The organism is Tatumella citrea (assembly GCF_002163585.1).
GTDB classification, from domain to species: Bacteria; Pseudomonadota; Gammaproteobacteria; order Enterobacterales; family Enterobacteriaceae; genus Tatumella; species Tatumella citrea.
Genome location: NZ_CP015579.1, coordinates 1 through 111,784, shown reverse-complemented (window position 1 = coordinate 111,784; position 111,784 = coordinate 1). Strand labels below are relative to the sequence as shown.

Annotated in this window: 129 protein-coding genes and 1 pseudogene (1 of these 130 cut by a window edge); 37 read left to right on the top strand and 93 right to left on the bottom strand. The window is 49.0% G+C overall.

From position 1 onward, the window contains the following. The 19 genes from rpsE to rpsJ form a co-directional block, all read right to left on the bottom strand. Positions 1-207, bottom strand: the start of a protein-coding gene (rpsE, locus tag A7K98_RS00645; protein WP_025902035.1) for a 30S ribosomal protein S5. It extends 294 nt beyond the left edge of the window; the window shows 207 of its 501 coding nt (coding positions 1-207); its start codon is at positions 205-207; its stop codon lies off the left edge, out of view. 14 nt (positions 208-221) lie between these two features. Then, positions 222-575, bottom strand: a complete 354-nt coding sequence (gene rplR, locus A7K98_RS00640; protein ID WP_038016613.1) for a 50S ribosomal protein L18 — start codon at positions 573-575, stop codon at positions 222-224. Between the two features lie 9 nt (positions 576-584). After that, positions 585-1,118 (bottom strand): 50S ribosomal protein L6, encoded by a 534-nt coding sequence (gene rplF, locus A7K98_RS00635; RefSeq protein ID WP_087486830.1) that lies wholly within the window; start codon positions 1,116-1,118, stop codon positions 585-587. Positions 1,119-1,130: 12 nt separating this feature from the next. After that, a complete protein-coding gene (gene rpsH, locus A7K98_RS00630; protein WP_038016608.1) occupies positions 1,131-1,523 on the bottom strand; it encodes a 30S ribosomal protein S8 in 393 nt (130 codons plus the stop codon). 33 nt (positions 1,524-1,556) lie between these two features. After that, on the bottom strand, positions 1,557-1,862 hold the full coding sequence (gene rpsN / locus A7K98_RS00625) for a 30S ribosomal protein S14 (protein ID WP_025902039.1): 306 nt from the start codon (positions 1,860-1,862) through the stop codon (positions 1,557-1,559). 14 nt (positions 1,863-1,876) lie between these two features. Further along, complete coding sequence (rplE, locus tag A7K98_RS00620; RefSeq protein ID WP_038016606.1) at positions 1,877-2,416, bottom strand: 50S ribosomal protein L5; 540 nt, start codon at positions 2,414-2,416, stop codon at positions 1,877-1,879. Between the two features lie 14 nt (positions 2,417-2,430). Continuing rightward, complete coding sequence (rplX, locus tag A7K98_RS00615) at positions 2,431-2,745, bottom strand: 50S ribosomal protein L24 (RefSeq protein WP_038016604.1); 315 nt, start codon at positions 2,743-2,745, stop codon at positions 2,431-2,433. A gap of 10 nt (positions 2,746-2,755) precedes the next feature. Next, positions 2,756-3,127: a 50S ribosomal protein L14 gene (rplN, locus tag A7K98_RS00610; RefSeq protein WP_006120590.1), complete on the bottom strand. Its 372-nt coding sequence runs from the start codon at positions 3,125-3,127 to the stop codon at positions 2,756-2,758. 170 nt (positions 3,128-3,297) lie between these two features. Beyond that, a complete protein-coding gene (gene rpsQ, locus A7K98_RS00605; RefSeq protein ID WP_038016601.1) occupies positions 3,298-3,552 on the bottom strand; it encodes a 30S ribosomal protein S17 in 255 nt (84 codons plus the stop codon). After that, positions 3,552-3,743 carry a 50S ribosomal protein L29 gene (gene rpmC / locus A7K98_RS00600; RefSeq protein WP_038016599.1) on the bottom strand — a complete coding sequence of 64 codons (192 nt, stop codon included), beginning with the start codon at positions 3,741-3,743 and terminating at the stop codon, positions 3,552-3,554. Before rpmC ends, rpsQ begins: the two co-directional genes overlap by 1 nt. Continuing rightward, positions 3,743-4,153, bottom strand: a complete 411-nt coding sequence (gene rplP, locus A7K98_RS00595; RefSeq protein WP_025902045.1) for a 50S ribosomal protein L16 — start codon at positions 4,151-4,153, stop codon at positions 3,743-3,745. The genes rpmC and rplP overlap by 1 nt, the downstream gene beginning before the upstream one ends. Positions 4,154-4,165: 12 nt before the next feature. Then, a complete protein-coding gene (gene rpsC, locus A7K98_RS00590; RefSeq protein ID WP_038016598.1) occupies positions 4,166-4,867 on the bottom strand; it encodes a 30S ribosomal protein S3 in 702 nt (233 codons plus the stop codon). Between the two features lie 17 nt (positions 4,868-4,884). Further along, positions 4,885-5,217: a 50S ribosomal protein L22 gene (gene rplV, locus A7K98_RS00585; RefSeq protein WP_038016596.1), complete on the bottom strand. Its 333-nt coding sequence runs from the start codon at positions 5,215-5,217 to the stop codon at positions 4,885-4,887. A 14-nt stretch (positions 5,218-5,231) separates the two neighbouring features. Beyond that, positions 5,232-5,510 (bottom strand): 30S ribosomal protein S19, encoded by a 279-nt coding sequence (rpsS, locus tag A7K98_RS00580; protein ID WP_001138115.1) that lies wholly within the window; start codon positions 5,508-5,510, stop codon positions 5,232-5,234. 16 nt (positions 5,511-5,526) lie between these two features. Beyond that, positions 5,527-6,348, bottom strand: coding sequence for a 50S ribosomal protein L2 (rplB, locus tag A7K98_RS00575; RefSeq protein WP_038016594.1), 822 nt, complete (start codon positions 6,346-6,348; stop codon positions 5,527-5,529). A gap of 17 nt (positions 6,349-6,365) precedes the next feature. After that, positions 6,366-6,668: a 50S ribosomal protein L23 gene (gene rplW / locus A7K98_RS00570; RefSeq protein WP_087486829.1), complete on the bottom strand. Its 303-nt coding sequence runs from the start codon at positions 6,666-6,668 to the stop codon at positions 6,366-6,368. After that, entirely contained in the window at positions 6,665-7,270 is a 606-nt protein-coding gene (rplD, locus tag A7K98_RS00565; protein ID WP_087486828.1) for a 50S ribosomal protein L4, read from the bottom strand. Before rplD ends, rplW begins: the two co-directional genes overlap by 4 nt. Positions 7,271-7,280: 10 nt before the next feature. Beyond that, positions 7,281-7,907 (bottom strand): 50S ribosomal protein L3, encoded by a 627-nt coding sequence (rplC, locus tag A7K98_RS00560; RefSeq protein WP_087486827.1) that lies wholly within the window; start codon positions 7,905-7,907, stop codon positions 7,281-7,283. Positions 7,908-7,938: 31 nt separating this feature from the next. Continuing rightward, positions 7,939-8,250, bottom strand: coding sequence for a 30S ribosomal protein S10 (gene rpsJ, locus A7K98_RS00555; protein WP_001181005.1), 312 nt, complete (start codon positions 8,248-8,250; stop codon positions 7,939-7,941). A 379-nt stretch (positions 8,251-8,629) separates the two neighbouring features. On the opposite strand from rpsJ, the pseudogene A7K98_RS21695 reads away from it, so the two are divergent. Together A7K98_RS21695 and A7K98_RS00550 are read left to right on the top strand one after the other, a co-directional pair. Beyond that, a pseudogene (locus A7K98_RS21695) lies at positions 8,630-8,854 on the top strand (prepilin peptidase); the annotation flags it as partial. An 18-nt stretch (positions 8,855-8,872) separates the two neighbouring features. Then, positions 8,873-9,403: a prepilin peptidase gene (locus A7K98_RS00550; protein ID WP_232461579.1), complete on the top strand. Its 531-nt coding sequence runs from the start codon at positions 8,873-8,875 to the stop codon at positions 9,401-9,403. Here the strand turns inward: A7K98_RS00550 and bfr are convergent. From bfr to fkpA, 11 genes are all read right to left on the bottom strand, one after another. Next, a complete protein-coding gene (gene bfr, locus A7K98_RS00545; protein WP_087486825.1) occupies positions 9,381-9,863 on the bottom strand; it encodes a bacterioferritin in 483 nt (160 codons plus the stop codon). The two genes, A7K98_RS00550 and bfr, sit on opposite strands and share 23 nt — an antisense overlap. A 98-nt stretch (positions 9,864-9,961) precedes the next feature. Continuing rightward, positions 9,962-10,156: a bacterioferritin-associated ferredoxin gene (bfd, locus tag A7K98_RS00540; RefSeq protein WP_087486824.1), complete on the bottom strand. Its 195-nt coding sequence runs from the start codon at positions 10,154-10,156 to the stop codon at positions 9,962-9,964. 163 nt (positions 10,157-10,319) lie between these two features. Then, positions 10,320-11,504 (bottom strand): elongation factor Tu, encoded by a 1,185-nt coding sequence (gene tuf / locus A7K98_RS00535; RefSeq protein ID WP_087486823.1) that lies wholly within the window; start codon positions 11,502-11,504, stop codon positions 10,320-10,322. 67 nt (positions 11,505-11,571) lie between these two features. Next, a complete protein-coding gene (gene fusA, locus A7K98_RS00530; protein ID WP_087486822.1) occupies positions 11,572-13,686 on the bottom strand; it encodes an elongation factor G in 2,115 nt (704 codons plus the stop codon). 93 nt (positions 13,687-13,779) lie between these two features. Then, positions 13,780-14,250, bottom strand: coding sequence for a 30S ribosomal protein S7 (rpsG, locus tag A7K98_RS00525; protein WP_038016579.1), 471 nt, complete (start codon positions 14,248-14,250; stop codon positions 13,780-13,782). Between the two features lie 95 nt (positions 14,251-14,345). Next, the gene (gene rpsL / locus A7K98_RS00520) at positions 14,346-14,720 is read right to left on the bottom strand and encodes a 30S ribosomal protein S12 (RefSeq protein WP_003852912.1); all 375 of its coding nucleotides are present in this window, start codon (positions 14,718-14,720) and stop codon (positions 14,346-14,348) included. A 124-nt stretch (positions 14,721-14,844) separates the two neighbouring features. After that, positions 14,845-15,132 carry a sulfurtransferase complex subunit TusB gene (tusB, locus tag A7K98_RS00515; RefSeq protein WP_087486821.1) on the bottom strand — a complete coding sequence of 96 codons (288 nt, stop codon included), beginning with the start codon at positions 15,130-15,132 and terminating at the stop codon, positions 14,845-14,847. A 14-nt stretch (positions 15,133-15,146) separates the two neighbouring features. Further along, positions 15,147-15,506: a sulfurtransferase complex subunit TusC gene (gene tusC / locus A7K98_RS00510; RefSeq protein ID WP_087486820.1), complete on the bottom strand. Its 360-nt coding sequence runs from the start codon at positions 15,504-15,506 to the stop codon at positions 15,147-15,149. Continuing rightward, positions 15,506-15,892, bottom strand: a complete 387-nt coding sequence (gene tusD, locus A7K98_RS00505) for a sulfurtransferase complex subunit TusD (RefSeq protein WP_087486819.1) — start codon at positions 15,890-15,892, stop codon at positions 15,506-15,508. Before tusD ends, tusC begins: the two co-directional genes overlap by 1 nt. Continuing rightward, positions 15,892-16,614: a helix-turn-helix transcriptional regulator gene (locus A7K98_RS00500; protein ID WP_087486818.1), complete on the bottom strand. Its 723-nt coding sequence runs from the start codon at positions 16,612-16,614 to the stop codon at positions 15,892-15,894. The genes tusD and A7K98_RS00500 overlap by 1 nt, the downstream gene beginning before the upstream one ends. Positions 16,615-16,780: 166 nt before the next feature. Beyond that, complete coding sequence (gene fkpA / locus A7K98_RS00495) at positions 16,781-17,608, bottom strand: FKBP-type peptidyl-prolyl cis-trans isomerase (RefSeq protein WP_087486817.1); 828 nt, start codon at positions 17,606-17,608, stop codon at positions 16,781-16,783. Positions 17,609-17,892: 284 nt separating this feature from the next. Between fkpA and A7K98_RS00490 the strand changes: the two genes are divergently transcribed. Beyond that, positions 17,893-18,111 (top strand): SlyX family protein, encoded by a 219-nt coding sequence (locus A7K98_RS00490; protein ID WP_087486816.1) that lies wholly within the window; start codon positions 17,893-17,895, stop codon positions 18,109-18,111. A gap of 44 nt (positions 18,112-18,155) precedes the next feature. Here A7K98_RS00490 and slyD read toward each other — a convergent pair whose 3' ends face one another. The 4 genes from slyD to kefG all read right to left on the bottom strand — a co-directional run bounded on the left by slyD (position 18,156) and on the right by kefG (position 21,512). After that, complete coding sequence (gene slyD, locus A7K98_RS00485; protein ID WP_087486815.1) at positions 18,156-18,704, bottom strand: peptidylprolyl isomerase; 549 nt, start codon at positions 18,702-18,704, stop codon at positions 18,156-18,158. A gap of 189 nt (positions 18,705-18,893) precedes the next feature. Continuing rightward, positions 18,894-19,088 carry a YheV family putative zinc ribbon protein gene (locus A7K98_RS00480; protein ID WP_087486814.1) on the bottom strand — a complete coding sequence of 65 codons (195 nt, stop codon included), beginning with the start codon at positions 19,086-19,088 and terminating at the stop codon, positions 18,894-18,896. Positions 19,089-19,149: 61 nt separating this feature from the next. Continuing rightward, on the bottom strand, positions 19,150-20,961 hold the full coding sequence (gene kefB / locus A7K98_RS00475) for a glutathione-regulated potassium-efflux system protein KefB (RefSeq protein WP_087486813.1): 1,812 nt from the start codon (positions 20,959-20,961) through the stop codon (positions 19,150-19,152). Beyond that, positions 20,961-21,512 carry a glutathione-regulated potassium-efflux system ancillary protein KefG gene (gene kefG / locus A7K98_RS00470; RefSeq protein ID WP_087486812.1) on the bottom strand — a complete coding sequence of 184 codons (552 nt, stop codon included), beginning with the start codon at positions 21,510-21,512 and terminating at the stop codon, positions 20,961-20,963. The genes kefB and kefG overlap by 1 nt, the downstream gene beginning before the upstream one ends. Positions 21,513-21,638: 126 nt before the next feature. On the opposite strand from kefG, the gene A7K98_RS00465 reads away from it, so the two are divergent. After that, positions 21,639-23,546 (top strand): ABC transporter ATP-binding protein, encoded by a 1,908-nt coding sequence (locus tag A7K98_RS00465; protein WP_087486811.1) that lies wholly within the window; start codon positions 21,639-21,641, stop codon positions 23,544-23,546. A gap of 130 nt (positions 23,547-23,676) precedes the next feature. On the opposite strand, the gene A7K98_RS00460 is transcribed toward A7K98_RS00465, so the two are convergent. After that, on the bottom strand, positions 23,677-24,285 hold the full coding sequence (locus tag A7K98_RS00460) for a LysE family translocator (RefSeq protein ID WP_087486810.1): 609 nt from the start codon (positions 24,283-24,285) through the stop codon (positions 23,677-23,679). A gap of 57 nt (positions 24,286-24,342) precedes the next feature. Here A7K98_RS00460 and A7K98_RS00455 point away from each other — a divergent pair, with 57 nt between their 5' ends. From A7K98_RS00455 to A7K98_RS00445, 3 genes are all read left to right on the top strand, one after another. Then, on the top strand, positions 24,343-25,359 hold the full coding sequence (locus A7K98_RS00455; protein ID WP_087486809.1) for a hydrolase: 1,017 nt from the start codon (positions 24,343-24,345) through the stop codon (positions 25,357-25,359). 2 nt (positions 25,360-25,361) lie between these two features. Further along, positions 25,362-25,583, top strand: a complete 222-nt coding sequence (locus A7K98_RS00450) for a YheU family protein (RefSeq protein WP_087486808.1) — start codon at positions 25,362-25,364, stop codon at positions 25,581-25,583. Between the two features lie 86 nt (positions 25,584-25,669). Next, the gene (locus A7K98_RS00445) at positions 25,670-26,539 is read left to right on the top strand and encodes a phosphoribulokinase (protein WP_087486807.1); all 870 of its coding nucleotides are present in this window, start codon (positions 25,670-25,672) and stop codon (positions 26,537-26,539) included. A 37-nt stretch (positions 26,540-26,576) separates the two neighbouring features. On the opposite strand, the gene A7K98_RS00440 is transcribed toward A7K98_RS00445, so the two are convergent. Beyond that, the gene (locus A7K98_RS00440) at positions 26,577-26,981 is read right to left on the bottom strand and encodes an OsmC family protein (RefSeq protein ID WP_087486806.1); all 405 of its coding nucleotides are present in this window, start codon (positions 26,979-26,981) and stop codon (positions 26,577-26,579) included. 300 nt (positions 26,982-27,281) lie between these two features. On the opposite strand from A7K98_RS00440, the gene crp reads away from it, so the two are divergent. Further along, on the top strand, positions 27,282-27,914 hold the full coding sequence (gene crp / locus A7K98_RS00435; protein ID WP_038016546.1) for a cAMP-activated global transcriptional regulator CRP: 633 nt from the start codon (positions 27,282-27,284) through the stop codon (positions 27,912-27,914). Between the two features lie 64 nt (positions 27,915-27,978). Continuing rightward, positions 27,979-30,096: a YccS/YhfK family putative transporter gene (locus A7K98_RS00430; RefSeq protein ID WP_087490309.1), complete on the top strand. Its 2,118-nt coding sequence runs from the start codon at positions 27,979-27,981 to the stop codon at positions 30,094-30,096. 1 nt (position 30,097) lies between these two features. On the opposite strand, the gene argD is transcribed toward A7K98_RS00430, so the two are convergent. The 3 genes from argD to ppiA all read right to left on the bottom strand — a co-directional run bounded on the left by argD (position 30,098) and on the right by ppiA (position 32,684). Beyond that, positions 30,098-31,315 carry a bifunctional acetylornithine/succinyldiaminopimelate transaminase gene (argD, locus tag A7K98_RS00425; RefSeq protein WP_087486805.1) on the bottom strand — a complete coding sequence of 406 codons (1,218 nt, stop codon included), beginning with the start codon at positions 31,313-31,315 and terminating at the stop codon, positions 30,098-30,100. 83 nt (positions 31,316-31,398) lie between these two features. Beyond that, on the bottom strand, positions 31,399-31,980 hold the full coding sequence (locus A7K98_RS00420) for an anthranilate synthase component II (RefSeq protein WP_087486804.1): 582 nt from the start codon (positions 31,978-31,980) through the stop codon (positions 31,399-31,401). Between the two features lie 146 nt (positions 31,981-32,126). Then, complete coding sequence (ppiA, locus tag A7K98_RS00415) at positions 32,127-32,684, bottom strand: peptidylprolyl isomerase A (protein ID WP_087486803.1); 558 nt, start codon at positions 32,682-32,684, stop codon at positions 32,127-32,129. Between the two features lie 260 nt (positions 32,685-32,944). On the opposite strand from ppiA, the gene tsgA reads away from it, so the two are divergent. Continuing rightward, a complete protein-coding gene (gene tsgA, locus A7K98_RS00410) occupies positions 32,945-34,123 on the top strand; it encodes an MFS transporter TsgA (RefSeq protein ID WP_087486802.1) in 1,179 nt (392 codons plus the stop codon). A gap of 123 nt (positions 34,124-34,246) precedes the next feature. Here tsgA and trpS read toward each other — a convergent pair whose 3' ends face one another. The 12 genes from trpS to A7K98_RS00350 form a co-directional block, all read right to left on the bottom strand. After that, positions 34,247-35,254: a tryptophan--tRNA ligase gene (trpS, locus tag A7K98_RS00405; protein ID WP_087486801.1), complete on the bottom strand. Its 1,008-nt coding sequence runs from the start codon at positions 35,252-35,254 to the stop codon at positions 34,247-34,249. 18 nt (positions 35,255-35,272) lie between these two features. Beyond that, the gene (locus A7K98_RS00400; protein WP_087486800.1) at positions 35,273-35,950 is read right to left on the bottom strand and encodes a phosphoglycolate phosphatase; all 678 of its coding nucleotides are present in this window, start codon (positions 35,948-35,950) and stop codon (positions 35,273-35,275) included. Then, positions 35,934-36,617 (bottom strand): ribulose-phosphate 3-epimerase, encoded by a 684-nt coding sequence (rpe, locus tag A7K98_RS00395; RefSeq protein WP_087486799.1) that lies wholly within the window; start codon positions 36,615-36,617, stop codon positions 35,934-35,936. Before rpe ends, A7K98_RS00400 begins: the two co-directional genes overlap by 17 nt. A 63-nt stretch (positions 36,618-36,680) precedes the next feature. Continuing rightward, positions 36,681-37,493, bottom strand: coding sequence for an adenine-specific DNA-methyltransferase (dam, locus tag A7K98_RS00390; protein WP_087486798.1), 813 nt, complete (start codon positions 37,491-37,493; stop codon positions 36,681-36,683). Positions 37,494-37,590: 97 nt separating this feature from the next. Then, positions 37,591-38,766 (bottom strand): SPOR domain-containing protein, encoded by a 1,176-nt coding sequence (locus A7K98_RS00385; protein ID WP_087486797.1) that lies wholly within the window; start codon positions 38,764-38,766, stop codon positions 37,591-37,593. A 71-nt stretch (positions 38,767-38,837) separates the two neighbouring features. Further along, complete coding sequence (gene aroB / locus A7K98_RS00380; protein ID WP_087486796.1) at positions 38,838-39,926, bottom strand: 3-dehydroquinate synthase; 1,089 nt, start codon at positions 39,924-39,926, stop codon at positions 38,838-38,840. A 39-nt stretch (positions 39,927-39,965) separates the two neighbouring features. Continuing rightward, a complete protein-coding gene (aroK, locus tag A7K98_RS00375; RefSeq protein WP_029685383.1) occupies positions 39,966-40,487 on the bottom strand; it encodes a shikimate kinase AroK in 522 nt (173 codons plus the stop codon). Between the two features lie 359 nt (positions 40,488-40,846). Continuing rightward, positions 40,847-42,130: a type IV pilus secretin PilQ gene (gene pilQ, locus A7K98_RS00370; RefSeq protein WP_087486795.1), complete on the bottom strand. Its 1,284-nt coding sequence runs from the start codon at positions 42,128-42,130 to the stop codon at positions 40,847-40,849. Beyond that, entirely contained in the window at positions 42,120-42,467 is a 348-nt protein-coding gene (locus A7K98_RS00365) for a HofP DNA utilization family protein (protein ID WP_157665805.1), read from the bottom strand. The genes pilQ and A7K98_RS00365 overlap by 11 nt, the downstream gene beginning before the upstream one ends. Beyond that, on the bottom strand, positions 42,460-42,957 hold the full coding sequence (locus A7K98_RS21215; RefSeq protein ID WP_157665803.1) for a HofO family protein: 498 nt from the start codon (positions 42,955-42,957) through the stop codon (positions 42,460-42,462). The genes A7K98_RS00365 and A7K98_RS21215 overlap by 8 nt, the downstream gene beginning before the upstream one ends. After that, on the bottom strand, positions 42,950-43,513 hold the full coding sequence (locus tag A7K98_RS00355; protein WP_087486792.1) for a PilN domain-containing protein: 564 nt from the start codon (positions 43,511-43,513) through the stop codon (positions 42,950-42,952). Before A7K98_RS00355 ends, A7K98_RS21215 begins: the two co-directional genes overlap by 8 nt. Then, positions 43,510-44,340: a type IV pilus biogenesis protein PilM gene (locus tag A7K98_RS00350; RefSeq protein ID WP_087486791.1), complete on the bottom strand. Its 831-nt coding sequence runs from the start codon at positions 44,338-44,340 to the stop codon at positions 43,510-43,512. The genes A7K98_RS00355 and A7K98_RS00350 overlap by 4 nt, the downstream gene beginning before the upstream one ends. Before the next feature lie 119 nt (positions 44,341-44,459). Here A7K98_RS00350 and mrcA point away from each other — a divergent pair, with 119 nt between their 5' ends. Further along, the gene (mrcA, locus tag A7K98_RS00345; RefSeq protein WP_087486790.1) at positions 44,460-47,012 is read left to right on the top strand and encodes a peptidoglycan glycosyltransferase/peptidoglycan DD-transpeptidase MrcA; all 2,553 of its coding nucleotides are present in this window, start codon (positions 44,460-44,462) and stop codon (positions 47,010-47,012) included. 60 nt (positions 47,013-47,072) lie between these two features. Here the strand turns inward: mrcA and nudE are convergent, their stop codons facing one another. Continuing rightward, on the bottom strand, positions 47,073-47,633 hold the full coding sequence (nudE, locus tag A7K98_RS00340; protein ID WP_087486789.1) for an ADP compounds hydrolase NudE: 561 nt from the start codon (positions 47,631-47,633) through the stop codon (positions 47,073-47,075). Positions 47,634-48,021: 388 nt separating this feature from the next. Between nudE and A7K98_RS00335 the strand changes: the two genes are divergently transcribed. The 4 genes from A7K98_RS00335 (at position 48,022) to pckA (ending at position 53,661) form a co-directional block, all read left to right on the top strand. Continuing rightward, a complete protein-coding gene (locus tag A7K98_RS00335; protein WP_087490308.1) occupies positions 48,022-50,148 on the top strand; it encodes an IgaA/UmoB family intracellular growth attenuator in 2,127 nt (708 codons plus the stop codon). A gap of 328 nt (positions 50,149-50,476) precedes the next feature. Then, the gene (hslR, locus tag A7K98_RS00330; protein ID WP_087486788.1) at positions 50,477-50,881 is read left to right on the top strand and encodes a ribosome-associated heat shock protein Hsp15; all 405 of its coding nucleotides are present in this window, start codon (positions 50,477-50,479) and stop codon (positions 50,879-50,881) included. 24 nt (positions 50,882-50,905) lie between these two features. Continuing rightward, on the top strand, positions 50,906-51,772 hold the full coding sequence (hslO, locus tag A7K98_RS00325) for an Hsp33 family molecular chaperone HslO (RefSeq protein ID WP_087486787.1): 867 nt from the start codon (positions 50,906-50,908) through the stop codon (positions 51,770-51,772). 263 nt (positions 51,773-52,035) lie between these two features. Next, the gene (pckA, locus tag A7K98_RS00320; protein WP_087486786.1) at positions 52,036-53,661 is read left to right on the top strand and encodes a phosphoenolpyruvate carboxykinase (ATP); all 1,626 of its coding nucleotides are present in this window, start codon (positions 52,036-52,038) and stop codon (positions 53,659-53,661) included. A gap of 44 nt (positions 53,662-53,705) precedes the next feature. Here the strand turns inward: pckA and envZ are convergent, their stop codons facing one another. After that, positions 53,706-55,061 carry a two-component system sensor histidine kinase EnvZ gene (gene envZ / locus A7K98_RS00315; RefSeq protein ID WP_087486785.1) on the bottom strand — a complete coding sequence of 452 codons (1,356 nt, stop codon included), beginning with the start codon at positions 55,059-55,061 and terminating at the stop codon, positions 53,706-53,708. Then, positions 55,058-55,777, bottom strand: a complete 720-nt coding sequence (ompR, locus tag A7K98_RS00310; protein WP_025901501.1) for an osmolarity response regulator transcription factor OmpR — start codon at positions 55,775-55,777, stop codon at positions 55,058-55,060. The genes envZ and ompR overlap by 4 nt, the downstream gene beginning before the upstream one ends. 329 nt (positions 55,778-56,106) lie before the next feature. Between ompR and greB the strand changes: the two genes are divergently transcribed. Beyond that, positions 56,107-56,586, top strand: coding sequence for a transcription elongation factor GreB (gene greB / locus A7K98_RS00305; protein ID WP_087486784.1), 480 nt, complete (start codon positions 56,107-56,109; stop codon positions 56,584-56,586). A 98-nt stretch (positions 56,587-56,684) separates the two neighbouring features. Further along, on the top strand, positions 56,685-58,994 hold the full coding sequence (locus A7K98_RS00300) for a Tex family protein (RefSeq protein ID WP_087486783.1): 2,310 nt from the start codon (positions 56,685-56,687) through the stop codon (positions 58,992-58,994). Between the two features lie 82 nt (positions 58,995-59,076). Here A7K98_RS00300 and A7K98_RS00295 read toward each other — a convergent pair whose 3' ends face one another. The 3 genes from A7K98_RS00295 to bioH all read right to left on the bottom strand — a co-directional run bounded on the left by A7K98_RS00295 (position 59,077) and on the right by bioH (position 60,766). Next, positions 59,077-59,379 carry a putative quinol monooxygenase gene (locus tag A7K98_RS00295; protein WP_087486782.1) on the bottom strand — a complete coding sequence of 101 codons (303 nt, stop codon included), beginning with the start codon at positions 59,377-59,379 and terminating at the stop codon, positions 59,077-59,079. Positions 59,380-59,553: 174 nt separating this feature from the next. Further along, on the bottom strand, positions 59,554-59,829 hold the full coding sequence (locus A7K98_RS00290; RefSeq protein ID WP_087486781.1) for a YdgH/BhsA/McbA family protein: 276 nt from the start codon (positions 59,827-59,829) through the stop codon (positions 59,554-59,556). A gap of 166 nt (positions 59,830-59,995) precedes the next feature. After that, positions 59,996-60,766, bottom strand: a complete 771-nt coding sequence (gene bioH, locus A7K98_RS00285) for a pimeloyl-ACP methyl ester esterase BioH (protein ID WP_087486780.1) — start codon at positions 60,764-60,766, stop codon at positions 59,996-59,998. Between the two features lie 33 nt (positions 60,767-60,799). On the opposite strand from bioH, the gene gntX reads away from it, so the two are divergent. Both gntX and nfuA read left to right on the top strand, forming a co-directional pair. Next, positions 60,800-61,483: a DNA utilization protein GntX gene (gene gntX, locus A7K98_RS00280; RefSeq protein ID WP_087486779.1), complete on the top strand. Its 684-nt coding sequence runs from the start codon at positions 60,800-60,802 to the stop codon at positions 61,481-61,483. Positions 61,484-61,540: 57 nt separating this feature from the next. After that, positions 61,541-62,116: a Fe-S biogenesis protein NfuA gene (gene nfuA / locus A7K98_RS00275; protein WP_087486778.1), complete on the top strand. Its 576-nt coding sequence runs from the start codon at positions 61,541-61,543 to the stop codon at positions 62,114-62,116. Between the two features lie 47 nt (positions 62,117-62,163). Here nfuA and A7K98_RS00270 read toward each other — a convergent pair whose 3' ends face one another. From A7K98_RS00270 to glpE, 3 genes are read right to left on the bottom strand one after another with little or no spacing between them, the layout of a single operon-like run. Beyond that, a complete protein-coding gene (locus A7K98_RS00270; RefSeq protein WP_087486777.1) occupies positions 62,164-62,922 on the bottom strand; it encodes a DeoR/GlpR family transcriptional regulator in 759 nt (252 codons plus the stop codon). A 46-nt stretch (positions 62,923-62,968) separates the two neighbouring features. Continuing rightward, on the bottom strand, positions 62,969-63,802 hold the full coding sequence (glpG, locus tag A7K98_RS00265; protein ID WP_087486776.1) for a rhomboid family intramembrane serine protease GlpG: 834 nt from the start codon (positions 63,800-63,802) through the stop codon (positions 62,969-62,971). Between the two features lie 23 nt (positions 63,803-63,825). Further along, positions 63,826-64,158, bottom strand: coding sequence for a thiosulfate sulfurtransferase GlpE (gene glpE, locus A7K98_RS00260; RefSeq protein ID WP_087486775.1), 333 nt, complete (start codon positions 64,156-64,158; stop codon positions 63,826-63,828). A 229-nt stretch (positions 64,159-64,387) separates the two neighbouring features. On the opposite strand from glpE, the gene glpD reads away from it, so the two are divergent. Beyond that, complete coding sequence (gene glpD / locus A7K98_RS00255; RefSeq protein WP_087486774.1) at positions 64,388-65,914, top strand: glycerol-3-phosphate dehydrogenase; 1,527 nt, start codon at positions 64,388-64,390, stop codon at positions 65,912-65,914. A 66-nt stretch (positions 65,915-65,980) separates the two neighbouring features. On the opposite strand, the gene asd is transcribed toward glpD, so the two are convergent. Then, positions 65,981-67,090, bottom strand: a complete 1,110-nt coding sequence (gene asd / locus A7K98_RS00250) for an aspartate-semialdehyde dehydrogenase (protein WP_087486773.1) — start codon at positions 67,088-67,090, stop codon at positions 65,981-65,983. A gap of 301 nt (positions 67,091-67,391) precedes the next feature. Here asd and A7K98_RS00245 point away from each other — a divergent pair, with 301 nt between their 5' ends. Then, positions 67,392-67,985: a YhgN family NAAT transporter gene (locus A7K98_RS00245; protein WP_038016486.1), complete on the top strand. Its 594-nt coding sequence runs from the start codon at positions 67,392-67,394 to the stop codon at positions 67,983-67,985. A 60-nt stretch (positions 67,986-68,045) separates the two neighbouring features. Here the strand turns inward: A7K98_RS00245 and gntU are convergent, their stop codons facing one another. The 4 genes from gntU to A7K98_RS00225 all read right to left on the bottom strand — a co-directional run bounded on the left by gntU (position 68,046) and on the right by A7K98_RS00225 (position 71,861). After that, complete coding sequence (gene gntU / locus A7K98_RS00240; protein ID WP_087490307.1) at positions 68,046-69,386, bottom strand: gluconate transporter; 1,341 nt, start codon at positions 69,384-69,386, stop codon at positions 68,046-68,048. A 12-nt stretch (positions 69,387-69,398) separates the two neighbouring features. Next, positions 69,399-69,929, bottom strand: a complete 531-nt coding sequence (gntK, locus tag A7K98_RS00235; RefSeq protein WP_087486772.1) for a gluconokinase — start codon at positions 69,927-69,929, stop codon at positions 69,399-69,401. Positions 69,930-70,060: 131 nt separating this feature from the next. Next, positions 70,061-71,056: a gluconate operon transcriptional repressor GntR gene (gntR, locus tag A7K98_RS00230; protein WP_087486771.1), complete on the bottom strand. Its 996-nt coding sequence runs from the start codon at positions 71,054-71,056 to the stop codon at positions 70,061-70,063. A 109-nt stretch (positions 71,057-71,165) separates the two neighbouring features. Beyond that, the gene (locus tag A7K98_RS00225) at positions 71,166-71,861 is read right to left on the bottom strand and encodes a pirin family protein (RefSeq protein WP_087486770.1); all 696 of its coding nucleotides are present in this window, start codon (positions 71,859-71,861) and stop codon (positions 71,166-71,168) included. Positions 71,862-72,305: 444 nt separating this feature from the next. Here A7K98_RS00225 and A7K98_RS00220 point away from each other — a divergent pair, with 444 nt between their 5' ends. Further along, the gene (locus tag A7K98_RS00220; protein ID WP_087486769.1) at positions 72,306-72,575 is read left to right on the top strand and encodes a DUF2756 domain-containing protein; all 270 of its coding nucleotides are present in this window, start codon (positions 72,306-72,308) and stop codon (positions 72,573-72,575) included. Positions 72,576-72,610: 35 nt separating this feature from the next. Here A7K98_RS00220 and ugpQ read toward each other — a convergent pair whose 3' ends face one another. The 5 genes from ugpQ to ugpB all read right to left on the bottom strand — a co-directional run bounded on the left by ugpQ (position 72,611) and on the right by ugpB (position 77,568). Then, positions 72,611-73,354 carry a glycerophosphodiester phosphodiesterase gene (gene ugpQ, locus A7K98_RS00215; RefSeq protein ID WP_087486768.1) on the bottom strand — a complete coding sequence of 248 codons (744 nt, stop codon included), beginning with the start codon at positions 73,352-73,354 and terminating at the stop codon, positions 72,611-72,613. Then, positions 73,351-74,424: a sn-glycerol-3-phosphate import ATP-binding protein UgpC gene (locus A7K98_RS00210; RefSeq protein WP_087486767.1), complete on the bottom strand. Its 1,074-nt coding sequence runs from the start codon at positions 74,422-74,424 to the stop codon at positions 73,351-73,353. Before A7K98_RS00210 ends, ugpQ begins: the two co-directional genes overlap by 4 nt. A 2-nt stretch (positions 74,425-74,426) precedes the next feature. Next, on the bottom strand, positions 74,427-75,272 hold the full coding sequence (gene ugpE, locus A7K98_RS00205) for a sn-glycerol-3-phosphate ABC transporter permease UgpE (protein WP_087486766.1): 846 nt from the start codon (positions 75,270-75,272) through the stop codon (positions 74,427-74,429). Next, a complete protein-coding gene (gene ugpA / locus A7K98_RS00200; RefSeq protein ID WP_087486765.1) occupies positions 75,269-76,156 on the bottom strand; it encodes a sn-glycerol-3-phosphate ABC transporter permease UgpA in 888 nt (295 codons plus the stop codon). Before ugpA ends, ugpE begins: the two co-directional genes overlap by 4 nt. 92 nt (positions 76,157-76,248) lie before the next feature. After that, entirely contained in the window at positions 76,249-77,568 is a 1,320-nt protein-coding gene (ugpB, locus tag A7K98_RS00195) for a sn-glycerol-3-phosphate ABC transporter substrate-binding protein UgpB (RefSeq protein ID WP_087486764.1), read from the bottom strand. Between the two features lie 186 nt (positions 77,569-77,754). Here ugpB and panM point away from each other — a divergent pair, with 186 nt between their 5' ends. After that, positions 77,755-78,144 (top strand): aspartate 1-decarboxylase autocleavage activator PanM, encoded by a 390-nt coding sequence (gene panM / locus A7K98_RS00190; RefSeq protein ID WP_157665801.1) that lies wholly within the window; start codon positions 77,755-77,757, stop codon positions 78,142-78,144. A 59-nt stretch (positions 78,145-78,203) separates the two neighbouring features. Here panM and rpoH read toward each other — a convergent pair whose 3' ends face one another. From rpoH to ftsY, 4 genes are all read right to left on the bottom strand, one after another. After that, positions 78,204-79,061, bottom strand: a complete 858-nt coding sequence (gene rpoH, locus A7K98_RS00185) for an RNA polymerase sigma factor RpoH (protein ID WP_087486762.1) — start codon at positions 79,059-79,061, stop codon at positions 78,204-78,206. A 249-nt stretch (positions 79,062-79,310) separates the two neighbouring features. Further along, positions 79,311-80,324 carry a permease-like cell division protein FtsX gene (gene ftsX / locus A7K98_RS00180; protein WP_087486761.1) on the bottom strand — a complete coding sequence of 338 codons (1,014 nt, stop codon included), beginning with the start codon at positions 80,322-80,324 and terminating at the stop codon, positions 79,311-79,313. Next, entirely contained in the window at positions 80,321-80,983 is a 663-nt protein-coding gene (ftsE, locus tag A7K98_RS00175) for a cell division ATP-binding protein FtsE (RefSeq protein WP_029685343.1), read from the bottom strand. The genes ftsX and ftsE overlap by 4 nt, the downstream gene beginning before the upstream one ends. A 5-nt stretch (positions 80,984-80,988) precedes the next feature. Then, a complete protein-coding gene (ftsY, locus tag A7K98_RS00170; RefSeq protein ID WP_087486760.1) occupies positions 80,989-82,563 on the bottom strand; it encodes a signal recognition particle-docking protein FtsY in 1,575 nt (524 codons plus the stop codon). A gap of 243 nt (positions 82,564-82,806) precedes the next feature. Here ftsY and rsmD point away from each other — a divergent pair, with 243 nt between their 5' ends. Next, positions 82,807-83,406 carry a 16S rRNA (guanine(966)-N(2))-methyltransferase gene (gene rsmD, locus A7K98_RS00165; RefSeq protein WP_087486759.1) on the top strand — a complete coding sequence of 200 codons (600 nt, stop codon included), beginning with the start codon at positions 82,807-82,809 and terminating at the stop codon, positions 83,404-83,406. 2 nt (positions 83,407-83,408) lie between these two features. Then, on the top strand, positions 83,409-83,678 hold the full coding sequence (locus A7K98_RS00160; protein ID WP_087486758.1) for a DUF1145 family protein: 270 nt from the start codon (positions 83,409-83,411) through the stop codon (positions 83,676-83,678). A 29-nt stretch (positions 83,679-83,707) separates the two neighbouring features. Here A7K98_RS00160 and A7K98_RS00155 read toward each other — a convergent pair whose 3' ends face one another. Then, positions 83,708-84,067, bottom strand: coding sequence for a DUF2500 domain-containing protein (locus A7K98_RS00155; protein WP_087486757.1), 360 nt, complete (start codon positions 84,065-84,067; stop codon positions 83,708-83,710). Between the two features lie 167 nt (positions 84,068-84,234). Here A7K98_RS00155 and A7K98_RS00150 point away from each other — a divergent pair, with 167 nt between their 5' ends. Then, entirely contained in the window at positions 84,235-84,864 is a 630-nt protein-coding gene (locus tag A7K98_RS00150; RefSeq protein ID WP_087486756.1) for a lysoplasmalogenase, read from the top strand. 33 nt (positions 84,865-84,897) lie between these two features. On the opposite strand, the gene tusA is transcribed toward A7K98_RS00150, so the two are convergent. Continuing rightward, entirely contained in the window at positions 84,898-85,143 is a 246-nt protein-coding gene (gene tusA, locus A7K98_RS00145; RefSeq protein WP_087486755.1) for a sulfurtransferase TusA, read from the bottom strand. Positions 85,144-85,360: 217 nt separating this feature from the next. Between tusA and A7K98_RS00140 the strand changes: the two genes are divergently transcribed. From A7K98_RS00140 to hemB, 4 genes are all read left to right on the top strand, one after another. Beyond that, on the top strand, positions 85,361-86,026 hold the full coding sequence (locus A7K98_RS00140; protein ID WP_087486754.1) for a 7-cyano-7-deazaguanine/7-aminomethyl-7-deazaguanine transporter: 666 nt from the start codon (positions 85,361-85,363) through the stop codon (positions 86,024-86,026). Positions 86,027-86,138: 112 nt separating this feature from the next. Continuing rightward, positions 86,139-86,693, top strand: a complete 555-nt coding sequence (locus A7K98_RS00135; protein WP_087486753.1) for a DcrB family lipoprotein — start codon at positions 86,139-86,141, stop codon at positions 86,691-86,693. A 353-nt stretch (positions 86,694-87,046) separates the two neighbouring features. Beyond that, entirely contained in the window at positions 87,047-88,552 is a 1,506-nt protein-coding gene (proP, locus tag A7K98_RS00130; protein WP_087486752.1) for a glycine betaine/L-proline transporter ProP, read from the top strand. 125 nt (positions 88,553-88,677) lie between these two features. Continuing rightward, positions 88,678-89,661 (top strand): porphobilinogen synthase, encoded by a 984-nt coding sequence (gene hemB, locus A7K98_RS00125; protein ID WP_087486751.1) that lies wholly within the window; start codon positions 88,678-88,680, stop codon positions 89,659-89,661. A gap of 62 nt (positions 89,662-89,723) precedes the next feature. On the opposite strand, the gene A7K98_RS00120 is transcribed toward hemB, so the two are convergent. The 3 genes from A7K98_RS00120 to pptA form a co-directional block, all read right to left on the bottom strand. Continuing rightward, a complete protein-coding gene (locus tag A7K98_RS00120; protein ID WP_038016717.1) occupies positions 89,724-90,386 on the bottom strand; it encodes an epoxyqueuosine reductase QueH in 663 nt (220 codons plus the stop codon). Between the two features lie 221 nt (positions 90,387-90,607). Then, positions 90,608-91,165 carry an NADPH-dependent FMN reductase gene (ssuE, locus tag A7K98_RS00115; protein WP_087486750.1) on the bottom strand — a complete coding sequence of 186 codons (558 nt, stop codon included), beginning with the start codon at positions 91,163-91,165 and terminating at the stop codon, positions 90,608-90,610. Positions 91,166-91,308: 143 nt separating this feature from the next. Beyond that, positions 91,309-91,539: a tautomerase PptA gene (gene pptA, locus A7K98_RS00110; protein WP_087490306.1), complete on the bottom strand. Its 231-nt coding sequence runs from the start codon at positions 91,537-91,539 to the stop codon at positions 91,309-91,311. Positions 91,540-91,825: 286 nt separating this feature from the next. Here pptA and A7K98_RS00105 point away from each other — a divergent pair, with 286 nt between their 5' ends. Continuing rightward, positions 91,826-92,167, top strand: coding sequence for a PTS sugar transporter subunit IIA (locus A7K98_RS00105; protein ID WP_407703096.1), 342 nt, complete (start codon positions 91,826-91,828; stop codon positions 92,165-92,167). 16 nt (positions 92,168-92,183) lie between these two features. Here the strand turns inward: A7K98_RS00105 and dnaC are convergent, their stop codons facing one another. Then, positions 92,184-92,924, bottom strand: coding sequence for a DNA replication protein DnaC (gene dnaC, locus A7K98_RS00100; protein ID WP_087486748.1), 741 nt, complete (start codon positions 92,922-92,924; stop codon positions 92,184-92,186). Further along, a complete protein-coding gene (gene dnaT, locus A7K98_RS00095; RefSeq protein WP_087486747.1) occupies positions 92,924-93,469 on the bottom strand; it encodes a primosomal protein DnaT in 546 nt (181 codons plus the stop codon). Before dnaT ends, dnaC begins: the two co-directional genes overlap by 1 nt. A 184-nt stretch (positions 93,470-93,653) precedes the next feature. On the opposite strand from dnaT, the gene A7K98_RS00090 reads away from it, so the two are divergent. The 5 genes from A7K98_RS00090 to A7K98_RS00070 all read left to right on the top strand — a co-directional run bounded on the left by A7K98_RS00090 (position 93,654) and on the right by A7K98_RS00070 (position 98,915). Next, positions 93,654-94,226, top strand: coding sequence for a DNA-3-methyladenine glycosylase I (locus A7K98_RS00090; protein WP_087490305.1), 573 nt, complete (start codon positions 93,654-93,656; stop codon positions 94,224-94,226). A gap of 114 nt (positions 94,227-94,340) precedes the next feature. Beyond that, positions 94,341-95,384 (top strand): LacI family DNA-binding transcriptional regulator, encoded by a 1,044-nt coding sequence (locus tag A7K98_RS00085; protein WP_087486746.1) that lies wholly within the window; start codon positions 94,341-94,343, stop codon positions 95,382-95,384. 257 nt (positions 95,385-95,641) lie between these two features. Beyond that, positions 95,642-96,619 (top strand): glyoxylate/hydroxypyruvate reductase GhrB, encoded by a 978-nt coding sequence (ghrB, locus tag A7K98_RS00080; RefSeq protein WP_087486745.1) that lies wholly within the window; start codon positions 95,642-95,644, stop codon positions 96,617-96,619. A gap of 94 nt (positions 96,620-96,713) precedes the next feature. After that, positions 96,714-97,967, top strand: coding sequence for a valine--pyruvate transaminase (locus tag A7K98_RS00075; protein ID WP_087486744.1), 1,254 nt, complete (start codon positions 96,714-96,716; stop codon positions 97,965-97,967). 30 nt (positions 97,968-97,997) lie between these two features. Then, entirely contained in the window at positions 97,998-98,915 is a 918-nt protein-coding gene (locus A7K98_RS00070; protein ID WP_087486743.1) for an EamA family transporter, read from the top strand. Positions 98,916-98,969: 54 nt separating this feature from the next. On the opposite strand, the gene ibpA is transcribed toward A7K98_RS00070, so the two are convergent. After that, positions 98,970-99,395 carry a small heat shock chaperone IbpA gene (ibpA, locus tag A7K98_RS00065; RefSeq protein WP_087486742.1) on the bottom strand — a complete coding sequence of 142 codons (426 nt, stop codon included), beginning with the start codon at positions 99,393-99,395 and terminating at the stop codon, positions 98,970-98,972. Between the two features lie 262 nt (positions 99,396-99,657). On the opposite strand from ibpA, the gene A7K98_RS00060 reads away from it, so the two are divergent. Further along, positions 99,658-100,026, top strand: a complete 369-nt coding sequence (locus A7K98_RS00060; protein WP_407703095.1) for a YceK/YidQ family lipoprotein — start codon at positions 99,658-99,660, stop codon at positions 100,024-100,026. On the opposite strand, the gene A7K98_RS00055 is transcribed toward A7K98_RS00060, so the two are convergent. From A7K98_RS00055 to dnaA, 11 genes are all read right to left on the bottom strand, one after another. Continuing rightward, positions 100,007-101,260, bottom strand: coding sequence for a DUF3748 domain-containing protein (locus A7K98_RS00055; protein ID WP_087486741.1), 1,254 nt, complete (start codon positions 101,258-101,260; stop codon positions 100,007-100,009). The two genes, A7K98_RS00060 and A7K98_RS00055, sit on opposite strands and share 20 nt — an antisense overlap. Positions 101,261-101,392: 132 nt before the next feature. After that, positions 101,393-101,602, bottom strand: a complete 210-nt coding sequence (locus A7K98_RS00050; RefSeq protein WP_087486740.1) for a YdgH/BhsA/McbA-like domain containing protein — start codon at positions 101,600-101,602, stop codon at positions 101,393-101,395. A gap of 140 nt (positions 101,603-101,742) precedes the next feature. Continuing rightward, positions 101,743-101,955 (bottom strand): YdgH/BhsA/McbA-like domain containing protein, encoded by a 213-nt coding sequence (locus A7K98_RS00045; RefSeq protein ID WP_087486739.1) that lies wholly within the window; start codon positions 101,953-101,955, stop codon positions 101,743-101,745. A gap of 141 nt (positions 101,956-102,096) precedes the next feature. Next, positions 102,097-102,309, bottom strand: coding sequence for a YdgH/BhsA/McbA-like domain containing protein (locus A7K98_RS00040; protein ID WP_087486738.1), 213 nt, complete (start codon positions 102,307-102,309; stop codon positions 102,097-102,099). 322 nt (positions 102,310-102,631) lie between these two features. Then, positions 102,632-103,447 carry a sugar-phosphatase gene (gene yidA, locus A7K98_RS00035; protein WP_087486737.1) on the bottom strand — a complete coding sequence of 272 codons (816 nt, stop codon included), beginning with the start codon at positions 103,445-103,447 and terminating at the stop codon, positions 102,632-102,634. 135 nt (positions 103,448-103,582) lie between these two features. Continuing rightward, entirely contained in the window at positions 103,583-104,374 is a 792-nt protein-coding gene (locus A7K98_RS00030; protein WP_087486736.1) for a transporter substrate-binding domain-containing protein, read from the bottom strand. A 21-nt stretch (positions 104,375-104,395) separates the two neighbouring features. Then, a complete protein-coding gene (locus A7K98_RS00025; RefSeq protein ID WP_087486735.1) occupies positions 104,396-105,499 on the bottom strand; it encodes an NAD(P)/FAD-dependent oxidoreductase in 1,104 nt (367 codons plus the stop codon). A 162-nt stretch (positions 105,500-105,661) separates the two neighbouring features. After that, complete coding sequence (gene gyrB, locus A7K98_RS00020; RefSeq protein WP_087486734.1) at positions 105,662-108,070, bottom strand: DNA topoisomerase (ATP-hydrolyzing) subunit B; 2,409 nt, start codon at positions 108,068-108,070, stop codon at positions 105,662-105,664. 18 nt (positions 108,071-108,088) lie between these two features. After that, positions 108,089-109,174, bottom strand: a complete 1,086-nt coding sequence (gene recF / locus A7K98_RS00015; protein WP_087486733.1) for a DNA replication/repair protein RecF — start codon at positions 109,172-109,174, stop codon at positions 108,089-108,091. A 92-nt stretch (positions 109,175-109,266) separates the two neighbouring features. Next, entirely contained in the window at positions 109,267-110,367 is a 1,101-nt protein-coding gene (gene dnaN, locus A7K98_RS00010; RefSeq protein WP_087486732.1) for a DNA polymerase III subunit beta, read from the bottom strand. Positions 110,368-110,371: 4 nt separating this feature from the next. Next, positions 110,372-111,784, bottom strand: coding sequence for a chromosomal replication initiator protein DnaA (gene dnaA / locus A7K98_RS00005; RefSeq protein ID WP_087486731.1), 1,413 nt, complete (start codon positions 111,782-111,784; stop codon positions 110,372-110,374).

Below are 111,784 nucleotides of genomic sequence, written 5' to 3'. Positions count from 1 at the left end.
GCGACGGGCTTTTTCCATCGCTTTCTGGATAGCTGCTGGAACTTCACGCGCTTTACCGTAACCAAAACCAACGCGACCGTTACCATCACCAACAACAGTCAGAGCTGTGAAGGAGAAAATACGACCACCTTTAACGGTTTTAGATACACGGTTTACCGCGATCAGTTTTTCCTGCAGTTCGCCAGCTTGTTTCTCGATGTGTGACATCCTAGACCTCTACCTTAGAACTGAAGGCCAGCTTCACGGGCAGCATCTGCCAGTGCCTGGACACGACCATGATATTGGAAACCAGAACGGTCGAAAGAAACGGTAGTGATACCTTTCTCGACTGCACGCTCTGCGATAGCTTTACCAACAGCAATGGCAGCATCTTTGTTTCCAGTGTACTTCAGTTGTTCAGTGATAGCTTTTTCTACAGTAGAAGCAGCAACCAGAACTTCGGAACCGTTCGGAGCGATTACCTGTGCGTAAATATGACGCGGGGTACGATGTACCACCAGGCGAGTAGCACCCAGCTCTTTGAGCTTGCGACGTGCACGGGTCGCACGACGGATACGAGCAGATTTCTTATCCATAGTGTTACCTTACTTCTTCTTAGCCTCTTTGGTACGCACGACTTCGTCGGCGTAACGGACACCCTTGCCTTTGTAAGGCTCAGGACGACGGTAGGCGCGCAAGTCAGCTGCTACCTGGCCGATCACCTGCTTATCAGCGCCTTTCAGCACGATTTCAGTTTGAGTCGGACACTCAGCAGTGATCCCTGCAGGCAGCTGATGTTCAACCGGGTGAGAAAAACCCAGTGACAGGCTAACTGCGTTGCCTTTGACAGCCGCACGATAACCAACACCAACCAGCTGCAGCTTCTTGGTGAAGCCCTCGGTAACACCGATAACCATTGAGTTCAGCAGTGCACGAGCAGTACCTGCCTGTGCCCAGCCGTCAACGAAACCTTCGCGTGGAGCGAAAGTCAGTGCGTTGTCAGCCTGCTTAACTTCAACAGCTTTATTGATAGTACGAGCCAGCTCGCCGTTTTTACCTTTGATCGAAACTTCCTGACCGTTGAGTTTTACCTCTACGCCGGCAGGAATAACGACTGGTGCTTTAGCAACACGAGACATTTTACCCTCCGATTACGCTACGTAGCAGATAATTTCGCCACCAAGACCAGCCTGGCGCGCTGCACGATCAGTCATGACACCCTGAGAAGTAGAAACAACTGCGATACCCATCCCTGCCATGATTTTTGGCAGTTCGTCTTTGCGCTTATAAATACGCAGACCAGGACGGCTTACACGCTGAATGCTTTCTACTACTGCCTTGCCCTGGAAATACTTAAGAGTTAATTCCAGTTCAGGCTTAGTGTCGCCTTCGATTTTAAATTCTTCAATATAGCCTTCTTCCTTCAGCACGTTGGCGATTGCCACTTTCAGCTTGGAGGAAGGCATGGTGACCGCAACTTTATTCGCGGCCTGACCGTTACGGATACGGGTCAGCATATCCGCGATCGGATCTTGCATGCTCATCAGTCTTTACTCCCGTGATTCAATTGGTGACAATTACCAGCTAGCCTTTTTCAAGCCAGGTACTTCACCGCGCATGGCGGCTTCACGTAACTTGATGCGGCTCAACCCGAACTTACCTACATAGCCGTGAGGACGGCCAGTTTGGCGGCAGCGGTTACGCTGACGGGACGGGCTGGAATCACGCGGCAGAGCCTGAAGCTTAAGAACAGCATTCCAACGATCTTCGTCAGAAGCGTTCACATCAGAGATGATCGCTTTCAGTTCAGTGCGTTTCGCGAAGAACTTGTCTGCTAGTTTTACACGCTTAACTTCGCGTGCTTTCATAGATTGCTTAGCCATGAATTTACCCTACCTTACTTGCGGAATGGGAAGTCAAAGGCTGCCAGCAGAGCACGGCCTTCATCATCAGATTTCGCAGTAGTGGTAATGGTAATATCCAAACCACGGACGCGATCGACTTTATCGTAATCGATTTCTGGGAAGATGATCTGCTCACGGACACCCATGCTGTAGTTACCACGGCCGTCGAAAGACTTCGCAGATAAACCACGGAAGTCACGGATACGAGGTACAGCAATGATGATCAGGCGCTCAAGGAACTCCCACATACGTTCGCCACGTAGGGTTACTTTACAGCCGATCGGATAGCCCTGACGGATTTTGAAGCCTGCAACTGATTTGCGTGCTTTGGTGACCAGCGGTTTTTGACCGGAGATTGCTGCCAGGTCTGCTGCTGCATTGTCCAGCAGTTTCTTGTCAGCGATCGCTTCACCAACACCCATATTCAGGGTGATCTTCTCGACCCGAGGGACTTGCATGACTGAATTGTAGTTAAACTCAGTCATGAGTTTCTTAACTACTTCGTCTTTGTAGTAATCATGCAGTTTCGCCATCGTACTACTCCAAATTACTTGATAGTTTCGCTGTTAGATTTGAAGAAACGGACTTTTTTACCGTCTTCGAATCTAAAGCCTACACGGTCAGCCTTGCCGGATGCCGCATTGAAAATTGCAACGTTAGAAACCTGAATAGCAGCTTCTTTTTCAACGATGCCACCTGGTTGATTCAGGGCCGGAACCGGCTTCTGATGTTTCTTAACCAGATTGATACCTTCAACGATGACTTTGCCGGAAGACAAAACATTTTTTACTTTACCGCGCTTACCTTTGTCTTTCCCGGTAATCACGATAACTTCGTCGTTAAGACGGATTTTCGCTGCCATGATTCGCTCCTTAGAGTACTTCAGGTGCCAGAGAGATAATTTTCATGAACTTTTCAGTACGAAGTTCACGAGTTACCGGCCCAAAAATACGCGTTCCGATAGGTTGCTCGCTGTTATTGTTTAAAATAACGCATGCATTACCATCGAAGCGAATGACAGAACCGTCAGGGCGACGAACACCCTTCCTGGTGCGCACCACTACCGCCTTCAGGACGTCACCTTTCTTAACTTTACCGCGAGGAATTGCTTCCTTGATGGTAACTTTAATAATGTCGCCAACGCCTGCGTAGCGACGGTGCGAGCCACCCAGAACCTTGATACACATTACGCGACGCGCACCGGAGTTGTCGGCGACGTTCAGCATAGTCTGTTCTTGGATCATTTTAGTGCTCCGCTAATGTCAACTACTACTTCGGGACCTAACTTTCAGGTCGTTTAAAAGCCCCATTATCGAGGGCGCGGCATTATAACACCGGTTCTCGTAGATGGGTAGAAAAAATGAACGGCTCAGACGAGCCGTTCATCTATTTTTTTCACAGAAAAGAGATTCTATTACAGAACCGCTTTTTCCACAACGCGTACAAGAGTCCAGGACTTAGTCTTAGACAGTGGACGGCATTCGCGAATAATTACCACGTCACCAGTTCCACATTCATTGTTCTCATCATGGATGTGCAGCTTAGTCGTACGCTTAATGAATTTACCGTAAATCGGGTGTTTCACGAAACGTTCGATAGCAACAACCGCAGATTTCTGCATTTTGTCACTAACAACACGACCTTGCAGAGTACGGATTTTATCGGTCATTACGCACCCGCCTTCTCAGTCAGTAAAGTCTTAACGCGTGCAACATCACGACGGACTTGCTTCAGCAGATGGGTCTGCTGCAGCTGGCCGGATGCCGCTTGCATGCGCAGGTTAAACTGCTCACGCAACAGGTTAAGCAGCTCAGTGTTTAAATCTTCAACACTTTTTTCACGCAGCTCAGTTGCTTTCATTACATCACCGTCTTAGTTACAAAGGTGGTTTTGATAGGCAGTTTTGCTGCTGCCAGCTTGAATGCCTCACGGGCCAGCTCTTCTGATACTCCGTCCATTTCATACAGGACTTTACCAGGCTGGATCAGGGCAACCCAATACTCTACGTTACCCTTACCTTTACCCATACGGACTTCAAGCGGCTTCTCAGTAATTGGTTTGTCCGGGAATACACGGATCCAAATTTTACCTTGACGCTTAACTGCACGGGTCATAGCACGACGTGCTGCTTCGATCTGACGGGCAGTCAGACGACCACGGCCAACAGCTTTCAGACCGAAAGTACCGAAGCTAATATCCGTACCAGCAGCCAGACCGCGGTTACGGCCTTTGTGCACTTTACGGAATTTCGTACGCTTTGGTTGTAACATCAGCGACTCTCCTTACTTACGGCCTTTACGCTGCTGCTTTTTAGGTTGAGCAGCCGGTTTTTCCGGTTGTTCAACAGCAGCCATACCACCCAGAATCTCACCTTTGAAGATCCATACCTTAACGCCGATTACACCATAAGTGGTGTGCGCTTCTGAGGTGTTGTAATCGATATCCGCACGCAGTGTATGCAACGGAACACGACCTTCACGGTACCATTCGGTACGCGCGATTTCAGCACCGCCAAGACGGCCGCTTACTTCAACTTTGATACCTTTAGCGCCCAGACGCATTGCGTTCTGTACTGCACGCTTCATAGCACGACGGAACATAACACGACGTTCCAGCTGTGAAGTGATGCTGTCAGCAACCAATTTAGCGTCCAGTTCCGGTTTACGGACTTCGGCGATATTGATTTGCGCAGGTACGCCAGCGATTTTCGCGACGACATTACGCAGTTTTTCTACGTCTTCACCTTTCTTACCGATAACGATACCAGGGCGAGCAGTGTGAATAGTCACACGAATGCTTTTAGCCGGACGCTCGATAACGATGCGAGATACAGACGCTTTTGCCAGTTCTTTGTTCAGGAACTGACGTACTTTAAAATCGCTGTCCAGGTTGTCAGCGAATTCGTTGGTATTTGCGAACCAGGTAGAGTTCCAGGGTTTTACAATACCCAGACGAATACCATTAGGATGTACTTTCTGACCCATTGCTAGTCTCCAGAGTCTCAGCGATCGGACACAACCACAGTAATGTGGCTGGTGCGCTTCAGGATGCGATCTGCACGACCTTTAGCACGCGGCATAATGCGCTTCATGCTAGGGCCTTCGTCGACGAAAATTTTCGCGACTTTCAGATCGTCGATGTCAGCGCCATCGTTGTGTTCGGCGTTAGCAATGGCAGATTCCAGAACTTTTTTAACCAGTAAGGCTGCTTTCTTATTGGTGTAAGTCAGGATATCCAGAGCCTGCGACACTTTCTTACCGCGTACAAGATCCGCAACCAGGCGAACCTTCTGAGCAGAAGAACGAGCATGGCGATGTTTAGCGATAGTTTCCATCTCTTCCTCCTACCTTATTTCTTCTTGGCTTTTTTATCAGCCGCGTGACCGCGATAAGTACGAGTCGGCGCAAATTCACCCAGTTTGTGACCAACCATTTCGTCGGAAACAAAAACAGGTACATGCTGACGACCATTATGGACAGCGATGGTCAAACCGATCATGTTAGGAAAGATCGTTGAACGACGGGACCAGGTGCGCAGGGGCTTCTTGTCACCGCTTTCCACCGCTTTCTCTACCTTCTTCAGCAAGTGCAGGTCAATAAAAGGACCTTTCTTGAGAGAACGTGGCATGGTTTATCCTCTAAAATTATTTGCTACGGCGACGTACGATAAATTTATCAGTACGCTTGTTGCTGCGGGTCTTCTTACCTTTGGTCTGTACGCCCCACGGAGTTACCGGGTGCTTACCAAAGTTACGACCTTCACCACCACCGTGCGGGTGATCGACTGGGTTCATCGCAGTACCACGAACGGTAGGACGAACACCACGCCAGCGAGTTGCACCTGCTTTACCCAGAACGCGCAGCATATGCTCAGCGTTACCGACTTCGCCCAGTGTTGCGCGGCAGTCAGCTTCGACTTTACGCATCTCACCTGAACGCAGACGCAGGGTTACGTAGGAACCATCACGCGCAACGATCTGCACGTAAGTACCAGCAGAGCGAGCAATTTGACCGCCTTTGCCTGGTTTCATTTCTACGTTATGTACAGTTGAACCTACTGGGATGTTACGCATCGGCAGGGTGTTACCTGCTTTAATCGCAGCATCAACGCCAGACTGAATCTGGTCGCCAGCTTTTAAACCTTTTGGTGCCAGGATATAACGGCGTTCACCATCTTTGTACAGAACCAGTGCAATATTTGCAGAGCGGTTCGGATCGTACTCAAGACGTTCAACGACAGCCGGGATACCATCTTTGTTGCGTTTGAAGTCAACAATACGGTAAGCCTGCTTGTGACCACCACCGATATGACGGGTAGTGATACGACCGTTATTATTACGGCCACCGCTTTTGCTGTTTTTTTCCAGCAGCGGAGCAAAAGGTTTGCCCTTGTGCAGCTCAGGGTTCACCACTTTAACTACGTGGCGACGACCCGGAGATGTCGGTTTACATTTAACAATTGCCATTGTTTCTCTCCTCCGACTTACTCTGCGCCGCCGACGAAGTCCAGATTCTGGCCTTCTTTCAGGGTGACGTAAGCTTTTTTCCAGTCGCTACGACGACCAACACGCTGTCCGTGACGCTTAACTTTCCCTTTAACAACCAGGGTGTTTACGTCTTTAACTTCAACTTCGAACAGCTTTTCTACGGCAGCAACGATCTCTGCTTTGGTCGCATCTTTCGCAACTTTGAGAACGATGGTATTTGTTTTTTCCATCGCAGCAGATGCTTTTTCAGATACGTGCGGCGCGCGCACGACTTTCAGCAGACGTTCTTCACGGATCATGCCAGCATCTCCTCAACTTGCTTAACTGCGTCAGCAGTCATAACGACTTTGTCGAAGGCGATCAGGCTAACTGGGTCAATGCCCGCTGCATCACGTACGTCAACCTTGAACAGGTTACGTGCAGCCAGGAACAGATTCTCATCCAGTTCACCGGTGATGATCAGCACATCTTCCAGAGCCATGTCTTTCAGTTTCTGAGCCAGCAGCTTAGTTTTAGGCGCTTCTACAGAGAACTGTTCAACAACGATCAAACGTTCCTGACGTACCAGTTCAGACAGAATGCTTTTCAGCGCTCCGCGGTACATCTTTTTGTTAACTTTTTGACTGTGGTCCTGAGGCCGTGCAGCAAAAGTCACACCACCTGAACGCCAGATTGGGCTCTTAACAGAACCTGAACGAGCGCGGCCGGTGCCTTTCTGGCGCCATGGTTTTTTACCAGAGCCAGTTACTTCTGCGCGAGTCTTCTGCGCGCGGCTACCCTGACGGGCGCCTGCTGCATAAGCAACAACAACCTGGTGAACCAGCGCTTCGTTGAAATCACGACCGAAGGTAGTTTCGGAAACAGTCAGCGCGCTCTGCGCGTCTTTCAATACTAATTCCATTGCTATCCCCTTACGCCTTCACAGCTGGTTTAACAATCAGGTCGCTTCCGGTTGCACCGGGAACTGCACCTTTAACCAGCAGCAGGTTGCGCTCGGCATCAACGCGAACGACTTCCAGGCTCTGAACGGTGACACGTTCGTTACCCAGCTGACCTGCCATTTTCTTGCCTTTGAACACTTTGCCCGGAGTCTGGTTCTGACCGATAGAACCCGGTACGCGGTGTGACAAGGAGTTACCGTGTGTCGCGTCCTGGGTACGGAAGTTCCAGCGCTTAACGGTACCTGCGAAACCTTTACCTTTAGAGGTGCCAGTTACGTCTACTTTTTTAACTTCAGCGAAGATATCAACACTGATGCTCTGGCCAACGGTAAATTCTTCACCTTCGGTGCGGAATTCCCACAGACCACGGCCAGCTTCTACGCCAGCTTTAGCAAAATGACCTGCTTCAGGCTTACCAACACGGCTTGCTTTTTTAGCACCGGTGGTGACCTGAATAGCCTGGTAACCATCGCTCTCCAGGCCTTTGACCTGAGTAACGCGGTTTGCTTCAACTTCGATTACGGTTACAGGAATTGAAACGCCATCTTCTGTGAAGATACGAGTCATTCCGACTTTCTTACCGACTAATCCAATCATTGTATCAACCTCTTAATCGCTCGAAACCTGATTAGCCCAGGCTGATCTGCACATCAACACCGGCAGCCAGATCCAGACGCATCAGAGCATCAACGGTCTTTTCAGTTGGCTCAACGATGTCAACCAGACGTTTGTGAGTGCGAATTTCGTACTGATCGCGCGCATCTTTGTTAACGTGCGGAGAAATCAGAACGGTAAAGCGCTCTTTACGAGTCGGCAGCGGGATTGGACCACGAACCTGCGCACCAGTGCGCTTGGCAGTCTCAACGATTTCCGCGGTTGATTGATCGATCAGACGATGATCAAACGCTTTAAGACGGATACGGATTCTTTGGTTCTGCATGAGACCAGAGCTCCAAACATTTTATAAACAAAAATAATTACTCCTCACACCCATTACGATTGATGGGGGAGTGTAATCGTTCAGCATATAACTCCCCAATCGGGAGTATTGTCAGGTAACGCAAATCGCGTACCTGCGATTCTGCTCGAATCGCGCCGCTAATTTCAGCAAGCCCGCGCATTATACGTATATTTGACCGTATAGCAAGGGCTGATGCGTTTTTGAACAGCATAAATGTGATGATTTCCGGGAGTTTAATGCAATGCGTGGTGCCCGGAGTAATAAGATGCGTTAAGTTCCGGGAAAGAATCACAAGGGATTATTAATAGAACGAATTATTTGAGAAGCTGAGTGGACACTACTCAACGGATAAGTTTTTATGCCACTCATTGTATTTGTCTTCGGCACTCTGCTTGGCAGTTTCCTTTGTCTGGCCGGAGACCGCTACTGTCCCCGCAACTCTTTTTTTGCCAGATGCCAGCAATTTTGTCGCCCGCCTTCTCACTGTCTTACATGCCACCATCTTCTGCGTTGGTATGATCTACTCCCTCTGCTAAGTTTTATCTGGCTAAAGGGACGTTGTCGTTATTGCCGGCAACGGATTACGCTTAAACTACTGATTATGGAAGCTGGTTGCGGATCAGTCTGCCTGCTGCTCTACTGGTTACACCCTGACCCTATACAACTTACCGCAGTAATTTTTTTCTCTTCATTATTATTTCTGCTCGCAACCATCGATATGAGACTGCTACTGCTTCCGGATGAACTGGTGTTTGCTTTGTTGTGGTCCGGACTACTACTAGGTGATTATTTTTCGCTGGCTGATACACAGACTCGTATCTTAGGGGCTTGCTCTGGCTATCTCGCACTATTTTTTCTCAACGCCCTGTATTGCGCCTGGAGAAAAACCGAGGGAATAGGTGGAGGTGATATGAAATTGTTAGCTGCTATCGGAGCATGGTGTGGATGGCAAATATTGCCCTCCGTAGTTGTCATAGCTGCAGTACTGACCTTATTTGTTTTATGCTGTCAAAGGAGAATCATTGCGGGTCTACAGGAAAATATCCCGCTTCCGTTTGGATGCTATCTGGCGGTTGCGGGATGGATATGTTTTGTTTTAAACAATTTAGTTAACTATCCGCCTGCTCTTTAATTTGCGTCTGAATGTAATTCTGGATCCCTACCCTGCCTATCAGTTCGAGTTCGGTTTCCAGCCAGTCAATGTGGTGTTCCTCATCAGCAAGAATTTCTATAAGAAGATCACGGGTAACATAATCGTGAACCTTATCCGCATGAGATATTGCTTCACGCAGGTCAACTGCACCTTCCAGTTCAAGAGTGAGATCTGATCGCAGCATCTCTTCCACATCTTCACCAATACGCAGTTTCCCGAGATCCTGAAGATTTGGCAGCCCCTCAAGAAACAAAATACGCTCGATATATTTATCAGCATGTTTCATTTCATCGATTGACTCATGATACTCAATATCATTGAGTCGCATCAGGCCCCAGTTCTTAAACATTCGGGCATGCAAAAAATACTGGTTAATTGCAACCAGTTCATTTCCAAGCAGTTTATTTAAATGAATTATTACTTTTTTATCGCCTTTCATAGTACATCCTCCGTTTCCAGTTACTAACAGAGTAGTTGGCGGTGGAGGGAAGTCAAAAAAGCAGCAATTTTCAGGCAGGCAATTTACTTATAGCTGGATCAGGCAGACTGAAGGAAGATAACCATTGATTCCCGTTCATGCTCTAATATTTCTCTGGCTGAACGCACACATTTACCACACTGAGTGCCCACAGGAACGATACGTTGCAACTCTTTAAATGATGCAGGCTGGTGTTGGCGAACTGCGGCACGGATAGCCTTATCACTCACAGCATTGCAAAGACAAACATACATATCGCGGTCCTGAATTCATCATCGTACAGATTTCATACACAATACTAAATGAGAATTGTTAGCGTTACAATAATTATTTGTATTTGATCGCTTTGCTGCTGTTTCTAAAAATAAAAAAGGGCGCCGAAGCGCCCTTTTCCTGATGGTTCTAAACTATCGACAATTAAGCGATAACTTTAGCAACAACACCAGCACCTACAGTACGACCACCTTCACGGATTGCGAAACGCAGACCGTCATCCATCGCGATTGGGTGGATCAGGGTAACAACCATTTTGATGTTGTCACCAGGCATTACCATCTCAACGCCTTCTGGCAGTTCGATGGTTCCGGTCACGTCAGTTGTACGGAAGTAGAACTGTGGACGGTAGCCTTTGAAGAACGGAGTATGACGGCCGCCTTCGTCTTTAGACAGAATATAAACTTCTGACTCGAACTTGGTGTGTGGCTTGATTGAACCTGGTTTTGCCAGGACCTGACCACGTTCGATTTCTTCGCGTTTGATACCACGCAGCAGAACACCAACGTTCTCACCCGCCTGACCCTGGTCAAGCAGTTTACGGAACATTTCAACACCGGTACAGGTTGATTTCGCAGTATCTTTGATACCTACGATTTCAACTTCTTCACCAACTTTGATGATTCCGCGCTCTACACGACCTGTAACAACAGTACCACGGCCAGAGATTGAGAATACGTCTTCGATTGGCAGCAGGAATGGCAGGTCAATCGCACGCTGTGGTTCCGGGATGTAAGAATCCAGGAATCCAGCCAGTTCAACAACTTTAGCTTCCCACTCTGCGTCGCCTTCCAGTGCTTTCAGCGCTGAACCACGAACGATTGGAGTGTCGTCGCCTGGGAAATCGTACTGTGACAGCAGGTCACGGACTTCCATTTCTACCAGCTCCAGCAGCTCTTCATCATCAACCATGTCACACTTGTTCAGGAACACGATGATGTAAGGAACGCCAACCTGGCGGCCCAGCAGGATGTGCTCACGGGTCTGAGGCATAGGGCCGTCAGTAGCAGCAACAACCAGGATAGCGCCGTCCATCTGAGCAGCACCGGTGATCATGTTTTTAACGTAGTCGGCGTGGCCCGGGCAGTCAACGTGTGCATAGTGACGGCTTGGGGTTTCGTATTCTACGTGTGAAGTATTGATGGTAATACCACGAGCTTTTTCTTCTGGTGCGTTATCGATCTGGTCGAATGCACGAGCAGCACCGCCGTAGGTTTTAGCCAGTACGGTAGTGATTGCAGCAGTCAGAGTGGTTTTACCGTGGTCAACGTGGCCGATAGTACCGACGTTAACGTGTGGTTTGTTACGTTGAAATTGCTCTTTCGCCATGGCGATATTCCTTACGTTATGCCTTCATCATCCGATGAAGGCATCTGTTCAAAATTAAACCGTAGTCTTATTTACTACGAGCTTCAATAACGGCCTGCGCTACGTTGTTCGGCGCATCATCATACTTCAGGAACTCCATGGAGTAAGAAGCACGACCTTTGGTCAGAGAACGCAACTGAGTTGCGTAACCGAACATTTCAGACAGTGGTACTTCTGCATGAATTTCAACGCCAGTTGCGTTGGATTCCTGCCCTTTCAGCATACCACGACGTCTGCTCAGGTCACCGATGACGTCACCAGTATTCTCTTCAGGCGTTTCAACTTCAACCTTCATGATAGGCTCAAGCAGAACCGGAGTTGCTTTCTTAAAGCCATCTTTAAAGGCGATAGAAGCAGCCAGTTTAAACGCCAGCTCAGAGGAGTCAACGTCATGGTATGAACCAAAGTGCAGACGAACACCCAGATCAACTACCGGATAACCCGCCAGTGGACCTGATTTCAGCTGCTCCTGGATACCTTTGTCTACCGCAGGGATGTATTCTGTTGGAATTACACCACCTTTGATATCGTTGACAAACTCGTAGCCCGTTGGGTTAGAACCTGGTTCCAGTGGGTACATGTCGATAACAACATGACCATACTGACCACGACCACCAGACTGTTTGGCGTGTTTACCTTCGATATCGGTAACTTTAGAGCGGATAGCTTCACGGTAAGCAACCTGTGGTTTACCCACGTTCGCTTCAACGTTGAATTCACGCTTCATACGGTCAACGATGATATCGAGGTGTAATTCACCCATACCAGCGATGATAGTCTGGTTAGATTCTTCGTCAGTCCACACACGGAATGACGGGTCTTCTTTAGCCAGACGGCCCAGAGCCAGACCCATTTTTTCCTGGTCAGCTTTGGTTTTTGGTTCAACGGCGATAGAGATTACCGGCTCAGGGAATTCCATACGTTCCAGGATGATTGGAGCGCTTGGATCACACAGAGTATCACCAGTAATAACGTCTTTCAGACCGATAGCCGCAGCGATATCGCCTGCGCGAACTTCGCTGATCTCTTCACGCTTGTTAGCATGCATCTGAACAATACGGCCAAAACGCTCACGGGCAGATTTCACTGAGTTCAGCACGGTGTCACCGGAGTTTACTACACCAGAGTACACACGGAAGAATGTCAGGTTACCCACGAACGGGTCGGTAGCAATTTTAAATGCTAAAGCAGAGAACGGTTCGCTGTCATCTGCATGACGCTCAGCAGGAGTATCTTTACCGTCGTCCAGCATACCTTTAATTGCAGGTACATCTGTTGGTGACGGCAGATATTCAACTACTGCATCCAGCATCGCCTGAACACCTTTGTTCTTAAATGCAGAACCACAGGTAACCAGGATGATTTCATTGTTCAGAACGCGCTGACGCAGAGCCTGTTTGATCTCTTCTTCAGTCAGTTCTTCACCGCCGAGGTATTTCTCCATCAGCTCTTCGGAAGCTTCTGCTGCAGCTTCAACCAGGTTCTGGCGCCATTCTTCAGCCAGGTCAGCCAGATCAGCAGGGATATCTTCGTAAACAAAAGTTACGCCTGCGTCTTCTTCGTTCCAGTTGATCGCTTTCATTTTCACCAGGTCAACAACACCGGTGAAACCTTCTTCTGCGCCAATTGCTAACTGCAATGGAACAGGGTTAGCGCCCAGACGGCTTTTAATCTGGCCAACAACTTTCAGGAAGTTAGCACCCATACGGTCCATTTTGTTAACGAACGCGATGCGTGGAACTTTATATTTGTTAGCCTGACGCCATACAGTCTCAGACTGAGGCTGAACGCCGCCAACCGCACAGTAAACCATTACTGCACCATCCAGAACACGCATTGAACGCTCTACTTCGATAGTAAAGTCAACGTGTCCCGGGGTATCAATAATGTTGATACGGTGTGGTTCAAACTGTTTCGCCATACCAGACCAGAAAGCAGTCGTCGCAGCAGACGTGATGGTAATACCACGTTCCTGTTCCTGAGCCATCCAGTCCATGGTTGCAGCGCCATCATGAACTTCACCGATTTTATGGTTTACACCGGTGTAGAACAGAATACGCTCGGTAGTTGTGGTTTTACCGGCGTCGATGTGTGCACTGATACCAATGTTACGGTAGCGAGCAATGGGTGTTGTACGAGCCATTTGATTCCTCTGAATTCCGGACGTTCTATGTAAGTAAACCACGGCGGCTTAGCTACATGAGCGTCCGCCGGGTTAACAACTACACCGTGGTGATTACCAACGGTAGTGAGCGAACGCCTTGTTAGCTTCAGCCATACGGTGAACGTCTTCACGTTTCTTAACTGCAGTACCTTTATTCTCTGCAGCATCAGAAAGTTCGTTCGCCAGGCGCAAAGCCATAGATTTATCACCGCGTTTACGAGCAGCTTCAACGATCCAACGCATAGCCAGAGCATTACGACGGACCGGACGGACTTCAACTGGTACCTGATAAGTAGAACCACCTACACGGCGGGATTTAACTTCTACTGTAGGACGTACGTTTTCGAGAGCAATGTCGAAAGCGTCCAGTTCAGTTTTACCAGAGCGCTGAGCCAGGGTCTCAAGCGCAGTATATACGATAGCTTCTGCAGTAGATTTTTTACCGTCTACCATCAGAATATTTACAAATTTGGCCAGCAACTCAGATCCGAACTTAGGATCTGGCAGGATTTTACGTTGACCAATCACACGACGACGTGGCATGGAAATTCTCCGTTGAAAATTCAGGATTGTCCAAAACTCTACGAGTTTATTCTGACATTTATATTAAAACGTTTGGCCTTACTTAACGGAGTCCATTAAGCCTTTGGCTTCTTCACACCGTACTTAGAACGAGCCTGTTTACGGTCTTTAACACCTGAACAGTCAAGTGCGCCGCGAACGGTGTGGTAACGCACACCTGGCAGGTCTTTTACACGACCGCCACGGATCAGGATCACTGAGTGTTCCTGCAGGTTATGGCCTTCACCACCGATGTACGAAGTTACTTCGAAACCGTTGGTCAGGCGAACACGGCATACTTTACGTAATGCTGAGTTCGGTTTTTTAGGAGTGGTAGTATATACACGAGTACAAACACCACGTTTTTGCGGGCAGGCTTCCAGCGCAGGCACGTTGCTTTTTGCAACTTTGCGTACGCGTGGTTTGCGAACCAGCTGGTTAACTGTTGCCATTAAATAGCTCCTGGATTTAGCTTTTGCTTCGTAAACACGTAATAAATCGCCTCGTATTTCTACGAGGACGCAGAATTTTAGGGCCCGGGCTAAAAGGTGTCAAGAAATAACCAATACTTCTGTGCTACCAGGCGAGCTGTTGCTGATGTCTGGCTGTCAGTTCAACGAACCCATTATAGTCTATTTTTCGCACACCGTCTGAAATTTGACCAATAATACCCCGGGCAGCGGCATCTTCCTGCAATACATAAACAGTCGCAGGGGATTGTAATAAAGCCCGGAGCAACTCATTCCCTTCAACGGCTGCCAGAACTCCATCCTGCAGCAGCAAAAGATCATCGTCTGCGCTAAGCAGCATTATCATCCCCCGGATATCCGTCTGCCAGGGTGAACGCATAAGTGTATGTAACATTTGCGGTGCAATTCTCAGAAGGTAATGATTTTGTCGTAGCCAGCCAACAGGCGGCGAATTTCAGTCATTGCTACCACCTGCGCCGGTAATACCCACTCACTCTCAGCCGGAATACCCCTGGCAAACAATGACTCTGCAGACAGATAACATTGTTCAATGTCATACAGAGGCAATACGCCAAAGGTCGCAATATAATCGCGGGATAAAATTTTGGCAGGTTGCTGGTCAGGCAGAATCTGTAATACACCATCACTGATAAAAAACAGCCCGCACTGCTCATTGATAGCTGCCGTTGCCAGTAGTGCATCCAGACCTTCTCTGCCGGCGCTGGTTCCATGTGGAGCAGAAGTAAAAACAAAAGCGACGCTGTTCATCAGAATTGCACCATTCGCTCACAAACCGAAGCAGCTTCAGCGAACGCGCCTAACCCGCTCAGCATAAAACCAGGCTGCAAATTGTCTGCCGGTAACTGAAGACGCGCCGCTTCAGAAGCATCCGCCACTCCGCGCCTTAGCGCCGCTGCCACACAAATATGCAGCCCGGTTCCGAACTGTTGATGCAGGCTCTGCCATTCACGGACAATATCTGTTTCATCACTGGCTGGTACGGTCAGCTGATTAGCATTCAGCACACCTTCACGGTAAAAAAATACGCTGTCTAACTGATGACCCGCGGTTAAAAGCGCTCTGGCGAATAATAATGCACTGGTCGATTGCTGCGTCCCGTAGGGTGCCCCGGTCACCAGCAGTGAATAACGCATTAGCGTTCACTCCCCTGGAAATCACCATTTTTAAACTGGCGAATATACAGGTAGACGGTATGTTTCGAAATGTTCAGGCGATCTGCGACCTGGTTAATCGCATCCTTAATGTCAAAAATACCCTTCTCATAAAGATTCAGAACAATCTGTCGGTTCTTCGAATTATTGGAGACATTACGATCATTGGTCACTTCCTCAATGGTAAATTCCATCGTCTGGGCGACAAGGTCATCCACTGAACTGGCAAAGTTGACACTGGAGTCTACCTGGTGCATTTCCGGAGGCATAAACGTTGACATGATCTGTGAAAAAGGAACATCCAGATTCATGTTGATGCATAGCAGACCGATAACCCGCTGGCTATGATTGCGGATTGCAATCGTCACTGACTTCATCAGCACACCACTTTTTGCGCGGGTAAAATACGCACGGGACACATTACTCTTTTCGCCGTGCAGATCATGCAGCATCCGCAAGGCCAGATCAGTGATAGGTGATCCTACCTGCCTGCCAGTATGTTCGCCATTAGCAATCCGGATGGCGGAACAATTCAGATTATCTAACGAGTGCAGCACAATTTCACAATGAGAACCAATCAGCATTGCCAGCCCGTCAACAACCGATTCATACGATTTAAGAATGTCGTAGTCTGCCGGTTCAAACGGATGTTGCTCCGGAAGCTCATAATCGGAAATATCGCCGGGATTAAATGGATTAGACATTACAGATATTACCCTATGTAGCAGGAGCCTGTCATAAGCACTGCCGGGCAGACTCAAAAAATAGAAACATCAGAAATATCAGTCTGGCAAATGTCGATCACTTAAGCCAGCGCTTTTATCATGGCAGGGAAAAGAAACCGCCGCAGAGATACGGCGGTGGGCAATATTACTGAGCTTTCTTGGCGTCTGATGAAGTATCAGCAGCTGGCGCTTTAGCAGCATCATCAGCTTTAGGTGCTGGCTTAATATCCAGTAATTCGACTTCAAACACTAAAGTTGAGTTTGGTGGAATACCAGGGACGCCGTTCTGTCCGTAAGCCAGATCTGGTGGGATAACCAGCTCAATTTTACCGCCTTTCTTCAGGTGTTTCAGACCTTCGGTCCAACCCGGGATGACACCATCCAGACGGAAAGATAATGGCTCGCCACGTTTGTAAGAGTTATCAAACTCGGTACCGTCGATCAGTGTGCCTTTGTAGTTAACAACAACGGTATCGCTGTCAACAGGTGCCGGACCGGTACCTTCTTTTTCTACTTTGTACAGCAGTCCGCTGGCGGTTTTCTTCACGCCGGCTTCTTTAGCGAATTTAGCTGCGAAAGCATCACCTTTCTGGGTGTTTTCTTTGGCGTCTTTTTCCATCTTCGCCTGGGCTGCGGCTTTCACGTTGCCTTCGAAAGCTTTCAGAGTCTGTTCAATGTCAGCATCGGATAATTTGCTCTTACCAGCGAAAGCGTCCTGAACACCTTCGATCAGGAGTTTTTTATCCAGTTTGATACCAAGCTTCTCTTGTTCCTTCAGAGAGTTGTCCATGTAGCGACCTAATGATGCACCCAGTGCATAAGCAGACTGTTGGTTCTGGTCTTTAAATGCAGCATTAGTCTTAGGTGCCTGCTCAGTTGTGTTGGCAGCGGCGTCCGCAGCCATAACCACAGGAGCATTTAGCGCAACGGCTAATGTGGTCGCTAACAATGAGACTTTAAACAATGATTTCATCCATATCTCCCAACCGAAGCATCAGACCCCGGTGATTATTGTGTTTTCATTACCCACACTATAACGGTATATATCGGTGTAACACACCGTCAGCACGATCATTCTCTGTTAACCTCCGACCTTTTTTGCATCAGGAAGTTTCAAAGATTATTGGGCTATTACCAGAAATTTCAAGGCAGACAGCGCCATGGCAGCAAAAAAACGGTGAATTACTGTCCCGGGGGGTCGAATAATCCCAACAGATCGCGCATCATGGCACGCAAACGAAATTGTGAGGAAAAAGAATGCAAGCGTCCGAATGGGAACAACGTCTGGAAGCGCTTGAAAGCAAGATTGCTTTTCAGGAACTGACCATCGAAGAGCTGAATCAGATAGTCGTCAGGCACGAACTTGAGATGGCGAAAATGCGGGATCAATTCCGAATGCTGGCAGAGAAAGTCAAAACAGCCGCACCGTCATTAGTTGCCCCTCAGTCAGAAGAAACACCACCGCCCCATTACTAAGGGCGATACAGGCAGCCACCGCAAAGTGGCTGCCTCAGGAATGATTAGTGGTGGCAGCCACAACCACCGGTACCACAACCTTCCTGACCGTGGTCATGATCGTGGTCGTTACCATGATCATGTCCATGCTCACCATGAACATGGCCGTGGGCCAGCTCTTCAGCCGTTGCTTCACGGATAGCCATCACTTCAACGTTGAAGCTCAGATTCTGACCAGCCAGCATATGGTTACCATCAACCACCACAAAATCATCACCCACTTCGGTAATTTCTACCGGCACAGGGCCCTGATCTGTTTCAGCCAGGAAACGCATACCTACCTGCAGTTCATCAACACCGACAAATACATCTTTCGGCACACGCTGAACCAGGTTGTCGTCGAACTGACCGTAGGCATCGTCAGCGGCAATATTTACATCAAACTTGTCACCTGGCTCATGATTTTCCAGTGCTTTTTCCAGACCAGAAATCAGGGAACCATGACCGTGCAGATATTCCAGCGGCGCGTTTGCCGGGGATTCATCAACCAATACGCCATCTTCTGTACGTACCTGATAGGCGAGACTGACTACCAGGTCTTTTGCTACTTTCATGATATCTCCTAACCGTTGAGAGCTTAAATCCTGTCTCATTGGTTTATTCTTGCCTGCAATAACACCAACCAGAGAGGTCCTGACCGGAAAAAAACGCCTTAATTTTCCTCTCCGGTCTTAATGGCGCTGATTGTAGCGAAATTCAATCCCGGTGTAAGTTTCAGTGAGAAAAAAAACATAAAACCCGCACTATTCGGGGGTAAACACACCAATAATCTGTTCGTGATGCCGAATATTTTCAGTAACTTTTTTATCAGCCTCACGCATCTGATGGCCGCATTTCACACATTCAACAACATCAATATTGTTTTCCTGCCACATTGCCAGAGTGTCTTTTTGCTGACACTCAGGGCAAACGGCTCCGGCAATAAAACGTTTACGCATCTCTCACCTGCCTGTTGTGAACACCATAGGCAATAATGCCATCCGGTCAGGTTTTGCTTTGTTATTCAAACTCATCCCAACCGTCAAACTGTCGTTTTTCCTGCTGCATTTCCCGGTTGAAAATATCTTCCAGCTCACGTCGCGCTTCGCGGACTCGCGATATCTGCCCGTTATCATCGTGGTTAGGCATCAGCTCACGTAACATACGCATATCCAGACGACGAAAATGGAGCTGAGCCCGCATTGCCTGGTGCGGATGCATTCCCAGGCTGATCAGTGTCTTACGACCTAACTCAAGTGCACTGGAGAAAGTTTCGCGGCTGAATTGTGTCACACCTGCCTGTAGTAATTCGTGAGCTTCCACACGTCCACGGGCACGGGCGAGAATTTTCAGATGCGGAAAATGATGCTGACAGAGTTGTACAATGGTCATCGCATCTTCCGGATCATTACAGGTCACCACTATCGACTCCGCTCCTTCCGCTCCGGCGGCACGCAACAATTCGAGCTCAGTGGCGTCACCGTAGTAAACTTTGTAGCCATACTTACGCATTAAACTGACTGCGCTGATATCGCGTTCAAGTACCGTGATCCGCGTGTTATTTGCCATCAGCAAACGGCCAATTACCTGACCAAAACGGCCGAAGCCCACGACAATGACCTGTGGCTGATCATCTTCAACATAATGCTTTTCACTGGTTTCATCGCCAGACTTGTTGAACCGGCGAACCAGAATTTTATCTATGCCCTGCATCAGCAATGGTGTGGTCATCATCGATAATGTGACAGTCACCAGTAACAATGGCAGTTGTTCGCCCGAAAAAAGATGAGCAGTTGCTGCCGCCGAAAATAAAACAAAAGCAAACTCACCGCCCTGGCTGAGCACTCCGGCAAACTGTAAACGTTCAGAACTGCGCAGACCATAGATACGAGCCAGTATGTACAATACCAGGGTTTTCACCGCAACCAGCGCGATCACCGCCACGATAATTTCACCAATGTGGGTATACAGAACGCCCAGATTCAGTGCCATTCCGACGGAAATGAAAAATAAACCCAGCAGCAACCCTTTAAACGGCTCTATAGCGACTTCCAGTTCATGCCGGTACTCGCTTTCCGCCAGCAAAATACCGGCGATAAATGTTCCCAGCGCCATAGACAGTCCCAGCGCATCCATAAACACCGCGGAACCAATAACCAGCAACAAAGCTGAGGCAGTAAACACTTCCCGCACACCTGAGGCGGCGATAAAACGAAATATAGGACGCAGCAGATAACGGCCACCCACTAACATGCCGGCAAACGCCAGGACTTTCATACCAACCTTAATCCAGTCGGTATGATGCTGACCATCACCGCCAGCCAGCAGAGGAATCAGAGCCAGTGCGGGAATGACAGCAAGATCCTGAAACAGCAGCACAGAAAACCCTAACTGCCCCGCCTCACTGCGGTTCATTCCTTTGTCACGCATCAGTTGCAGAGCCATCGCGGTCGAAGACATCGCCAGACCAATGCCGCCAATTAGCGCCGCCTGCCAGGAAAAGTGAGTCAGCCAAAGCAATCCGCCAAGGATCGCTGCAGAAAAAATGACCTGAGCAGCACCTACACCAAAGATAGAACGCCGCAGTTCCCAAAGTTTGCTGGGATTCAGCTCCAGCCCAATGATAAACATCAGGAACACAACGCCAAGTTCAGAGAAGTGCAGAATTTCATCAACATCACTGATTAATCCCACTCCCCATGGTCCGATGGCAATACCCGCCAACAGGTAACCCAGCACCGCTCCAATCCCGATTCTCGCAGCTATGGGAACGGCGACCACCGCTGCCCCCAGATAAATCACCCCCGCTGTTAACAGGCCTGGTCCTTCCATCAAATAACCCCCTGAGGTAACGGCTGGGACAGCCAGTCATAATAAGCACTGGCGAATGTTTTCATCGCTTTTGCACTCTGGCGTCTGGCGCAATAGATAATCATAGGTGTTAACCAGTGCATCCGGCAGGTTTGTGCCGTGAGTTCAAAAGGACGCATAATTTCTGTCATAGGATAACGGTTCAGGCCATGCTGAGAATAAGCCGTTTCCGGTTCACCAGTAGTGATAACACTACGCCAGTATTTCCCGGCCAATGCATGCTCTCCGTTTCCGGTAGCAAAACCCCGGGATAATACCCGGTCAAACCACTCTTTTAGCAGTGCAGGGCAACTGTAAGTATATAAGGGATGCTGGAACACGATGATGTCATGCTCGCGCAGCAATTGTTGTTCGTAATGAATATCGATAAAAAAGTCAGGATAGAAGGCATACAAATCATGCACAGTCACATTGTCCTGCTGCCTTGCAGTATCTAATAAAATCCTGTTTGCCACCGACTCCTGAGATTCAGGATGCGCATATAGCAGCAGGATTTTGGGCTGTGTTGACATTGTTCTCCTCCAAATCATCGTCACGGATAACTATTTCAGCTACCATGCTGCACACAACAACCTGTCCGGTTTAATTGCTGGTTCCCTTTAGCTGATAATTTAACATATTCTGACGATACGGCGCTTATGATTGTCTTCTCTTCACTACAAATTCGACGCGGTACCCGGGTGCTGCTGGAAAACGCTTCCGCCACTATTAATCCGGGCCAGAAAGTTGGCCTGGTGGGGAAAAACGGCTGCGGAAAATCCACCCTGCTGTCCCTGCTGAAGGGAGAGATGACCAGTGATGCGGGAAATGTCAGTTTCCCCGGCAACTGGGCGTTAGCCTGGGTAAACCAGGAAACCCCGGCACTGGATCAGCCAGCCATCGAATATGTCATAGACGGTGACAGAGAATATCGCCAGTTGGAAAGTGAACTTGCTCTGGCCAATGCAGAAAATGATGGTAATAAAATCGCGTTATTACATGGCAAGCTGGATGCGGTACAGGCCTGGACCATTCAGTCTCGTGCTGCCAGCCTGCTGAATGGATTAGGATTTAGTCAGCAGCAATTACAGTCACCGGTCAAAGATTTCTCCGGGGGCTGGCGGATGCGACTTAACCTTGCTCAGGCACTGATTTGTCGTTCTGATCTGTTATTACTCGATGAACCAACCAACCACCTCGATTTAGATGCCGTAATCTGGCTTGAACGCTGGCTGAAAAGTTATACCGGAACATTAATCCTGATTTCTCATGACAGGGATTTCCTGGACCCGACAGTGAATAAAATCCTGCATATTGAGCAGGAAAATCTGTTTGAATATACCGGTAATTACAGCGATTTTGAACGTCAGAGAGCCACCCGACTAGCTCAGCAACAGGCGATGTATCAAAGTCAGCAGGCCAAAGTTGAACATCTTCAGCACTATATTGACCGTTTTCGGGCAAAAGCCACTAAGGCTCGCCAGGCACAGAGCCGTATAAAAATGCTGGAGCGAATGGAACTGATCGCCCCTGCGCATGTAGATAACCCGTTTAGCTTTAATTTCCTGCCACCGGAAAGTTTACCTAATCCGTTACTAAAAATGGAAAAAGTGACTGCAGGATATGGCGACAAAGTGATTCTGGATTCGATAAAACTGAATCTGGTCCCCGGGTCGAGGATTGGTTTGCTGGGTCGTAACGGCGCAGGAAAATCAACGTTAATTAAATTGCTGGCAGGAGACTTAGCTCCTCAGCAAGGCGAAGTCACACTGGCTAAAGGGATAAAGTTGGGCTATTTCGCCCAGCATCAGCTGGAGTATCTGCGGGCAGATGAGTCACCGCTGCAGCATTTGCAGCGCCAGGCCCCACGGGAAACAGAACAGCAGCTCAGAGATTATCTCGGCGGGTTCGGTTTTCAGGGGGATAAAGTCAAAGAAATCACCGGACGTTTTTCCGGGGGAGAAAAAGCACGGCTGGTTCTGGCTCTGGTTGTCTGGGAACGGCCTAATCTGCTGCTTTTAGATGAACCAACCAACCACCTTGATCTGGATATGCGCCAGGCACTCACTGAAGCGTTAATTGATTATGAAGGCGCATTAGTGGTGGTTTCACACGACCGGCATCTGATTCGTGCCACCACTGATGAACTGTATCTGGTGGATGCAGGGAATGTTGCGGTGTTTGATGGTGACCTGGATGATTATCAGCAGTGGCTCACCACTCAGCAGAAAAATAGCGTTCCACAGGAAACCGCTAAACCAGAGCAGGATAACAGCGCTCAGGCCCGTAAGGATCAAAAAAGGCGGGAAGCTGAATTACGGGCACAAACCCAGCCATTGCGTAAAAAAATTGAACAGCTGGAAAAGCGTATGTCAGCGCTGCAAAATACTCTGAGCGAAAATGAGCAGTTACTGAGTCAGCCAGACATCTATGAGCAATCAAGGAAAGCTGATTTGACCGCGGCTCTGAAAATCCAGGCAGAAAGCCAGTCGGCTTTAGAAGAATGTGAAATGGAGTGGCTTGATCTGCAGGAACAACTTGAAGAGATGAGTTCAGCAGCCCGGTGAATCAGGCACTGATTTGAGTCATGGGCACTGGTTATCAGGTAGTTCACTGCAGGTTATAGCTTCCCGTAATGCCCTGACGTCCGGCAGGACAGGGCATTACGGAGCCGGTAACAAATATCGCAGAAGAGAGTTATAACCATATCAGGATGACGCAGGATGCTGTCAGTAATCCCATACAGATATTAAAAATTGTCCAGGACTGACGGCTTTTCAGCCAGCGACTGATAAAGGTACCAAAACCGAGCCAGATCACACCGGCGACGATATTGACCAGAAACATCGCAAAGCTGATGGCCAACACCGATGACCGGTAGTTGATGCCCGCAAGGCTAAAACTTGCCACCGCGCCCAATGACATCAGCCACGCTTTCGGATTAATTAACTGCAATAATCCACCCTGCCAGAATGGCATTGCCTTTGCGGGGACAGCGGTATTATCGACATCCAGCGCTTCATAAGGAGCGCTGCCGATTTTCCAGGACAGCCAGAGTAAATACAGGCTTCCCGCAATTTTCAGCAATAAATGGAGAGCAGGATAGACCAGAATAAGGCCACCAATACCAAAGGCCACCATGAGCAGCATTACCTGCATGCCCAGCATAATGCCAAGCATCAGCGGAAATGACCGGACAAAACCAAAATTGGCGCCGGATGCAGTAAGTAACATATTATTAGGGCCTGGTGTTATTGCTGCGACCCAAAGAAAGCCAAGTAACGAGAGAAATAATCCCATTTCCATGCGTGACACCATTCCTGTCTCAGGATTAAATTAACCTTTGAAACTATACAGTGAGTTATGGATCAGACAAGACCCGACAGTATGAAAATTTGTCGTAACGCAGCGGAGGAATTCACACCTATTCCTCAGTTGAAAAACCCTCATGTTCAGACTCTCCTGCCAAGGATCCTGCGGCGTATTGTGCGGATAAAACCTTACTGGCAGCGGCTGGAATTACCTGATGGTGATTTTGTCGATCTTGCCTGGAGCGAAAATCCGCAACATGCTCTGCATAAATCGCGGGCTGTTATTTTTCACGGACTTGAGGGCAGCGTTAACAGCCCATATGCCCACGGTTTACTGTCAGCATTTCAGAAGCGCGGCTGGCTCGGGGTGGTAATGCATTTCCGTGGCTGCAGCGGTGAATCCAATCGTCGAAAACAGAACTACCATTCCGGAGATTTTGCTGATGCCAGCTATTTCTTGCGCTGGATGAAACAGACCATGGGAAATGTTCCGACCGCAGCAACCGGCTTTTCTCTGGGCGGTAATATGTTGGCCTGCATGATGGGTTCCCAGGGGCGTGACTGCCTGCTGGACGCTGGTGTCATTGTCTCCGCTCCGTTGATGCTGGAACCTTGCAGTTCAAAGCTTGAACAGGGATTTTCACGCTTTTATCAGTTTTACCTGCTGACACAAATGAAGAAGAACGTTCGCCGGAAACTTAAAGCCTATCCCGGGTTGCTGGATATCACTGCCGAAAGACTGAATAAAATTCACCGGTTACGCGAATTTGATGATGAAATTACGTCAAAAAACCATGGTTTTATTGATGCAACCGACTACTATCGCCGCGCAAGTGGCATGCCATTATTATCTGGTGTTGAAAAACCGATGCTCATCATTCATGCAGAGGATGATCCTTTCATGGTGCCTGACGTGATACCGAATCCTGAACATTTATCACCGAGCATCACCTATCAGTTATCTCGTTATGGCGGGCATGTTGGATTTGTCGGAGGCTCTCTGACTCGTCCGGTGATGTGGCTGGAACAGCGCATTCCGCAATGGCTTTCTACCTGGCTGGATAAATAACCGTGATCATTCCCTGGCAACAAATCGCCCCTGAAACGCTGGATAACCTGATAGAGTCTTTTGTACTCAGAGAGGGCACAGATTATGGCGAGTATGAGCGAACTCTTGATGAAAAGACGGCGGATATCCGCCAGCAACTCAGTGCAGGACAAATTGTCGTCGTCTGGTCAGAATTACATGAATCTGTCACTCTGATGCCTGCCCGTGATTTCAGAGCTGAGTAACAACTTCCATACCCCTGACAGATGACACACGCCGCTATACATGCTAACAATGCTGTCAGCCTTATTGGTTCAGGGAGCAAATTTTCATGTCAGCCAGACACCCAATTATCGCTGTGACCGGATCCAGTGGGGCCGGAACGACAACGACCAGCCTTGCCTTTCGTAAAATATTCCAGCAACTAAACATCCATGCCGCTGAACTGGAAGGTGATAGTTTTCACCGCTACAGCCGGCCGGAAATGGATGTTGCTATCCGTAAAGCCCGCGATTTGGGACGACATATCAGTTATTTCGGGCCTGAAGCAAACGACTTCTCGTTGCTGGAGCAAACCTTTACCGAATACGGGCTGCAGGGTACCGGCCGTTCACGAAAATATCTGCATACCTATGATGAAGCTGTGCCCTGGAAGCAGGTTCCCGGAACATTTACGCCCTGGCAGCCACTGGCGGATAACACGGATGTGTTGTTCTATGAAGGTTTGCACGGCGGGATTGTTACTGATCAGCATAACGTTGCCGATAAAGTGGATCTGATGGTGGGTGTGGTACCTATCGTCAACCTGGAGTGGATTCAGAAGCTGGTCAGGGATATGCGTGAACGCAGTCATTCCAGAGAAGCAGTCATGGATTCTGTGGTGCGTTCAATGGATGATTATATTAATTACATCACTCCGCAGTTCTCACGCACTCACATTAATTTCCAACGCGTTCCGACGGTCGATACTTCGAATCCTTTTGCCGCCAAAACTATCCCGTCACTCGATGAAAGTTTTGTCGTGATTCATTTCCGTGGTCTGGAAGAAATTAACTATCCCTATTTACTGGCCATGATTCAGGGGTCGTTTATTTCACATATCAATACATTAGTGGTGCCTGGCGGGAAAATGGGGCTGGCGATGGAGCTGATTATGACGCCCCTGGTAAAACGACTGATGGAAGAACGCAGTTTCAACTAAGGCCACGGATCCCCAAGAGGCATCCGTGACCGCCTTGTCAGCGATTAATCACTTCAAAGCTATGGGTAATATTCACGCCTTTACCCAGCATTAATGAAACGGAACAATACTTTTCTGCAGACAGCGTGACTGCCCGTTCAACGACGTTATCTGAAAGATTATGACCGCTGACAACAAAATGCAGATTAATATGAGTAAATAAGCGGGGTGCTTCTTCGCGACGTTCCGAAGTCAGTTTCACCTCACAATCAGTCACCTCATGGCGGCCTTTTTGCAGGATAGAGACTACGTCAATAGCGCTGCAACTTCCGGTCGCCATCAGAACCATTTCCATCGGACTTGGGGCTTTATCGCCTGAGTTACCGTCCATCAGAACCTGGTGCCCGGACGCAGACTCCCCGATAAAGTTTAGCCCTTCGACCCATTTCACACGTGCCTGCATTATGCTCACTCTCAATTGCTAAAATTTCCGCCAGATTACTCCTTCAGAGTATAAACAGCAATCGGCCCCAAATGACAAAAGTCAGACAAGACAACAGGAGACAGTTTCGTCAGGGTATGCTACAAACAAAGGGGTAGAGTTTTTTTACCCGATGACAACTATGGCTAAACGAGCAGGATCATCAGAACGGAGCCTGACTGATTATCGTAAATGCCAGCCGAAAATGCCCTATGATTTCAGCGCCCCACAGGAGCTTACCCCCTGTGTTTCCGGCACGATTACAACAGAGGATAGAAGAGAATGGTTCTTGGTAAACCACAAACAGACCCTACATTAGAATGGTTCCTGTCCCATTGTCATATTCACAAATACCCCTCCAAAAGCACACTTATCCATCAGGGTGAGAAAGCGGAAACCCTCTACTATATTGTTAAGGGTTCCGTCGCAGTTCTGATTAAAGATGAAGAAGGAAAGGAGATGATCCTCTCTTATCTGAATCAGGGTGATTTTATTGGAGAGTTGGGATTATTTGAGGAAGGTCAGGAACGTAGCGCCTGGGTTCGTGCCAAAGTGGCATGTGAGGTTGCTGAAATTTCATATAAGAAATTTCGCCAGCTTATCCAGGTGAATCCCGAGATTCTGATGCGCTTGTCATCTCAGATGGCCCGGCGCCTGCAGGTCACTTCTGAGAAAGTGGGCAACCTTGCCTTCCTTGATGTGACTGGACGTATCGCTCAGACACTGCTTAACCTGGCACGCCAGCCGGATGCAATGACTCACCCGGATGGAATGCAGATTAAAATTACCCGTCAGGAAATTGGCCAGATTGTTGGCTGTTCCCGCGAGACAGTAGGACGAATTCTTAAGATGCTGGAAGACCAGAATCTTATCTCAGCACATGGGAAAACAATCGTCGTCTACGGTACCCGTTAATTTGTGATATGCACGGCAGGTCCCTGCCGTGTTCCGTTTTATTGTCTACCTGCGGTTGTATCTGATGTGGCGCAGAATTATTTATCATCCGGAAGTTAATTACGCACTGCGCCAAACGCTGGTCCTCTGCCTCCCTGTTGCAATTGGCTGGTTGGCTGGCGATCTGCAAAAAGGGCTGCTTTTCTCGCTGGTTCCCGCATGCTGTAATCTTTCCGGGCTGGATACCCCACACCGTCATTTTTTTAAGCGCATCATTATCGGCGGCTCTCTGTTTGCCTTCAGCAGCTACCTGTTGCAATGGTTACTGCAACATAATGTGCCGCTGCCATTTATTGTCGGGATTTTACCCCTGCTGATTGGAGTCTGTGGCGAAATCAGCCCGTTACATGGCCGTCTGTTGCCGGGTGCATTGATCGCCATGACTTTTACGCTTAGCCTGGCCGGAAGAATGCCGGTATGGGGCCCGCCATTGCTGTATGGCGGCGGAACATTATGGTACGGCCTGTTTAACTGGTATTGGTTCAGACTGTCAAAAGATCAGCCTCTGCGCGAAACGCTTAGCCTGTTGTACCGGGCCCTGGCCAACTATTGTGAAGCGAAATATGCACTGCTAAGCAGCAATGATTACGACAAATCGCTACCCGCACTGCTGAATTATCAGCAAAAAGTCGTCGATCTGATAAATACTGGTTATCAGCAAATTCATATGCTGTCGGCAGAAAAAAACAGTCGCGAACGCTATCTGATCCGGACATTTATGATGGCCGAAGACCTGCAGGAGCATATTTCCGTCACTCTCAGCCAGAGCGAAGATGTCAGAGAGCTGGTAGAAAAAAGCCAGTCAGCGGAAGTGATTAAGCGCAATGCCGATCTGGTGGCTGAGCAGTTAAGAAAAACTGCCGACAACATTCTGTATCACCAGATACCTGGCAAGTTTTCGATGAAAGACTCCCTGGATGAGCTACAAAATATCGCCCGGCAGTTCCCTGACAATCCTGTCGGACAATTTTACCATTATCACTTCAGTAAAATCGCCAAAGTGCTGCAGTCGGGTATGCCGCTGTATCGTCGCGATATTATGGCAGATACTCAACGCCGCTTGCCTTTCCTGTCAGCTTTACGCAGCTATTTGTCGTTAAAATCCACGGCTTTGCGCACTGCGGGGCGTTTCTCGGTCATGCTGATGGCAGCCAGCATGTTGGCCCTGTCGCTGAATATGCCAAAACCCTACTGGGTGCTCATGACCATAATACTGGTTAGTCAGAATGGCTATACCGCAACCCGGGTACGGATTCAGCACCGTGCTCTTGGCACATTTGCCGGGCTTATTATTGCGGCTTTATCACTGAAGCTATCCACTCCGGAACCCGTTATCCTGATAACGATGCTGGTCATTACACTTTTCAGCTATCTGTTCTCCCGCCAGTATTACGGATGGGCAACCATTGGCTTTACCGTAACAGCAGTATACAGCCTGCAGCTATTATCGTTGAATGGGGTCAATTTCCTGGTTCCGCGTTTGCTGGATACACTGCTGGGCTGTCTGATAGCTTTTGCCGGCATGCTATGGCTTTGGCCCCAATGGCAAAGTGCTTTATTACGTAAAAATGCTCAGGATGTCCTTGAGACTTATCAGAAGGCCTTACAGATTCTGCTTGGACCAGAACAGACTGCCGATGTGCTGGAAAATATCAGGATCAAAGCTAACCAACGACATAATGCGCTGTTTAACTCTCTGAATCAGGCGATGCAGGAACCAGGTTTCGATAACGAATATCTGAGTGAAATGCGTCTGTGGGTGACCCATAGCCAGTTTATCGTTGAGCATATCAATGTACTGACTACACTCGCCCGTGAACACACTATGTTGACTCCTGACCTGGCACAACGCTATCTGGAATCCTGTGAAATAGCTCTGCAACAATGCCAGCAACGGTTACGCTACCAGAATGATGAAGATCACAGTAATTTTGTCATGGATGCTCCGGACAAAATACCCTTAGGTCCGGTGACTATTATGGAAAGGCAATTGGATCAGATTTTAAGTCATCTGAAGGTAATGAGGACTATTTCGTCAATTGTCTGGCGCCAACGTCCCCGTCACGGTCAGTGGCTAACGATTAAAAAAACGGACCATAAACATAACAGTGATGGCAGCCCAAAGGCCGCCACCAAAGATTAGCTTAGGCAAACAGCTTCTCTGCTGCTTTTGCCAGACGAGCCATACCTTCACGAATATCCTGTTCAGGGATGACAAGGGACGGTGCGAAACGAATAACTCCGGTGCCAGCAGTCAGAATCATTACACCTTCGTCAGCGGCAGCATGTAACAAATCACGGGCTTTCGCCTGATACTCATCTTTCAGTGCCGCGCCAATCAGCAAGCCTTTGCCACGTATTTCGCTAAAAATAGAGAAACGTTGATTAATTTTCTCAATTTCTTCAACAAACCACTGACGACGCTGCTCAATACCTTCCAGCACTTCGGGCGTGTTAATGATATCCAGTGCCGTTTCAGCAATCGCACAGGCCAGAGGGTTGCCCCCGTAGGTCGTACCGTGGGTACCCGGAGACATTGCCGAAGCAATCTCTTCAGTGGTCAGCATAGCACTGACAGGGAATCCGCCACCCAGTGCTTTGGCTGTGGTCAGAATATCAGGAGTCACACCATAGTGTTCATAAGCGAAGAGTTTTCCACTACGGCCCATTCCACTTTGCACTTCGTCCAGTACCAGCAATGCCTTGTATTGGTCACAGAGCTCGCGTAATCCCTGCATAAACTCAGGTGTGGCCGGGGTAATCCCCCCCTCGCCCTGAATAGGTTCGAGCACGACCGCACAGGTATGATCATCAATTACCGCTTTCACGGCATCCAGGTCATTGAACGGGACATGCACGATATCTGCTGGTTTAGGTCCAAAACCATCAGAATACTTAGGCTGCCCGCCTACCGAAACCGTAAACAAAGTACGACCGTGAAAAGCGTTATGGAACGCGATAATTTTAGTTTTATAAGGGCTGTGGCGTACTGACGAATAGTAACGTGCCAGTTTAAACGCCGCTTCATTCGCTTCAGCACCAGAATTGGCAAAAAAGACCCGCTCAGCAAACGTTGCAGCAATCAGCTTACTTGCCAGTCGCAACGCTGGTTCATTGGTAAAGACATTACTGGTATGCCACAGAGTCTCACCCTGAGTTTTCAGTGTTTCAACCAATGCCGGGTGACAGTGGCCTAATGCTGTAACCGCAATCCCACCGGAGAAATCAACATACTCTTTCCCCTGCTGATCCCACACCCGACTGCCTTTACCTTTGACAGGAACAAACCGGGCTGGCGCATAAACAGGCAAAATCACCTGATCGAACGTTTCCCGGTTTACTGCCATTGTCTCTTTTGCCATTGAATATCCCGCCTGATTGTCGTGTCTGTTAAATTAAATAACCAGTCAAAAAATATGCATAAAAAATCAAACAAAGGCAAACATTAACCAGCCTGATTAACGAAGTTTTTCAATAATTCTACACCCTGTTCACTCATGATGCTTTCAGGATGGAACTGAACTCCTTCAACTGGCAAAGTTTTGTGCCTGATTCCCATGATTTCATCAAACTGATGATTGTTTTCGCTCCAGGCAGTGATCTCCAGGCAATCCGGCAATGTTTCTGCCTCCGCAACCAATGAGTGATAGCGGGTGACAGTCAGTGGATTATTTAGTTGTCTGAACACTCCACGACCATCATGACGAATCACTGAGGTTTTACCATGCATAGGCTGTCGGGCACGAACAACATGGCCACCAAACGCCATCGCAATGGCCTGATGCCCCAGGCAGACGCCTAGAATAGGAATTTTTCCGGCAAAGTGACGTATTGCAGCCACCGAGATACCCGCCTGCTCAGGCGTACAGGGCCCGGGAGATATCACCAGATGAGTCACTGGTAGCGCCTCAATATCAGCAAGTGTTATTGCGTCGTTACGCTCCACCCGTACGGTTACCCCCGCCATACTAAAATACTGACAGAGGTTCCAGGTGAATGAATCATAGTTGTCGATAAGAAGTAACATGGCTGGCCTTTCCTGACCGTGAATCACCCAGAGTCTCACCGGGCTTGTGATCTTTTTCCGGCATTTTTTGATTCAGGGGCAGGTCATTATTTCTTAATGCAGAGAACCAGTGAGATTAACCGCTAATCTCACTGGCTGATGGCAATTCAGGGTAAGATTTTCGCAGAAATAATCGTCACTGGTTTTGACGGAACGTTCTGGTAAGGACCAACGTTTGAGGTGGCAACCTGTGAAATGCTGTCTGCAACATCCATACCTTTGATCACTTTGCCAAACACCGCATATCCAAAATCACGCTGACCGTGGTCCAGGAAGGCATTGTCGGAAACATTGATAAAGAACTGGCTGGTCGCACTGTCAGGATCTGCGGTACGTGCCATAGAGATAGTTCCTCTCAGGTTACGTAATCCGTTATCTGCTTCATTTTTTATCGGAGCACCCGCTGATTTCTCTTTCATATCCGCAGTGAAGCCACCGCCCTGGATCATAAAGCCCGGAATCACCCGGTGAAACACCGTGTTGTTATAAAAGCCGCTGTTAACATAGTTGACGAAGTTTTTGACGGTGATCGGTGCTTTTTGATCATTCAGTTCCAGCTCAATGTTGCCAGCTGAAGTGGTTAACAGCACATGGGTATCAGCTACTGCCGCAGCAGAGGAAAGCGCAAGCAATGCCACAGCTGCCGCTAAAGTACGTTTCAACATAAATACTCCCTGATTGAATTCACACTACGGAAAATGCGCTCAATTGTAGAGAGTTCACGGGTTAAGAACCAGAGATTTACCGGCGGGAAAACTCCGATATCGCAGGAAAAGATCAATGACACATCGTAATTATGTGAATAGAATCATGTTTCATATGAAATAAAACCATGATATTTCATTGGTTATTTATAAAGATCACGATTCACTCTACAATCCCTGGGTGTACTTCCCGCCTTTTATTCCTATAAGGGTGTAAAACAATGACAAAGACCAACCTGACTGGCCTGACCTGGATCAGTTTTTTCTCCTATGCGCTTACCGGTGCATTGGTGATTGTGACCGGAATGGTCATGGATAATATTGCTCAGTCGTTTCATGTGCCCGTTGCCAGCATGAGCAATACATTTACCTTTCTAAATACCGGAATTCTGGCGGCAATCTTCCTGAATGCATGGCTGATGGAAATTATCCCGTTAAAACGCCAACTCATCTTCGGCTTTATCCTGATGGTTCTGGCGATTATCGGTTTAGTCACCGGGCAGAGTCTCGCCATCTTCTCCGTTTGCATGTTCGTACTGGGGATAGTCAGCGGCATTACTATGTCGATTGGGACTTTCCTGATTACTCATCTGTATGAAGGGCGTCAACGGGGTTCACGGTTGCTGTTCACTGACTCGTTCTTCAGCATGGCAGGAACACTGTTTCCGATCATCGCGGGTGTCATTCTGGCAAAAAGCCTGCCCTGGTACTGGGTTTATTGCTGTATCGGCCTAATCTATGTGGCTATTTTTATCCTGACACTGATGGTGGAATTCCCTGTACTGGCTAAATCCAGTCAGATGAAATCCGCTGAAAAGGAAAAATGGGGAACAGGTGTGTACTTGCTGGCTCTCGCCGCACTCTGCTATATCCTCGGCCAGTTAGGTTTTATCTCCTGGGTACCAGAATATGCTACCAAAAATCTTGGCGTACCGATTACCGAAGCCGGGCAACTGGTGGGTAACTTCTGGACGGCTTATATGGTGGGTATGTGGGTATTCAGTGTGATTCTGCGCTTTGTTGATATGCAGAAAATCCTTGCAGTGATTACAGGTCTGGCAACGGTGCTGATGTTCTGGTTTACCCATAATCAGGCAGTATCAATGCTGCATATTATCATTATGATTCTGGGCTTCAGCTCAAGCGCGATCTACACCACCATCATTACACTTGGTTCTCAGCAGACCAGAGTGGCTTCGCCAAAACTGGTAAACTTCATTCTGACCTGCGGGACTATTGGTACCATGCTGACATTTGTGGTCACCAGCCCGATAGTCAGCCACAGTGGCCCTCATGCAGCGCTGTTTACCGCTAACGGCCTGTACGCAGTGGTGTTCATTCTGAGTGTGCTGTTGGGCTTTGTCAGCAAGCATAAGCTGAATAACAAAGTCACTGCCTGACAGACTTCACGGGAAGTCACTAAAACGCCGGCATGCCGGCGTTTTTTATGGGGATGGCAATAAAAAAGACCCCCATACCGGAGGTCTTTCGATTCACAAATTACCAAATGTAGACAGGGAATGTTACAGAGGACGGGCGACAAACCCTACCGCCTTATAAACTTTATCCAGCGTCTCACGGGCACGAAGGCTGGCCTTCTCTGCACCTTCTTTCATAATACGATTCAGTAATTGTTCGTCATTACGATACTGTTCAAAACGCTGCTGCAGTTCGATAAGCATGCCGGAAACTGCGTCAGCAACTGCACCTTTCAGGTGACCATACATTTTATCGCTGAATTCTTTTTCCAGTTCTGCTACTGGTTGTCCGGTGACTCCGGACAGGATATCCAGCAGGTTAGATACGCCAGCTTTCTCTTTAATGTCATAACGAATCACAGGCGGCTCATCAGAATCAGTCACTGCACGTTTAATCTTTTTCACTACCGATTTAGGATCTTCAAGCAGTCCGATGACATTATTGCGATTGTCATCTGATTTAGACATTTTCTTTGTCGGCTCCAGCAGTGACATCACACGGGCACCCGATTTAGGAATAAATGGCTCCGGAATACGGAAAATATCGCCATACAGCGCATTAAAACGCTGAGCAATATCACGGCTAAGTTCCAGATGTTGCTTCTGGTCTTCACCGACAGGGACCTGATTAGTCTGGTATAACAGAATATCTGCCGCCATCAATACCGGATAATCAAACAAGCCGGCATTGATATTCTCAGCGTAGCGGGAAGATTTATCTTTGAACTGGGTCATGCGGCTCAGTTCACCAAAATAGGTGTAGCAGTTAAGCAGCCAGGAAAGCTGAGCATGTTCCGGAACATGCGATTGTACGAAGATTGTCGATTTTTCCGGGTCAATCCCACAGGCCAGATAGAGGGCAAGTGTATCGAGCGTCGCTTTATGCAGAGCTACCGGGTCCTGACGGACAGTAATGGCATGCTGGTCAACAATGCAGTAAATGCAGTGGTAATCATCCTGCATCTGCACCCATTGACGAAGTGCCCCCATGTAATTACCAATGGTTAATTCACCTGAGGGCTGCGCGCCACTAAAAACAATGGGTTTACTCATAAATTTTATCCTGATTCATTACCGCCCAAGCAGGGGCAAAAGTTGGTCAAATGTATCCAGCACTGCATCCGGCTGGCTGTCTGCAATAGGCTCACCGTAGTTATATCCATAGGTCATTCCGACACTACGTACACCTGCTGATTTTGCTGCCTGAATATCGTTACGCGAATCGCCAATAAACAACAACTCATCGGTAGTCAGTCCGAACCTGCCCAGGACCAGGTAGATAGCCGCCGGATGGGGCTTTTTAACCACCACATCATCGCCGCCAATCACCAGCGAAAACAGAGAGTCGATACCCAATGATTTCAGTAACGGCGCGACAAATGGTGTTGGTTTATTGGTGACTATCGCCATAGGAACGTTTTGTTGATGCAACTGGTGCAGAGCCTGACTGACTCCGGGGAACAACGCACTGCCCTCTTCGGCAGTTTGTGCGTAAAAATCATCAAATAAGCCCCGTGCCCGGGCGATATCTTCAGCCGATGGTTCATGTTGTAATGTATAAGCCAGTGCGCGCTTCATCATGATATCAGCGCCGTTGCCAATCCAGGTTGAAACTCGTTCAACACCGGCAACCGGCAAACCCATCTGCTGTAACGCCATGTCCACCGCTTTTGCCAGCCCCGGAGCACTGTCAGTCAGTGTACCGTCCAGGTCAAATGCCAGTGCACGAATATCAGTGAAATGAACCATTAGCACTCTCCAGTTGCTGGCGCATATCATCGATGACTTTTTTGTAATCGGGATGGCCGAAGATAGCCGAGCCAGCCACAAACATATCAGCACCTGCAGCAGCAATCTGCGCAATGTTATCGACCTTAACTCCACCATCAACTTCGAGGCGAATATCGAAACCACTGTGGTCAATACGCTTCCGGACTTCACGTAATTTGTTCAGCGTGGATGGCAGAAAACTCTGCCCACCAAATCCAGGGTTAACTGACATCAGTAACACCACATCAACCTTGTCCATCACATAGTCAAGGTAACTGAGAGGAGTTGCCGGATTAAATACCAGGCCAGCTTTACAGCCATGTTCTTTAATCAGTTGCAGGCTACGATCGACATGCAACGTAGCTTCCGGGTGGAATGTGATATAGCTGGCGCCTGCCTTAGCAAACTGGGGAATCAGGCTGTCTACCGGAGAAACCATCAGATGAACATCAATCGGAGCTGAGATGCCATAGTCACGTAATGCTTTAAGAACCATCGGCCCCATTGTCAGATTAGGCACATAATGGTTATCCATTACGTCGAAATGAACAACATCTCCCCCTGCCGCAAGCGCTTTCGCGGTATCTTCGCCAAGTCTGGCAAAATCTGCCGACAATATTGATGGTGCTATCAAATAGTCTTTCATCCGATTCTCCCGATAACATTGTTCAGGCTTATTACCTGAAGAATGACGCTGGTTAGGGTCAGTTTAACGATAAAGCGCCAGTATTTCGTTGACTTTGGTTCGGCCATTCACATTACGACTGATAGATCGCCGGGCTTTCACCACATGCAGAACGGCCTCTTTATACCATTGCTGCGTCAGTTCCGTATCATGGTTAGAGATTAGCACAGGGACAGCACATTCCCTTGCCAGTTTTTCGGCAAGCCCGGCCAGCTGTATCTGCTCATGCAGGCTAAAACTGTTGGTATGGTAGGCAGTAAAGTTAGCAGTAGCCGATAAGGGCGCATACGGTGGATCACAATACACCACCGACCCGGGCATCGCCTGGCTAAACGTAGCAGCGTATGACTGGCAAATAAATGTCGCCTGCTGTGATCGCTCAGCGAACCACAACAGTTCTGCTTCCGGAAAATAAGGTTTCTGATAACGCCCGAAAGGAACATTAAATTCACCGCGCAGATTGTAACGGCAAAGCCCGTTATAACCATGACGGTTTAAATACAGGAACAGCAGTGCGCGCCGGTAAGGATCATGGCTCTGATTAAACTCTATACGATAAGCGTAATAGATGTCAGAGTCATTGGATTCTGCGGTAAACAGCCGACGGGCATCTGCAATAAACGAGCTACTGTTGGTTTTGATAATATTGTACAGATTGATTAAATCGCTATTAATATCAGCCAACAGGTAACGGGAATAATCGGTGTTCAGAAATACTGAACCTGCACCGACAAAAGGTTCGACTAAGCAATCCCCTTCGGGCAGGCATCGACGAATGTCATCAAGCAGGTGATATTTACCCCCTGCCCACTTCAGAAAAGCGCGGTGTTTTTTCATGCTGTCGTAATAGAAATGTTTTCATTAATGGCTGTGGATAAACCGACAGCAGATCTGCGCTTATAAATGGGGCTGCCATTAGCAGCCCCGGTGAATGTCACTTTGCAGCCTCTTTCCTGACCTGACTCAGAGGTTTAACCCAGGGGTTCTGAGCACGTACTGCTTCTGGCAGAGTACTGATAGCCCGTTTAGCTTCAGCAGATGTCGCGTAAGAGCCGCTGACCAGCACGAACCATGGTTTACCATTGCGCTCGGTCTGATACACATGATAACTGCTCAGCTTCTGCTGTTTAGCCCAGGTATTCAGAGCATCCTGACGAGTCGCACCGCTCAGTTGCAGTGTGTAATCGCCGGCAGGCAACTGACTGGCAGTATGTGCCACTGGCTTCTCAGTATGACTCACAGAAGGCACCGCAGCTTCACGTTTTACAGGTTTTGCTGTCTGGCTAACAGGTTTAGGCACTTCTGCCACACGGTGTTCAGTTGCTTTTTGTTGTTCCGCTTTACGCTGCTGAGCTACCCGACGTTGCTCTTCAACGCGGCGTTGCTCTGCAATCCGGCGGCTTTCACGTTCACGTTCTGCTGCCACTGCCTGACGTTCGTTCGTGTGGCTGACATTATGTTGTGGCGCACGATGAACAACCGGAGGAGTATGAGCAACAGGAGCAGTGGTTCCGGCTGAAGATGGAGCGTTCAGCTTAAGCTTACCACTGCGATCTAAGGTTGCAGGAGCGGTAGGTAATGATGTCTGCGACGCATCACCTGCCGCAGAGATTTGAGCATTATTCAGTGCACTGCTCATATCACCTGAAACAGTAACACGTTGCTGATCTGCTGTCGGTGCCGCCGGATTTCCCTGAGAAGGAGTGGAGGAAATCGCTGGCATAGAAATATCCTGCCCGGCAGAAGTATTTGCAGGGTTAGCGGCATTGTCCTGAGCAGGCGTTGTCGTCTCCGGAGTAGAAGGAGCAGAAGCCGGGGAGTTAGCTGTCGCTGGCTGGCCGCTCATCCCTGCTGAACCTGAAAGATCAATGTCTTTGCTGGTACCCGCGGGAGCATTTGCTGCCGAAGATGGAGCACTTCCGGAAGGGCTTTTCAGTGCAGATCCTATGCCCAGAATTAACAGCAGCAGCACCAGAATACCTACCGCAACCATGATATGTTGCTTAGAAATTGGTAATTTGGGGCCTGGAGATGATGATTTACGGTTTCGCGCAGTAGGACGATCACTGGCGTCAGGTTTTAACTCATCTTCCGGTTGAAACTCATCCATTAAACCACCTCATACTTAACCGTTTGTCTCTCGCTGTCCATTGCTGTGCAAGAACACTGAATGCCATATTCTCAGTTTGGCTGGCAATCGTTGATTGCAGCTAAAACAATATCATGTGAAACGCCACTTCTCACTTCTGACTCACCAATACTGCGTGGCAGAACCAAACGAAGCTCACCACCCAACACTTTTTTATCGCGCATCATGTGCGGCAGGTACTCTTCAGCAGCCATTTCACGTGGCCCTTGTACCGGGAGTCCGGCACGCTCCAGCAAATCTATAATCCGTTGGGTATCTGCGGAGCTAAAACCATTAACCTGCTCTGCAGTTCGGGCAGCCATCACCATACCCGCAGCAACGGCTTCGCCGTGCAGCCAGTTGCCATACCCCATATGAGCTTCAATAGCATGGCCAAACGTATGTCCCAGGTTCAGCAATGCTCTGACCCCGGATTCACGCTCATCCGCCGCTACGACATCTGCTTTAATTTCACAGCAGCGACGGATACACCAGGAGAGTGCTTTTTCATCCAGGGCGACTAATTCTTCCATGTGCTGTTCCAGCCACACAAAAAATTGCTTATCCAGAATGATACCGTATTTAATCACTTCTGCCAGTCCGGACGCGAGCTCGCGTGGAGGCAGAGTTTTCAGGCAATCAGTATCAATAATGACTGATACAGGCTGGTAAAATGCCCCAATCATATTTTTGCCCAAAGGATGATTAACCGCGGTTTTCCCGCCAACAGAGGAGTCAACCTGTGAAAGTAAAGTCGTCGGCATCTGAATAAAACGAACGCCACGCTGATAGCAGGCAGCCGCAAACCCGGTCATATCACCGATAACTCCGCCACCAAGGGCTATCAGGGTGGTATCACGACCGTGCGGTTTTTCGAGTAATGCAGTGAAAATCTGCTCAAGGACGGCCAGTGTTTTATATTGTTCACCATCAGGTAATGTCACCTGATCAACAATAACGCCTGCAGCCGAGAGCTTTTGGATGACAGAACTCAGGTAAAGCGGTGCCAATGTATTATTGGTCACCACCATCGCATGATCTCCGGCACTAAGTGGCCAGTATGAGGCAGGATCATCAAACAAACCTGCAGCTATGCTGATCGGATAACTACGTTCTTCCAGTGAGACCGTGATCTGCTCCATAATGATCGATACCCTGCGACTGAGTCTGCTTAAGACAAATTAATTACTTTCCAGCATATGAATAATCTGATTCGCAACCACTTTAGCACTTTGCTCATCGGTTCTGATGGTCACATCTGCGATTTCTTCATATAAAGGATTCCGCTCATCGGCCAGTTCTTCCAGGACTTCTCTCGGAGGAGAATCCACCTGAAGTAACGGACGACGTTTATCACGTTGGGTGCGTGCCAGCTGCTTTTCTATTGTTGTTTCCAGATACACCACTACGCCGCGCGCCGAAAGGCGATTGCGGGTTTCCCGTGATTTTACTGAGCCACCGCCCGTCGCAAGGACAATTCCCTGTTTTTCCGTCAGCTCATTGATGATTTTTTCTTCGCGATCACGAAAACCATCTTCGCCTTCTACATCAAATACCCAGCCAACATCAGCTCCGGTACGTCGCTCAATTTCCTGATCGGAATCATAAAATTCCATATTGAGTTGCTGAGCTAACTGACGACCAATAGTGCTTTTGCCGGCACCCATAGGCCCAACCAGAAAGATATTTCGTTTCTCTGCCATTTTATCGGTATTACTAAGAATTCGTTGATGATACCCCGCGTTCAGCCTTGCTGACAGGCGGGACAGACACTGAGACCTCATAAGCGTTAATAAGAGTCAGACGAAAAATTATCTCAACACTCAGGGCCATTTGGCAACCAAATAAATGATCTCCGGTGAAGCTTTCTCCCCACGGAGCGATATTTAACCGTGTGTTTTGTTCATTTTTGCAACAAACATACGGCAGGCTACAGACATAACCTGATATTTTATCTGGTCCCGGGCAGCTGCTCCGGGTTTACAAAATCGCTAATCTTTTATGCTAAATAACGGGCTGCGTCAACGATGATCCCTGTCCGGAGCGCGAATAGCTACCTTAATCAGGGAAATATCAGCCTTGGAGTGATAAATATCACAAGTTCCCGCCTGGTTTGTTGACTCATATCACGGCGGAATAAGTGGCCGGCTAACGGCAATTGCGCCAGTCCGGGAACTTTATTTTGCTGATAGCTTTGATGTTGCTGGAAAATTCCCCCCAGCGCCAGTGTTTGCCCGTCCTGAATCGTCACTTTGGTCTCTATTTCCTGTTTATCGATGCTCAAAGGAACATTGTTCCCTTTTTGCAATGCTTTACCTGGCACATTCTGGCTGATGCGAATAGTGAGCCGCAAATTACCTTCACCCAGCACTTCCGGAGTAATTTTCATACCCAGCACTGCTTCTTTAAATTCGACTGTTGCCGCATCATCTTTGCCCTGCGAAACCACATAAGGAATTTCTGTCCCTTGTTTGATAGAGGCCGCATTACCGTGAGATGTAATTAGCCGTGGGCTGGCGATGATATCGACCTGATTTTCCTGCTCAAGGGCTGTTAATTCCAGGTTCAGCATTTTCCCGTTAAGCCGCGTCAGCGTCATTCCGGCGGTAATAAAAGGGGATTCAACCTGCAAAGGAATCCCCAATGTCGGGGAAGACAAAATATCATCAATCAGCGTGCTGCCCGTCAGCCCCCAGTGAACCCCCAGTTCATTCAATTGCTCTTCGCTAATGGTGACAATATGGGCGGTAATTTCAACCTGAGGGATTGCCACATCAAATACTTTTATCCATTGTGCGATATCTGCCAGTGCTGATTCGGTATCCCGGATAATTAACATATTTGCTCTGCTGTTCAGGGAAATCCGACCGTCAGGGGTCAGCAAACCGGCACGGTCGCTTTGCAACAAAGAGCGGATCTCATTGACGTCGGTGTAACGAAGAATAAAACGCTGAGTTTTCAAAGGAACATGGCTTTTCTCTGGCTGACCAGCCGTTCCCGGTGCTGGTTTTTCCGGCACCGAAGGAGAAACGCGCAGTATGTTTTGCCTGAGTTCGGCATGAACACCGGCTATTTCGGCCACCAGAGAAACGGCCTGTAACCAGTCAACCTGATGCAATCTTACAGATATCTCTCTGTTCACATCAGGGGCAATCACCAGGTTGACCTGCCGGAACTCAGCCAGATGATAAAAAATCTGATCTACCGGGGTGGCTTCAAAATCAAGCGTTATCGTATTTCCACTGACCGGGACTTTAGGAGCAGAAGCAGAAGCAGAAGCAGAAGCAGAAGCAGAAGCAGAAGCAACACTAGCCAGAAAGTAAAAAAGCAGGAAATCAATCTTCATAACGATATCCTTTCGTCAGAGTCATTGTCCATTTGGCAGGCCGGCATTCTTTACTATGTCGAAGGACGATCCTTCGCCGGTCAATCTGCTCAACCTGCCACAAAGTCCCCGGCAAAAACTGACCCGGTAACAATAAATAGTGTCCGTGTTGTGGATGCAACATCCTTGCTGCCTGTTTGTCCTGCTGTAGTAAGGTCCCCTGAAGTTTCCACTGTGCTTCATTATTATTCCCGGAGGCCCGGCATGACTGACCAGAAACCAGAGGACGAAAAGGGTCACGCTCGCTACACAATACGCTGCTACTGAAAAGGCACAGGATTAACCAGAAATTATTCATGGCGGTTAAGCCACATCGCCATCTGTAACCCTCCCTCTGACTCTGACTGGTATTCAAGGGAGAAACGGCCAGGTAACAAAGGCGGATTGAGCTGTGCCATCTGCCGGAAAAACTCAGAAACATCAGGCCACTGAAGTTCCAGTTGCAATTCAACCGGCCGAATACCATTACGCCAACGTTTTACTTTCCTCTGGCTGGCCGCAAGTAATTGTTCCAGAGTATCTCCTGGCGTAACCCGTTGGACCTCACTGGCAGACTGACATAAAGCGCGTTGCTCTTCAGGAGCAGCCAACTGAACAAACTGCTCCCGCTGCCTGGTCAGGGCAATACGTTGCTGCAGGTATTGTTGTTCACTGTGCTGATAGCGCTGCCACTCAGGCAAAATCGCCATAAAATATGCAATCAGAATCGTAACGGCGGACAGGAAACTGAAAACCATCCACTGCTGGCGGGGTGGTCGGAATAACAGAGATAAACAGAGATCATTCATTATGATACTCCTCTGAAAACTGCATCAATTCCGCCAGTGCTGCTTTCAACGAAAAACCATATTCCCCGGTTGGAATCTCACCAAGTTCCTGAATATCAATGCGGGTAAAAAATGGCTGAGCCCGGAGACTGCTGCTGAAGCTAAATAAGCTCGCCAGCGTATCTGCCTGCCCTTTAAGTATCAGGTTACCTTGTTGCTGACTCAGAGAATGCAGCCATACCGGATCGGGCATCAGTGACGGCAACTGTGACAAAAACATCCTCCAGTGTAAAAAAGCATTCTCCTGACGCCGATAAGCGCTATTTTTCCTCTGCAATTCAATTAGCTGTTGATTCAGTTGTTGCTGCAAAGCAAGCAGTTGAACAGTTCCCTGAATCGCTGCCTGCTGCTGACTGCCCCATAAATCTGAACGTATCCGACATCCTTTAAGGTATTGACGGATGCCTGTCGAAATGACAATCACAGTCAGTAATAGCAATAAGATTCCGGACAGCCAGACTCTCTTTCTGCGATGCAGTATTTTTTCGCGCCACGGCAATAAATTCACCCGGGTCATAGCCTGTCCTCCTGACGCAAAGCGAGCCCGGCAGCAACAGTGAAACTGCTTTCATGATCCGCAGACAAAGAACTGCGGTGAGATAACAAAGTAAAAGGCTGAAAAGAGTGAAAACCTGGTGGTAGTGGCTGTTGTTGAGTACTGCAAAAAAAGCGCTCTCTGGCTTCGGGACATTGTTGCAGGCACAATCCGCCAGCATCCGGTGATTGCTGACGAAACTGCCAGCCATAGCTAATAACACCATCCCGGCAACAGGACCACATCCAGAATGCCTCGCTGCCATGCAATAAAATTCTGTCCTCGTTCTGCGGCAGTAACTTCATAATTTCGGCCAGACAGCCAGGCATGAGTTCAAAAACATCCGGACGAAGTCCGGCACGCTGGAAAAGCCTTATCCATTGCTGGAGCACCGACTGGCTGACCATTGTGACGGATACCTGTGGAGAATCATCAGTGCTGTATTGATAATCCATCGCCAGCGTTCCATGGCCTTCCGGGAACAACTGACCGGATGCCGTACGAACATAATGGCCAAGCCGGGGCTCATGAAGCACTGCTGACGGAACCGCCAGATTCCGCCGTAATACCAGATGGGGTGGTAAACCTACCCGCAATGAAACATTCGCGGGCAATCGTTTCTGCCACTGGCTCAGTAACTGAATCAGTTCTTCCTGTGGCTGATGATTAGCTTCAACACTGTGATCAACGCTTAGTGCATGCTGCCACCGGTGACAGATTTTCCAGCCCCGCCGCTGCCGTTGAATCGCCAGGGCAGTAACCTGATCGGGCTGTATATCCAGCCCAATATTCCAGTGAGAAAAGAACATCGGCGACACCTCCGTTGTGTCCGTTCCGTAAAATGACGTATCAAAGCATCCCTCTTGCATTTATACTACGCGCCGATTGTTTATAAACTGTCCGGTTGACCTATAGCGGGAAATTTCAGGTGAAGTTCTTAAAGTATTTATTCATTTTTGCAGTGTGTTGCGTATTGCTGGGACTCGGCTCGGTTTATGGCTTATACAAGTATATTGAACCGCAATTACCCGACGTAAACACGCTGAAAGACGTTCGCCTGCAAACACCTATGCAGGTGTACAGCGCCGACGGCGAACTCATTGCACAATTTGGTGAAAAACGCCGTGTGCCACTTAAGCTCAACCAGATCCCACCGGAAATGGTAAAGGCCTTCATTGCTACCGAAGACAGCCGTTTTTATGAACACCATGGCGTTGACCCGGTAGGTATTTTCCGTGCCGCCAGTATCGCACTGATGACAGGCCATGCAACGCAAGGCGCGAGTACGATTACTCAGCAGTTGGCACGTAACTTTTTCCTGACACCAGAAAAAACGCTGATGAGGAAAATCAGGGAAGCCTTCCTGGCCATCCGTATTGAACAACTACTCAGCAAAGATGAAATTCTCGAACTTTATCTGAATAAGATCTATCTGGGTTATCGTGCTTATGGTGTTGGTGCTGCAGCTCAGGTGTACTTCGGTAAAAATGTTGACCAGCTGACACTGAGCGAAATGGCAATGATCGCCGGTTTACCCAAAGCGCCATCGACCTTCAACCCGCTCTATTCCCCGGCCAGGGCATTAGCCCGCCGTAATGTCGTCCTGTCACGTATGCTGGATCAGAACTACATTACACAGCAGCAATATGATGAAGCGCGTCAGGAAAAAATTGATGCCAGCTACCACGGCCCGGAAGTTGCGTTTACTGCACCTTATATTACCGAGATGGTTCGCCAGGAGATGGTGAAACGCTACGGTGATAATGCTTATACTGATGGTTTTAAAGTCTACACCACCATTACCCGCAAACTGCAGACTGCAGCGCAGGATGCCGTACGTAAAAATGTCATCGACTATGATATGCGTCATGGCTACCGCGGGCCGCAAAAAGTGTTATGGAAACCAGCCGATCAACCCTGGGACAACGCCAGGGTCAATGATGAACTGAATTCTTTGCCGGTATATGGGCCTTTGTATCCGGCAGTCGTGATGTCTGCCACTCCGGGTTCAGCCAGCGTAGTTATGAAAGGAGGCACGACCCTGTCGCTGTCTCTGGACGCAGTTCGCTGGGCCAGACCTTTTAAATCCGATACCCTGCAAGGTGCTACCCCGCGTAGTGTTGATCAGGTAGTTCAACCGGGTCAGCTTATCTGGGTACGTCAGGCTGACAGTCAGTGGATGCTGGCTCAGGTACCGGATGTCAATTCAGCACTGGTATCACTAAACTCAAAAACCGGTGCGATTATTGCCCTGGTCGGTGGGTTCGATTACGGCCAGAGCATGTTTAACCGTGCCACCCAGGCACTGCGTCAGGTCGGTTCTAACATCAAGCCTTTCCTGTATACCGCTGCTATGGATAAAGGTCTGACACTGGCCACGATGCTTAATGATGCCCCGATTTCACGTTGGGATGCCGGTGCCGGGGCTGACTGGCGGCCACATAACTCGCCAAACACTTATGATGGCCCCATCCGTCTGCGTGAAGGGCTTGGTTTGTCGAAAAACGTAGTCATGGTCAGAGCCATGAGGGCAATGGGTGTTGATTACGCCGTGCAGTACTTACAGCGTCTTGGTTTCCCTGCCCAGAATATCGTTCACACTGAATCTCTGGCGTTAGGTGCAGCCTCGTTCACCCCTCTGCAAATGGTTCGTGGCTATGCCACCCTAACCAACGGCGGATTCCTGATCGACCCGTGGTTTATCCAACGGATAGAGAATGCTGACGGAACTACAGCCTTCGAAGAAAAACCCAAAATTGCCTGCCCGGAATGTAATATCCCGGTAATTTATGGGGATACGCCAAAATCCGCGGCACTCAATGAAGAAAGTATTGAAAATGTGGCCGAGCCAGGGCAGTCATCAGCTGCACCAACCACACCGCCGCAAACCGATCTTGAACAGGCCCCGGACCAGGCTGCTGCAGATCAGCAATATGCACCTCATGTGATCAGCACACAGCTTTCTTTCCTGATTAAAAGTGCGCTGAATTCGAATGTGTTTGGTGAACCAGGCTGGCAGGGTACAGGCTGGCGGGCCGGCAGAGACCTGAAGCGAAATGATATCGGTGGTAAAACCGGGACAACCAATAATTCTAAAGATGCATGGTTCTCCGGATTTGGCCCGGATATCGCAACTTCGGTCTGGATTGGCTTCGATGATGCCCGCCGCGATCTTGGACGCAGTACATTGTCTGGTGCGATTAAAGATCAGGCTTCAGGCTATGAAGGTGGTGCGAAGAGCGCCCAACCGGCCTGGGATGATTATATGAAAGTAGCACTGGACGGTGTGCCGCTACGCCCGCTGGTTCCACCGGAAGGGATCACCACTGTTACCATTGATCGCAGTACCGGGAAATTGTCTAAAGGAGGCAGCAACAGCCGCCAGGAATACTTTATTACCGGAACTCAGCCTACTGAATATTCGGTGAATGACTCCAGTCCGACGATCATGGATAACGGTCAGAGTCACGATCTGTTCTGAGTCTGACAATGAACCAAAAAAAGCCGGCATTGCCGGCTTTTTTATCTGTCGGATAAACTGTCAGACCGTTCTTCCCTGCCTGATCAGCCATTCACGTAGTAAAAATAAGGCGCTGACATTGCGTGCTTCGCTGAACTGCTCTTTTTCCAGCAAAGACAACAGGTCATTCAGCGGCCACCGATGCAGAACCAGAGGTTCAGGTTCATCCCCTTCCAGCTTTTCCGGATAGAGGTCTTCGGCCACGATAATGTTCATCCGGCTGGAAAAATAAGAAGGGGCCATTGTAAGGCTGGCCAGTAACTCTGTTTTTCCGGCGCCATAACCCGCCTCTTCTTTCAGCTCGCGTTGTGCGGCTTGCAGAGGTGTTTCTCCTGGATCAATCAGTCCTTTCGGGAAACCCAGCTCATAACTTTCCAGACCTACGGCATACTCTTCGATCAGCAATACCGAATCACCGTCCAGCGCCAGGATCATCACAGCCTCACGCGAAGAGGGCTTCATTCGTTCATAAATCCGCCGCTCTCCGTTACTGAATACCAGGGATACTTCCTGGATAGTAAACAGTCGGGAACGGGCAACCTCACTGACTTTTAGTATTTCCGGCTTTTTCAGGAGACCCATTGATAACCTCGAAAAGAGCGTTGTTATGAACGCATTAGTAGTTGAAAGCTATTGAACCACGCTTCCCCTTCCAGCTCAAATATCTCAGTGTGACTCTTCACATCTGCCATCAGGTCAGGCATTATTTTCTGCGCCGCTATACCTGAAAAGGTCTGCTGTACAATCAGAATAAACCGATACCCTGCAGATACTGTCCATCATAGAATGGTTCGAGCATAGCGTATTTATCAAACATTCCGGAATTTACGACCCTCTGATAATGAAATCATTTCCGTTGCATGGATGACTGTCAATGGCAATTTTTTCGATAAAAATGACAATAATGCATTTTTTCCGGGATTGATCACCTTTGTGAATTTTTCAGGGCCAGGTTGAACACTGCATGATCATGATCATCACACTATTGGCATTGGCAATTATATTGACAGTCGCCATCATAGTTTATGTCACGAGGTACCGGGCTTCCCCGGAGAAAATATTATTACGGACGCCCGCCTCGCTCCGTAAGATTTCCTCTGACGAAAAGCAGGCTGTTATCAGATACCTGGCTCGTATGCCTGGCCACACCAGATCGTTCCTTCCGTTAATAAACCGACCTGGTGCCAGTAAAAATCCCGTATTAACGCTAAAAAGCAACAGAGTTTATTCGGTCACCCATCCGATCACCCGCTACGGTCTATCTACCGAATCACCCCAACAACGCCGTTACTATCTGGATACTTTAGAGATTCATCTTCCCCCTCTTTGGGAACAATTTATCACGGCAGAAAATAGCATAGAGCTCATTCCTGCCGGTAACATCCTGCTGGTCACTGCACTGAACGGCCATCAGCTCACCAGTTATGACCGGGAAATTTCCGAGCTTCCGGCTCAGCGATCTGCGACGGCCAACTCCCCGGCGTCGATCCGCAAAGAGCGAAGCAGTAATATCGAATTACTGCATATCCGTAAAGAAACCCCGGAAGAACATCAACTATCAAGGCCTGACGGTACTGCAGAAGCTCTGATTATCTGCCTTGCAATGCTGATTCTGTTTTTGAGCCAACTGGTTCCGCCCGGGGTAATGCTATGGCTGGCCCTTCCCGCTCTGTTGATGATCGCCGGATCTGTTTGGTTTATCTATCGGCCAGCCAGACCAGGTGATTTTCGTGAGATACACTGCATGCAGGGTATTCCAAAACGTTGGGGATTATTTGGTGAATCTAATCAGGAACAGAGCAATATCTCCCTGGGTGTGATCGACCTACGGTACCCTGAATACTGGAAGCCTTATATTCATCATGATCTGGGAAAAATCACAGAGATTGACATCAACTCCAGCAAACAGGTGGTACGTCAGGGACGTTTCCTCTCCTTACATGATGAAATTCGCGAATTTCCACTGGTGCGTTGGCGGAAAAATGCCATTCTGGCGTTGGGTTCGATTCTCACACTGATCATGATGTTGAGCTGGGTCCCGACCGGAACCCCTTTTAAACTCAGCCTGGCATGGTTGCAAGGCACCCAGCGCATCGAAGTCACCTCACTCAAACAACTCTCAACCATGAAACTTCAGGTGGGTGATCTGTTGAATGTCAAAGGTCAGGGGATGTGTTCAGTACCCGGTACTTATCAGGGGAACCGAATGAACGGCTATATGCCGTTTGACTGCTCGGCGATTTACTGGAACAACGCCACACCTTTGCCGTTACCCCAGTCCGAAACGATTGATGAAACTCTGGCATTGCTGGAAACAATTCGCCGGCAATTACACCCGGGCTCTACCGATACTCTCAAAATCAATCCACAACTGGCACTGGCTATCGAAAAATCCGGGATGATATTGTTGGATGATTTTTCCGATATTGTGATTCAGACCAATCAGCTATGTGCTCAGCCGATGGATTGTACACGACTGAAAAATGCCCTGGTTAACCTGGAGAATGCCAGGGACTGGAATGTTCTGGTGGCTAAAGCTAAATCAGGACAACTCAACGGGATTAATGTGCTGCTTCGCCCGGTCAGCGCCACCACTCTGGAAAATCTGGTTAACAGTGCAGCGGCTACCTTTTTTACCAGCGAAACCCGTAAAGCTATCGAAACGCTGAACAGCCCGCCTCCCGGAGGCTATCTGCTGATCAGTGATCAGGGCCATCAGTTTGTCAGACAGCCGCAACCGGATGTGCCATTGTTTAATCTGGATGCTCCGGAACAGTGGGATGAACTGCAGCGCATTTCTGCAATGTTGCTACATACTCCGTTCAACGCCAGCGGGATCATTACCGCTCTGGCTGTTGACGCAAATGGTACAACTCATGTCTCTCTGCATGAGGTGCCAGGCCAGGGAGTGTTATGGCGTTATCTGGTGACCTCTTTGTTCTTAATCGCCCTGGTGGTATGTCTGGTGGTAAACTGCGTGTTGTTGTTACGCGGTATCCGCAAAGATCATCTGCGTAGTATCGCCATCCAGCAATATTACGATAAATGCTTCAATCCAACCCTGGGTAACCCCCGGGAGCCACGTTCATTGTTCTGATCCCCTGCAAATATGGTAATCTGCCGTCCTGCAGACAATGCTCTGACAGGTCAGTGATAGCCACTCAGTTATACTGAGAAATAACGCTGCTGTTGTGTGATGAAATCATCCCGGAAATGTCAGGCATCATGCTATGTAATATCGCAAAGATGCAGGTACGATGAACAGGATGTGCTCAGTTCCTTGATTTACTGATATCCACCCATACTTACAGGTAGCGTGGGGAGCAGTAACTCAGTTATCAGGGCTGGCTGCTCATAGTTGCCACCCTCGCGGACTTAGCTCAACCGGTAACTCACAGCAGTGTGATGATATGACGGGAGTCAGCATGAAACCACAGGAACCTGGCCAGGATGTCCGGCTGGACAAATGGCTTTGGGCGGCTCGTTTCTACAAAACCCGGGCTATCGCCAGAGAGATGATCGAAGGCGGAAAAGTACACTATAACGGCCAGCGAACTAAACCTGGTAAACACGTTGAACTGGATGCACAGCTGATTTTGCGCCAGGGAAATGACCAACGTACGGTAATCATTACCGGGATCAGCGACCGTCGTGGCAGTGCTACAGATGCGCAACTGCTTTACAGGGAAACCCCTGAGAGTATCGAAAAACGAGATGCGCAAGCCTTAGCCCGCAAACAGTTTGCCCTGACGATGCCCAACCCGGATCGACGTCCGGATAAAAAAGAGCGTCGTCATTTGATTAAATTTAAATTAACGGGTGATGAATAAACGATTCACCCTGAGAGAGACCTTATGTCAGTACAAGACCAACTCCATCGTTTCTTATTCAACAATGTTGCCGTCCGTGGTGAACTGGTGAATGTTTCACAGACTCTGCAGGACATTGTTAAAGATCACGACTATCCTCAGCCGGTTCAGGAATTACTGGCAGAACTGTTGGTAGCGACCAGCCTGATGACTGCAACCCTGAAATTTGAAGGGGATATTACTGTGCAGTTGCAGGGAGATGGTCCGTTATCTATGGCTGTGATTAATGGCAATAATCATCAGCAACTGCGTGGTGTCGCCCGTGTGCGTGGCGATATCGCTCCCAGCAGTACACTGAAACAGATGGTCGGCAATGGCTATCTGATTATCACAATTACTCCTGAGAAAGGCGAACGCTATCAGGGTGTTGTCGGACTGGAAGGCGATACAGTTTCAGCCTGCCTGGAAGACTACTTTATGCGTTCCGAGCAGTTACCGACCCGGATTATCATTCGTCAGAATGAACAAGGTGCCGGCGGAATTCTGCTGCAGGTATTACCTGCGCAGGATACGGATGCCAATGATTTTGAGCATCTGGCAACTCTGACAGATACCGTTAAAGCCGAAGAACTGGTCTCTCTGGCCGCGACTGATGTGTTATGGCGCCTGTATCATCAGGAAGAAGTCACGGTCTTCGATCCGGTAAACGTGGTGTTTAAGTGCACCTGTTCCCGTCAGCGTTGTGGTGAAGTTCTTAAGACTGTTGCCAGCGATGAAATTGACCAAATTTTGGCTGAAGATGGCCAGATAGATATGCATTGTGATTATTGCGGCGCGCATTATATTTATGATGCTGTCGATGTTGCCAATATTCGTAACAACGCCGTGGCCGGTAACGACTCAATTCATTGATTTACCGGAAGAGCGTGCCTTGCTGCACGCTCTTCCAAAGCCCCGTTTTACAGGGTTGTTGACATAAATTGTTTAAATTAATGCCAACAATTAAGTCGAATTACAACCACCATCACACTTTTCTCTGCCCCCGCTTTCTGCAATATCCATCCGGTGTAAACTGCCTGGATTCATCAGACAGATTATCCCCCTGCGTGATAAATCTGCCAGTCATTAAACCAGGCACTTTCATTTGCAATTTCAGGATTCAAAGGAGCAGCAGTATGTCTTCCAGACACGGGAAGTTACCCGATCTTTCGCCATTAGGTATCACCGCCCCGTCAGAGATTATTTATAACCCTGACTACGACACACTGTTTAATGAGGAAATGAATCCCGGGCTGCAGGGATATGAGCGCGGGACACTAACAAACAATGGGGCGATTTCGGTTGATACCGGGATTTTTACCGGCCGTTCACCGAAAGATAAGTATATCGTTCGTGATGACACTACCCGCAATAATGTCTGGTGGAGTGACAGTAGTAAGGGAAAAAACGATAACCAGCCATTGTCTGAAGAAACCTGGCAGTCACTGAAGCAGCTGGTCAGTTCTCAGCTATCCGGAAAACGTCTGTTTGTGGTAGATGCTTTTTGCGGAGCAAACCCCGACAGCCGCCTGAGTGTCCGGTTTGTTACTGAAGTGGCCTGGCAGGCGCATTTCGTCAAAAACATGTTTATCCGGCCAACTGAGGCGGAACTGGCAGAGTTTGAGCCCGATTTTGTGGTCCTGAATGGTGCAAAATGTACTAATCCTGACTGGCAGGCCCAGGGTCTGCATTCGGAAAACTTTGTCGCATTTAACCTGACAGAACGTATCCAGCTTATTGGTGGTACCTGGTACGGCGGCGAAATGAAAAAAGGGCTATTTGCGGTAATGAATTACCTGCTGCCTCTGAAAGATATCGCTTCAATGCACTGCTCTGCAAACGTTGGAAAACAAGGCGATGTGGCCGTATTCTTTGGACTGTCAGGCACCGGCAAAACAACTTTGTCCACCGATCCGGCCAGAGAGCTGATAGGCGATGATGAACACGGCTGGGATGATGATGGGGTATTCAACTTTGAAGGAGGTTGCTACGCCAAAACTATCCATTTGTCCGCAGAGGCTGAACCGGAAATTTATCAGGCTATCCGTCGTGATGCTTTGCTGGAAAACGTGGTCGTACTGGCCGATGGCAGCATTGACTTCAATGACGGCAGAAAAACCGAAAACACCCGTGTTTCTTACCCGATTAACCATATTGATAATATTGTCAGCCCGGTCTCGAAAGCCGGCCATGCACGTAAGGTTATCTTCCTGACAGCCGATGCCTTTGGTATTTTCCCTCCGGTATCACTTCTGACGCCTGAACAAACTCAGTACCACTTTTTATCGGGCTTTACTGCAAAACTGGCCGGGACAGAACGGGGAATCGTAAAACCTTCGCCAACCTTCTCTGCCTGCTTTGGTGCTGCCTTTTTAACGCTGCATCCGACACGTTACGCTGAAGTGTTACTGAAGCGCATGCAGGCTGCCGGGGCAGAAGCTTATCTGGTTAATACCGGCTGGAACGGCAAAGGTTCTCGCCTTTCACTGAAAGATACCAGGGCGATTATCAATGCTATTCTGAGTGATGAACTACAGCAGGCACCGTTGCATACCCTTCCGGTATTTAACCTGCAAGTCCCTGTTTCGTTGAAAAATGTGGATGACAGTATTTTAGATCCGCGCAACAGCTGGGAAAGTGCAGAGAAATGGCAGGAAAATGCAGAGGTTCTGGCGCGTAAGTTTATTGATAACTTTGAGCAGTATACAGATACCGCGACCGGTAAAGAGCTGGTGAAAGCAGGACCGGTATTGCATAGCTGACCGTCAACTGACGGGATGAAACATTCCCGTCAGCTTTTCAGATGTCAGTGGCCGGAAGTGGTTGTCTGAGAGACTTCAGAAGCCGGAACCGGCAACCAGGCTCTTATACGTAACCCACCCTGCTCGCTTCTGCCAATTTCCAGCTCTCCACGGTGCGCATCAATAATACGCTGTACAATCGCCAATCCTAAGCCAGTACCACTGGTACTGCGTGCGCTGTCGCCCCGGACAAAAGGTTGTAACAGATGCTGAATCTGTTCCGGCTCTATTCCCGGACCATTATCTTCAACCTGGAACCATGCCCTGTTCAGCTCGCGACCGCTACTGACCCTAATCCAGCCATTGCCGTAGCGGGCAGCATTGACCACCATATTAGCCACCGCACGCTTGATGGATAGCGGATTGATATCCAGCAACAGTTCACTGGTCATAACCGCATTATCAATTTCGCGCTCATAACCACTTTCCGCGGCAACCACCTCACCCAGCACAGTATTCAGATCAACCCGTTCGGTCTGCATCTCCTGGCCGGTTCGCAGATAATCGATAAACTGCTCGATAATCGCGTTGCACTCTTCAATATCCTTATTGATGGATTCAGACAGATAGCGCTCTTCTTCTCCCATCATCTCGGTTGCCAGGCGAATACGGGTCAGTGGGGTCCGCAAATCATGACTGACACCTGCCATCAACAAAGTGCGATCATCAGCCAGTTGTTTGATCCCGGCAGCCATCTGATTAAACGCCCGGGTCACTGAACGAACCTCGGAGGCACCATACTCACGAAGTGGCGGGGGAATAATCCCCTGTCCAACCTGCAGCGCAGCGTGTTCCAGTTCAACCAGTGGTCGGTTTTGCATGCGAATAAATAACCATGCACCGCAAATCGCCAGCAGCATAATCGCCAGGGTATAACGGAACAGCGGGGAGAAATCTCCCTGATGAATTTCTGTCAATGGCACCCGCACCCAGATATCGGGTGACAACCAGGTTTTCAGCCAGACTACCGGGGAATTTTTATTAACTTCCACCCGTACATCTGTCGGACCACCCAGTTGCTGAGCCATCTGATCGCTGAGAAATTCGTAATGCTGTGCCCAACGTAATCCCCCTTCCTCCGCGGCCGCATTGGTATACAGTGAGATACCTAATTCCCGATAAATCTCCCGGCGGAAGGCCGGAGGAACCTCGAGTTGCGTCCCATCTTCCAGTTGCAGCTTATCCGTCATTAGCATTCTGACTTCATACGCCAGAACCTTATTGAATTGCTGCAAACTTGGCAGAATAGCGAAGTTAAGCACCACCAGATAAGTCGTTACCAGGCTGACAAACAGCAAGGTAACGATTAACAACAAGGTGCGTGCAAACGAACTGCGTGGCGAGAAGCGGAATCGCTTCATGCTTTACTGCCGTCCGGAACAAATACATAACCCAGGCCCCAGACAGTCTGGATATAGCGTGGGTGCGCCGGGTCTTCTTCAACCATACGACGCAGACGAGAAATCTGAACATCGATAGAGCGTTCCATGGCACTGTACTCACGGCCACGGGCCAGATTCATCAGCTTGTCACGGGACAAAGGTTCGCGAGGATGACTAACCAGCGCTTTAAGCACCGCAAATTCGCCGCTGGTTAATGGCATAGGCTCATCTTCACGGAACATTTCCCGGGTACCGAGGTTCAGTTTGAATTTACCAAACGCAATCACCGCTTCTTCCTGAGAAGGTGCACCTGGCAACTCATTTGCCTGGCGACGTAAAACTGCACGGATACGAGCCAGCAATTCGCGCGGATTAAACGGTTTTGGAATATAGTCATCCGCACCGATTTCCAGCCCGACAATACGGTCAACTTCTTCGCCTTTAGCGGTAACCATAATAATCGGCATCGGATTGCTCTGGCTGCGTAAGCGGCGGCAGATAGAAAGACCATCTTCCCCTGGCAGCATCAGGTCCAGAACCATCAGGTGAAAAGATTCACGGGTCAGCAGGCGGTCCATCTGTTCGGCATTCGCCACGCTACGTACCTGAAATCCTTGCTCCGTCAGATATCTCTCCAGCAGTGCCCGCAGTCGCATATCATCATCGACCACCAAAACTTTGTAATTTTCCTGCATTTCTTCACTCCCAAAGGCACAATTGCCTGATGCTGTATTGTTAAAAAAGATATATTACAGTGACAGTTTATAATGGTTTATATTCTGGCCAAAATTGTTACAAAGCATATTAAACAGCAAGTTATGTCTGTTTTGGTCTATAGCAGTCAGGGAAATGTATTGAATTTACACAAACTTTTCTCCTGGCTTGAGAAGCCGTTCCCGGGTCATTATTTCTGCCCCTCGCCCGCATTTCGGGCTCAGATGAAGATAATCTGACTTCCACGGACGCGCCTCCCTACAAAAGCTGACTATTTACTGACACTTCATTACTGTCCCGGGGATCCAGAATGAGAACGCCACTGATAACACGCGAAGGCTACAATCAATTAAAGCAGGAACTTGACTATTTGTGGCGTGAAGAACGCCCTGAAGTGACAAAGAAAGTCACCTGGGCTGCCAGTCTGGGCGATCGCAGCGAAAATGCTGACTATCAGTATAACAAAAAGCGGCTAAGGGAAATTGACCGACGGGTCCGTTATCTGACAAAAAGCCTTGAAGCATTACGTATCGTTGATTATTCGCCACAACAACAGGGTAAAGTATTTTTTGGTGCTCAGGTAGAAATTGAGAACGATGAGGGTGATACCCGTAAATTTCGTATCGTTGGTTACGACGAAATTTTCGGCCGTAAAGACTATATCTCCATAGATTCGCCAATGGCCAGAGCCCTGCTAAAAAAGGAACCCGGTGATACCGTAAAGGTCGAAACACCTGCTGGCATCGCTGTGTGGTACGTAAATTCCGTGACCTACCCTGATGCCGGGTAGGAATATCTCCCAAAGCGGGCGCGGCTACTGGCATTTTATCTGCTCAGTCCGTATAACTGTCCGCTATAAATTAACCCCGTAGAAACCTGATGCAAAAGATGAAAAATTCGCTAAGCCAGATTATTGCAAGTGAACTTCAGGTGCGGGCAGAGCAGGTCGATTCTGCCGTGCATCTGTTGGACGAAGGGAATACCGTGCCTTTTATTGCACGTTATCGTAAAGAAGTTACTGGCGGGCTGGATGATACCCAGCTAAGGCAGCTGGAGTCTCGCCTGAGTTATTTACGTGAACTCGAAGACCGCCGTCAGACTATTCTCAGATCTATCGAAGAGCAGGGAAAAATGACCCCCGCTCTCGCCACTGCACTCACCAGCACACTGAGTAAAACGGAGCTTGAAGACCTTTACCTGCCATTCAAGCCTAAACGCCGGACCCGTGGGCAGATTGCTATCGAAGCCGGGCTTGAGCCACTGGCCACTCAGCTGTGGGAAAATCCTCAGTCAGACCCTGAAGCTACCGCTCTGTCGTATGTAGATGCTGATAAAGGCATCGCAGACACCCGCGCCGCTCTGGACGGTGCACGTTATATCCTGATGGAAAAATTTGCCGAAGACGCCATCCTGCTCGCTAAAGTCCGTGATTATCTGGCTAAAAACGCGCACCTGGTCTCACGTGTCGCAGAAGGGAAAGCCGAAGAAGGCATTAAATTCCGCGATTATTTCGACCACCATGAGCCACTGTCTTCAGTCCCTTCTCACCGTGCTTTAGCCATGTTCCGTGGCCGGAATGAAGGGATACTTCAGCTGTCGATTAATCCGGACCCGCAAGCGGATGAACCTCCCCGCGAGAGCTATGGTGAAACCCTGATTGCCAGTCATTTACAGGTCATTTTTAACAATGCCCCGGCTGACAGCTGGCGCAAAGCAGTGATCAGTTGGACCTGGCGGATAAAAGTGTTGCTCCATCTGGAAACAGAACTGATGGGTACTCTGCGGGAAAAAGCGGAAGAAGAAGCCATTAATGTTTTCGCCCGCAATATGCATGACCTGCTGATGGCCGCTCCTGCCGGAATGCGTGCCACAATGGGGCTCGACCCGGGTTTACGTACCGGTGTAAAAGTTGCTGTAGTAGATGCTACCGGTAAACTGGTAGCGACCGATACGGTTTATGCGCACACCGGTCAGGCCGCAAAAGCAGCGGCAGCAGTTGCTGCACTCTGTACCCGCCATCAGGTAGAACTGGTTGCTATCGGCAATGGTACTGCCTCCAGAGAGACCGAACGCTTTTTCCTCGATCTCCAGAAACAATTTCCACAGGTTACCGCGCAGAAGGTGATAGTTAGCGAAGCCGGTGCATCGGTCTATTCTGCGTCTGAACTCGCTGCTCTGGAGTTTCCAGATCTGGATGTTTCGTTGCGTGGTGCTGTCTCTATTGCCCGGCGGTTACAGGATCCACTCGCTGAGCTGGTCAAAATCGACCCTAAATCGATCGGTGTTGGTCAGTACCAGCATGATGTCAGTCAGAGTCTGTTGGCTAAAAAACTGGATGCTGTGGTCGAAGACTGTGTTAACGCAGTAGGTGTAGATTTGAATACGGCTTCTGTGGCCTTACTAACCCGTGTTGCAGGACTTACACGGATGATGGCTCAGAATATTGTTAGTTGGCGTGATGAAAATGGCCGCTTCCATAACCGTCAGCAACTTCTGAAAGTCAGCCGGCTGGGGCCAAAAGCGTTTGAACAGTGTGCCGGGTTCCTACGGATAAACCAGGGAGATAACCCACTCGATGCATCCACCGTCCATCCTGAAGCTTATCCGGTGGTGGAACGAATTCTGGCAGCTACTCAGCAGGCTCTGGATGAGTTGATGGGTAACAGTGCTGCTGTGCGGTCGTTAAGTGCTTCGCAGTTTACTGACTCCCGTTTTGGTCTGCCTACTGTGAACGATATCTTAAAAGAGCTCGAGAAGCCTGGCCGCGATCCGCGCCCGGAATTCCGCACTGCGACGTTTGCCGAAGGTGTGGATACCATGTCTGACCTGCTGCCCGGGATGGTTCTGGAAGGTTCGGTCACTAATGTCACGAATTTCGGCGCATTTGTGGATATTGGTGTTCACCAGGACGGGCTGGTACATATCTCTTCACTTTCCGATAAATTTGTCGAGGACCCGCATAAAGTGGTCAAAGCGGGTGATATCGTGAAGGTGAAAGTGCTGGAAATTGATTTACAGCGCAAACGTATTGCTTTGACAATGCGTCTGGATGAACAACTGGCAGAACGCCGCAAACCAGCAGCCCAGGGGCAATCACGGCCTCAGGCTCGTCAGGATAATGGCAAATCTCGTCAGAAACCTGCGGGCAATAGTGCAATGGAAGATGCACTGGCAGCCGCCTTTGGTAAAAAACATTAGGTCCGATCCGACACTAAATACTGGCGGAATCACCATCGCGTGTTCCGCCAGCTTCTCGGTTTTGAGAAGTACGCCAGAGGACTTAGTGACCAGCCCCGGCGAATGGCACTGATTTAATCACTTCGATATCAACACGACCACCAATAGCTGCACCGAGTTTTTTAAAGGCCGGTGACTGCTCATGCTCTGTCAGATGCTGTGCGGAAGTCCATCTCTCTAGCATCAGAAATTGTGATGCATTCGCGAGGTTCTGATGAAGGACATAAGCTTCACACCCTGGCTCCTCCTGCACTTCTCTTTCGGCGATTTTCAATGCTTCAGCAACAACCTGTTGTTCACCCGATTTTGCGGTAATTAATGCAGTAACAGTAATAACCTGACTCATAGCTGCCCTTTAAGTTGAAATTGATAACACAGAATACCGGGAATAGTGACGGTATCGTTTTGATGGTATTCAAGTATGCAACGTGGTAGTAGTCAATGACAACCAGTGCTGAACAATGCAGCATCGAAGGGTAAAGGGAGATGCAGGCAACGGGCGTTGCCTGCAAAGGAAAATTTACTTATACACTTCAGCAACAGCGCTGATACTACCATGCTCACGTCCGGCGATGACCCGGAAGTATTTCCCGCCTTTTTCATCTGCCTCTTTAGAAAGTATTTTATGCGCATCCATAGGTGCGGTTGCATTATCAGTAGTTGATACAGATACTGTCCCCAGCGACGTCAGTTTCATCTGATCAACCTGATCCTGAGTCACTTCTTCTGCAGCGAATGCGGAAAAGGAAAGAACACCAGCCACCAGCGCAGGTATTGCATAATTAATAAATTTCATAATATAGCCTCATGATTTTGGTTATCTGAGAATCCCGCTGCGGCATATACAAGGATGACTACAAGGTCAGAAAGCCTGCATGCCACAGTACCACCGGGATCATTGCGAATCTCACCTAAATTATTAGTGCGGGATTGGCAAACAGGCAATATTACGCGGAATTATTTTAACAAAATAGCAAAAAATTAATAACCTCATGGCAAAATTCGTCGGGGTGAGAAATAAAGGGGGCATGGCCGGCCTTCGCAATCACTACCGACTTACCTTGCCCTGCCAGTTGATCAACTTTATCCGCAATCGCTCGCGGAACCAGCCCATCCAGTGCACCATAAATCCGCAAACAAGGGACCTTTAGCAAAGGTAATTCCCCTCGCAAATCAGTGGTTTGTAATATCCCGAGTCCGGTGTTCAGCACAGCCGGATCAGGTAACGGTTGCGATAAAATGGCCTCACGCAGTAACCGGGTATCCTGTCGGGCAGTTTCAGTACCGAGAGTTTGCAATGCCATAAACCGATCAATGGTTTTTTCAAAGTGGTTACTGAGCTGCTGACGAAACCCCTCTAATACCGAAGGTTTGATGCCAGGCCAGTTTTCCTGCTCAGTAAAACAAGGGGAGGAGGCAACGGTTACCAGCCCGCGAACCGGCGTTCCTGGCAGACCAGCCAACCGGGTCGCCACCAGTCCTCCTAAAGACCAGCCGGCAATCAGCGAATCTTCGGGTATATGAGGAAGCAGAGTCGTTACCATTTGATCGAGGGTCTGAGCCGGAAATCCCTGGCTACGTCCGTAACCGGGCAGATCGACCAGATGCAGCCGGAAATGCGCACTCAGTTGCTCAGTGACCGGCTGCCATACTTCAGCATTCAGTCCCCATCCGTGCAACAGCACAAGATCCGTCTTTCCTTCTCCACAAGTATGCCAGTAAAGCGACATGATGAATGACCCCGCGTAAATGGATAACAGGATACCATGCTTACCATGAAGAGTTATTGTTGGTTATGCCACCTGCCACTGGCCCTTCCCGCCACTGGTATATGCAGCTGCTGCCAGCGCCGTTTGCCGTGTTTACCAGCACTGTGTTTGCGCTGTGGCTTACCTGCTGCACCAGGTACTGCAGAATGTGGCCGTTGCCTGCAAAAACCCCCGCCCTGGCAACACCTGGTTTGTGCAGGAGATTATCAGCCACCGCTGAGCCGGTTGTTACATAAATTTAAATTTTCCGGTCATACCGCACTCTCGGTGATGCTTGCCCGGCTTATTTTGCTAAGCTGGCTTAAGCAACACAGAGAGAATGGACTGCACAAGCCGGATATCCTGCTATGCTCACCATTACACAAACAACGGCTTCGGCAGCGAGGATTTAACCAGTCAGCCTTGCTGGCTCAACCACTGGCCCGCTGGCTGGGCTGTGAGTTTTCACCAGAGGCTTTACAGCGTATCCGTAAGACCGCTGTTCAGCATCAGCTAAATATCTCGCAGAGAAAACAGAATCTGCATAACGCGTTCTGTCTTGAAAAGTCGCTGGCAGGACGCCATGTTGCATTAGTAGATGATGTTGTAACCAGCGGCAGTACCGCCGGTGAAATATCACGATTGCTGACCCAATCTGCCGTGGCTGATATCCAGGTCTGGTGCCTGTGCCGAACCTTGTAGAGACACGGTGATGGGCGTATTATAACCCACTGTTTCAGTCAACTATTGAGCAATGCTATGATCCGTATTACTGACACTGCCCAGGAGCATTTCGCTAAGCTTCTCGCTAAACAAGAAGAAGGCACACAGATCCGTGTCTTTGTGATCAATCCGGGGACCCCTAGTGCAGAATGTGGTGTCTCCTATTGTCCCCCGGACGCTGTGGAAAGCACAGATACTGAACTCCGTTTCGATAATCTGATAGCTTACGTTGATGAACTGAGCGCGCCTTACCTTGAAGAGGCCGAAATAGATTTTGTGACCGATAATCTGGGATCTCAGCTGACCCTGAAAGCACCGAATGCGAAAATGCGTAAGGTTTCTGATGACGCACCGCTGATTGAACGGGTCGAATATCAGTTACAGGCCCAGATCAACCCACAGCTTGCCAGTCATGGCGGGAAAGTCTCGCTGATGGAAATTACCGATGACGGGTATGCCATTCTGCAGTTTGGTGGTGGATGCAACGGTTGTTCAATGGTTGATGTCACCCTGAAAGAAGGGATTGAAAAAGAGCTGCTGGCTGCGTTCCCTGAACTTAAAGGGGTACGCGATCTGACCGAACACCAACCTGGTGAGCACTCTTACTATTAACAGCAAACTGCCCGCAACTTCTTCCAACGAAATGCGGGCAGTTTTGTTTAGCAAAGTACCAGCTGAACATCACTCTGAATAATCGCTTTCAGTAACTCTTCCGGCGGTTTCTTATCGGTATACAGACTATCCAGCATACTGACATTGCCAAGATTAACCATGGCGCTACGGCCAAATTTTGAGTGGTCAGTCACCAGAATCACATTTCTGGAATTCTCAATGATTGCCCGTTTGGTACGCACTTCGTGATAATCAAACTCCAGCAATGCACCGTCCATATCGATTCCGCTGATCCCCAGGATTCCGTAATCGAGACGGAATTGTGAGATGAAGTCCATGGTTGCTTCACCTATAATCCCTCCGTCCCGTGAACGTACGTCGCCACCAGCAATAATCACCCGAAAATCCGGTCTGGTCATTAATAACAAAGCAACATTCAGATTATTGGTCACTACCTGCAGATGGTTATGATTCAGTAATGCATGCGCCACTGCCTCTGGCGTAGTACCGATATCAATAAACAACGTTGAGCCATCCGGAATTTGCGCAGCAACCTTCTGAGCGATCCTGGCTTTTTCTTCCGAAAACATCATCTTACGGTCATGCCAGGCAGTGTTTTCTGCACTGGAGGGCAATGCAGCACCGCCATGGTGGCGCTGAATATGGTTCTGCTCAGCAAGATCATTCAGATCGCGACGAATTGTCTGCGGACTGACAGAAAAATGCTCGACCAGCTCTTCAGTACTCACATATCCCTGACGTTTTACCATTTCAATAATTACGTCATGACGCTGGGTCTGCTTCACATTACATTCCTCTGAAGGTAGGTTATGAGGTTTATTATTTTCATTGTCAGCGCTTCTTGCTGGCTGCCCGACTGTCCATATAGGCCATCGCCAGCCCGATCAGCAAACCAGTGAAGTGAGCCATATTTGCGATAGACATACCGAACAAGCCGTAATATCCCACCACCAGCCACAGGATAGAGAAAACAATCAATCCGCGTTCCAGGTAAACACCGCTGTCTGGATCCAGTTCGCCCCGCAACCAGCAGTAACCCATCAGGGCATACACCACCCCGGATAACCCACCGAACCAGATACCACTGAATTTTGCCTGCATCCAGCCACTCAGTAATGCAGAAATCAGGGTAATCACAAACAGTTTGCCTGTTCCCAGGCGTTTCTCCACCGCGCCGCCGAGATACCACCACCACAGCAGGTTAAACAGAATATGCAGCAATGAAAAATGCAGGAAAGCATGGCTAAACCAGCGCCAAACCTGAAAATACTGATCTGGCCCGTCCGGCCAGGATAACCAGCTCAGTACGGTTTCATCCCCCAGTACCTGCATCAGGATAAACACCACAATACAGATAGACGACATCGTCATGGTCATGGGGCCACCGCGCTCACGGATAGTCCGCCACAGATGGCCACGTGGATAACTCATCTGAAACCGGGTATCACCACTTTTCCAGCTCGCAGCCTGATAGCGGGGATGATTGGGATCACGCAGAAACTGGCTAAGCTCTTCTTCAGTCACTGCCAGTTGTTCTTCATCATCCAGCCATAGAAGGTAGTGTTGCTGCTGTTGTTCGAGATGCAGCCGGATACCGCGGGTCGCCATATAATCGATAAATGCCTGAGCCATGCGCGGGTTCGAAAACTGCGAAATACATTTCATGAAATAACCCCTGCATCACCTTTTCAGTTCTGGCTCGCATCACTGCGGATTTGCGACGGGAAGGCGATCCGCCATGCATCAAAACCACCATCAACACTATAAACCTGATCAAATCCCTGATTAATCAGATATTGTGCAGCACCCTTGCTGCTGTTGCCATGATAACAGAGGACTAATACCGGCTGATCCATATCAGCACCAGCAATAAAGTTATTCAGTGTGCCATTGGTCAGATGGAAAGCCTCAGCCACATGTGCGGCTTCAAAGCTTTGTGGATCGCGGATATCCACCAGCAGAGCGCCTTGTCGGAACTTTTCACCGGCCTGCTGCACGCTGATACACTCGTAAGTTTCCATAATGTCTCTCATTCACCTCATCAGATCACTGTTGCACATTGTAACCCGATATTGGCCTTCAATAATCTGTTAAAAAATCTCCACAGGCTTTTTTGTTGTGTCGTTATGTTATCTGTATCACGCAAAATTGTTTTAGTCTGGTTAACTATTGGCATCAATGTTTGTTTTCGACTACTATTACGTTCGAAAACGAACATAAAATGATTTTCCGAACATCGGGGGATATTACGTGGAAACCAAAGATCTTATCGTCATCGGCGGCGGTATCAACGGCGCCGGTATTGCGGCAGATGCAGCCGGACGTGGCCTGTCGGTATTGATGCTGGAGGCCAGGGATTTTGCATCTGCTACTTCCTCTGCCAGTTCGAAACTGATCCATGGCGGCTTACGCTATCTGGAGCATTATGAATTCCGGCTGGTCAGTGAGGCCCTTGCCGAGCGCGAAGTGCTACTGAAAATGGCACCTCATCTGGCGTTTCCTATGCGCTTCCGGCTGCCTCATCGCCCGCATTTACGCCCGGCCTGGATGATCCGAATGGGTCTGTTTCTGTATGATCATCTGGGTAAACGTACCAGCCTGCCAGCCAGTAAAGGGCTCAAATTTGGCAGTGATTCGGTTCTGAAACCAGAAATTACCCGCGGTTTTGAATATTCAGACTGCTGGGTAGATGATGCCAGAATGGTTATCCTGAATGCACAAGCCGTGACCGAACGCGGTGGTGAAGTGAAAACCCGTACCCGGGTCACCCGGGCCTGGCGCGAAAACGGCCTTTGGGTGGTTGAAGCCGAAAATACAGACAGTGGTGAGAAGTTTCGTTGGCAGGCTAAAGGTCTGGTGAATGCTGCCGGGCCGTGGGTGAAAGAATTCTTCGATCACGGGCTGGAGTTGAAATCACCTTATGGCATTCGTCTGATCAAAGGCAGCCATATTGTGGTTCCCCGGGTTCATACCGAAAAGCAGGCTTATATTCTGCAAAACGAAGATCACCGGATTGTGTTTGTTATTCCGTGGATGGATGAGTTTTCGATTATCGGGACGACGGATGTCGAATATCATGGCGATCCAAAAGAGGTTGCCATTGACGATAACGAAATTGATTACCTGCTGAAGGTATTTAATGTGCATTTCCGCCACAGTCTGACTCGCCAGGATATCGTCTGGACTTATTCCGGTGTCCGTCCACTGTGTGACGATGAATCTGACTCACCTCAGGCCGTCACCCGTGACTACACACTGGATGTGCATGATGACCAGGGCAAAGCACCATTGTTATCGGTATTCGGTGGCAAGCTGACAACTTATCGTAAGTTAGCAGAACATGCCATGGAGAAACTGGCAAAATACTATCCCGGAGCGGGCCCGGCATGGACTAAAAACTCTGTACTGCCTGGTGGCCATTTTTCTGGCAGCCGCGAAGATTTCGCAGCAGGCTTACGCAGACGCTATCCATTTATTACCGATGGTATGGCTACCCACTACGCCCGTACTTATGGCAGCAATACTGAGAAGTTACTGGGTAATGCACAGCAGCTGGAAGATTTAGGAGAGAATTTCGGCCATGAATTTTATGAAGCCGAACTCCGCTATCTGGTAGATCACGAATGGGTCCGTGAGCTGGATGATGCTATCTGGCGCAGGACCAAACAGGGTATGTGGCTGACTCAGGAACAGCAGGCTCGAATCACCGAATGGTTGCAGGCCCAGCACCCTGTGGTACCGGCACCGACGAAACTGCATGCAGTGACCGAAATCTGAGTGGCTAATCTGATATAAAAAAGGCGGCTTAATTAGCCGCCTTTTTTTATCACTCACCGATGAAACTTAACCAGCCAGCTGGCGCAGCATTCTTCTCAGTGGTTCTGCGGCTCCCCACAGTAACTGGTCGCCAACAGTAAAGGCCGACAGATATTCAGGCCCCATGTTCAGCTTACGTAACCGCCCTACTGGTGTGCTCAGCGTTCCGGTCACCGCAGCAGGCGTCAGTTCCCGCATAGTCAGCTCACGGTCATTAGGAATAACTTTGACCCATTCGTTATGTCCTGCCAGTAACTGCTCAATCTCTGCCAGCGGGATATCTTTCTTCAGTTTCAGGGTAAAGGCCTGGCTATGGCAGCGCAGTGCTCCTACACGAACACACAGTCCGTCAACCGGAATGATTTTGTCGGATGCCAGGATCTTATTTGTCTCTGCCTGGCCTTTCCATTCTTCACGACTCTGACCATTATCCAGCTGTTTATCAATCCACGGAATCAGGCTGCCTGCTAAAGGAACACCAAAGTTATCGGTTGGTAAGGTTCCTGAACGGGTCAGGTCTGTCACTTTACGTTCAATGTCCAGAATCGCAGATGCCGGATCCTGAAGCTCTTTCGCGACATGGTTATGCAGCATACCCATCTGAGTTAACAACTCACGCATATGACGGGCACCACCACCGGAAGCAGCCTGATAAGTAGCAACAGAAGCCCATTCAACCAGCCCCTGGCTGAACAGACCGCCCAGAGACATCAGCATCAGGCTGACGGTACAGTTACCACCAACAAAAGTTTTAATGCCCTTTTCCAGCCCCTGGTGAATGACGTTCTGGTTAACCGGGTCCAGAATAATGATCGCATCATCCTGCATACGCAAAGTAGAAGCTGCATCAATCCAGTAGCCCTGCCATCCGGAAGCGCGTAATTTTGGATAGATGTCACTGGTGTAGTCTCCACCCTGACAGGTGATAATGATATCCAGCGCGCGTAATGCTTCAATATCACCGGCATCCTGCAGAACACCATTCTGACGACCACCGAATGACGGTGCCGGCTGGCCGTGCTGCGAGGTAGAGAAAAAGACCGGATTGATCCCATCAAAGTCACGTTCTTCTGCCATTCTGGACATCAGTACGGAACCCACCATACCGCGCCAGCCAATAAAACCTACATTTTTCATGTTATGCCTGCTTATCCTGTATTCTGAGCCAGATTTTGCCACACCACACTGTCAGGAACATTGACAACGTATCGCAGGATTATACGATCACCGGGCGGATTTATACTGACCAGATGCTTCTTACTGAAAAAAAATTAACTAAAATGCCTGTTCTGAGCATCCGGCATCATAATCAGATTTACCTGTGCCCCCCAACTCTACAAAATGCACACAGTCTGGCAAGTGAATTAATTCGATGAGCCGGGCTTTTTAAACAATTGAACTTATATCTGTCGTTTAGCTAAAGGATACTCCGCCACTCATGACCGAAATGATTTCCGCCACCATACTACTGCTGCTTATCATGGACCCGCTGGGTAACCTGCCTATTTTCATGTCAGTACTCAAACATCTTGACCCCCGGCGGCGGCGAATCGTTATTCTGCGAGAGCTGCTTATTGCTCTGGCTATTATGCTGCTATTCCTGTTTACCGGTGAAAAGATTCTGTCTTTCCTCAATTTACGGGCTGAGACGGTATCTATCTCCGGCGGTATTATTTTGTTTCTGATCGCGATAAAAATGATTTTCCCGGGTCCTGGTAATGACAGCTCAGGGCTTCCGGCTGGCGAAGAACCCTTTTTGGTACCGTTAGCCATTCCGCTGGTTGCCGGCCCTTCGTTACTGGCGACCCTGATGCTGATGTCTCACCAGTACCCGGGACAGCCGGGAATGCTGGTACTGGCCCTGTTACTCGCCTGGGCAATAACTTCGACCATTCTGCTACTGTCCGGGATCTTTCTGCGGTTACTGGGAAGTAAAGGTGTGAATGCACTGGAACGGCTGATGGGATTAATTTTGATTATGCTGGCGACACAGATGTTCCTTGATGGAATACGCGCCTATATGAAGTTATAAAAAAACGCCGCAGCAGGTTTACTGTTGCGGCGTTATTCCGGCACAAGCAGCCGGGGAGAGTTAGCTCAGCAGCCAGAAGGCCAGCATGCCAATGATGCCACCACTGGTTCCGAGAATAGTTTCCATCAACGTCCAGGTCTTCAGTGTTTCGGCTTCTGAGGCTCCGGTAAAACGACCAAATAACCAGAAACCAGCGTCATTCACATGGCTGAAAATAATCGATCCACCGCCAATACAGACAGAAAGTGCAGCCAGCTGAGCACCACTGTAATGCAACGGTTCGATCACCGGCATAATCAGTCCGACTGCCGTCAGACAGGCAACAGTCGCAGAACCCTGAATGATCCTGACAGCACCCGCCAGGATAAAACAGGCCACAGCCACCGGTAATCCGGCACCTGCAACGGCATCACCCAGTGCCGGACCTACTCCGGAATCCACCAGTACCTGTTTAAATACCCCACCCGCACCAATCACCAGCAGAATAATACCGGCAGGTTGTAGCGCTTCCCCGCAGATCTGCATAATCCGTGATTTATCCATCCCCTGACGATACGCCAGACCATAGATGGTGATCAGACAGGCCAGCAGAATCGCAATAAACGGATGACCAATAAACTCCAGGAAGTTGTATACCGGAGTTCCGGCAGCCACAAAATGTGCGCCGATAGTTTTTAGCCCTACCAGCACCAGCGGAAACAGGATCAGTGACAGGCTAAAACCAAAAGAGGGGAGCTTATGGGCTTCAACTTGCGGCTGAGTATCTTCGGCAGGCAGAGAAAAGTGAACATGTCGGGAAATAAAGCTGCCAAACAACGGACCGGCAATCAACATGCCAGGGATGGCTGCACATAACCCTATCAGGATCATCCAGCCAAAATCAGCATGCATCTGCGAGGCCAGTAGCATTGGAGCTGGCCCCGGCAGTACAAAAGCCGCTGCCGCCGCAACCCCGGCAAACAACGGAATCACCAGTTTCACCAGATTGCCACCAGTACGTCTGGCAACAGCAAACGCAATGCTTATCAGCAATACAATGGCCACTTCAAAAAATAACGGCAATGCACAGATAAATCCGGCAATACCCATCGCATAGTGCGCCCGTTTTTCACCAAAGGTTTTCAGCATGCGGATAGCAATCTGATCGACAGCCCCGGTTTCATGCAGAATTTTTCCGAACATGGCTCCCAGTGCGACCACAATGGCCAGAAAGCCAAGAGTGCCACCCATGCCTTTTTGCATGGTTTCAGTAATTTTTATCAGTGGCATTCCGGACATCATCCCGGCACCCACGGAGACTAACATTAAAGCGACAAAAGCATGCATCCTGGCTTTCATAACCAGCAGTAACAGCAGCAGAACTGATCCGGCTGCGGTTAGCACCAGTGTTGCGGTACTTATCATTATTAATCCTTACTGAATTGCGTGTTTGATCGCTTCTACCGTGGCAGCAACAACCTCATCCAGCGACTGCCGGATATCCACCGTGAGGACATCAGTTTCATCCGGGGTCGGCTCTTCGAGAGTTGCGAATTGTGTTACCAGCATGGCGGGTTTGAAGAAGTGTCCCTTGCGGGCTTTAAGACGCGATTCGATGGTATCGAAGTCACCTTTCAGATAAACAAACTTAAGATTGCTGTTACCTTCACGAAGAATATCGCGATAACTTTTTTTCAGTGACGAACACACAATTAACGATACAGCCTGGGTCCGCTGCATAGCAAAAGCCGCATCATTAATGGCCTGCAGCCAGGGTTGACGATCCTGATCATTGAGCGGATGCCCGTCAGCCATTTTCATGATGTTCGCTCTGGGATGCAGAAAGTCACCATCAAGAAATGCGGTTTGCAACTGGTAAGAGACACGATTGGCGACCACCGACTTTCCGCTGCCGGAAACGCCCATCAGGATAAACACATGATGATTTGAAGAAGCTGTACTCATTTTTTGCTCCGACTGTTGATGCAGCAATGTTACCGATAACAATTAATCAAACATTGTCATGACCGGGACATTTACTGGCAACAGCTTTGGCAAATAAAACATCAAACTGTGAACTGAATCATAAAAATTGCTTAAATACTGCCACCACAATCGATACTGAATCCCAGATTACGCACTCTCTCTGACACCGTACCGCCTTTTAGTCGTTGCAGTAACATCCTGGCGGCTTCTTCGCCTATCTGCTCACGGGGAGTAACTACCGTGGCCAGCGCCGGGGTCACCACTCGCGTGATGTCGTGACCATGAAATCCCATGATGGCTATTTGTTGCGGCACCGCTATCCCCTGCCGTTGGCATTCAAACATGGCACCAACAGCCAGGTCATCATTGGTACAGCAGAGGCTGTCCATCTGTGGAAAGCGTTGCAACGCCTGCTGTAACAGCACAGCCCCGGTGGTAAAAGAAGATGACATCTCAACCATAATGCTCATCGGTTCCAGCCCTGCCTCACGCATTGCCAGTTCGTATCCCTGCTGTTTTTGCAGAGTACGTTCATCCAGTCTGGCGCCAAGATAAACAGGTGAACGATGGCCGTGACGAATCAGCATTTCTGTCATCTGTCGTCCTGCTTCCACATTATCAAAACCGACGGCCATATCGAGACACGGTGACGCAGAATCCATTATTTCGACCACCGGTATTCCGGCTATTTCCAGCATGCGCAGAGTCGCCGGGGTGTGGGTTCTTTCAGTGAGTATCACACCATCAACATTCCAGCCCAGCAAAGACCGCAATTGTCGCTCTTCTTTCTGTGCATCATAACCAAAGTGCGCAACCAGGGTCTGATACCCTGCGGCATCAGTAACAGTCTCAATACCACGTAGTACATCGGCAAACACATGGTTGGTCAGTGAGGGAAGCAGAACACCAATTGCACGGCTGGTAGCATTAGACAGCATGTCCGGAACACGGTTGGGGATATAGCCAAGCTCATCCAGCACAACAGCTATCCTTGCTCCTAATGCGGTCGAGACCTGGGAAGGATTACGTAAATAACGACTGACAGTCATTTTAGTGACTCCCAGTTTATCGGCAACATCCTGAAGGACCGGTCTTTTCTTCTTCATCGCTCGCGAAACTCACACCAGAAAGATTAGGTCGAGTTTAGCATTAATTTGCCACACAAAAATGCCCCGCCGGCAATCACGCGCAACGGGGCTATCTGGTCACGGACTATCAGACCGGAGGCAGATCGAAAATCAGAATCTCTGCATCACTATCAGCAGCAATCTCCAGCGCATCTTCATCCCTGATCGCCAAAGCATCGCTGGTGTTTACCTGCTGCCCGTTAATAGTCAGGCTGCCTTTGACCACCTGAATCCAGGTATTTCGGCCAGCTTCCAGTGGCAACTTGTCCTGTTCGCCTGCCAGCAGTGCCCAGCGTGATAGTGTCATATCCTGCCAGACTATCAGTGACTCTTCCCGGCCATCCGGAGTGAGTACCCATTGCCGTCCTTGCTTCGCCGCAAATTTCCGCTGCGCATAACGAGGTTCAATACCGGCGCGTTCCGGGATAATCCAGATCTGATACAGATGTAACGGATCGGTACTGCTGGGGTTATATTCAGAGTGACGAACGCCGGTACCGGCACTCATTATCTGAAATTCACCCGCCTGAATCTGTTCCTTGTTCCCCATACTGTCTTTATGTTCAACAGCGCCGGACAAGACATAGGTCAGAATTTCCATATCTTTATGCGGATGGGCCCCAAATCCCTGGCCCGGAGCGATAATATCTTCATTAATCACTCTCAGTGCCGAAAATCCCATGAAATTTGGATCGTGATAACCGGCAAAAGAAAAGGTGTGCCAGCTGTTCAGCCAGCCGTGTTCTGCGTGACCGCGGTCTTCTGCTTTACGTAAATAGATCATCTCATTGCCCTCCGATTTTTTTATTAGTCTGAACCTGAACAGCACTAAAAAATAGCGGAAAAACTTCATGCCTCTGTTCAAAAAAAGTGAAGAGGATGGCCGAGGTCTGGCAGCTCTGGCTGGCTGAATGACAGGCAAAAAAAAGCCAGCCTGAAGGCTGGCAAAAAATACTGGAAGCAATGTGAGCAATGTCGTGTCTTCACCAGCTATCTGAGTGAGATGTCTCGTGAAGACAATTGAATAATAATCATTATCATTATCACTTGTAAAGGCAAATTTTACTTTTTTTGATATTTACTGCGAAAAGTGTCCCGTAGTGTGAGCATCAGCACTGTTCGGGTCGCTGCTGACAGCAAACTGAGACAACATAGCAGGCAGGCACAAAGTTGCCCGCTGGCAGTGCCAAAACTATAATTAAGAAAGCTGATTAGACCGGAGGTCACAATGAAAAAAACTCTGCTAACCGCGTTAATAACGGCACTGCCGTTGATGGCAGTGGCTGCGATTAACAATAATCCGCTGGCAACGACCCGCCCTGCCGGTGTTACTCCAAATATTTCCCAGCAACGGATGCAAAACCAGATGCAGATGCAACAACAGCAGGAGCAGATGAAACTGCGTAATGATCAGCAGATGGAATCGCAGGCTCTGCAGCAGAAGATTCGTCAGCAACAGCAGAGATCACAGCAGCGGATTAATAATTCTCAGCCCTGAATGAACACGGGCGATTAACCGCCCGTGAAAACTTCTCAGCGGAAGTCAGGCCCAATTTGATCGATGCGGTCGGTGCAAATCATATCGACACCCAGGTCAAGCAGTACCCGTGCACGCTCAGGCTGGTTGACGGTATAAACCAGAATATGCAATCCGGCAGACTTCAACTGGTGGATACGTTCAGCATCCAGTAGCAGATGATTAAGATGAATCGCCACACATCCCAACCGGGTTGTCAGTGCCTGCCAGTCGTCACGCCAGCTATCCAGCAATAAACCGCGTGGCAATTCTGGCGCAGCGTCCTGTGCAGCCGACAGTGCCTCTACAGAAAAAGACGAAAGTAACGGTGCAACCTGCCCCTGCCACAATCTTTGAGCTGCCAGCGCGACCTCTTTCCCGGTAGTGACCTCTTCTCCGGTCGTTGGCTTAATCTCAATATTTGCCATCATCTGGTACTCTCTGCAGCGTTCAGCCACTTGATCGAGAGTCGCCAGTGGCTCTGCCAGAAATTCCGGACTAAACCAGCTTCCGGCATCCAGCCGGGATAATGCCTGCCAGTCCTGTTGTCCGGCAATTCCCTGGCCATTGGTTGTGCGTTCCAGTGAATCGTCATGCAACAGGAATATTTGCCCGTCTCCGGACAATTTTGCATCAAATTCAATCATGGTATGCCCATAGCGGTGGCCGGTATCAATGGCCGCCAGGGTATTTTCCGGCGCTAATTTACCGCCGCCACGATGGGCAACGATATGCGGGTATGGCCAGTGTTGTTCTGTCATTCCAGACGTAATCCTGTGGTGGTATTAAACAAATGCTGGGCTTTGTGCGGAAACTCCAGCCAGAGCACTGTCCCTGCCTGCGGCCGTTGTTCATGAGGTAAGCGAATCACCAGCCGGTGACCACCAATGTTACCATGCACTAAATTATCTGCACCGAGGATTTCGAGCGTTTCAACCTGCACAGGCAAACTGTTTTCTGAACGTGAAACGGTCAGGATATGCTCAGGGCGAACACCGAGAGTCAGCTGCTGGTTTGCCAGTTCCGCTCTCTGGGTGGACAACATGATTTTATTTTTTGGATCGATCAGGAATTCCCGGCCATCGGCACTGATTTTCCCTGGCAGTAAATTCATGGCCGGGGAACCAATAAATCCGGCAACGAAGGTACTGGCAGGCTTCTCATAAACTTCTGCCGGAGTACCGACCTGTTCAACCACCCCTTTATTCATCACCATGACTCTCTGTGCCAGAGTCATTGCTTCAACCTGGTCATGAGTGACATAAATGCTGGTTGTTTTCAGCCGCTGGTGCAGTTGCTGCAATTCGAGTCGCATTTGTACTCTTAAGCGCGCATCCAGATTAGACAACGGCTCATCAAACAAAAACACCGCAGGTTCCCGAACTATTGCACGGCCCATTGCGACACGCTGGCGTTGACCACCGGATAATTCACGTGGATGGCGGGTCAGCAGAGCATCCAGTTCCAGACTGCGGGCGGCACTTAATACCCTCTGCCGAATTTGCTCTTTAGCCATACCGCGGATTTTCAGCCCGTAAGACATATTTTGTTCAACGGTCATATGCGGGTACAACGCATAATTCTGGAACACCATGGCGATTCCACGCTCTTTCGGTTCCAGATTCGTGACACACTGATCATTAATATAGATGTCCCCGGAACTGATAGTTTCCAGTCCTGCTACCATCCGCAACAGGGTGGACTTTCCGCATCCGGAAGGGCCGACCATCACCATAAATTCACCTTCATTGATGGTGATATCTAACGGCTGGATGATGCGGTTTTTACCATCATAGGATTTGGTAACTGCCTGAAAATGTACACTTGCCATGACTATTTCTCACTCTCGACCAGGCCTTTCACGAAGGCACGCTGCATAACTATCACGACGATCAACGGTGGTATCAGCGTCAATAACATTGCTGCCATCACCAGATTCCACTGGGTAACACCTTCCCCGAATGAAATCATGCTGCGAATCCCGGCAACGGCAGTGCTCATTCGTGAATCGCTGGTAATTAACAATGGCCAGAGATACTGGTTCCAGCCATAAATGAAGGTAATGACAAACAGGGCAGCCAGATTGGTTTTCGATAATGGCAGGACAATATCGAAGAAAAATCGCATCGGACTGGCCCCGTCAATTCGCGCAGCTTCAATCAGCTCATTTGGCAATGACATAAAGAACTGGCGGAACAAAAAGGTAGCGGTCGCAGAAGCCATCATCGGCAGGATCAGGCCATTGTAACTGTTGAGCATGTGCAGTTGAGAGACCACTTCCACTGTCGGGAAGATACGAACTTCAACAGGCAGCATCAGGGTGATGAAAATCATCCAGAAACAGAACTGACGCAGCGGAAAGCGAAACCAGACCAGCGCAAACGCAGAGATGATGGAGATGGCGATTTTGCCTATGGTAATTCCCAGAGCCATTAAAGTACTGTTCAGCAGCATCCGGCCAATTGGCGGGCTGTTAGCACTGACACCCTGAGTCCAGATAATCTCAATATTTTGCCAAAGATGGCTGCCCGGAACTAATGACATTGGCGACTGGAAAACCTGATGATTATCCAGAGTCGCGGCAACAAAAGCGATATAGAGCGGAAACAGGATTGTCAGAATACCGAGCCACAACATGATATGGCTGAAGATATCTAATCCACGGCGATTCTCTATCATTGATAACGAACCTTACGTTCAATAAAACGGAACTGTACGACTGTCAGCAGGATGACAATCACCATCAGAACTACCGATTGTGCTGCTGAGGCACTCAGATCCAGCCCCGTAAAACCTTCCCGGTAGATTTTATAAATCAGCGTGGTGGTGGACTGAACCGGTCCCCCCTGGGTAGCTGCATCAATAACAGGGAAGGTATCAAAAAAGGCATATACCAGATTAACCACCAGCAGGAAGAAGCTGACCGGGGTAATCAGGGGCAATGAGAGATGCATAAAACGACGGACCGGACCGGCACCATCCAGTGCAGCTGCCTCCACCAGCGAGCGGGGGATCGACTGTAACGCAGCAAAAAAGAACAGGAAGTTATAACTAATTTGTTGCCAGACTGATGCCAGAACCACCAGGAACATGGCCTGTCCACTGTTCTGAGCATAATTCCAGTTATAACCTATCGACTGTAAAAAGTGGCTGATAACGCCCAGTCCCGGATTAAACAGGAACATCCATAGCACGGCAGCAATGGCCGGAGCGACAGCATAGGGCAGCAGTAATAATGTCTGGTAGAACTTCTTAAGACGCAGAACATGATCGACTAATGCGGCCAGAAATAAGGAAATTACCAGCCCTAATGCAGCTACCAGCGCACTAAAGATAATCGTAGTTTTGAACGAATCCAGATAATACGGATCCTGGAATAAGGCAGTGAAGTTTGCCAACCCGACAAAATGAGCCGAAAACCCAAACGGATCAAGATTCTGTACCGAATACCACAGAGCTTCTGCAGCCGGCCAGATAAAAAAGATAACCGTGATTGCAATCTGGGGCAGCAGCAGCAGATAAGGTAATGCACGGTGGCGAAAAACGGGACGAGAAGATGACATAAAACCTGACCTCAGGCGGAGATTTCCCGGGCTATCCCCTTGCAGAATTCACCGGAGTGACCCTGCAAGGGGATGTTTTTACTAACGGCGGATTACTGAACCTGCTGCTGGAAACGGCGAAGCAGTTGGTTACCACGCTGAACTGCATTATCCAGTGCTGTTTTAGGAGTCTCTTTCCCGGTCCAGACACTTTCAAGCTCTTCATCCACCACAGTACGTATCTGCGGCATGTTGCCGAGACGCAGGCCTTTGGTGAAGGCCAGAGGTGGTTTATTCAGCATTTGCTTCATCGCGATGTCCGCACCAGGGTTTTTGTCGTAAAAGCCCTGCTTGCGGGTTAACTCGTAGGCCGCAGTAGTTGCCGGGAGATAACCGGTTTTCTGATGCCACTCGGCCGCAATTTCCGGCTGAGCAAGGAATTTCAGGAACTCCGCAACCCCTTTGTAGGTTGCATCGCTCTGACCGCGCATAACCCACAGGCTGGCACCACCGATGATGGCATTCTGTGGCGCATTTTTCACTGTGGCATCATACGGCATCATCCCGACACCAAAGTTGAATTTGGCATACTGACGGATATCTGCCAGCGAAGCCGATGATGCTGTCGTCATTCCGCAATCGCCGCTGTAGAACTTAGCGGTCGATTCATCTTTACGTCCGTAATAGGTAAAGCTGCCGGCTTTGTTCATATCTTCCAGCATCTGAATATGGCGGATTTGCTCCGGACCATTGAATACCAGCTTCGCATCGGTACCGTCGAAACCATTATTCTCTGTCGCAAAAGGCAGACCATGCCATGCGCTGAACTCTTCAAGCTGAATCCAACCCTGCCAGCCGCTGGCGTATCCGCAACTCATTCCTGCTTTACGTAATGCAGCAGCATCAGAGGCCAGTTCCTGCCAGGTTTTTGGCGGCTGATCCGGATTCAGTCCGGCTTTGCGGAAAGCATCTTTGTTGTAATACAGAATAGGTGTTGAGCTGTTAAAAGGTTCGGACAGCATATGACCGGTTTTAGCGTCGGTGTAGTAACCAACAATGGTCGGAACAAACTGTTTCTCATCGAACTGAACACCGGCATCTTTAAACACTTCGTAGACCGGCTTAATCGCATGAGAAGCCATCATGGTGGCAGTACCAACTTCATAGACCTGAAGTATGGCAGGAGCATTTCCACTGCGTACTGCAGCAATCCCTGCGGCAAGGCTCTGCTCGTAGTTACCTTTGTAGACCGGAACAATTTTATAATCCGGGTGGGTCTGGTTAAAACGCTGAGCCAGCGAGTCAACCTCTGTGCCTAACCCTCCTTCCATTGAGTGCCAGAAGGGAATTTCGGTAACCGCGAAAGCATTTCCGCTCAGACCTAATGCCAGCATTAATCCTGCGGCATGACGACGAAATTTAAGAACTGACATAGTTTTGTCCTGTGGCATGATCGTGCGCTATGGGGAGTTCGCGAGGTAAAATGACACGGAAAAATGACAGAAAAATTAATATAAGATGTCAGTAAGATGACTGGTGAATGACAGAGACCCGCCATGTGAACCCATTCACCCGGCCAGACCCTGTTAATGGAACCCCTTGTAAAACCGGATAAAACGATGCGACTGACGATTGAATTGCTGCAACAACCTTCGCCACCCGAACTGGCCGATCTCAGTAAAATCTGGCCGGACAAAGCAGCAGCCGATTTTCTGCAACATGAGGAAGACAGCCGTTACTATGTAGCGCGTTTTAATCAGAGATTACTGGCAGGACTGGAGATACAGTTACTGCCATCAGAGGCAGTCATTTCACAGATTATGGTTCGGGAAGCCACCCGTCGGCGGGGCATAGGTCGATATCTACTGGAAGAGACTTTACGTATGAATCCGGATGTCCAGCGCTGGCGAATCAGCCCCGACCAGCAGCCATTATCCGGGACCGCCAGCATGTTTCTGTATGCCTGTGGCTTTCGGTCAGAGCAAGGCATCTGGATTTTCAGCCATTAAATCGCAGGCATAAAAAAGGGCGTCCCTCAGGGCGCCCTCAGTTCACTGCGGCAGTCTAATCAGGCTTCGATCGCAACACGCAGTTTTTTCATTGCATTTTTCTCCAGCTGGCGAACACGCTCAGCGGAAACACCGTACTTATCGGCCAGTTCCTGCAATGTGGTTTTGTTGTCATCATCCAGCCAGCGTGCGCGAATGATATGCTGGCTACGCTCATCCAGGCCCTGAATCGCATCACTCAGCTTATCAGCCGCATGAGACTCCCAGTTATCTTCTTCGATACCATCGGCAAAGTCAGAAGCTTTATCCTGCAGATACAGCACCGGAGCTACTGGTTTGCCTTCAGCACCTTCATCATCCGGGGTTGGGTCAAACGTCATATCCTGAGCAGCCATACGTGATTCCATTTCACGCACATCTTTACTGCTCACCCCGAGTTCACGGGCCACCATCTCTACTTCGTCCTGGTTAAACCAGCCGAGGCGTTGTTTGGATTTGCGCAGATTGAAGAACAGTTTCCGCTGCGCTTTGGTGGTGGCGACTTTCACAATACGCCAGTTTTTCAGGACATATTCGTGAATTTCCGCTTTGATCCAGTGCACGGCAAACGAGACCAGGCGCACACCCACTTCAGGGTTAAAACGGCGTACGGCTTTCATCAGGCCGATATTACCTTCCTGAATCAGGTCCGCCTGTGGCAGTCCGTAACCTGCATAATTACGAGCGATATGAACCACAAAGCGCAGATGAGACAGGATCAGCTTCTTAGCTGCATCCAGATCGCCCTGGTAATGCAGCCGTTCAGCCAGCGCTTTTTCCTCGTCGGCTGTCAGCATCGGGCAACCATTTGCTGCCCGGATATATGCGTCCAGATTACCCAGAGGAGCAATAGCTAAAGCTTGCATTTCTTTGGTCATTCAAACCCTCTCAGAATTCGTCAATAATGTTGCCAGATCCTTACAGCCTGCGCCTACATTATGTCAGCCGTGCCAAAAGATCGAAAGCAATGTGTGCTATTAATCATTAAGACACAAAAGTTATCCACAGGTTCACTTTTGATTGTGAATAATTTATGACAAGGCGCAGGGGGTACTGCGGGGAAAATTCCTCTGCTCCCCAACCTACGGCAACAGAGGAATAGTATAGCAAAAAAATATTTCCCGGGATTACTGTGGTGTAAATCGGCGTAAATGTTGTGCAGTTGCCAGCCAGGCCGCAACCCAACCTACAATGGCTGAGACTAACAGCAATAATAGTGCTTCATCGAACGAGAAACCTTTCAGGTCAAACGAAGCACTGAACACGCTGGCAACATGCGACACCACCGATTCCAGCCGGAATACCAGAATTTCAGACAAAATCAGCGAAAGAAAGGCCCCGGAAAGTCCCAGCATTGCCCCGCCGTAAACAAATGGTCGCAGGATAAAGCCATCGGTGGCACCGATGAGCTTCTGCACATTAATGGTATCGCGCCGGGCGAAGATACTCAGACGCACGCTGTTACCTATCACCAGGAACACGGCCACTACCATTAGCAGGCCAATCATAAACGCCACTTGTCCCACCAGCCCGGTCAGGGCAGAGAGCCTGGCAAACCAGCTGTCATCCATCCGTACTTCATCCACCCCACTTACTTTAGCCACTCTGTCACGCAGCGTATTCATGGTGTCTGAATTCTGGAAATTCAGTTTTGGGGTAATGATAGCCACAGCCGGCAGCGGGTTCTGCTCCAGCATATCCATCGCTCCGCCAAACCCTGACCAGTTACGGAACTCATTCAATGCTTCTTCACGACTCAGATAATCCACATGCTGGACACCATCAGTCTGCTTCAGAGTATTGATCACATTCTGAGCCGCATTATCATCGAGTGTTTTCGACAGATATACCGTCAGTTGTGGAGCGGGATACCACTCGGTTGCTGCCTGATCGACGTTTTTCCACACGATATAACAAACGCTCGGTAACGTCAGAGAGATAGCAATAACCGTAACCGTCAGCAGCGTCGCCAGTGGCTGACGCAGCATATCTGCCAGCATTCCACGCCACGCATAATGCCATTGCTCCTGCCAGCCGCCACGCAGAGCTTTCTCTTTAGAAACCCGTTTTTGCTTCGGTCGGGCTTTAGCTGCCGCCGGGGTCTTCCGCCGGTTGACCTGATTCCCCTTGCCTGGTTTCATGCCACTCCCCCATGCAAACGTCCCTGGCTGAGGGTCATCACACGATAATTTCTGCGGGAAATAAGAGACATATCATGAGTTGCCATCAGTACAGTGACACCAACGCGGTTAAATTCTTCAAATAAACGCAGGATATCTTCCGATAATGCGTGATCCAGGTTACCGGTAGGTTCATCCGCCAGCAGTAATGCCGGCTTATTGACTACCGCTCTGGCAATACCCACTCGTTGCTGTTCCCCACCAGACAGCTGGATTGGAAAACTCTTCGCTTTATCGAGCAGACCGACTTTATCCAGCGCCGCCGATACCCTGCGGCGAATATCCTCACCACTGGCCCCGGAAATAATTAACGGTATTGCGATATTGTCGTAAACCGTTCTGTCCATCAGCAGATGATGATCCTGAAAGATCATCCCTATTTGCCGACGCAGAAACGGGATCTCGCTATTGCGCAAACGCGTTATATTATGGCCGCTAAACCAAATTTGCCCGGCACTGGGACGCTCTATTCCGCAGATCAACTTGAGCAATGTACTCTTACCTGCCCCGGAATGACCGGTCAGAAAAGCCATTTCTCCCTGGCGCAGATGAAAATCTACACCCTGAAGCGCCTGGCGTCCCCCCAGATAAGCTTTACTGACCTCTTCAAAGCGAATCATCCAAATTAGTCCTCTCGGGCAAACAATGCCTCTATAAAATCTCCGGCCTTAAATGGCCGTAAATCATCGATGCCTTCTCCGACACCAATGTATCGGATTGGAATACTGAACTGGTCAGCCACAGAGAAAATCACTCCGCCTTTGGCTGTCCCGTCAAGTTTGGTCAGTGTAATACCGGTCAGGCCAACAGCCTCATTGAACAACCGGGCCTGACTGATAGCATTCTGTCCGGTGCTGGCGTCAATGGTTAGCATAACTTCATGAGGCGCACTGTCATCCAGTTTGCTCATTACCCGGGTAATTTTTTTCAGCTCTTCCATTAAATGGGATTTATTCTGTAAACGACCCGCAGTATCGGCAATCAGTACATCAATTCCGCGGGATTTTGCTGCCTGAATAGCATCAAAAATAACAGAAGCCGAATCAGCCCCGGTATGCTGAGAGACTACCGGGATGTTGTTCCGCTGCCCCCAGACTTCCAGCTGCTCTACTGCAGCAGCCCTGAATGTGTCTCCGGCAGCCAGCATTACCGATTTCCCTTGCGACTGGTACTGACGTGCCAGCTTACCAATCGTGGTTGTTTTACCCACCCCATTCACGCCGACCATCAGAATAACAAACGGAGTTTTTCCTTCAATATCCAGTGGTTGTTCTACACGGTCCAGAATGGCTGACATTTCATCCTTTAACAGACCGTATAATGCTTCAGCATCACGTAGCTGTTTGCGGCTGGCATGAGTGGTCAGATTGCTGATAATTTTACGGGTTGTCTCAACCCCGACATCAGCAATAAGTAATTGTTCTTCAAGCTCTTCAAACAGTTCATCATCAATTTTTTTACCGCGAAACAGCCCGATAAAACCTGATCCCAGGTTCTGCCTGGTTTTCACCAGACTGCGTTTTAACCGGGCAAAAAAACCTTCGCGGGTAGGTCTTTCCTGCTCTGTCGGCACAATGGTTTCAGTGAGCTCAGAGGGAACGTCTTCCGGACTAATCTGAGTCAGGCGAGAATCATTTTCTGCCGCTGGTTCTGCCAATGCGGATAATTCGGCACTCTCCACCGGAGTTTCCACAGCTTCAACCACACTAACAGGCTGAGTGAGTTCAGGCTTCGGTGCGTCAGCCTGTGCAACAATATCACTGGCAGTGACCTGATCCGCAGACACGGCAGGCAGTGACGATGCCTCTGGCTGTTTCTCTTCCCCGCGCGCTTCCGGTTTCTCTTCTTCGGCTTCCGGCAGATGCAGCTCCTGCACCGGAAGTTCAACCGTTTGCGGAACGATAACAGCCTGCGGTTCAGCCACAGGGGCAGGTTCAGCTGCCGGCTGAGGGGGAATCACCACAGTTTCGGTCGGCTGTTCTGCCGTTTCGCCAGGCAACTCCGGGGCGGCTACCGTCGCCCGGGAAGGCTCTTCAGGGTGACCGGACGAGGTACCTTCGGCATGGTCCGTAGTATGATGCTCTGCGGCAGCGTCCGGTGTTTCTTTTTGTTCTGCGGGTTGATTTTGCGGTTCTGCATTGTCTTCATCGCGACCGAAACCCAGCCAGGAGAAAAAGCCCCGTTTTTTTTCTTTTGCCATTATCTAACGACACTCCTTTAGACCCGGATCAGTGAACCGTAACAGGTTCCTCAGAGAATAATCCGGGACATATTTATAATTTATCAAATCCCTGACATGTTCAGGCTACCGCAGGGATCGCGAAAGCATAGTCGGATAGTCTATCATTTTCCTGGTATTGCATTACAGCACCCTTTTTTACCGTTTCTTATCACGTCCGCGCCCGTTAAACTAAGCAACAAATTATGAAGAGTTGTGATTGAGATGAATAAACAATCCCGGGCACCCTCAGGTGCCGGACAAATACGAATTATTGGCGGACAGTGGCGCGGCAGAAAACTTCCGGTTCCTGAGAGCGCCGGGCTACGGCCAACCACCGACAGAGTGCGTGAAACGTTGTTTAACTGGCTGGCAGCCGATTTACCGCAGTCACGTTGCCTGGACTGTTTTGCCGGTAGCGGAGCTCTGGGAATCGAGGCACTTTCGCGCTATGCAGAACATGTGACCTTACTTGAGCTTGAGCCTTCTGTCGCGCGCCAGCTGACCAGTAATTTACAGACCCTGAAAGCGACAACGGGCCAGGTCGTTCAGGGAAATGCCCTGCAATGGTTAAATCAGCCAGGCCAGCCTTACAACATCGTGTTTATTGACCCACCTTTCCGAAAAGGTTTGCTGACAGAAACGATGACGTTGCTGGAAACCCGTGGCTGGCTGGCAAGTGAAGCCCTGATTTACATCGAATGTGAGACTGAACAGGGTGCTTTGCAGGTCCCTGACAGCTGGCGGCTACACCGCGAAAAAACGGCAGGCCAGGTTGCCTACCGTCTGTACCATCGTTCCGTGACAGACTCTCAGGGAGAATAACTATGTTGTTGATTGGCGGGCGTATCCTGATGATTTTCGTCTGGGCCTTTTTACTGATGAATCTGATTCATCCGGCACCTAAACCTCTTAAGTATTTTATTGATGTTGCCCTGTTTTTTATGGTGGTAATGCACGGGCTGCAACTGGTACTGCTGCGTGCTACTCAGAGCAAAGACGGCCCTGCCCTCAGTGGCATGACCCAGGTTAAGATTTTCTTTTTCGGGGTATTTGAACTGCTTGCCTGGCAGAAAAAAAACTATCCCTCAAAGTAAAACCAGCCACAGGGTACGTGCAATGGCCTTTAACGGCCACCTGGTGTAAAGCTGACAAAACGGGTCCCCTGCATCTTCAGGGCTCCCGTAGTACCTGCCTCGCACTCGTTATACTGAGCTTCTGACATCTGTACCGTAAAGTTTTCGCCAACCGGAGTCCTGCGGAAAGTGACTTCATAACGCAACGTCTCGCCGGCAATAACCTGCTGCTGACGGGTATGGCGGTCGGGATATGGAAAATCACGTTTACTGACTACCATCGCCTGCTGTGTCACCACGGGTGAATCATTATTCACCTGATTTTCGTTTCGCTGTTTAAAAAACTGTCGACCCGCAAGAAAAGCAATGGCAACAATAACAATGATAATAATCAGGGGTGGTCTGTTCATCGATCCTCCGTGTTATCCACAGGCAGAAATAAAATCTGCATCATTTCACCTGCAATTTTTGTCATTCACAGTAATAATCGTTGGCAGCGGCCGAAAGTCAAACGGAACCCTCAATGCTTTGTGCATTTTGTTCCCGGTCTGGTGTAAAGAAGATGAAGGAAGAAATTATGCTTTGGTCATTTCTTGCAGTGCTATTTTCCGGCTGGCTGTACATTGATGCCTCTTACCGGGGCCCCCGCTGGCAACGCTGGTTATTTAAACCGGTGACATTCCTTCTCATGCTGGCATGGGCATGGCAGGCACCGACACATTCCGTCAGTGATTATTTATTGATAGGTGGTCTGATCGCGGCGATGGCGGGCGGGTTATTGAGTTTATTATCCCGCCAGCAGATGATGTATGCCTTTGGTGCCAGCTTTCTCTCCTATCTGCTCTACACCATCAATCTGACCCGCGGCATTACCCTGAATATTTACTGGCCGATACCGGTCACCTTCCTGGTGATTGGTCTGGTGGTGGCTGCGATTATCTGGAGCCGTCTGGAAGAACTGCGTTGGCCGGTATGTACGATGCTGGCGATGGTCCTGGTTATGTGCTGGATTGCAACGCTGCAATATCTGAGTCTGCAAACTGATGAAACACTTTCAATGATGGCCGGTACCGATTTGCTGTTACTGGCGAATATCTGCTGGCTTATCAGTTTCTTCCGCCTGCGATTTTCGGCTGACCGGGTGATTTATGAAGCGTTATTTATCATCGGTCATTTTATGATTATTCGTTCGCTGTGGCTCTCCTGATCTGTCAGTACGGCTGGTTGTCAGACCAGCCGTTTACATGCCCTTCTTAACCAGATAATGAAAAGGCAGTTGTTCTGTGTCCTGAGCCACTAAGGTATGTTCCATAAAACGACAAAAGCCCGGAATGTCACGGGTTGTCGCCGGATCATCGGCAATGATTAACAGGGTTTCTCCGTCCTGCATATGACGTATAGTTTTACGCACCATCATCACTGGCTCCGGGCAACGCAAGCCCCGGGCATCAAGGGTATGTTCGGCGGTACTAAAAAGGTCGTTCATAAGGTTCTCTGTAAAACAGGGGAAGCTGCTATTCTAACGTCAGCCCTGAGTACAGACAAACACCGGAGGTGCGGTGGCCGGGTACCTCCCCTCTTGCATTGTCCATTGAAGCAGGTAACATGCGGCCGTTTTCTTGTACAATTTTCTGTGCCGTTGTGCAGTTTATGTCGACGGCAGTGTTAATGGGTTCCCTCACCCCAACCTAAAAAGGCCTGAAATGAACACGTTTAATACCCGTCAGCGGCTGTTTGCCCGCATCATATTATCGGTATTTCATTTGCTGATAATTACTTCCAGTAATTACCTGGTGCAGTTGCCGGTAGATATCTTCGGCTTTCATACCACATGGGGTGCTTTCAGCTTCCCGTTTATCTTTCTTGCCACTGACCTGACGGTACGAATTTTTGGTGCATCTATGGCAAGGCGTATCATTCTGCTGGCTATGCTGCCGGCCCTGGTTATCTCTTATATTGTGTCCTGTGTGTTTTATCAGGGTGCCTGGCAAGGCTGGGATGCTCTGCAACATATAAACACCGTGGTTGGCCGGATTGCGCTGGCAAGCTTTATGGCTTATGTCCTGGGGCAGATTCTGGATATTTCAGTGTTTGACCGGCTACGGCGCTCCGCACACTGGTGGCTGGCTCCTGCGGCTTCGATGTTGCTCGGAAATATCAGCGATACCCTGGCTTTCTTTTTTATCGCGTTTTATCACAGCAGCGACCTGTTTATGGCGCAACATTGGGTCGAAATCGCACTGGTGGATTACAGCTACAAAGTATTTATCTGTCTGGTCTTTTTCCTGCCAGCTTATGGCGTGCTATTGAATGCTATCCTGAAACGGCTTCCCGGAAAAACACGGGACCATTCTCTTACTTTAGGTTAATGCTGAATGATCCTGCCTGTGACAACGGCTAAGATTTGGTGACAATCAACGGATTGATTTTCTGTTCCGTTTTCGATGTGATCCCCAATGTGGACAATAAAAAGGAATTCAGATGAGAAATTTAGTTAAATACCTCAGCGTCGGGTTGTTGGTGATTGGACTGGCAGCATGTGATCAGAAAAAAGAAGATACTGCAGGGCAGCACGCCGCAGCAAGCCAGCAGGATTTACAAACCGTCACACTGGTTGACGGAAAACTCAGCTTCGCTCTGCCAACCGGAATGACCGATCAGACCGGAAAATTAGGCACTACCGGCAATAATATGCATGTTTATGCCAATAATAACGGCCAGCAGGCGATCATTGTGATTACCGGAGACAGCACTAACGAAGCGCTGGATGTTCTGACGCAGCGACTGGAACAACAACAACGCAACCGTGACCCGCAATTGCAGGTTGTGTCTGATAAAGCTATCACTCTGAACGGACAACCGGCACAACAGCTGGACAGTGTCATTTCAGCCAAAAGCCAGACCAGCTGGTCAACCGTGGTCATGACCAAAATTGACGGCAAACTCATCACATTGCAGATTTCCTTACCTGCCGATAATCAGGCACAGTCGCAGACCACTGCCGAAAATATTGTCAAAACCATCTCGGTTAAGTAACTCCCTGATGTGAAAAATCATACCCGCGGCTGTTGCGGGTATGATTAGCTTCCTTCTCTGCTCCAGTGTCCCACATACTCCCTGACCCGTTGTAAACAAGCTGTACCACCTGCCATATAATCTGTCGAAATTCTACTGCTCTGACACCCCTAATCTCGCCGGATATGACTTTGGTAATAGAAAATAGTTATACTTGGCCATTCATAACGACGATAGCCCGATTAATTTAATGCACGTTCAGACTGGTCTTATCTGACAAAAAGCATCTATGCTTAGTGTCGCCGGTAATATTTGTACATACCTTTTACCGGAAGATCATACTGATTACTTATGAACTAAATACAGGTATGCATATGAAATTACGTAGGAAGCGTATAAAACCCATTGGGCTCGATGATGTGACTATTATTGATGATACCCGGTTGCGGAAAGCGATAACAGCAGCAGCGCTTGGCAACGCGATGGAATGGTTTGATTTCGGGGTGTATGGGTTTGTCGCCTTTGCGCTGGGTAAAGTTTTTTTCCCGTCGGCATCACCTGGTATCCAGATGATTGCAGCCCTCGCCACTTTTTCAGTCCCCTTCTTAATCCGCCCGATGGGTGGGCTGTTTTTTGGAATGCTCGGGGATAAATACGGGCGACAGAAAATACTGTCGGTCACGATTGTGATTATGTCGATCAGTACCTTTTGTATCGGATTAATCCCCTCCTATGCATCCATTGGTATCTGGGCACCCATATTGCTGCTGATAGCAAAAATGGCGCAGGGCTTCTCGGTCGGTGGTGAATATACCGGAGCATCGATATTTGTCGCAGAATACTCACCGGACCGTAAACGCGGATTTATGGGCAGTTGGCTCGATTTTGGTTCGATCATTGGCTTTGTGATTGGGGCCGGGATTGTGGTGCTAATTTCCGCCATTATTGGCGATGAAAAATTCCTTTCCTGGGGCTGGCGCCTGCCGTTTTTCCTGGCATTACCACTGGGGATTGTCGGGCTCTACCTGCGTAACGCTCTGGAAGAGACACCGGCATTTCAGCAACATGTAGAGAAGCTGGAACAGGGTGACCGGGAAGGTTTGCAGGACGGGCCAAAAGTTTCATTTAAAGAAATTGCCACAAAACACTGGAAAAGCCTGCTCTCCTGCGTAGGGTTGGTCATTGCTACCAACGTCACCTATTACATGTTACTGACTTATATGCCCAGTTATCTGACGCATAATCTGCATTACTCTGAGGATCATGGTGTACTGATAATTATCGCCATTATGATTGGGATGCTGTTTGTTCAGCCGGTTATGGGAATGCTCAGTGACCGATTTGGTCGCCGCCCGTTTGTGATTATTGGCAGTATCCTGCTGCTGATTTTCGCCATCCCGGCTTTTATGCTGATCACCAGTAATAAGATTGGTTTAATCTTTGCCGGGCTGCTGATTCTGGCTGTGATACTTAACGCATTTACCGGGGTGATGGCTTCAACACTGCCGGCAATGTTCCCTACACATATCCGTTACAGTGCGCTGGCCAGTGCATTTAATATCTCGATTCTGATTGCCGGCCTGACGCCCACTCTGGCAGCCTGGCTGGTAGAAGCTACCAATAATCTGTTTATGCCGGCTTACTATCTGATGGTGATTGCGGTAATAGGTTTACTGACCGGGATCTTTATGAAGGAGACCGCGAATAAACCTCTGATTGGTGCGACTCCTGCGGCTTCAGATCTGGAAGAAGCCCGTGAATTGTTGCAGGAACATCACGATAATATTGAACAAAAAATCGAAAATATCGACGAAGAAATCGCACGCCTCGAAGCCAAACGTAAAAATCTGGTTCAACAACATCCGGATATTAACGAGTAATTTTCACCCCCTCAGCGTTCCCGGCGCTGAGGGGGAATATGTAACAATTGGCACAGCTTGTATCGTCTGCACTGGTTAAAAAGAGTAAACTGTCTCTACATTTTTTAATCAGTACCGGGTAAACCATGTCCGATTTTTCTCTTGTGCAGCGTCCCAGAAGGCTGCGTAAAAATGCATCTGTCCGTGAATTGTTTAAAGAAACCTCACTGAGCCTGAATGATCTGGTTCTGCCTATTTTTGTCGAAGAGGGTCTGGATGATTACCAGCCTATCACGGCAATGCCTGGTGTGGTTCGGATTCCGGAAAAGCGGCTGGCCTATGAAATTGAACGTATTGCCAATGCAGGGATCCGTTCTGTCATGACCTTCGGAATTTCTCATCATCTGGACGAAACCGGCAGTGACAGCTGGGCAGAAAATGGTCTGGTTTCACGGATGTCTCGCATCTGTAAAGAGACCGTCCCTGAGATGATCGTGATGTCTGATACCTGTTTCTGCGAATACACCTCACACGGCCACTGTGGCGTAATGTGTGACGGCATCGTGCATAACGATCAGACCCTGATTAATCTGGGCAAACAGGCCGTTGCGGCCGCTCATGCCGGTGCTGATTTTATTGCCCCTTCGGCTGCGATGGATGGCCAGGTTAAAGCCATTCGCCAGGCACTGGATGCTGCCGGATTTACCGATACCGCCATCATGTCCTATTCCACCAAATTTGCGTCGGCATTCTATGGCCCGTTCCGTGAAGCTGCCGGAACAGCTCTGAAAGGTGACCGTAAAACCTATCAGATGAATCCAATGAACCGTCGTGAAGCCATCCGTGAGTCTCTTATCGATGAAGCTGAGGGTGCCGATGCGTTAATGGTAAAACCTGCCGGGGCTTATCTGGATGTATTACGGGATATCCGTGAACGAACCGACCTGCCGTTGGCGGCTTACCAGGTCAGTGGTGAATATGCGATGATTAAATTCGCTGCTCAGGCCGGGGCCATTGATGAACAGAACGTAGTGCTGGAAAGCCTGGGAGCTATCAAACGCGCCGGAGCCGACATCATCATGAGCTACTTTGCACTTGACCTGGCAGAGAAGAAAATTCTGACCCGTTAATCCGGGAGCAGTTCAAGACAAAAAAGGCGTCTTAACAGACGCCTTTATACATTCAGGGAAGCTTACTTATTTGGATCCGGCTCGTAGTACTGGACTCCGATGGTGATACGCTCCCGTCCGGTTGCTACCCGGTGACGGTTAGTATCACGCAGTGAGTAAATACAACCGCAGTACTCCTGCTGATAAAAGCGTTCACGTTTGCTGATGTCGATCATCCGCGCAGAACCGCCGCCTTTACGCCAGTTGAATTCCCAGTAGAGCATATCCGGATACTTTGCCGCAGCACGTACACCACACCCATTGATCTGTTTCATATCCTTCCAGCGGGAGATCCCCAGCGAAGAAGTAATAACAGGGAAACCATGTTCGTGAGCATATAATGCAGTACGTTCAAAGCGCATATCAAAACACATGGTACAACGCTCACCACGTTCCGGTGACCACTCCATACCTTTAGCCCGCTCAAACCAGTTATCCCGGTCATAGTCAGCATCAACGAAAGGCACACCAAACTTTTCGGCGAAACGAATATTTTCCTCTTTCCGCAGCTCATATTCTTTCAGCGGATGGATATTCGGATTATAGAAAAAGATAGTGTATTCAATACCCGAGGCCAGCATGGCTTCCATCACTTCCCCGGAACAGGGTGCGCAGCAGGAATGCAACAATACTTTATTATGACCACCTGGCAGCGGCAGTGGTTTTCTTTCGATAGCGTCAGACATACTCAGATTTCCAAAACGTAACAACAGCGAAATAGTGTCAGCGGGGCGAAAGCCCGGATGCAAAGTGTACAGCATATTGTTATCGGATTCTTTTCAATACGCCAGTGAGGAATCACAAAAAAAGCTATATTTCGCGGAAAGAGAATGGAAACAGCTGATGATAATGGGTTTAACGGGCATCCGGTTAATCTTCAGTGATGTAAACAGATGCCCGCTACAGGTCAGGCGACCAGCCCGGAGAGTATCGGAGTATGCAAGCGGTTGAGAGCACTCAGGAAGGCATCAAGCTCATTATCCAGCCGGTCGAGAATCACCGGGTCAATCTTTGCTTCTCTGTCGCTTTGAATCACCTGCGAATCATCAGCAAACACGCCATGTAAAATATCACGGGATTTCAGGGCGCTCAGCACCGGTTTCAGTGCGTAATCGATCGCCAGCATATGGGCGTTACTGCCTGCGGTTACGACCGGCAGCACCACTTTATTTTCCAGGGCACGCTCCGGCAATAGGTCCAGAACTGTTTTCAATGCGCCCGAATAGGCCGCTTTATACACTGGTGTGGCAATGATCAGACCCTGAGCGCTGGCAAGATCCTCTTTAAACAGAGAGATGGCCGGCGCATCAAACCGGGCCTGAATCAGATCATCCGGATCAAAATGCTGAATATTCCAGGGAAGCACTTCCACCCCCTGCGACTCAAGAATTTTCTGGCTGAGAGTCAGTAATGCCGTGGAGCGCGAAGGAAAGCGCGGACTTCCGGCTAATGTCACTACCCGCATGACAGTCCCCTTATCAGTATGCTGTTTTCAGAAAAACTATGCGGGAATGATGACAGAGCGACACAGACAGGAAAAATAATATATCCGGCAAAGCTATTGCCGGATTCAGATATATACCGTGGCCCGGCAGTCAAAAGACGGTTTTACATGCTGTAGCCAGGTTTTTTGATCAGCTCATCCATCTCCGGGGCAATCTGGATATCCCATACACTGGATTTCCACTCGGTCTGAGGAATGTATTTAAGCGCAATACTGACAGCAGACTCTTTACTCTGCATATGCTGTTCAAGAACTTCAGTCAGTGCTTTGGCCAGAGCCGTCTCTTGCTCGTCAGTGAGTTCTCTCGGGAAAGCTTTAATTTCGATATGCGGCATTGCCGGCTCCTGTCTGAATAAATGAAAAAACACCTGATTGCAGGTCTGTTCAGATAATGACACCAGAATCATCTGCCGGGAAGCCTGCCACATCATAAAACAGACCATTCTCCTGCTGGCGGATATGTAGATTAACTCTTTATTAAGCAACACTTTTTCCCTTAAAAGCTGCTCTTCACCGAAGTTTTTTCCGCTCTGTACAGGAAAAACATCCGCTACACAGTGCCCTGCAACACGCGAAGAGGTTTTTCGTCGGATATGTGCTCAGTTGCAGCAGGAGGAAATAGTGGATGAAGATTTCTGTTTATCGGTGAACCAACGTGAGCAGATTGTCAGCACTTTATTGGGTGAAGGCATTGCTCTCCCTCATTCCCTGGGATTACAGGCCCGACAGTCAGTTGTATACACCGTACTGGCCCCGGATGGCATTCCCTGGGGGGAAGAGCGTGCTTATGTGATTTTTTTACTGGCTATCAGCAAGGCTGAATATCAGGCAACGATGGGAATTTATGATATTTTTGTGGAACTGATGCAGAGCAGGGCAGCATTGCAGCTGAAAAACTGCCCTACTTTCCCGGTGTTTATCGACACTGCACTGGAATTTCTACAGCAATCTGTTCCGGGGTGATGGCATTCAACTGAGATTAATATTCATCTCCACGCACCCGATCACGATAACTCTCCCAGTCAAAACGAACCCACATGCTATTGCCAAGCCGCATCCGGTCCATTACACGTTCGCCGAGTAATGCGTTCATCCCGTCATGATTCAGATTCGACAGCATGCCTGTCGGGCGCTTAGATGAGGAACGACGATCGACTATCTGATTAATAATCACTTTCTCATAACGTGATTCAGTCTGCATGCCGATCTCATCAATTACCAACAAATCCACACTACTCAGATCGTTAATCAGGCCTTCCTCAGTCAGCTGACTGTCGCCACTGAAGGTGCCTTTCATATTCGACATAAGGTCAGCGACCGTAACAATCAGCACGCTTTTGCCACGCAAAATTAAATCATTACCGATAGCTGCCGCCAGATGATTTTTACCGGTACCGGGCCGCCCGGAAAAGACGAAACTGGCAATGCTGTTGTCAAATTCTGCCGCGTATTGCCGCGCCAGGGTTAAAGCCTTACCTTGCGCTTCGCTTTCTACCCTGTAATTGTCAAATGAACAGTTAATGTGCAGCTCACGAATTCCGGAACGTCCCATGATGCGTTGCATTTTCATAGCACGGTTTTCCCGGACAATGGACTCCGAGCGCAGCAGGCCCTGCTGCTGATTCCAGGCCAGTAACTCTTCACCATTGGTAAATTTAGGTCTGACTCCGGCGGGCATTAATCTTTGTAAACGGCTGAACAGACTTTCTGGAGTTTTCATTATTCCCCCCTGAAACCATTAGGGATCTGACGGTCAGGTTCCGCCACCTGAGTATGATCGCGGCGAGTCTGAGGATATTTATTCACTCTGCCTGCCTGCAGAGAGCGGGCCAGTTTCTGTTGCCACTGAATATGATGAAATGTCCGGCCTTCTGCCTGCCAGTAGGACACAAAAGACGCTAACTCTTCATCACTGACGGGTTCGCCCAACGCTATCCCCCATATTGCAGCCTGGCGCAAAAAATCCTGGTCTGGCTGCCATCCGGCAAACATAGGAAATTTTCCGGCAGGAATACGCAAAGAGGCTGGTGAAACTTCCTGCTGATCAAAAAACTGATCATCCAGCGCCACATCCGTTGGCCGCTGCAAAGCTGATTCCGCAGCCAGCAATTCTGCCAGCCGTTCTGCCGTCAACGCATACATCACCGGGGCATTCTGATGAAATACCGCAAGAGTACCCTGCCCTGCACTTTGCAGTGCCGAGAGTGGATTTTGGCTGAATTCGTCCAGCCCGATGACAGATGAAGCTAAAAGTTTAACCGGCATAACAGAACCTGACTGATAAAATTTCCCGTCCCGCGTAAACCTCATATCGCGAAACCACTTCACTATAGTGTATCAAGTTTGTCGGCGTGGATCGCAAAAACATGCGGTGAATATTCCTGCCCCTTTTGCCATGCCCGGCTAGAATAGGGGAACTTTGGCAACATTTTCGGGAGCGATAATGACAATTCAACGCTGTCTCTGGGTCAGTGACGATCCGCTGTACCTTGCCTACCATGACCATGAATGGGGCGTTCCACAAAAAGATCCGCAAGCCTTATTCGAGATGTTATGTCTTGAAGGCCAGCAGGCGGGATTATCGTGGATTACAGTGCTCAGAAAACGGGAAGCTTATCGCCGGTTATTTCATCAGTTCTCTCCGTCACTCATTGCACAGATGACTCAGGAGGACATTGAGCAACGGCTGCAGGACTCTTCTATTATCCGGCATCGTGGAAAAATTAATGCCATTATCAGTAATGCGCAGGCAATGCTGGCAATGGAGTCTGCCGGTGAATCGTTTAGTGATTTCCTGTGGGGATTTGTTGAAAATCAGCCGGTCGTCAGTCACTACGCCAGTTATCGGGATGCACCGGTGACCAGCCCTGCAGCGATAAAAATGTCCGGAGCTCTCAAAAAGCGGGGATTTAAATTTATCGGCCCCACTATTTGCTATGCATTTATGCAGGCAACAGGGATGGTTAACGATCATCAGACCAACTGTTTTTGCCACCCGGACAATACTTCTGTCACCTCATAAACAACAGCAGAAAAATACAACTATCCTCTGCAGGGTCGAATATCATCTGACGGACAGGCATAATTACCCTGCAAAAACCTGCCGTTCTGCAGGTTTAACCGGAGAAGGAATGGAATGACAAGCAGGCCAGCAAGAGCCACTATCAGTGATGTCGCAAAAGCCGCAGGTACCGGAAAAACCAGTGTTTCCCGTTATCTGAATGGTGAGTTGCATGTGCTGTCACCTGCGCTTAAAGCACGAATAGAGCAGGCCATCGCTACACTTAATTATCGCCCAAGCCAAATGGCACGCAGCCTGAAACGAGGCCGGACCCGGCTCATTGGACTGATTATTGCTGATATTACTAATGCTTATTCGGTAGAAATAATGTGCGGCATCGAGGCCGCCTGCAGGGATTATGGCTTTACACTGCTGATGTGCAATACCAACAATGAAGTTTCCCTGGAACAGTATTATATCCAGCTACTCAGCAGCTATCAGGTCGAAGGGATCATCGTCAATGCTGTCGGTATGCACGAAGCAGAACTAAGCCGCCTTCAACAATCCCGTCTGCCAATGACATTGATAGACCGAAAAATTGAAGATTTTGACTGCGATGTTATTGGCCTCGATAACCATGAAGCCTCCGAAAAAGTAACCCGCCATCTGGCGGACAATGGTTTTACTGCCTTACTGTTTATCAGTGAGCCTGTGGGTAGCGTCAATACCCGTCGGGAACGTCTCCAGACTTTCCGCCAGACCGTTGCCACTTATCCTGAAGTACAGGGAGAGAATACCGAAATTGCTCTGCATCAGGAAACTGAACTCAACCGTTGCCTGGACGACTTTTTGAGCAGGAATTGCCACCAGCGCTGTGCAATTATTACTGCCAATGGTTCTTTGACATTGCAGGTAGTTAAACAGCTACAGGCAAAAGGTATTGTCTGCGGTACTGATGTCGGGTTGGTAGGTTTTGATGAGATGAACTGGTCATCACTGGTTGGCACCGGAATTACTACACTGAAGCAACCAACTCATCAGATAGGCTATCGCTCTCTGCAAAGTGTCATCAATCGTATTAAACAGACAGACTCAGAGCGTACTGAGCACTTCTTTACTGGTGAACTGGTGATCCGCGGTTCAAGTCAGCCATTACAGGTCACTCTGCCTGGCCAGTGACCCGATTTTCTCTGTCATAAAATGTGACGATCCGGCAGGCAAGAGTAATACCATGAAAGCGAAACAAAGGTTAAATTAACCTTTCGGATATTGTCGCAGCTGCCTGCTGGCAGCTGTGGGATTATCGATTTGTTCCCGCAGAAAAGTGGCTCAATCTCTGGCCTCAGGGTATCTGTTGTTATGCAACACAGAATATCTGCTGCTGCCCGTTTTTCGGGCTTTCATTAATCACAACCTGAAAAACCAGGAGAGGCGGAATGAAACCCCCGGTTATCGTGTATAAATCTTTACCTGCTGAATTGCTGAGCCTTCTGTCGGAACATTGTCAGATAACCGAAGTTAGCGACCTGAGCGAGAACACAGTCACACAACACGCCACTGCCTTTTCTCAGGCCGTCGGGCTTCTGGGCTCTGGTGCCAAAGTGGATCAGCAACTGCTGGACAGAATGCCGGCACTGCGTGTCTGCTCTACTCTCACGGCCGGGTACGATCTGTTCGATCTTGATGCCCTGAATGCACGGCACATTGCTCTGATGCATACCACCATATTAAGTGAAACGGTTGCCGATACCATTTTTGCACTGATCCTCGCCAGTGCCCGTCACATTACCTGGCTGGATAGTTGGGTCAAAGCTGGCCAATGGCAGAAAAGCATCACACCGGAATTATTCAGTATCGATGTGCATCATAAAACGCTCGGTATTATCGGTATGGGACGGATTGGCATGGCAGTCGCACAGCGTGCACATCTTGGTTTCAGCATGGATATTCTGTATAACGCGCGTAAAAATCATCCGGATGCAGAACAGCGTTTTTCGGCTCAGTATTGCTGTCTCGACGAATTGCTGGAGAAAAGCGACTTTGTCTGCATTATTTTACCTCTCTCTGATGAAACACGGCAGTTGATTGGAGCGCGGCAACTGGCATTAATGAAACCCGGAGCGGTGTTGGTTAATGCCGGTCGCGGTGCTGTCGTTGACCAACAAGCACTGACTGATGCACTGAAAAACAAGCAAATTTATGCCGCAGGCCTGGATGTATTTGAACACGAACCCATACCTGCCGACGCAGAACTCCTGACATTACCCAACGTCGTCACTTTGCCGCATGTCGGTTCAGCAACCCATCAGACACGTTATGCAATGAAGCAAGAAGGGGTAGAAAACCTGATCGCCGCACTGGCCGGGAAACTGGACAAAAATTGCGTCAATCCGCAGTCGGTGAAGCAACAATAATATTTTAATTTTCATATTAAACATCATTAATATTGCGCCCGTATTAGACGGGCGCTATCGTGACAGCACCTGCGATTAACCAATTTCTCCTGCTATGCATTTTTCTCAGTTCGGCAACAAATTTACCCGTCAGACAGGAATTTCCCGTTTAATGGAAGATATGGGGCGTGGTTTACGCACCCCGGGTACAGTCATGCTCGGCGGGGGTAACCCGGCGAAGATCCCTGAAATGGATGACTATTTTTGGCAGTTGCTTGCAGAAATGCAGCAGAGTGGCGTGTTGACAGAGGCACTCTGTAACTATGACGGTCCGCGTGGTAAAGATGTCCTGCTGGAGAGCCTTGCGACAACCCTGAAAGAAAGCCAGGGCTGGGATATTTCGGCTAAAAATATTGCCCTGACCAACGGTAGTCAGAGTGCTTTTTTCTATCTGTTTAATCTGTTTGCCGGTAAACAGGCTGACGGGTCCACACGCAAAGTCTTATTCCCCCTGACCCCCGAATACCTCGGTTATGCCGATGCCGGGCTGGAAGAAGATCTGTTCGTCGCGGCCAGACCGACAATCAGTCGTCTGCCGGAAGGGCAGTTCAAGTACCATGTCGATATGGAAAATCTTGTGGTCGGGGATGATATTGGTCTGATGTGCGTTTCGCGCCCGACGAATCCAACCGGCAACGTGATTACCGATGAAGAACTGACTGGCCTGGATCAACTCGCCCGGCAACATAATATTCCACTGCTGATTGATAATGCTTATGGGCTGCCGTTTCCCGGCATCATTTTTACCGAAGCCAGGGCACTGTGGAACCCAAATATCATTCTGTGTATGAGTCTCTCTAAGCTGGGACTGCCCGGGGCTCGCTGTGGAATTATCATCGCAAATGAAGAGACCATCCGGGCACTCGGTAATATGAACGGTATCATCAGCCTGGCTCCGGGGAGTGTAGGTCCGGCCATTGCTCATGAGATGCTTTGCCGTGGAGATTTACTCCGGCTATCAGAGCAGGTCATCAGACCCTATTATCAAAATAAAGTGGCCGAAACTATCGCCCTGATTCGTCGTTATATCCCCGAAGAGCGCTGTCTGATCCATAAACCGGAAGGAGCCATTTTTCTCTGGCTGTGGTTCCATAATCTGCCGGTGTCTACAGAAGAACTCTATCAACGGCTAAAGGCAAGAGGCGTATTGATGGTACCAGGCCATTTCTTCTTCCCGGGATTAGACGGTGAATGGCAACATACCCGTCAGTGTATGCGTATGAATTATGTCCCTGATAATCAAGAGATAGAACGGGCAATAATTCTCCTTGCAGAGGAACTGGATCAGGTTTTTTCTGCAGAAAATTAATATTAACCTTTACGGGCCACAGGCTTAATTATGCGATTTAAAGATGTGTTACTGGCATTATGTGTAGTGATTATCTGGGGTATAAATTTCGTTATTATCAAAGTCGGCCTGGAAGGTATCCCCCCTTTCTTACTTGCAACACTGCGCTTTGCCCTGGTGGCATTTCCCGCCTGCCTGTTTATTCCGAGGCCTGCAGTTCCGTTTAAATGGCTGCTGGCCTATGGACTGACAATCAGTTTTGGTCAGTTTGCTTTTCTATTCCTGTCGATAAAACTCGGCATGCCTGCGGGCCTGGCATCACTGATTCTGCAAGCTCAGGTGTTTTTCACCTTGCTGTTTGGCGCCGTTTTTCTGAAAGAATCGCTGCGCTGGTATAATTTTGTTGGCCTGCTGATTTCGGTGCTGGGAATGATTTTCCTTGCAGAACACAGCCTGGCAGGAGATACCCGACATGGCATGCCACTCATCGCTTTACTACTGACACTGGCAGCCGCATTTTGTTGGGGTCTTGGAAATATTACTAATAAAGTCATTATGCGCCACCATCCGGTACCTGCTATGTCGCTGGTTGTCTGGAGCGCCTTTATTCCTTTGTTGCCTTTTATGCTCTCTAGCTGGTTGTTTGACGGTGCCGTGGCCATAAAGACCAGCCTGATCAATTTCTCCACCACAGGAATATTTTCGGTTATTTACCTCTCATTTTTATCGACTATTGTCGGTTACGGTTTGTGGGGAGGATTGTTGGGTCGCTATGAAGCATCACGGGTCGCACCTATGGCATTGCTGGTGCCCGTGGCAGGAATACTCAGTGCATCCATTTTATTGCATGAAACAATGAGCCCAGCCCAGATGACAGGAATTGTGGTGATTATCGCTGGTCTGCTGGTAAATACCTTCGCCGGCAGAATCCGCCAGCGACAACGCAGCACAACCGCAGGCAGCAGATAAAAAAAACGCCGCAAATTTTGCGGCGTTCTTTAAATCATTATCTGGCCATAATCATTAGCGGGCAGAGTCACTGATTTCAATACGACGAGGTTTTACTTCTTCGGGAGTAATACGCTCAAGATCAATGCTCAACAACCCATTTTCCAGCCGTGCATCGCGGACAACGATATGGTCTGCCAGTTGGAATTTACGTTCGAAATTACGTTCAGCAATTCCCTGGTAGAGATATTTTTTCTCTGGTTGTTCAACAGGATGAGAACCCCTGACCATCAGCATGTTGTCATGGAAAGTAATATCCAGTTCCTGCTGTGAAAAGCCAGCCACCGCGATTGTAATCCGATAGTGGGTGTCATCAACCAGTTCAACATTATAAGGAGGGTAGCCACCGTTCGCCTGATTAGGATTAGATTCCAGCAGGTTAAATAAACGGTCAAAACCGATAGCAGAACGGTACAGTGGTGAAAGATCAAAGTTACGCATAATCAAACTCCTGAATTTCAGCAAGTATGTATAGCCTTCCCTGCAGGACAGGCCACTAAGTGCAGATATCCCTGACGGCGATATACTGCAACGTTACTTTTAAAATGGGGGCGATCGCATTTTTTTCAAGCAAATCGAGGTTTTTTTAGGGTAACTAATGAGAATTGTCTTACACTCTAAGAACCGTCGCAGTCATCTGACTTATATCAGCAACAAGTAAAGCTGTCTGAAAATCGGTTTTAGAGGATAAAAAGGGACGACTATGATTAAAGTAACCAACCGGATCCCGACAGCAGGTATGATTGTCTGGTGTGCGTTTTCTGCTACTGGCTGTTCCAGTGTGATGTCACATACTGGCCCGGAACAAGGGTACTATTCAGGTACCCGGGCAAATACTGAAATACTGGAAGACCAGAATACACGCTGGCCGATTAAAACGCTGGCGGCGGTCGATTACCCATTTTCTGCCGTAATGGATACTCTGCTGGTACCCTGGGATTATTTCCGTAAAGACAGCAATTCCGGAGGAAGTTCACTGCATGCCAGAGTCACAGAAAGCGAAACCCTGGCAAAGACAGATACTATGATGCCGTCCTCGCCGGTTATTACTGCTAAAAATCCGTCACCATAAACAGCTGCCTCCAACCGCTGATATCCCTCATATAAGCGATCTTCAGCCCGTCGGGAGACCAGACTACCGCATCGCCACAGGGAGCCTGTGCAGTGCGGGAAGTCAATCGCTGACATTGACCTGAACGAACATCACAGGTCATTACACTGTTATCACATACAAAAGCCACCATCCTGCCCTGCGGATGCCAGTTGACTACCGAGGCAATACTGTCAGCCAGCCGGGTTATCTGTTTAGGCATTCCACCTAAAGGTGAAATCGTCCACAACTGGATAATGCCCTGCTCATCAGCCATCAGAAAAGAAATGGTGCTGCCGTCAGGTGAAGTACGTAACCAGTGACGAGGTTGTAACGCAATCCCTTGCGTGTAAGTAAGCCTTCTCTGAACCACCCCCTGAGGTGGATAAGGCAAACGATCCCCAAGCCCCTGTAACGGGAAATCACCGGCAGAGGCATAGTCCTCAGGGTGTTCAGGCAAATCGGCAATAAAAATTTCAGGGATCTTATGCCCATCGGCAGAGAGTGTATCTCCGATAAACACCAGCGCCCGGCGCTGCCATTCACCACTGGCTTTCTGGTAACCGGCCATACCGACCCATCCTTCCTCATAGGCCCGGTTAATCTGATCACTTCCGGGTTGGGGATTCACCGTCGTCTGGCTGACCAGCACGCAAAAATGGCTGCCATTATATTCCCGTGGATGCTGTCTGCTAACAATAACCGGATACAGTGGTACCGCAACGCCAACATTACGCATATCCTCTGCAGATGAGCGCTCATGCATAACATGATCATTGTAAGTAAAACTGAGAAACTCCCCTTTACTATCAAACATATGAACATGTGTCCCACCACGCAATGCACCCGGAGTATAAGGCGGGGTAATATCACAGGCATCCAGAGTGACGGCATTGCCTTCTTCGATGATTACGCCACGGCGGTGATGGAAATCATAATGCCAGGACTCATCAGGATTCTCCGGCCCATGAATACAGACATAACGTTCAGGATGTACGGGGCTGCAACTGATCACTCCGACACAAGCATCCAGTGAAGCCTGATAAAGAACTTCATTCTGACCGTTATCAACATTTACACGTTCAACCGTCTGGCTGTTAAAAGTTGCCTCCGGAGGGCGGGTATCAAAAACCAGCCACTGGCTGTCCGGGGTCCAGATCTGGAAGTTTGTCAGCTGATGATGGCGAGGGTCGAAAGTTAATTGTTTTTCCTGCATTTCACGCGTCCACTACGGTTCCGGTGCTGAGGAATATGCAATATTCTGTAGCGTTCTGCCAGTGTGATATCGTCAGAAACAAGAAAAGCTGCCCTGAGGCAGCTTTTCCGGCGACTTACTCACACTGTTTTATTATTTATTCAGCTCAGCGGACATATACACACGATTGTTATTAATCGTACTGGTAATAGTATATGAAGATGCACCGGCCGCTTTGGCTTTGGCAGCAATCTGTGCCTGAGCACCGTCCAGAGTACTGCTGGTCGCAGAAACAGACTCAGCAAATGCACCGAAAGACAGGGCAGATAATGCAGCAGCAATTAAAGTAGTCATAGTTTTCATGGTCAAATTCCTTCTTTATGGTTTATTACACAGGTACACATTGTCCTGATTTCACACCAGCGTTATTCATCACGGTAACTTAATTTTTATTTTCTGAGAGTATTTACCGGTCAGAAAATAATACGCCGGGGAGAGATTAATTATTTATTCAGTTCGGCGGTCATATATACACGGTTATTATCAGTTGCACTGGTAATAGTGTATGAAGATGCACCGGCTGCTTTAGCTTTGGCAGCAATCTGTGCCTGAGCACCGTCCAGAGTACTATCGGTCGCAGAAACAGACTCAGCAAATGCACCGAAAGACAGGGCAGATAATGCAGCAGCAGCAATTAAAGTAGTCATAGTTTTCATGGTCAAATTCCTTCTTTATGGTTTATTACACAGGACATATATTGCCCTGATTTCACACCAGCGTTATTCATCACGGTAACTTAATTTTTATTTTCTGAGAGTATTTACCGGTCAGAAAATAATACGCCGGGGAGAGATTAATTATTTATTCAGTTCGGCGGTCATATATACACGGTTATTATCAGTTGCACTGGTAATAGTGTATGAAGATGCACCGGCTGCTTTAGCTTTGGCAGCAATCTGTGCCTGAGCACCGTCCAGAGTACTACCGGTCGCGGAAACAGACTCAGCAAATGCACCGAAAGACAGGGCAGATAATGCAGCAGCAGCAATTAAAGTAGTCATGGTTTTCATGGTTAATTCCTCAATAAAGTTTAAAAAGTATCATTTGTTTTGATGAAATAATGATACCTATAGTTACTATTAGGGTGTTAACAGAAAGTGCGATCTCAGTCACCATGAGTAACAATACCGTGTAAATATTAGTCAGATTTTGTTAACTAATTAATATTAATGTATTTTATGGCAATTCGACGGATTGCTATTGCTACAACATAGCAACACAACACCAGCTCAGAACGAAAACGGAGTGAGGGAACTTATAAAATTCAGACAGAGAGGATGTGAGAAAGGGAACAAAGATAAAACAGGCATCCGGCGATGCCTGTTTTCAGTTTCAGGCAGTAAGAGCCCATTTTTCGATGGCTCGTGCAACACCATCCTCGGCATTAGTCGTTGTCAGATAACGGGCCTGTTGTTTTACTGAGTCAATAGCATTGCCCATAGCAACACCACTGCCAGCATAGGCAATCATTGCCAGATCATTTTCATGATCACCAATTGCCATCACTTCATCCGCAGTAAAACCAAGAAGTTCAGCCAGTTTTCTGACACCCTCCCCTTTATTTACCTGATTATTCAGAATCTCCAGATAGAAGGGGGCACTTTTCAGAATTGTATAATCCTGCATAATTTCAGGTGACAGACGGGCGATTGCTGCATCCAGTAATTCAGGCTCATCGATCATCATCAGTTTTGGAAAGCGCAGGCTGGTATCCATCTCCTCAGGGGAGCGATAACGCAACGGAATCCCAGTCAGAGAAACTTCATGCACCGTATATTTGCTGATGTCTTTATTGGGAGTGTAGAGGTGAGTTTTATCCAGTGCCTGAAAGTGAACACCATACTCACAGGATAGTTGCCAGAATTTCAGGTAATCCGCATGGCCAAGAGTCACTTCCGCCACACAACTGCCATCATCAGCGCGCTGGACCAGTGCACCATTGTAACTGATACAATACTGGCCAGGAGTATCCAGCCCAAGCTCGCTAATGTAACGTTTCATCCCAATATGGGGTCTTCCGGAGGCCAGTACCACAATAATCCCCTGTGCCTGAGCCCGGGCAATTGCTGATTTTACTGCCGGTGTAATTTTATGTTCCGGATCCAGTAACGTGCCATCCATATCAAGTGCTATCAGTTTAATTGCCATAACATCCTCATGATTTACCGAATATCATCCGATGCTATCCTTTTTACACTGAGTCCGACAGTGTTACTCTGGCAACACTCTGTGCAGATCACAGTATATGACTGATCATACTGGATTATTGTTTTCCTGTGGATATCACCCGGCTTTATTCTGACTGACGGCAACATTAAACGTGAACCACTGGTGGCTCAGCTTTGAGAAACTTCCATCGGAATAGATATCTGTTATCGCCTGATTGACCTGTTGTTGAAGCTTAAGATCATCGCCTTTCCGAAAACCAATCCCGGTCCCCTGGCCAAATAACGCAAGATCAGTCACCTCTTTGCCTTTCAGAGCATAGTTGGCGCCCTGAGGTTTTTTCAGAAATGAAAAAGTCGCTGACACTGCATCATCCAGACTGGCATCCAGCCGGCCCGCCGTCAGGTCTGTATAAATCTGATCAGGCGACTGATAGGTCACGATATCCACCCCCTGGGGGCGCCAGTACTTATCTGCATAGGTTTCAAAAACAGACCCCTGCTGTACTCCTACGCGACGACCTTTGAGGCTGGCAGCATCAGCCACCAGCGGGCTACTCTTCGCAGCAATCAGATATACCGGAGTACTGAACAATGGCAGGGAAAAATCGATGGATTTTCTGCGCTCATCATTAATCGATAGTGATGAAAGAATAATGTCAAACTTTCGGGCTTGCAGAGCGGGGATCAGTGAATCAAACGGTAGTGAGATAAATGTACAATGGCGTTGAATTCTTTGACAAATTTCTTTGCCAAGTTGCACATCGAAACCAGCCAGATGACCTGAGTCATCCATATACTCAAATGGCGGAAAGGTAGGATCGATACCCACGGTTAAGGAAGGCAAAGCCTCTGCGGCATAGCAACCGGACATTCCGCCGGCAAGCATCAACAATATCCACTTTTTCATCAATCCCCCTCTGACCTGAAATTATTGCCGGATGAAACGTTCTGGCCGAAAATCGGCCAGCATTGGATGCCGCTTATCAGTCATCATCTCGCCTGCCAGTAGTTCACCTATAATCAGCGCCAGAGTGGCTCCTGAATGGGTGAACGCGATAAAGCAGCCCGGAAAGCCAGGTAGCTCCCCAAGCACAGGAAAACCATCGGCGGGGACGGGTTTACGCCCAGCTTTATAGCTGGCCACTTTCAAAGGAGCCTCAAGGGAAAGTATCCGGTCAGCCTCTTCCAACAGGCGATCGGGAATTTGCGGACTGAGGGTAAAACTACCGTCTTGCTGCTGGCAGATATCGTCAACATACCAGCTATGGTCCAGTGCCAGTGTCTGACCCGGATTTGGCCGTAAGGCAACACGTGGAGTATTGAATACCTTTTCAGGCAGCGCATCAGCGGGTTCGGTAATAGCCAGCATAGATAATACCGAGCCATCCGGCAGTGAGTATCCCAACGAGCCAACCACAGCAGGAGTTTCAGCACCACAAGCCACTAACACACGGTCAAAAGGCAACAGCCCGTCTTCCGGGGTAATGACGCCGCAAATCCGCCCTTCAATATCAGCGGATGGCAGTACTTTTCCTGCCTGTTGCACTGTTTTCCCGCCCAACGCGATAAATTCTGCCAGCAGTGTGTTAATAAGCTCAGGCAGACTTACCCAACCCTCTCCGGGATTAAACAATGCTGTGCCATTAATCGCTTCCGGGTTTGCCAGCGCTTCGATCGCAGCCAGTTGTTGAGGATCGTTTAGCAATACAGACTGATAACCATGATCAGTTTCTGCCTGGTGCCATTCAGCTACCTCTTCCGGCCGGGACCAGAATATCCCACCGGAAAATTTAAGCCAGTCGATCGGCGAAAGACGATGAAACAGTTCCTGATAACGTGCAATCCCCGCCATACGCAACAGGTAGTAGCTTTCCGGCCAGGGTCCCGAGGCATTGAGCCAGGAAAGGGAACGACCAGAAGCCTCTGAGGCCCACATTTCTTCAGTAAATAAGGTGACTTCAGCACCGGCTTTTACCAGCTGGTGAGCACAGGAAACTCCAATAACCCCACCACCAATAACTGCAACTTTCATCCATACCTCCGTGGTTTGATGAAATGAGTATTGCCCCTGACCACAAAGATATGAAATAGGATTTATTAATGGCGGCTGACGAAATGACAGTAAAGTACGGGATTCAGAGCAAAAAAAACCCTCTTTGTCACCAAAGAGGGTCGGATTCCGAAGCAGGACTGATTAAATATCGATATTGGCTGCTTTCAGGGCATTTTCTTCAATAAAGGCCCGGCGTGGTTCAACCGCATCTCCCATCAGGGTGGTGAACAACTGATCGGCTGCAATCGCATCTTTAATGGTAACCCGCAACATACGGCGGCTATCCGGATCCATTGTGGTTTCCCACAACTGTTCAGGGTTCATCTCGCCTAATCCTTTGTAGCGCTGAACCGACAGACCACGGCGGGATTCTTTCACCAGCCATTCAACCGCCTGTTCAAAACTGGCCACCGGCTGACGACGCTCACCACGTTCGATAAATGCATCATCTTCAATCAGGCCGCGTAATTTCTCACCCAATGCGTTGATTTTCTGGTATTCAGGCCCCTCAATAAATTCAGAATCCAGAGGGTAATCAGTATCAACCCCATGAGTTTTGATCCGCAGTACTGGCTCAAAACGCTGGTGTTCCCGATTTTCCCGCACGAAGCCGGAGTAGCTACTGCCATGCACTTCACGTTCGGTCAAATCACTCACCAGCTCGTCCAGCCACTGTTGGACTGTAGCCTGACTGCTAAGATCGCTCAGGGTCGGACGGTAGACCAGCCTTTTCAGCAGCATTGCAGGATAACGACGGGACAACCGCTTGATCATTTTTTCGGTGTTATTAAACATAGCCACCAGCTCTTCAAGCGAAGCACCACTCAGTGCCGGAGCACTGGCATTGGTATGCAGGGTCGCACCATCCAGCGCAATCGCTATCTGGTATTGATCCATCGCATCATCATCTTTAATGTACTGTTCCTGTTTGCCTTTCTTCACTTTATACAGTGGCGGCTGAGCAATAAACACATGACCACGCTCAATAATTTCCGGCATCTGACGATAGAAGAAGGTCAGCAGCAGCGTACGGATGTGTGAACCATCGACGTCCGCATCCGTCATGATAATAATGCTGTGGTAACGCAATTTATCCGGATTGTATTCATCGCGACCAATACCACAACCCAGCGCCGTGATCAGTGTTGCCACTTCCTGGGAAGAAAGCATTTTGTCGAAACGCGCTTTTTCGACGTTCAGAATCTTACCTTTAAGCGGCAAAATTGCCTGGTTTTTACGGTTACGCCCCTGCTTGGCTGATCCGCCAGCAGAGTCCCCTTCCACCAGGTAAACTTCGGAGAATGCAGGATCACGTTCCTGGCAATCGGCCAGTTTGCCCGGCAAGCCAGCCAGATCCAGTGCACCTTTACGGCGGGTCATTTCACGGGCGCGACGGGCCGCTTCACGGGCACGAGCCGCATCAATAATTTTACCGACCACAATTTTCGCATCAGACGGATTCTCCAGCAGGTACTCTGCCAGTAATTCGTTCATCTGCGATTCAACCGCAGATTTCACTTCCGAAGAGACCAGTTTATCTTTGGTCTGAGACGAGAATTTGGGATCCGGAACCTTGACCGATACCACGGCAATCAGTCCTTCACGGGCATCATCACCGGTTGCACTGACTTTGGCTTTTTTGCTGTACCCTTCTTTATCCATGTAGGCGTTCAGAGTACGGGTCATTGAGGCACGGAAACCGGCCAGGTGTGTTCCGCCATCACGCTGAGGGATATTGTTGGTAAAGCAGTAAATATTTTCCTGGAAACCGTCGTTCCACTGCAAAGCGACTTCCACACCAATACCGTCTTTTTCGGTACTGAAATAGAATACGTTCGGATGAATTGGAGTTTTATTTTTATTCAGATATTCAACGAACGCTTTAATGCCGCCTTCATAGTGATAATGATCACTCTTGTCTGAACGCTTGTCGATCAGCCGGATAGAGACCCCTGAATTCAGGAACGACAGTTCACGCAGGCGCTTCGCCAGGATGTCATACTCAAAGTCAGTGACATTGGTAAACGTCTGATGGCTGGCCCAGAAACGAACTGAAGTCCCGGTAGAATCAGTTTCGCCTACCACATTCAGTGGTGCACTTGGTACGCCGTGCAGATAGGTTTGCTGATGGACTTTACCATCACGACGAATCGTCAGTTCCAGTTTTTCGGATAAGGCATTCACCACCGAAACACCGACACCATGCAGGCCGCCTGACACTTTATACGAGTTATCATCAAACTTACCGCCGGCATGCAGTACCGTCATGATAACTTCGGCAGCAGAAACACCTTCCTCAGGGTGAATGCCGGTAGGAATACCACGGCCATCATCCTGAACAGAAACAGAGTTATCTGCATGAATGGTAACAATAATTTCTTTACAGTAGCCCGCGAGTGCTTCGTCGATGGCGTTGTCCACAACCTCGAATACCATGTGATGCAACCCTGTGCCGTCATCCGTATCACCGATGTACATACCAGGGCGTTTGCGTACCGCATCAAGTCCTTTCAGAACTTTGATACTTGAGGAGTCATAAGAATTCGACATCAACGTTTCTCGCTCATTTTAATCTTCAGGTTGAACTGCTATTTTACCTTTTTCTACGCTGAACATCTTGCCCTTTTCATCATTCATGTCGATTACGTGATCAACACTTATGGCGCTGACAAAAACCTGTGCCCGGGTCGCTTTCAGGCGGTTGGCCAGGATATGGCGACGTTCGTCATCCAGCTCAGAGGCAAAATCATCGATCAGGTAAATACAACGTCGTCCGCTTTGACGTGTCAGGTACTCTCCCTGCGCCAGGCGCAGGGCACACATTAATAATTTTAGCTGCCCACGGGACAGCAAATCTTCTACAGGGGTACCGGCAGCCCGGATACGAAAATCAGATTTATGAGGGCCGCTGGCGGTATAGGTTAACGCTCTGTCACGCTCAAAACCACGCTCCAGCAACTCAGCATAATCACTCTCTTTATCCCACCCTCTCAGAAATGAGAAGCTCAGATCATATTCCGGCAGAAATTGCTGGCAGGTTGCTTTAATCTCGCGGGTGATTTCATCACTGTAGGCCTGCCGCCACTCGCTGATTTGCTGAGCCAGTGGGGCCAGTTCCTGGTCCCAGGGTCGCAATTGTCGGTAGCTCGTGACCTGACGTAAGGCAGCATTTCGCTGCTTCATCAACCGGCGTAAATCACTCCAGGCGCTAAAAAATCCGGGGTAATTATGAAAACAGCCCCAGTCGATATAAGCCCGACGGAATTTCGGCCCACCGGTAAGCAGTGTGAAACCTTCCGGGGTAATAAGCTGCATAGGCAACAACTGGGCCAGTTCAGCCACTTTATGGCCGTCACTGCCATCGATACGGACTTTACTGTCACCGGCACGGTCTTTACTTAAACCAATACTGTGCTGCTGGTGAGCATCTTCGATCCTGCCATGCAGCACAAATGCAGGCTGATCGTGGCGGATCACGCGCCCTGTCTGAATACTGCGAAATGCCCGGCCATGCCCCAGCGTATACACGGCCTCCAGTACACTGGTTTTACCACTGCCATTAGGACCAATCAGAAAATTCACTCCCTCTGACAGGGCTAAATCAGCCTGAGCAATATTACGAAAATCTTTAATAATCAGGCGGGTCAGGGCCATAGGTCAGTCCGGAGGAGAGGCAAACTCATTCAGGGGAGCAGTCTGCCTGTAACTGTGTTGGCTGCAGACAGACTGAACATCAGAATTGCAGGCTACAGTCGCATTGGCATCACAACATAAGCTGCGTGCTGACTGGCAACATCTTCAATTTGCACACTGGATACAGAATCTGTCAGCAACAGCCTGACATTTTCACATTTCAGGGCGTTAAGTACGTCCAGCACATAGCTGACATTAAAACCGATCTCCAGATCACTGCCCTGGTAACTAACATCCAGGATCTCTTCAGCTTCTTCCTGCTCAGGGTTGTTCGCCGTGATACGCAGCTGGTTTTCGGTAATAAATAACCGGACGCCTCTGAATTTTTCGTTAGACAGAATAGCCGCGCGGGCAAACGCCTGACGTAGCAGATCACAACCTGCTTCCAGAGTCTTGTCCGGGTTTTTTGGCAGTACCCGGCGATAGTCCGGGAAGCGTCCGTCCACCAGCTTAGAGGTGAAAATAAAATCACCCACATGCGCACGGATATTACTGCTGCCAATCTGAACCTGTAACGGATTATCGCCACCATCCAGCAACCGGACCAGCTCTACCACGCCTTTACGCGGTACAATCACGGAATGGTCAGGTAATGACTGGCCAATCGGCATTGAACAGACGGCCAGACGGTGGCCATCGGTAGAAACAGTGCGCAGCTCTTCACCAGCGGTTTCAAATAACATGCCGTTAAGGTAATAACGGACATCCTGATGGGCCATCGAAAACTGAGTCGCTTCAATCAGCCGTTTCAGGGTCGCCTGTGGCAGGGTAAATTCAACTTCACTCTGCCAGTCATCAAGATTTGGAAAATCGCCTGCCGGTAGCGTCGATAGTGAAAAACGGCTACGGCCGGAACGCACCAGCATTCTGTCATTTTCAAGAATGACATGAATCTCAGCGCCTTCAGGAAGCCCCCGGCAAATATCCAGGAACTTACGCGCCGGCACTGTGGTTTCGCCTGCTTCATGCGGCTGGCTGAGAGCCACACGGGCAACCATTTCCATTTCAAGATCGGTCCCTGTCAGGGACAGCGCGCCATCGGTGACCTGCAGCAGCAGGTTACCAAGAATAGGTAATGTCGGACGTCCCCCCAGGGGGCCGCTCACTTGTTGCAATGGTTTGAGCAACTGCTCTCTTTCTACAATAAATTTCATAGCGTCAGGAAGATAATGTTCTGATTAAATTGGAGAAATCTTCTTTTATATCGTGACTTTCTTCACGCAACTGCTCAATCTTGCGGCAGGCATGTAACACCGTAGTGTGGTCACGCCCACCGAAAGCATCGCCGATCTCTGGCAGGCTATGGTTGGTCAACTCTTTGGCCATTGCCATAGCCATCTGCCTTGGTCGTGCGACTGAACGCGAACGACGTTTTGACAGTAAATCGGCGACTTTAATTTTATAGTATTCTGCGACCGTTTTCTGAATATTATCGATAGTGACCAGCTTTTCCTGCAGCGCCAGCAAATCGCGCAATGCTTCACGGACAAAATCGATAGTAATCGCACGCCCGGTAAAATTGGCATTGGCAATCACACGATTCAGCGCCCCTTCCAGCTCACGGACGTTAGACCGCAGACGTTTGGCAATAAAGAAAGCTACTTCACCTGGCAGACGAATTTTATTCTCATCCGCTTTTTTCATCAGAATGGCAACACGGGTTTCCAGTTCAGGGGGCTCGATAGCAACGGTCAGACCCCAGCCAAAACGTGATTTCAACCGATCCTCAACCCCGTTAATCTCTTTCGGGTAACGATCAGAAGTCAGGATGATTTGCTGATTACCTTCCAGCAAGGCATTAAAGGTATGAAAAAACTCTTCCTGAGAACGTTCTTTATTCGCAAAGAACTGAATATCATCAATCAGCAAGGCATCCACCGAACGATAATAGCGCTTAAACTCTTCAATCGCGTTATTTTGCAGCGCTTTTACCATATCCTGGACAAAACGTTCGGAGTGCATATAGACAATCCGTGCATTCGGTTTTCTGGCAATAATACCGTTACCGACAGCATGTAACAGATGGGTTTTGCCTAACCCGGTCCCGCCATACAAAAACAGTGGGTTATAAGCTCCACCGGGATTGTCAGCAACCTGGCGGGCTGCTGCACGGGCCAGCTGGTTCGATTTACCTTCGACAAAATTATCAAAATTATGCCGGCTGTTAACATTCGAGCGGTAAGCCACATCTACCGGCGCAGGAGCACTGTCCCAGCTTGGACGCCCTTCGTTACTACTGGCCGCCGGACGGGCCGGAGGAACAGGTTGTGAGATATGCGGCATGGCCACCGCACTTGCTGCTGGTGTGGCTGCCGGGGCCGCCGCAGGCCGCGCGCCAACTTCAAACCTGAGTTGCGGGATATCCACACCGCAAAACTCATTCAGCAAGCCATTAATACTATTGATGTATTTATCCCGCACCCAGTCGAGTACAAAGCGATTTGGTGCGTACAGAGCCAGGGTATTATCGTTTAATTCAGCCTGTAACGGGCGGATCCACATACTGAATTCAGTGGCAGGCAATTCATCCTGCAAACGGGTAAGGCACTGTTGCCAAAGCGTTAGTGACAC

Excerpts from the sequence above, each read along its gene's own strand:
- rplR (WP_038016613.1), bottom strand. The coding sequence starts at position 575 with ATGGATAAGAAATCTGCTCGTATCCGTCGTGCGACCCGTGCACGTCGC.
- rplF (WP_087486830.1), bottom strand. The coding sequence starts at position 1,118 with ATGTCTCGTGTTGCTAAAGCACCAGTCGTTATTCCTGCCGGCGTAGAG.
- rpsH (WP_038016608.1), bottom strand. The coding sequence starts at position 1,523 with ATGAGCATGCAAGATCCGATCGCGGATATGCTGACCCGTATCCGTAAC.
- rpsN (WP_025902039.1), bottom strand. The coding sequence starts at position 1,862 with ATGGCTAAGCAATCTATGAAAGCACGCGAAGTTAAGCGTGTAAAACTA.
- rplE (WP_038016606.1), bottom strand. The coding sequence starts at position 2,416 with ATGGCGAAACTGCATGATTACTACAAAGACGAAGTAGTTAAGAAACTC.
- rplX (WP_038016604.1), bottom strand. The coding sequence starts at position 2,745 with ATGGCAGCGAAAATCCGTCTTAACGACGAAGTTATCGTGATTACCGGG.
- rplN (WP_006120590.1), bottom strand. The coding sequence starts at position 3,127 with ATGATCCAAGAACAGACTATGCTGAACGTCGCCGACAACTCCGGTGCG.
- rpsQ (WP_038016601.1), bottom strand. The coding sequence starts at position 3,552 with ATGACCGATAAAATCCGTACTCTGCAAGGTCGTGTTGTTAGTGACAAA.
- rpmC (WP_038016599.1), bottom strand. The coding sequence starts at position 3,743 with ATGAAAGCAACTGAGCTGCGTGAAAAAAGTGTTGAAGATTTAAACACT.
- rplP (WP_025902045.1), bottom strand. The coding sequence starts at position 4,153 with ATGTTACAACCAAAGCGTACGAAATTCCGTAAAGTGCACAAAGGCCGT.
- rpsC (WP_038016598.1), bottom strand. The coding sequence starts at position 4,867 with ATGGGTCAGAAAGTACATCCTAATGGTATTCGTCTGGGTATTGTAAAA.
- rplV (WP_038016596.1), bottom strand. The coding sequence starts at position 5,217 with ATGGAAACTATCGCTAAACATCGCCATGCTCGTTCTTCTGCTCAGAAG.
- rpsS (WP_001138115.1), bottom strand. The coding sequence starts at position 5,510 with ATGCCACGTTCTCTCAAGAAAGGTCCTTTTATTGACCTGCACTTGCTG.
- rplB (WP_038016594.1), bottom strand. The coding sequence starts at position 6,348 with ATGGCAATTGTTAAATGTAAACCGACATCTCCGGGTCGTCGCCACGTA.
- rplW (WP_087486829.1), bottom strand. The coding sequence starts at position 6,668 with ATGATCCGTGAAGAACGTCTGCTGAAAGTCGTGCGCGCGCCGCACGTA.
- rplD (WP_087486828.1), bottom strand. The coding sequence starts at position 7,270 with ATGGAATTAGTATTGAAAGACGCGCAGAGCGCGCTGACTGTTTCCGAA.
- rplC (WP_087486827.1), bottom strand. The coding sequence starts at position 7,907 with ATGATTGGATTAGTCGGTAAGAAAGTCGGAATGACTCGTATCTTCACA.
- rpsJ (WP_001181005.1), bottom strand. The coding sequence starts at position 8,250 with ATGCAGAACCAAAGAATCCGTATCCGTCTTAAAGCGTTTGATCATCGT.
- A7K98_RS00550 (WP_232461579.1), top strand. The coding sequence starts at position 8,873 with ATGGAAGCTGGTTGCGGATCAGTCTGCCTGCTGCTCTACTGGTTACAC.
- bfr (WP_087486825.1), bottom strand. The coding sequence starts at position 9,863 with ATGAAAGGCGATAAAAAAGTAATAATTCATTTAAATAAACTGCTTGGA.
- bfd (WP_087486824.1), bottom strand. The coding sequence starts at position 10,156 with ATGTATGTTTGTCTTTGCAATGCTGTGAGTGATAAGGCTATCCGTGCC.
- tuf (WP_087486823.1), bottom strand. The coding sequence starts at position 11,504 with ATGGCGAAAGAGCAATTTCAACGTAACAAACCACACGTTAACGTCGGT.
- fusA (WP_087486822.1), bottom strand. The coding sequence starts at position 13,686 with ATGGCTCGTACAACACCCATTGCTCGCTACCGTAACATTGGTATCAGT.
- rpsG (WP_038016579.1), bottom strand. The coding sequence starts at position 14,250 with ATGCCACGTCGTCGTGTGATTGGTCAACGTAAAATCCTGCCAGATCCT.
- rpsL (WP_003852912.1), bottom strand. The coding sequence starts at position 14,720 with ATGGCAACAGTTAACCAGCTGGTTCGCAAACCACGCGTACGCAAAGTT.
- tusB (WP_087486821.1), bottom strand. The coding sequence starts at position 15,132 with ATGTTACATACACTTATGCGTTCACCCTGGCAGACGGATATCCGGGGG.
- tusC (WP_087486820.1), bottom strand. The coding sequence starts at position 15,506 with ATGAACAGCGTCGCTTTTGTTTTTACTTCTGCTCCACATGGAACCAGC.
- tusD (WP_087486819.1), bottom strand. The coding sequence starts at position 15,892 with ATGCGTTATTCACTGCTGGTGACCGGGGCACCCTACGGGACGCAGCAA.
- A7K98_RS00500 (WP_087486818.1), bottom strand. The coding sequence starts at position 16,614 with ATGTCTAATCCATTTAATCCCGGCGATATTTCCGATTATGAGCTTCCG.
- fkpA (WP_087486817.1), bottom strand. The coding sequence starts at position 17,608 with ATGAAATCATTGTTTAAAGTCTCATTGTTAGCGACCACATTAGCCGTT.
- A7K98_RS00490 (WP_087486816.1), top strand. The coding sequence starts at position 17,893 with ATGCAAGCGTCCGAATGGGAACAACGTCTGGAAGCGCTTGAAAGCAAG.
- slyD (WP_087486815.1), bottom strand. The coding sequence starts at position 18,704 with ATGAAAGTAGCAAAAGACCTGGTAGTCAGTCTCGCCTATCAGGTACGT.
- A7K98_RS00480 (WP_087486814.1), bottom strand. The coding sequence starts at position 19,088 with ATGCGTAAACGTTTTATTGCCGGAGCCGTTTGCCCTGAGTGTCAGCAA.
- kefB (WP_087486813.1), bottom strand. The coding sequence starts at position 20,961 with ATGGAAGGACCAGGCCTGTTAACAGCGGGGGTGATTTATCTGGGGGCA.
- kefG (WP_087486812.1), bottom strand. The coding sequence starts at position 21,512 with ATGTCAACACAGCCCAAAATCCTGCTGCTATATGCGCATCCTGAATCT.
- A7K98_RS00465 (WP_087486811.1), top strand. The coding sequence starts at position 21,639 with ATGATTGTCTTCTCTTCACTACAAATTCGACGCGGTACCCGGGTGCTG.
- A7K98_RS00460 (WP_087486810.1), bottom strand. The coding sequence starts at position 24,285 with ATGGAAATGGGATTATTTCTCTCGTTACTTGGCTTTCTTTGGGTCGCA.
- A7K98_RS00455 (WP_087486809.1), top strand. The coding sequence starts at position 24,343 with ATGGATCAGACAAGACCCGACAGTATGAAAATTTGTCGTAACGCAGCG.
- A7K98_RS00445 (WP_087486807.1), top strand. The coding sequence starts at position 25,670 with ATGTCAGCCAGACACCCAATTATCGCTGTGACCGGATCCAGTGGGGCC.
- A7K98_RS00440 (WP_087486806.1), bottom strand. The coding sequence starts at position 26,981 with ATGCAGGCACGTGTGAAATGGGTCGAAGGGCTAAACTTTATCGGGGAG.
- crp (WP_038016546.1), top strand. The coding sequence starts at position 27,282 with ATGGTTCTTGGTAAACCACAAACAGACCCTACATTAGAATGGTTCCTG.
- A7K98_RS00430 (WP_087490309.1), top strand. The coding sequence starts at position 27,979 with ATGTGGCGCAGAATTATTTATCATCCGGAAGTTAATTACGCACTGCGC.
- argD (WP_087486805.1), bottom strand. The coding sequence starts at position 31,315 with ATGGCAAAAGAGACAATGGCAGTAAACCGGGAAACGTTCGATCAGGTG.
- A7K98_RS00420 (WP_087486804.1), bottom strand. The coding sequence starts at position 31,980 with ATGTTACTTCTTATCGACAACTATGATTCATTCACCTGGAACCTCTGT.
- ppiA (WP_087486803.1), bottom strand. The coding sequence starts at position 32,684 with ATGTTGAAACGTACTTTAGCGGCAGCTGTGGCATTGCTTGCGCTTTCC.
- tsgA (WP_087486802.1), top strand. The coding sequence starts at position 32,945 with ATGACAAAGACCAACCTGACTGGCCTGACCTGGATCAGTTTTTTCTCC.
- trpS (WP_087486801.1), bottom strand. The coding sequence starts at position 35,254 with ATGAGTAAACCCATTGTTTTTAGTGGCGCGCAGCCCTCAGGTGAATTA.
- A7K98_RS00400 (WP_087486800.1), bottom strand. The coding sequence starts at position 35,950 with ATGGTTCATTTCACTGATATTCGTGCACTGGCATTTGACCTGGACGGT.
- rpe (WP_087486799.1), bottom strand. The coding sequence starts at position 36,617 with ATGAAAGACTATTTGATAGCACCATCAATATTGTCGGCAGATTTTGCC.
- dam (WP_087486798.1), bottom strand. The coding sequence starts at position 37,493 with ATGAAAAAACACCGCGCTTTTCTGAAGTGGGCAGGGGGTAAATATCAC.
- A7K98_RS00385 (WP_087486797.1), bottom strand. The coding sequence starts at position 38,766 with ATGGATGAGTTTCAACCGGAAGATGAGTTAAAACCTGACGCCAGTGAT.
- aroB (WP_087486796.1), bottom strand. The coding sequence starts at position 39,926 with ATGGAGCAGATCACGGTCTCACTGGAAGAACGTAGTTATCCGATCAGC.
- aroK (WP_029685383.1), bottom strand. The coding sequence starts at position 40,487 with ATGGCAGAGAAACGAAATATCTTTCTGGTTGGGCCTATGGGTGCCGGC.
- pilQ (WP_087486795.1), bottom strand. The coding sequence starts at position 42,130 with ATGAAGATTGATTTCCTGCTTTTTTACTTTCTGGCTAGTGTTGCTTCT.
- A7K98_RS00365 (WP_157665805.1), bottom strand. The coding sequence starts at position 42,467 with ATGAATAATTTCTGGTTAATCCTGTGCCTTTTCAGTAGCAGCGTATTG.
- A7K98_RS21215 (WP_157665803.1), bottom strand. The coding sequence starts at position 42,957 with ATGAATGATCTCTGTTTATCTCTGTTATTCCGACCACCCCGCCAGCAG.
- A7K98_RS00355 (WP_087486792.1), bottom strand. The coding sequence starts at position 43,513 with ATGACCCGGGTGAATTTATTGCCGTGGCGCGAAAAAATACTGCATCGC.
- A7K98_RS00350 (WP_087486791.1), bottom strand. The coding sequence starts at position 44,340 with ATGTTCTTTTCTCACTGGAATATTGGGCTGGATATACAGCCCGATCAG.
- nudE (WP_087486789.1), bottom strand. The coding sequence starts at position 47,633 with ATGGGTCTCCTGAAAAAGCCGGAAATACTAAAAGTCAGTGAGGTTGCC.
- A7K98_RS00335 (WP_087490308.1), top strand. The coding sequence starts at position 48,022 with ATGATCATCACACTATTGGCATTGGCAATTATATTGACAGTCGCCATC.
- hslR (WP_087486788.1), top strand. The coding sequence starts at position 50,477 with ATGAAACCACAGGAACCTGGCCAGGATGTCCGGCTGGACAAATGGCTT.
- hslO (WP_087486787.1), top strand. The coding sequence starts at position 50,906 with ATGTCAGTACAAGACCAACTCCATCGTTTCTTATTCAACAATGTTGCC.
- pckA (WP_087486786.1), top strand. The coding sequence starts at position 52,036 with ATGTCTTCCAGACACGGGAAGTTACCCGATCTTTCGCCATTAGGTATC.
- envZ (WP_087486785.1), bottom strand. The coding sequence starts at position 55,061 with ATGAAGCGATTCCGCTTCTCGCCACGCAGTTCGTTTGCACGCACCTTG.
- ompR (WP_025901501.1), bottom strand. The coding sequence starts at position 55,777 with ATGCAGGAAAATTACAAAGTTTTGGTGGTCGATGATGATATGCGACTG.
- greB (WP_087486784.1), top strand. The coding sequence starts at position 56,107 with ATGAGAACGCCACTGATAACACGCGAAGGCTACAATCAATTAAAGCAG.
- A7K98_RS00300 (WP_087486783.1), top strand. The coding sequence starts at position 56,685 with ATGAAAAATTCGCTAAGCCAGATTATTGCAAGTGAACTTCAGGTGCGG.
- A7K98_RS00295 (WP_087486782.1), bottom strand. The coding sequence starts at position 59,379 with ATGAGTCAGGTTATTACTGTTACTGCATTAATTACCGCAAAATCGGGT.
- A7K98_RS00290 (WP_087486781.1), bottom strand. The coding sequence starts at position 59,829 with ATGAAATTTATTAATTATGCAATACCTGCGCTGGTGGCTGGTGTTCTT.
- gntX (WP_087486779.1), top strand. The coding sequence starts at position 60,800 with ATGCTTACCATGAAGAGTTATTGTTGGTTATGCCACCTGCCACTGGCC.
- nfuA (WP_087486778.1), top strand. The coding sequence starts at position 61,541 with ATGATCCGTATTACTGACACTGCCCAGGAGCATTTCGCTAAGCTTCTC.
- glpG (WP_087486776.1), bottom strand. The coding sequence starts at position 63,802 with ATGAAATGTATTTCGCAGTTTTCGAACCCGCGCATGGCTCAGGCATTT.
- glpE (WP_087486775.1), bottom strand. The coding sequence starts at position 64,158 with ATGGAAACTTACGAGTGTATCAGCGTGCAGCAGGCCGGTGAAAAGTTC.
- asd (WP_087486773.1), bottom strand. The coding sequence starts at position 67,090 with ATGAAAAATGTAGGTTTTATTGGCTGGCGCGGTATGGTGGGTTCCGTA.
- A7K98_RS00245 (WP_038016486.1), top strand. The coding sequence starts at position 67,392 with ATGACCGAAATGATTTCCGCCACCATACTACTGCTGCTTATCATGGAC.
- gntK (WP_087486772.1), bottom strand. The coding sequence starts at position 69,929 with ATGAGTACAGCTTCTTCAAATCATCATGTGTTTATCCTGATGGGCGTT.
- gntR (WP_087486771.1), bottom strand. The coding sequence starts at position 71,056 with ATGAAGAAGAAAAGACCGGTCCTTCAGGATGTTGCCGATAAACTGGGA.
- A7K98_RS00225 (WP_087486770.1), bottom strand. The coding sequence starts at position 71,861 with ATGATCTATTTACGTAAAGCAGAAGACCGCGGTCACGCAGAACACGGC.
- A7K98_RS00220 (WP_087486769.1), top strand. The coding sequence starts at position 72,306 with ATGAAAAAAACTCTGCTAACCGCGTTAATAACGGCACTGCCGTTGATG.
- ugpQ (WP_087486768.1), bottom strand. The coding sequence starts at position 73,354 with ATGACAGAACAACACTGGCCATACCCGCATATCGTTGCCCATCGTGGC.
- A7K98_RS00210 (WP_087486767.1), bottom strand. The coding sequence starts at position 74,424 with ATGGCAAGTGTACATTTTCAGGCAGTTACCAAATCCTATGATGGTAAA.
- ugpE (WP_087486766.1), bottom strand. The coding sequence starts at position 75,272 with ATGATAGAGAATCGCCGTGGATTAGATATCTTCAGCCATATCATGTTG.
- ugpA (WP_087486765.1), bottom strand. The coding sequence starts at position 76,156 with ATGTCATCTTCTCGTCCCGTTTTTCGCCACCGTGCATTACCTTATCTG.
- ugpB (WP_087486764.1), bottom strand. The coding sequence starts at position 77,568 with ATGTCAGTTCTTAAATTTCGTCGTCATGCCGCAGGATTAATGCTGGCA.
- panM (WP_157665801.1), top strand. The coding sequence starts at position 77,755 with ATGCGACTGACGATTGAATTGCTGCAACAACCTTCGCCACCCGAACTG.
- rpoH (WP_087486762.1), bottom strand. The coding sequence starts at position 79,061 with ATGACCAAAGAAATGCAAGCTTTAGCTATTGCTCCTCTGGGTAATCTG.
- ftsX (WP_087486761.1), bottom strand. The coding sequence starts at position 80,324 with ATGAAACCAGGCAAGGGGAATCAGGTCAACCGGCGGAAGACCCCGGCG.
- ftsE (WP_029685343.1), bottom strand. The coding sequence starts at position 80,983 with ATGATTCGCTTTGAAGAGGTCAGTAAAGCTTATCTGGGGGGACGCCAG.
- ftsY (WP_087486760.1), bottom strand. The coding sequence starts at position 82,563 with ATGGCAAAAGAAAAAAAACGGGGCTTTTTCTCCTGGCTGGGTTTCGGT.
- rsmD (WP_087486759.1), top strand. The coding sequence starts at position 82,807 with ATGAATAAACAATCCCGGGCACCCTCAGGTGCCGGACAAATACGAATT.
- A7K98_RS00160 (WP_087486758.1), top strand. The coding sequence starts at position 83,409 with ATGTTGTTGATTGGCGGGCGTATCCTGATGATTTTCGTCTGGGCCTTT.
- A7K98_RS00155 (WP_087486757.1), bottom strand. The coding sequence starts at position 84,067 with ATGAACAGACCACCCCTGATTATTATCATTGTTATTGTTGCCATTGCT.
- A7K98_RS00150 (WP_087486756.1), top strand. The coding sequence starts at position 84,235 with ATGCTTTGGTCATTTCTTGCAGTGCTATTTTCCGGCTGGCTGTACATT.
- tusA (WP_087486755.1), bottom strand. The coding sequence starts at position 85,143 with ATGAACGACCTTTTTAGTACCGCCGAACATACCCTTGATGCCCGGGGC.
- A7K98_RS00140 (WP_087486754.1), top strand. The coding sequence starts at position 85,361 with ATGAACACGTTTAATACCCGTCAGCGGCTGTTTGCCCGCATCATATTA.
- A7K98_RS00135 (WP_087486753.1), top strand. The coding sequence starts at position 86,139 with ATGAGAAATTTAGTTAAATACCTCAGCGTCGGGTTGTTGGTGATTGGA.
- proP (WP_087486752.1), top strand. The coding sequence starts at position 87,047 with ATGAAATTACGTAGGAAGCGTATAAAACCCATTGGGCTCGATGATGTG.
- hemB (WP_087486751.1), top strand. The coding sequence starts at position 88,678 with ATGTCCGATTTTTCTCTTGTGCAGCGTCCCAGAAGGCTGCGTAAAAAT.
- A7K98_RS00120 (WP_038016717.1), bottom strand. The coding sequence starts at position 90,386 with ATGTCTGACGCTATCGAAAGAAAACCACTGCCGCTGCCAGGTGGTCAT.
- ssuE (WP_087486750.1), bottom strand. The coding sequence starts at position 91,165 with ATGCGGGTAGTGACATTAGCCGGAAGTCCGCGCTTTCCTTCGCGCTCC.
- pptA (WP_087490306.1), bottom strand. The coding sequence starts at position 91,539 with ATGCCGCATATCGAAATTAAAGCTTTCCCGAGAGAACTCACTGACGAG.
- dnaC (WP_087486748.1), bottom strand. The coding sequence starts at position 92,924 with ATGAAAACTCCAGAAAGTCTGTTCAGCCGTTTACAAAGATTAATGCCC.
- dnaT (WP_087486747.1), bottom strand. The coding sequence starts at position 93,469 with ATGCCGGTTAAACTTTTAGCTTCATCTGTCATCGGGCTGGACGAATTC.
- A7K98_RS00085 (WP_087486746.1), top strand. The coding sequence starts at position 94,341 with ATGACAAGCAGGCCAGCAAGAGCCACTATCAGTGATGTCGCAAAAGCC.
- ghrB (WP_087486745.1), top strand. The coding sequence starts at position 95,642 with ATGAAACCCCCGGTTATCGTGTATAAATCTTTACCTGCTGAATTGCTG.
- A7K98_RS00075 (WP_087486744.1), top strand. The coding sequence starts at position 96,714 with ATGCATTTTTCTCAGTTCGGCAACAAATTTACCCGTCAGACAGGAATT.
- A7K98_RS00070 (WP_087486743.1), top strand. The coding sequence starts at position 97,998 with ATGCGATTTAAAGATGTGTTACTGGCATTATGTGTAGTGATTATCTGG.
- ibpA (WP_087486742.1), bottom strand. The coding sequence starts at position 99,395 with ATGCGTAACTTTGATCTTTCACCACTGTACCGTTCTGCTATCGGTTTT.
- A7K98_RS00060 (WP_407703095.1), top strand. The coding sequence starts at position 99,658 with ATGATTAAAGTAACCAACCGGATCCCGACAGCAGGTATGATTGTCTGG.
- A7K98_RS00055 (WP_087486741.1), bottom strand. The coding sequence starts at position 101,260 with ATGCAGGAAAAACAATTAACTTTCGACCCTCGCCATCATCAGCTGACA.
- A7K98_RS00050 (WP_087486740.1), bottom strand. The coding sequence starts at position 101,602 with ATGAAAACTATGACTACTTTAATTGCTGCTGCATTATCTGCCCTGTCT.
- A7K98_RS00045 (WP_087486739.1), bottom strand. The coding sequence starts at position 101,955 with ATGAAAACTATGACTACTTTAATTGCTGCTGCTGCATTATCTGCCCTG.
- A7K98_RS00040 (WP_087486738.1), bottom strand. The coding sequence starts at position 102,309 with ATGAAAACCATGACTACTTTAATTGCTGCTGCTGCATTATCTGCCCTG.
- yidA (WP_087486737.1), bottom strand. The coding sequence starts at position 103,447 with ATGGCAATTAAACTGATAGCACTTGATATGGATGGCACGTTACTGGAT.
- A7K98_RS00030 (WP_087486736.1), bottom strand. The coding sequence starts at position 104,374 with ATGAAAAAGTGGATATTGTTGATGCTTGCCGGCGGAATGTCCGGTTGC.
- A7K98_RS00025 (WP_087486735.1), bottom strand. The coding sequence starts at position 105,499 with ATGAAAGTTGCAGTTATTGGTGGTGGGGTTATTGGAGTTTCCTGTGCT.
- gyrB (WP_087486734.1), bottom strand. The coding sequence starts at position 108,070 with ATGTCGAATTCTTATGACTCCTCAAGTATCAAAGTTCTGAAAGGACTT.
- recF (WP_087486733.1), bottom strand. The coding sequence starts at position 109,174 with ATGGCCCTGACCCGCCTGATTATTAAAGATTTTCGTAATATTGCTCAG.
- dnaN (WP_087486732.1), bottom strand. The coding sequence starts at position 110,367 with ATGAAATTTATTGTAGAAAGAGAGCAGTTGCTCAAACCATTGCAACAA.